The organism is Paraburkholderia madseniana, from assembly GCF_009690905.1.
GTDB classification, from domain to species: domain Bacteria; phylum Pseudomonadota; class Gammaproteobacteria; order Burkholderiales; family Burkholderiaceae; genus Paraburkholderia; species Paraburkholderia madseniana.
In genome coordinates this window covers 1-99696 of the sequence record NZ_VOSW01000025.1, presented here as the reverse complement: position 1 = coordinate 99696, position 99696 = coordinate 1, and the positions used below count along the sequence as shown (strand labels likewise).

Genomic DNA, 99696 nt, shown 5'->3' with positions numbered 1-99696 from the left:
CCCGCCCCACGCACAATCCGCCCACACCCCGTTTTCCTCCGGCCCGCTCTCTATCTTTTGCTCGATCGCCGCCTGATACTGCGGCAGATCGCCCGCCAGTTGCACCAGTTGCGCGCCGATCAGCCCGCCGACGGCCAGCAAGGTGGCGAGGGCGAACAGCACCGCGATAAAGATCGATGGCAATTGGCCCATGTGCAAGCGCCGCAGCGCCTGCACCAGCGGTGCTAGCAGAAAGCTGAGCAGCACGGAGAGGGTGATCGGAATCAACACCTCGCGGCCGAAGTACAGTGCGCTGACCACCACGACGCCGGTGATGACCGAGGCCAAACCATGCAGACTGGGCGTGCCCGGCGGGTATACGCGGTTCGGCCGCCCAGGCGGCGGTAACGATATTTTCATGAACACACTTCTCGATGTTGTGGCGCTGTCGCTTTTGCTGAGGGTTCGCGCGGATGGAACGGCGGCGGTCAGTTAAAGCGCCCGAGCAATTCATATGCCCGGATTGTAGGCGCTTTGGCGTGCGGCGGCCGCATCCCTTAGCCCATGTGCAAACGCAACAGCTCGAATAGCTGTGAGCTCGCATACAGCAGCAAGCCGATAAAGCCGCCCACAATCGTCCCGTTGATGCGGATGTACTGCAAATCCTTGCCGATGTTCAGCTCGATTTGCCGTGACATGTCGTGTGCGTCCCAGTTCTTCACTGTATCGCTGATGTGGCGCGTGAGGAACTGGGCAAAATCCGGCGCCATGGCGCGCGCCGCTTCTTCCAGGTGGTCGTTCAGCGACTGACGCAGCGCGGGGTCATGCGCCAGCTCGCGGCCCACCCACTGGCCCATTGCCATCACCCGGGCGTGCAGGGCCGAATCGTTGCTTTGCAGATCGCGTTTGAGCCATGCGCGCAATTCGCCCCACATGTCCTTCACATACGTGCTGAGTGCTTCGCCTTCCACCAGATAACGCTTCAGTTCCTCGCCTTTCTGCAGGAATGCCGGATCGGTCTTGAGTTTGACGATCAGCTTCTGCACCGCGTCGTCGAATTTCTGGCGCAGCTGATGAGTGGGGTTCTCGCTGATCTGCTCGAGCATCCGGTTCACCACATTGGCGATCGTTTCGGCGCCTTTTTCGCCGAGCCATGCCGACGGCAGGATCATCTCCATCGTCGGATATTCGCTCTTCACCCATTCGACGATGCGCTCAGCGATAAACTCGCGCGCCTGCGGTTCGCGCAACAGCGTCACGACCTGCTCGATGCCGGCGTCGAGCAATTCCTGATGACGGCCATCCTTGGTGAGCGTGTCGAGAATCGAGCCCATGGATTGCGACAGATCGACTTTGGCGAGCACGTCGCGCAAGGCGTCCTTGATGAAGACCTGGATACGAACGTCGTCGGTCAGTTCGAGAATGCCGCTTGTCAGTTTGACCACGTAGTCGCCCAGGCGCGCGGTATTGGCCGGTTTCGTCAGCCAGCCGGTGATGCTTTGCGCCGGGTCGTGTTTCTGGATCAGCCCGACCAGCGACGGCACGTCCAGAAATTTGTCCTGCACGAACACCGCGAGGTTATCGGCGATCTTGTGCTTGTTCTTTGGAATGATCGCTGTGTGCGCGGAGACGATCGGGATCGGTACGCGGCGAAACAGTGCGACGACGGCGAACCAGTCGGCGAGCGCGCCGACCATGGCGGCCTCGGCTATCGCTTTGATGCCGTCCACCCAGAGGCCGCGCGGCATGAAGGCGGTCACGAGGAAAACGCAGGCGGCGGCCGCCAGCAACAGCAATGGGGTGCGCTTGGCCTTCTTCAGTTCGGTTTCTTTGTTCATCGGCAGCAGGGCAGCGGAGTTCTAGTTGATTGGAATGGTGCGGTGCGATTGGCGTGCTGGTCCAGAAACGCGAGTGTAGCGCCGCTGTTCGGGCCGTGTGGCGCCGGCTTGGGACATTCTTTGACCCGCAGGCGCGGTAACATGAGCGCCGAATGAGTATTGAGTGACGATGCAATTGAACGGAATGGAGGCACAGTGATCAGGTTTCTGCACACCGCGGACTGGCAGATAGGTACGCAATTCGGCCAGTTCGAGCCGGACGAAGCCGCGCACCTCGCGGAAGCGCGCTTCGAGACAGTGCGCCGGATCGCGGAGGAAGCGGCGGCGCGCAAGGTTGACGCCGTGCTGGTCGCCGGCGACGTATTCGACCTGCAGACCGTTTCGGACACGGTGATCCGCCGGTTGTTCGGCGCGCTGCAAGCGTTTTCCGGGCCGTGGATCATGCTGCCGGGCAATCACGATGCCGCATTGGTCGAGAGCGTGTGGACCCGTGCGCAGCGGCTGAACTGCGTCGCACCGAACGTACGACTGGTGCTCGAACCCGGCGTGGTGACGCTCGACGCGTGCCAGTGCGCGTTGCTTTGCGCGCCGCTCACGCAACGCATCACTTACGACGACACGACGGGTTTCTTCGACACGACAGAGACGCCGCCCGGCTATCACCGTATCGGACTCGCGCATGGCAGCGTCAGCGGGATTCTGCAGGAGGGCATCGATTCGTCGAACCCGATCGCGCCGACGCGTGCAGCGAGCGCGCGTCTGGACTATCTCGCGCTCGGCGACTGGCACGGTTATTTGCGTGTCGACGAACGCACCTGGTATGCCGGCACGCACGAGCAGGACCGTTTCCGCGCCAACGATCCGGGCTTCATGCTCGACGTCACGCTGACCGAGCCTGGCGCCGTGCCGTCCGTTGAAGCGGTGCGGGTCGGTAAATATCAATGGCATCGCTGGGAAGAGGGGATCTCCGTGCCGACCGACGTCGATTCGCTCAAGCTGCGACTCAGCACGTTGGGCAGTCATGACGTGCTGCGGGTGACCGTAAGCGGATCGACCGCACTGGCCGAGGCCGAAGCCATTCACCTTGCGGTGGAAGAGACCCGTGCGCGGGTGCGTGCGCTGCGCGTCGATCTGAGTGGCCTGCAGGTGCTGCCCACCGCCGACGATCTCGCCGAACTCGGCGCGCAAAGCGGCTACCTCGCGAAAGTGGTGGCGCGTCTGCGAGGCTTGCAGGAGGACCCGCAGTCCGACCCGCAACAGGCCAAGCGCGCGGCGGAGGCGTTATTGCTTCTGGCGCGTTTTCAACGTGAACTGCCGCGCGAAGCGAGGTCCGCATGAAGCTGGAAAGCATCGCGATTCAGGAGTTCAAGCAGTTCACCGGACGGCTCGTCATCGACGATCTGCAGCCTGGACTCAATCTGTTCACCGGCCCGAACGAGGCTGGCAAGAGCACGATCGCCGAAGCCGTGCGGGCGGTGTTCCTCGAGCGCTACAAGGCCTCGCATCTGAAAGACCTGCTGCCGTGGGGCAAGGCGAGCGGGCAGCCGTCGGTTGAAGTGACATTCGACATGGACGGCACGGCCTGCAGGCTGTCGAAGCAGTTCGTCACCCGGCAGCGCTGCGAATTGAAGATCGGTCAAGCGGTGTTCGGCGAAGACGAAGCCGAAGACAAGCTCGCCGCGCTGCTCGGTTTTTCGCGGGCCGCGCGTGGGCCGCTGAAGGCGGAAAACGCCGGTGTCCCCGGTTTGTTGTGGGTGCAACAAGGCGGTACGCAGGAGGTGCGCGATTCCACGGGACATGCGGCGCAGTATCTGCGCGATGCGTTGTCGCAACTGTCGGGCGGTCATGAATCGGCGGGTGAGGATGCGCTGATCGCGGCGGTGCAGCGCGAACTCCGGCAACTGCTCACGGCGCGTACGCAGAAGTCCACCGGCCCATTGGCCGAGGCCGAACAGGCGTTGGCGGCGCTGATCGAAGAGCGCGACGATCTGGAGCAGCAGCGTCAGCAGTTCGATGAGAACATCGTACGGCTTGCCACGCAGCAGGAAGCCTTCGACGACGCGCAACGCAAGCGCCCCTGGGAGCTTCATGAGCAGAAGGCCGTGCAGGCACAACAGCGCGCCGACGCCGCGGCCGAACTCGAACGCAGTCTTCAGGGGCTCTCCCAGTCGCTGCAATTGAAGGACGCAGAGTTGGCGCTTTCGTTGCAGCAGGAACAGGCGGCCACTGAACTCGAAGCAGCCGTTGCACGCGAGCGGCAGCAACTCGACGCCGCACGAGCCAATGTCTCGGCAGTTCAGAACGAACATGCGCAGGCTCAGGCGAGCGTGGCGAAATTTGAACAGGCGGCTACCGATGCCAACCGCGCGTACGAACTGGCGAACGCCGCGGTAACCGCGGGCGATTTGCGCAGTCAGATCGCTCTGCACCGCACCGAGAGCGAGCGGCTCGAAGCCTCGATCGCGGCCGCCGGCAAGGCGAACGAGGCCGTGCTGGAGGCGACCCGCGCAGCGGCCGCGCTCGAGATCGACGGGGCGCAATTGAAGCGGCTCCAGTCGCTCGATGCGGAATTGACCGTGCTGCGCGCGCGGACCGAAGCGGCGATGACGCGCATCGAATACCGGTTGAATGGCGCGATCACCGTCGGCGATGCAGAGGTACACGGCGAGGGCGTGCTGCGGCTCGACGAGGAAAAACTGATCGGTCTTGGCGAACTCGGCGAATTGCGCGTGATTCCGGGCGTCTCCGATCTGTCTGCGCGGTTATCCGAGTTGGCGTCGCTCGAAGCCCAGCATGCGCAATTGTTGCAGACGCTGGGCGTGGCGTCGCTGGGCGAGGCCGAGGCCAGGCACGAGCAGTGGAAGACGCTGGTCGCGCAGCAGAAAAGCCAGGCGAAGATTCTTGAGGTACATGCGCCGCAGGGTATCGACGCGCTGCGGGCTGCGTTGGCTTCGGCGGATGCGCGATTGCAATCGGCCAACGGACGGCTTGCGGCCTTGCCCGATGTCTCCGCCGCGCCACCGCTCGACGAGGCTCGCCGCAACGCCGACATCGCACGTGATGCGCTGGACGCCGCCCGAAAAGTGTTGGCACAAGCGGCGGAGAAGCGATCGACCGCTACGGCCACGACGGAATCGCTCGCCGCGCAACTCCAGCGTAAGGAGGCGCAACTGGGCGACGAGGCGTTCTGCCGCAACCGCGCGCTGTGGCAGACGAAAATCGTCGAGCAGCGCGTGCAGGTCGAGGCGCTGAAGAAACAGCTTGAAGGACGTGAGCGCGAGTTGGAAGCTGCGCGTCTCGACGATCCGGCGGCTGAAGCGAAGCGCTATCGGGCGTCGGCAGAACTTGCGCGCAACGAGCAGCACGAACGGCAACTGCGGATCGCGCAGTTGCGCAGTCAGCTCGAGACGGTTGGCGCTTCTGGGCTCGGGGAGCGTCTCGCTACAGTAAATGCTTCAGTCGAACAGGCCATGCGCCGCAAGGAAGAACTCAGCTTGCGGGCGAGCGCTTTGAGTCTGCTCGACGAAGTGCTTGTCGACGAACGTGATGCGGCGGTGGCGCAACTGCGCGCGCCGTTGACCGAGCGGCTCGGGCACTATCTGAAGCGCATTTTCCCGCAGTCGACGATTGCGCTCGGCGACGATCTGAGTCCGGCGACGCTGGATCGCTATGGTCGCGCGGATACGCTCGATGCGTTGAGCTTCGGTACACGGGAGCAACTCGGTATTCTGACGCGGCTGGCGTACGCGGATCTATTGAAGGCGTCGGGCCGACCCACCTTGCTCATGCTCGACGACGCAGCCGTGCATACCGACGCGACGCGACGCGATGCGATCAAGCGCGCGCTGATCGACGCGGCGACGCGGCATCAGATTCTGGTGTTCACGTGCCATCCGGAACTCTGGGATGATCTGGGCGTCAGGCAGCGGGCGATTGAGGATTTGAAGGTGGCGGCATAGGGCATCGCGCGGGCGGATGGGGTGCAAATGGAGGCAATGGTGAGGGGGATGGGGCGAAAATAACCCACTGTGCTCACTCATACCACCGCGGCGTGTAAACCCATTCCCCGCCATCGACACCGTTAGCAAACGCGCGTGTCGTCGACGACCCCACGATCACCATCGTGCGCATATCCACATCGGACGAACGCAGTTCACCTAGCGTGATCGTGCGCAGTGTGCTGCCCGGTCTGCCGATATCGCGGCCGAGCACGACTTTCGTCGCGGCAGCGCGATATTCCCGCACGATGTCCAGCGCTTTATCCAACTGCCACGGCCGTGCGCGGGAGATCGGATTGTAGAAAGCCATCACCAGATCCGCTTCGGCCGCATGCCGAAGGCGCTTTTCGATGATGGTCCACGGTTTCAGATTGTCGGATAACGACAGCATGCAGAAGTCATGGCCTAACGGCGCGCCGGCTTGCGCCGCAGTTGCCATGGCAGCGGACACTCCCGGCACGATGGCGAGTTGGACCGAGCGCCAGTCAGCGTTCGTCGAAGCGCCTTCTTCGAGCGCTTCAAGCACCGCTGCCGCCATCGCAAACACGCCGGGATCGCCCGACGACACCATCACCACTGACCGTCCAGTGCTCGCGAGTTCGAACGCATGGCGCGCCCGCTGCATCTCTTCGCGATTGTCCGTGCCGTGTACGCGTTGGTCGGCACGCAAGGGGCCGGCCATTTTCACGTAGGTTTCGTAGCCGAGAATATCGGTGGCTTCGTTCAGCGCCGTTCGTGCGGCGGGCACCATCAGATCGGCGCTGCCGGGGCCGAGGCCGATCACGGTCAAGCGGCCGCGCGTACGGCCAATCGTGTCCGGGTCGATTGCCAACGCGGCCAACGCGAGTGCAACCCCTGCGTCCGCGTCGTCATGCAAGGTTTGATAAGGCACGCGCAGCGCGGCATGCAGCAAATTGCTCGGCGGCTCGCCGTCCTCCGGGCCCGCCTGGGCAAAACGCAGCGGCACGTTCAGGCTCGCCGCGGCATCGGCGAGCGCCGGGTTTGCCATGTGTTCGGAAGGAACCAGCAATGCCGCGAGCGAGAGTGGTGCAAGACCGTGCGCGTCCAATGCCTCTTGTACCAGCGCGGCGATTCGAGCGCCGGAAGCCGTCTGCGAATCAGCACCGGAATTTGCGCCGAGGTCCGTATCCGTATTGGAATGCGCAGCGGCACTCGGCACGGTCACTGCCGCCACCACACTCCGCGGATGAATCACCAACTCATCATCCCGCCCATCCCACGCACGTGGCGTCACGCGGATCGCGAGACGTGCGGATTCAGAGCGAGGCAATTGCGCGTCATCGAGCCACGGCGCTTCACCCTCGATGCGCGTGCTTTCACCCGCCAGCAGATCAGACACGAAGCGCTTGCCTTGCGCTATATCGGCAAGCGCATAGCCCTCAGGCGGATTGAGCACACACGTTCCAAAGCGCAGTTCGCCACTCGTTGTAATCGCAGGCGACACGTTCAACGCAGCCGCAATCTCGCGAGCCATCACGTTGACGCCGGCAAGCCCACCGAGCAAGGGCACGACCGCACTCCCATCTTCTGCAACGGCCAGCACCGGCGGCTCGACGCCCTTATTCGACAACAAGGGCGCGACGCAACGAATCACGATCCCGGCGGCGCACAACGCGATGATCGGCGTACCGCGCGCATACAGATCACACAGATGCGCGCGGAGTTCCGTGTATGAGACGTCAGCCTCGACTCGGCCCTGCAAGGCATGCACCTGGCAACCGGCATACAACATCTGGATACGCCGTGCGGTCTCCAGCGCGCCCGCACCGAGAATCACGATCGCGGGCGGCGTCAACCTTGCCATTTTTCCCCCGGCACCACGAGCAGCGAAAAATACGGCGAGGCCATCGGGTCGACTTCGTCAAGCGGCACGATGCGCTGATTGCCCATCGTCGCGCGTTCGACATAAAGCGCACGATGCGCGAGCCCCAGTTCGCCGAGCACGCGCCTCACCTTATCGAAATTGCGGCCCAGCTTCATGATGACCGCCGCGTCCGCATCGGCGAGACGCCGCCGCAGTTCGTCTTCAGGCAACACGCCGGAGAGCACCGACAAACTCTGATTGCGATACACCAGCGGCGAGCCGAGTACCGCTGCACCGCCGAGCATCGAGCACACGCCGGGCACGACTTCGGCTTCGAAACGCGCCGCGAGGCGGTCGTGCAAATACATGTACGAGCCGTAGAAAAACGGATCGCCCTCGCAAATCACCGCTACGTCGCGGCCCGCGTCGAGATGGCCGGCGACGACCTCCGCAGCGGTGTCATAGAAGTCGGCGATGATCACTTCATACGAAAGCGGCGGTTCGAGCGCTTCGGTCGTGACGGGATAAACGAGCGGCAGATGCTGTTGAGCGTCATGCAGATGCGCCTCGATGATGCTGAAGGCGTTGCCCTTCTTACCCTTTGCGACGAAATACGCGACCACGGGCGCCGCTTTCAGCAAACGCAGCGCTTTCAGTGTGATGAGCTCAGGGTCGCCGGGGCCGACGCCCAGTCCGAATAAACGTCCTTGCACCGTCATTTACTCGACCTCCGTCGCCAGTGCGTTCACGGCAGCGGCGGCCATCGCGCTGCCGCCGCGTCGACCGTGAACCACGACGTAGGGCACGCCGCGACTGTCTTCGGCAAGCATCGCTTTCGATTCGGCCGCGCCGACAAAACCGACCGGAAAACCTAGGATCAGTGCGGGTTTTGCTGCGCCGGCATCGAGCATGTCGAGCAAGTGAAAGAGGGCGGTCGGCGCATTGCCGATCACGACGATGCTGCCGGCCAGCCGGGCCCGCCACAATTCGAGCGCAGCCGCCGAGCGCGTATTGCCGAGTTCGCGTGCGAGTGCGGGCACGTCCTGATGCGTCAGCGTGCAGATCACGTCGTTGTTCGCGGGCAGGCGTGCGCGCGTGATGCCTTGCGCCACCATGCCGGCATCGCACAGAATCGGCGCGCCTTGCGCCAGTGCCGTACGGCCCGCGGTGCCTGCGCCTTCGGAAAACTGAAGATCTTCAACGACGTCGACCATGCCGCAGGCATGGATCACGCGCACCGCGAGTTTCTCGAGGTCGGCAGGGATGCGCGACAGGTCGGCTTCCGCACGTATCGTCGCGAAGGATTGGCGATAGATCTCCTGACCGTCGCGAATGTAATCAAGCATCTGAGGGGCTCCGGGCCGGGTGTGCCAATGGGGCGAGCATGTCGGCGGCTTGTTCGATCGTAAGTTGGTGCGCGACGCGCGAGCCGAAACCCGCCTGGCCGTCGCGTCGATAAAGGTCGTAGATGCCGGGCGCCGCAGCCAGCAGCGTGTACGGCGCGCAATGTGCGGCAGCGCATGAGCGCGGACAGCCGCTCAGATGGACGTCGATGCCATCGGGCAAGCGATCTGCTAGCCGTAACGCATCGGCTTTGGTGTCGGCGAGGCTTTTTGCACAGCCTGTGGAACCGGCGCAGGCGATCAGACGTGTCATAGGCTGCGCTGGATCGCATGCGAGGCCTAGCGCGTTCATTTCAGCGAGCACGGTGGGTGCGGCATCGGCTGCGATATCGGGTAGTAACACGCTTTGCCAGGGCGTCATGCGCAGCGTGCCGTTGCCTTGCTGTTGCGAGAGCGTGGCGAGGCCGCGCAAGGTCGTGGCGTCGAGGCGTCCGAGCGGCGGTTGGCCGCCTACGTGCAGCATTCCCACGACTCGCTGTGCGTGCGCGCCGAGTCGCAGCGTGGTATCGGCGGGCGTGGGGCGTAGCCAGTTTGCAAGCGATGTGTCGCGTGACAGCGGGAAATCGACGTACGTTTGAGTGTGCTGCAATAGCGCGTCGACGGGATGCGTGGCGAGCAGGTGACGCATGCGCGTGGCATCTGGGGCGGCCAGATCGAGGAACGTATGCAGCAGCGCGCGGACGAGGTCTGTGACTTGCGCGGGCAGCACTGCGGCGAGAGCGCCTGCGTAATTCGGATGAGGATGGTCAACGGCGCTATGCGAGCCGGTACGCGCGATATGCGGGAAGGCATCGGCATCGGCATCGGCACCGGCATCGGCATCGGCATTGACGTCAACGTCCGCGTTCGCCACAGCAGGCGGACAACCTGCCAATCCAAGCACAAATCGCACACCGTCTTCAGCTTGCGTCGCCGCGAGCCAGACATCATGTGGATGATCGAGTCTGGCAAGACGCTCACCACCATCGAGCAGTAGCGCGAATTTGGGCGATAGCGCCGCGAAACGCGCTTCGGATTGCAGCAACGTGAGCAGTTCGACGCAAAGCGGCCTCGTATCGAACAGCGCAAATGGATCGCGCCCGGCAGTTGGGCTCACCATCACATTGCGCACATCGTCCGCAGCGGACGCCGAAATTGCGGTAGGAGCTTGTCGTGCGGTCGTCGGTCGCGTATTCGAAGCATCCGCTGCGCCGAACCGAGATGCGGTTGAAGTATTTGCCAAGGTCTTTAGCAGCAAGCTGTCAGCATCCACCGCACCGGTCGCCCGAATCGGCCCAAGCCCCGCATCGACCAGCGCCGCGATCAACGCCGCTTCATGCCCGCTTCGCACGCCACGCACCTGCAGATTCGCGCGATTGGTCAGCTCGACCACACCGGCCGCATGCCGCTCGCTGACGTCGGCGATCACCGCGGCCTGCGCCGCGCTCAACTCACCGCCGGGCAATTTGATCCGGCAAATCCCCCCATCGCGCGCCGCGACGATGCGCAGCAGCCCCGGGCACGCCGAGGGCCGCAGCGCGAGGGCCGCATCGGGCAAAGCAGTGGAGGGCGAAGCTTGATTCAAGACGGACACCGGGTTTAGCGTCGCGCGACGGCCCGAGCAAGCCGCAAAGCGGCGATTGCTGCGGCATCGGTACACCCCGCCCGATGTAGGCTGGCACGAACAGTCTGGCCGGCAGGTCTCCTGGCTGGCAGGTCATGGTCCGCCGCGGCCTTCCCGGTCGAACCAGTGGCGCGGAGCGCAGGCGGACTCGCTGCATACAGTTGCGGGGGCAGCCACAGCAACACTGTGTTCCCTCTTCGGCCCCGAAGGGCACCGGCGGCTGTATTATGCCTTTTTTCGAACAGCACAACGAGGCTGGACGCTTTGATCGGCGTGGCACAGCGCATTATTTGAAGATACAGAATGAGGATGGATGCATGCCGGCGTGGCTGACCGTGGTGGGCATAGGCGATGACGGCTTCGCCGGCTTGGGGAGGCCCGCGCGGCGTGCTTTGCTGGAAGCGTCGGTGGTTTATGGCGGCGAACGTCATCTGGCGATGCTGCCCGCACGCCTCGCCGCGCGCCGTGAGGCATGGCCCAGGCCGTTCGATCTCGCGCCTTTGCTGGCCGAGCGTACGGGGTCGGTGTGTGTGCTGGCGAGTGGGGATCCGATGCTGTTCGGCGTCGGCGCGACCCTCGCGCGGCAGTTGCCGGCAGGCGAGTTGCGGGTATTGCCGGCGCCGTCGTCGTTGTCGCTGGCGGCCGCGCGGCTTGGCTGGCCGTTGCAGGACGTCGCCACGGTTTCGCTGGTGGGAAGGCCATTGCCGACGCTGAATGCTCATCTGCACGACGGCGCGCGCGTCTTCGTGCTGAGTGCCGATGGGCGCACGCCCGCCGCGCTGGCCGAACTGCTGAATGCGCGCGGTTTCGGCGCGACCCGGATGACCGTGCTGGAACATTTGGGCGGCGATCTGGAGCGGTGTATCGATGGCCGTGCGGACCAGTGGTCTGCGGGCGAAGTGGCAGCGTTGAACCTGATCGCGCTTGAATGCCGTGCAACGGAAGGCGCCCCGCGTTTGCCGCTGACCGTCGGCTTGCCCGACGACGCCTTTCGCCACGACGGTCAGTTGACCAAGCGCGACGTCCGCGCGATCACGCTGGCACGCCTCGCGCCGACGCCCGGCGAATTGCTATGGGACGTGGGCGCGGGCAGCGGCTCGATCGGCATCGAATGGATGCGCGCGCACCCGACCTGCCGCGCGATTGCGATCGAAGGGCACGCGGAGCGGCAGCGGTTCATCGAGCACAATCGCGATGCGTTGGGCGTGCCGGGTCTGCAACTGGTGGCTGGCCGCGCGCCTGATGCGCTGGAAGGATTGGCTGTGCCGGATGCCGTGTTCATCGGCGGTGGCGTGACGGTGCCGGGCGTGCTCGACGCGTGCTGGGCGCGTCTGCGCGACGGCGGACGTCTGGTTGCCAATGCCGTGACCTTGCAAGGCGAGGCCGCGCTGGCAGCGTGGCGTGAGCAACACGGTGGCACGTTGACCCGCATTGCGCTGGCCGACGCACAGCCGCTTGGCGGCTTCGATACGTGGCGCCAGGCGCTGCCGATCACGCTGCTGGAGGTCACGAAGCTGGCTGACGGCGCCGACGGCACGTTCCGTGCGAGCGGCGCGAACAGCACGAGCAATACGAGCAGCACGAACGCCGCTAGTGGCATCAATGCCGCCATTTGCACATCCGGCACCTCAGCCACCCCCGCAGACTCACCACCCCACCCGTAATGCGCGAAGAGACGCCCGAACAACCCGCGCCGCTGCGTAGCGGCTACACGACCGGCAGTTGCGCCACCGCGACGTCGCTCGCGGCCGCGCGTCTGTTGCTCGCGGGTATCGTCAGCGAGGTCGCGGAGATCGTGTTGCCGAAGGGCCAGCATGTGCCGATGCCGCTGGTGTTCTGCCGCCTGACCGCCGACGGCGCGGAAGCGGGCACGGTGAAAGACGCTGGCGACGACCCCGACGTGACACACGGCGCGATCGTATTCGCCCGCGTGCGACTGCTTGCCGAACCGGGTGTGATCTTCCGCGCAGGGCCAGGCGTTGGCACCGTGACGCGCGCCGGCCTCACGCTGCCCGTCGGCGAACCAGCGATCAATCCGGTCCCGCGCAAGATGATGACCGAGCATCTGACCGAGCTCGCGGCGGAACATGGGTACGGCGGCGGCTTCGAAGTGACGATCGGCGTCGAAGGCGGCGAAGCACTTGCACTGAAAACGATGAACCCGCGCCTCGGCATTCTCGGCGGCTTGTCGATTCTCGGCACTACCGGCATCGTCCGGCCGTTCTCGTGCTCGGCCTATATCGCATCGATTCATCAGGGCATCGACGTCGCGCGGGCGAACGGTTACCTGCATCTCGCGGCCTGCACCGGCAACGCAAGCGAAGACGCGATGCGCGCGCATTACGGTCTGCCGGACATCGCGCTGATCGAAATGGGCGACTTCGTCGGCGCGGTGCTCAAGCATATGAAGCGTGCGCCGGTCGAGCGCTTGAGCGTGTGCGGCGGCTTCGGCAAAGTCAGCAAACTGGCGGCCGGGCATCTCGATCTGCATAGCCGCAATTCGAGCATCGATCTGGAACGGCTTGCGACCTGGGCTGCGGAGTATGGCGCCGACGACGCGTTGCAGGCGGCGATCCTCGCCGCCAATACGAGTCAGCAGGCGGTCGCGTTGGCTCACGCGCGGCAGGTACCACTCGGCGATATCGTCTGCCGTCACGCGCTGGCCGTCGCGCGCGCTATCGTGCCGCCGCAGGTCGCGGTCGAAATGTTTGCGATCGATCGCCAGGGCAATCTGATCGGAGCCGCGCAATAATGCGGGTCCTGCTGCTCGGCGGCACCGGCGACGCTTTGCGGATCGCCAGACAGCTCGGCCCTAAGCATGTGTACAGTCTCGCGGGCCTTGGCAAGGTGCCGGACGATCTGTCATGCGAGGTGCGCGTGGGCGGCTTCGGTGGCAGCGAAGGGTTGGCGCGTTATATCGAGGACAGACGCATTAGCCTCGTGATCGACGCGACACATCCGTACGCCGGGCAGATCAGCGCCAATGCCGCGAAAGCGAGCGGCGCCGCGCAGGTACCGTGCTGGGCGCTGCGCCGCGAGGGCTGGCAGCCGCAAGCTGGCGACGACTGGCGCATGGTCGACGATTGGACCGAACTTACGGCCGCGCTTTCTTCATTCAAGCGACCACTGTTCACGCTCGGACGCGAACCGCTCGCGCATCTCGACGAAATCCCGCCGCAGCAGTTCTGGACAATACGCTGCCTCGACGCACACGAAGCCAATCCACGTGCGCGGATTCTGGCGACACGCGGGCCGTTTACGCTCGAAGGGGAGCGAGCGCTGTTCAGCGCGGAAGCATTCGATGTCGTCGTCAGCAAAAACAGCGGTGGCAGCGCCACGGAAGCGAAACTCGAAGTCGCGCGCGAACGCGGCTTGCCGGTCGTCATGCTGCGGCGCCCTGCATTGCCCGCAGTCGATCGCGATTTTGCAAGCGTGGCCGACTTGCTGGAAGCATTGCAAGTCATAGGTTAAATGGCGCATGCATGTCATGCCGGCCAAACGAATCATGGAGTAGTGAATGACGGTGTTTTTTATCGGCGCGGGTCCCGGCGACCCGGAACTGATCACGGTGAAAGGGCAGCGCCTCGTGCGTGGCTGCCCGGTGATCCTGTACGCCGGCTCCCTGGTGCCGGCCGCTGTGTTAGAGGGGCATAGCGCGGAGCAAGTCGTCAATACCGCCGAGCTCGACCTCGATCAGATCGTCGCCTTACTCAAGGCCGCACACGACAAAGGCCAGGACGTGGCACGCGTGCATTCCGGCGACCCGTCCTTGTATGGCGCGATCGGCGAGCAGATCCGCAGACTTCGCGAACTCGACATTCGCTACGAGATCGTACCGGGCGTGACGGCAACCGCGGCATGCGCGGCGACCCTCGGCTGCGAACTCACCTTGCCCAATATTTCGCAGACGCTGATCCTCACGCGCTTTGCAAGCAAAACGACGATGCCGGACGGCGAACAACTCGCCGACCTCGCGAGACATCGCGCGACGATGGCGATTCACCTCGGCGTGCGCCATCTTGCCCGCATCGTCGATGAACTACGGCCGCATTACGGCGGCGCGTGTCCGATCGCGGTGATCTATCGTGCGAGCTGGCCGGATGAAGAAAAGATCACCGGCACGCTCGACGATATCGTCGGCAAAGTGCAGTCCACCAACATAGAGCGGACTGCGCTGATCCTGGTGGGACAGGTGCTGGCGGCTGAAGGATTCGCGGAGTCGACGTTGTACGCGAAAGGCGGCTGATCCGTACACCGCCGATTCGTTATCCCCCTGTTTTCAACTGCGCCCACAACCTGCCCTCCAGACGTTTGATCTGAGCGGGCAAGGGCTTGAGCAGAAACAGCGTTTTCAACACGGACTCAGGCGGGTACACGGTCGGATCGTTGAGAATTTCCGGCCGCACGAATTTGCGCGCGGCGGCGTCCGCATTCGGATAGAACACCGCATTGGTGATCCCGGCATGAACCTCGGGGCGCTCGATGTAGTTGATCCAGTCGAGCGCCGCCTCCGGATGCGGCGCATCTTTCGGGATCGCCATCATGTCGAACCAGATCGGCGCGCCGCCTTGAGGGATGAAGTATTTGACCTCGTAACTCTTGTTGGCATCGCGCGCGCGATGGCTCGCCATCGACACGTCACCCGACCAGCTCAACGCGAAACAGATGTCATCGCCCGCAAGATCGTTGATATAACTCGTCGCGTTGAACTGCGTGATGTACGGGCGGATCTTCTTTAGCGCGTCGTACGCGGCCTGGTAGTCGGCCGGATTCACGCTGTTCGGATCGCGCCCGAGATAGTGCAGTGTGACCGCGAACACATCGGTCGGCGCATCGAGTATGGATACGCCGCAACTCTTCAGCTTGCTCAGATATTCGGGCTTGAAGAGGATGTCCCAGTTATCGAGCGGCGCATCGTTGCCAAGAATCTTTTTGACCCGCGTGACGTTGTAGCCGAGCCCCGTGGTGCCCCACGCCCACGGCACCGCGTACTGGTTGCCGGGGTCCGCATCGGCGACCAGCTTGAGCAGACTGTGGTCGAGGTTCACCAGGTTCGGCAGTTTCGATTTGTCGAGTTTCTGGTAGATGCCGGCCTGGATCTGCTGGGCGAGAAAGTTCGAGGTCGGCACCACAACGTCGTAGCCCGTAGAACCCGTCAGCAGTTTCGCCTGCAAGGTTTCGTCGCCGTCGTAGACATCGTATTGCACATGAATGCCGGACTCTTTCTCGAAGTTCGGCACGGTGTCTTTCGCGATGTAGTCGGCCCAGTTGTACAGATTGAGCTGCTTTTCGTCGGCGTGCGCGGCGGTGCCGAACGCGCAGAACAACAGCGCTGCCAGCAGCGGCGCGGTCGGCCTCGGCTTCATGAAGGTGTGGGGCATGATGGTCGTCCAGAGAGGATTCAACAGAGCGGTCGCGGCCTTACATACGCTGATGGCGTTGCAGCTTCTGATTGCGCATCAGGCACAACATATCGGCGGCAAGGTGGGCCGCGGCGAGCGCGGTGACGTCGCTGTGGTCGTAGGGTGGCGACACCTCCACCACGTCCGCGCCGACCAGATTCACGGCGCCCAGCGCGCGAACGATTTCCAGCGCCTGCGCCGAGCTCAGGCCGCCCGCCACCGGCGTGCCCGTGCCGGGTGCGAAGGCCGGATCGAGACAGTCGATGTCGAAGGTGAGGTAGGTGGGCGCATCGCCGACGATCGACAGCACTTCGTCGATGGTCGCCTGTGTGCCGTTGCAGTGGACCCACGGCGCGTCGAGAATGCGCACGCCCATGAAGTCGTCGTTCCAGGTGCGAATGCCGATCTGCACCGAGCGCGCGGGATCGATCAGCCCTTCACGGATCGCCCTGTAGAACATCGTGCCGTGATTCAGCGAATCGGGGTTGTCGTCCGGCCACGTGTCGCAATGCGCGTCGAAGTGGATCAGGCTCAACGGCTTGCCGTATTTTTCAGCGTGCGCGACCAGCAGCGGGTAGGTGATGTAGTGGTCGCCGCCGAGCGTCAGCATGCGGGTGCCCGTGGCGAGAATCTCGCGGGCATGGGCGATGATCGCGTCGCGAATGCCGAGCGGGTTGTGGGCGTCGAACCAGCAGTCGCCGTAGTCGACCACGTTCAGATGATCGAACGGGTCGACGCCCCACGGAAACGCGCCCAGTTCGGCCAGTTGCACCGAGGCGGCACGCATGCCCGCCGGGCCGAAACGCGTGCCGGGGCGGAAGGTGGTCGCGAGGTCGAGCGGAATGCCCGATACGGCGACGTCGACGCCGATGAGATCGCGCGTATAGGGCCGGCGCATGAAGGACAGCACGCCGGCGTAGGTGGGCGCATGGGGTTGGCCGGCCGCGTCAGTGCCCGCGGCAGGGGCGGTCGAGGCGGGGTGCAAAGCGTTCAGGTTCAGGGTCATACACGTCGATCCGGTCAGTTTCAGTGAGCGCCGTCACACAAATATTTCTCATGTCTGACGAAACAGCATGCGGCGTGTGAAGGGCAACTGGCGCTATGATTGCGAGGCAATATTCCGGCGAAAAGCGAAGAATCTTGCTGGAAGTATCGATATTTCTAATATCTCCCCTGACCGTGGCGACCCGATGCGTAGACTTCCCCCTCTGCAGGCCTTGCTCGCTTTCGACGCCGCCGCGCGTCTCGGCAGCTTCACGCGCGCGGCGCAAGAACTCGCGCTGACCCAATCGGCAATCAGTCATCAGATCCAGCAACTCGAGGAATGGGCCGGGGTGCCGCTGTTCCGGCGGATCGGGCGCGGCGTTGCGCTGACGGCCGCCGGCGTGCTGTTTGCGCAGACCGTGACGTCGGCGATGACGACCCTCGCGGATGGGCGCGATCGCATCGAACCCTATGGCAATCCTGACTCGGTGATCATCTATTGCGCGCCGCAGTTCGCGATGGGCTGGATCATGCCGCGCATGCCGGCGTTTTCGGAGGCCATGCCGAACATCGAGATCTGGCTCGTTACCGGGGACGAGGTCAACGAGATCGATCGTGTCGATGTCGACCTGATCGTTTCCGCGAAGGAGATCCGCACGCCCGAAGTGATCTGCGAGCCGTTGCTCGACGAGGAGGCGGTCGCTATCTGCGGGCCCACGACCGCGCGCCGTCTGCGTTCGGCGCCCTTTCCCGAGGTGTTGACGCAGGCGCCTTTGCTGGTGCTCGAGCAGCGTCCGGAGTGGGCGCCGTGGTTGCCTGAGTTAAGGCGCGGCGGTTTGCGCACGCGGCGCGCGATGACGGTCGACGACCCCCGCATTCTCGTGGCGGCAGCCGAGCGGGAAGCGGGTATCGCGATGGTGTCCCGGCTCACCGCCGGCGACGCGTTGACGAGCGGGCGGGTCGAGGTCCTGCCGCAGGTCCCAGGCTTCGCACTCGCGCCGCTCTGGCTGATGCGCTCCGCCCAACCGGCGCGCTCCGCGGCGGTGGATGCGGTTTATGCGTGGATGGTGAGGCTCTGCCGGGACGGTGGTTGACGCGCCGCAGTTTCATGGCGAAGGCAAACGTCACGCTGGTGCCGGGCGCGTAGCGAAGCTCAGTCCTCAAGTGGCGATAACGCTTCAAGCGGCACCTGCTTCGCCGGCCCGATGTTGATCGCCGGCACGAAGCCCAGCAGCACGACCACAAAAATCGCAATCGCGAAGATCGAGATAAAGGTCAGGTGCAGCGACTGATGCAACACCATGCGGATCATGTCGCTGTCGGCAAGACTTGCCACCTGATTCCGCAACAGCGCCTTCAACTGATCCGACGTGACCACGGCGACGTCCTTCGAGTGGCTGAGCCCGAAGTTGAGCACCGCGCCGAACAGCGTTGCGCCCAGCGTGCTGCCGAGATTGCGCGAAAAGAGATTCGATGCGGTAGCGCTGCCGCGCTCATCCATCTTGACGATCTCCTGGATCAGCACCAGCGAACTGACGCTCGACGTGCCCATGCCGAAGCCCATGATGAGCGAGCCGAACGCCGCGATGAGCGGCGAGCCGCCAGGCTGCAGGAACAACAGCAGCACCGCGCCAATCGGGATGAACGCGCTGCCGCCGATCAGAATGCGCCGCAAGCCGATACGGTGAAATGATTTCGCCGCGAGCGTCGCGCCCGCCGGCCAGCCCACCATCATCATCGTGAGCGCAAGACCGGCGACCACCGGAGAGCGGTGCAGCACGCCCTGAACATACATCGGCAGGAAGGTGGTGGAGCCCATCAGGATCATGCCGGACAGCACGGTTGCTGCATTGCACGCGGCAATCGGCCGGCGGCTCCAGAGCGCGAACGAGATCATCGGCTCAGTTGCGCGGCGTTCCTGGAACACGAACAACAGCAGGCACAGCATGAACGCGCCGCCCGCGAGCGATGCCTTGGCGATGTCGTCGTCGCCGGCGTAAGTCAGCGCCATCATCAGCGCGGCGATCGCCGCCATGAACAGCGCCGCGCCCGCGAAGTCGATCGACGGACGCGCATGCCGTTCCGATTCGCGCAGGAACGCGATGAAGCCGGCTGCCGAGGCAAGGCCGATCGGCACGTTCATCCAGAAGATCCACGCCCACGACAGGTTGTGAATGATGAAGCCGCCCACCATCGGCCCGACCACCGCTGAAATGGCCCACACGCTGGCGAGATAACCTTGCACCTTGCCGCGTTCGCGCGCCGGATAGAGGTCGGCGACGATGGTCAGCGTGACCGGCTGGATCGCGCCCGCGCCGACGCCTTGAATCAGGCGGAATACGATCATGGCGGGCATCGACCAGGCGAAGCCGGCCAGCACCGAGCCGAGCAGAAAGATGGCGATGCCGGCAAGCATGACCGGCTTGCGTCCATAGAGATCGGCGAGCTTGCCGAATACCACGGTCATCGCGGTTTGCGTCAGCAGGAACGATGAAAAAACCCAGCTATACAGATGCAGATCGCCGAGTTGCGCGACGATCTGCGGCATGGCGGTGGAAACGATGGTGGCTTCGATGGCGACCATCGCCATTGATGCCATGACTGCGGCAATGACTAAAGGACGCGACGATTGCGGGCTGCGGGACATGGGGCGGGTAGTATTAGGATGTTGGAAGCGTCTGACGGCGTGAAAGGTGGCACACACGCCGCGACGCAAAAGCGCGGCCGCACAAAAGCGGCCGATGTCGAGTATGCACCTTGCGGAGAATGTGCGCTCTGAACGCGTGCAGCGATGGCCAGGCTCAAGTCGCTTTGATTCGGCTTTAAAGCGGCAGCCTGGTACAGCCTTTGCGCGTTCACCGCTACTTTCGCCAAATGGAGGGTCATTATGAGGATCGAATTCACCGGACGCCGTGAAGTGGTGGCAGCGGCGCGCGTCGCCTTCGAAGCCAATGTCGATGGGGCTGACGTCTGGTGCAGCGTGTCGCTGGACGCGTTGAACGACCATTTCGGCAACGCGGGACCATCGGCCCACGATCTGGTCGGTACCTTCGAGGCCAATCGCGCGCGGATTGAAAACGCTACGCGGCGGGTCCTCGAAAAAAACGGGGGACGATCCGTGGAGCTCGAAACCGCGGATTTCAACTGAGGGCTGAGCGGCCCAATTCTTGACTTAGGGGGGCGGTCCGGCATCTGCGCGCCGGGCCTGCTCCAATAGCTTTTCATTCGCAAACCACCTAGGCTTCAAAGCACCCGAACCCAATCCGCAGCACCAGCGGAGCGCGATGGATTCGTCTGACCTCATGTCCTCGCACGCGTGGAGAGCGTCATGAAACCAACTTACCGAGTCTTCGCCGTCATCGTGATCGCGCTCGCAGCATGGTGCGCGCCAGTGCGAAACGCTTTTGCTCAAGCAGCGGACAGCCTCGTGGGGTCGTGGTCGCTTGTCTCGTTGACGGTGGCGAGGAGCGGCAACGAAGTGGAATTGCTCGGTCCGCATCCGCAAGGGCAACTCGTCTTCGGCAGTGATGGGCGCTACGTGCTGCTCGTGCTGAACTCCGACCTGCCGAAGTTCGCTTCAGGGGAGAGGCAGCAAGGCACGGCGGAAGAAAACGCAAAGATCGCTCGCGGCAGCGTCGCGCATTTCGGCACGTATACCGTGGACCCGGCGGCGCGGATTATCGTCTTTCACATTCAAAAGAGTACGTTTCCGAACTGGGACGCGGATGTCCAGCGCCGCCCATTTACGCTCGACGGTGACCGGCTGACATACATCACGCCTGGCGCCTTCGGCTATGGATCGTCGAAAGTCGTGTGGCAACGAATCAAATAGCGCGCCTCGCCTGCAATCACGGTGACAATCTCGGTGGCCTCTACGCGTTGTCGAACTTGTCTTCGGCGGTGGTGTTTGCGGGCATACGATTCGCGCTGCGGTATAGTCGCGCCAACCGATCGCAGACACGCCTTGGACCTTTGCCGCGGACTCGGCAGGCTGAGGCTTTGACTATCCGGAGAATGTCGTGCAGGAAATCATAGAAGGATTCATCCGCTTTCAACGCGAAGTCTTTCCGCAGCAAAGCGCATTGTTCAAACGTTTGTCGATTGCGCAAAGTCCGCGCACGCTGTTCGTGACCTGCTCGGACAGCCGTGTCGTTCCCGAGTTATTGACCCAGGTGGAGCCCGGCGCGTTGTTCGTGATCCGCAACGCGGGCAACATCGTGCCGTCTTACGGCCCGGAGCCAGGCGGCGTGTCGGCCACCGTCGAATACGCGGTGGCGGTACTGGGTGTGCGGGATATCGTGATCTGCGGGCACTCCAATTGCGGGGCGATGACGGCGATCTGCACGTGCAAAAACCTCGATCATCTGCCGGCCGTGGCGGGTTGGCTCCGTCACGCCGACGCGGCGAAAGCGATCAACGCGTCGCGGACTTATGCGTCAGATGCCGAGCGTCTCGACGCCTTGGTCAAAGACAACGTGATGGCTCAACTCGCGAACATTCGCACGCATCCGTCAGTGGCCGTGGGCCTCGCGAACAAAACGCTGCGACTGCATGGCTGGATTTTCAATATCGAAAGCGGCGCAATGCTCGCACTCGATGGGCGCACAGGAGAGTTTCTGCCGTTGGTGGACAACCCTGAAATTTATGTTGTCTAGCCGTGCATGGCGGCCCGCGAAAAGCGGGTGCGGTAAAACCGGAAAACCTCTTCGGCGTTCCGGATAGCCGCCTATACTGCCAGAGCGCCTGGAGCCGACGACACCGCTCCACCGTGTGTTGCAACGCGCGCCGATGACGCCGCTCGATGGCGCGCTACGAGTCAGGCAGCTAGCCGCCTTTCGATGCATTGGATCTTTTTCAAGGAGCCGCCATGTCGACCGAATCCGCGCACATCGATAGTTACCTGTTCGAACCGGTCGCGCTCGGGCCGCTGCAGTTGCCCAATCGCATCGTGATGGCGCCGCTGACGCGCAGTCGCGCGAAGGTGGCCGATGTGCCGAGCGAACTGGCCATCGAGTATTACGCGCAACGTGCAACTGCCGGTCTCATCATCGCCGAGGCGACGCAGATTTCACCGCAAGGCAAGGGCTATGTGTTCACGCCTGGCATTTATGACGATGCCCAGGTGCAGGCGTGGAAACATATTACCGATGCCGTGCATGCGAAGGGCGGCCATATGTACCTGCAGTTGTGGCACGTGGGCCGTATTTCTCATCCGTCGCTGCAGCCGGGTAATGCGTTGCCCGTAGCGCCGTCGGCGATCAAACCCGAAGGCCAGGCCTATACCGACGACGGCTTCGTGCCGCTCGTCACGCCGCGCGCACTTGAAACCTCGGAAATGGCGGGCATCGTCGAGCAATATCGTTTGGCCGCGCAAAACGCGAAGGCCGCCGGTTTCGATGGCGTGGAAATCCACGCGGCAAACGGCTACCTGCTCGACCAGTTTCTGCGCGACAGGACCAATCAACGAACCGATCAATATGGTGGCTCGATTGAAAATCGCGCGCGCCTGTTGCTGGAAGTGGCCGATGCCGTGACGGACGTCTGGGGTGGTGAGCACGTCGGCGTGCGTATTTCTCCGCTCAGCAGCTTCGGCGATATCGCCGACAGCGATCCCGAACCCCTTTTCACCTATGTGGTGAAGCAACTCAATGCCCGCAAGCTCGTCTACCTGCATGTCATCGAAGGCGACACGGGGGGCACGCGTGACGTCGAGGGCGGCTTCGATCTGCAGGTGTTGCGCCAGGCATTCGACGGATTGTTCATGGCAAACAATGGCTATGACAGGGAGCTCGCGCAGAAGACGCTCAAGGCAAAACGGGCAGATCTGATCGCGTTCGGCCGACCTTTTATTTCGAATCCGGATCTGGTCGAGCGGCTCCGGGTCGGCGCACCGCTAAACGAGCCGGATAAGAACACGATGTATGGCGGCGGCGCGGAAGGCTACATCGATTACCCGACGATGGACGAAGACGCGAAGCGCTGAGTGAGCCTGGGCTTCGTCACGCAGCGAACCGCAGGGCTGATTTCGTAATCGGCGCTTCCGCGCACACGCCGCTATGGGCGACGTGTGCGCCTCCTTGCATGGCTTCACCGTGCAGATCAGTCACCCGGGCTATACAGATCGAGCAGCTTGAGCGTCACCCCGTTGGTCCATCCAAAGCCGTCCTGCGGCGGATATTCGCCACCGCCGCCCCCTCCGGTGCCCGCACCTTCCACCACGTACTTTTCGACCAGCTTGTTCTCCGACGCGTAAACGCCTTTCACGTCAGCCAGAAAGCGCGTGCCGATCTGCTGCGCAAGCGCATCCTGGCCATAGCGCTTCAGGCCTTCGATCGCGACCCAGTGCAATGGCGCCCAGCCATTCGGTGCATCCCATTGCTGCGTGGTGTTGTAGGTGGTCGTCGCAAGGCCGCCCGGTTGCAGCAGGACGGACTGCACCTGCTGAGCCGTCTTTTGCGCGCGGTCCGGCCACGCCGCACCGACCCATAACGGAAACACCATCGCCGCAGTCTTGTTGTCGCGCGGCTTCGCAAGCGTCCAGTCGTAATCGCCGTAGTAGCCCTTGGCGTTCCACAAGTACCTGTTGATGCCGAGCGCCCGTTTGGCGGCGCGCTCAGCGAACTCGCCGACACAGCGGAAATCGCGCGTCTCGCCGCAGCCTTTCGCGATGGTGATTTCAAGGTGGAACATGAGGCTGTTCAGATCGACCGGGATGATCGATGTGGTGCGCACCGTCGCGAGTGTCATGTTGTCGCCGAACCAGCGGGAGCTGAAATCCCAGCCGCTCTCGGCGGTCGCCCGCAACTCGCGGTAGACCTCGTTCGGATTGCGGCCCGTTGCCTGCCTGGCGGTCTGAATGTCCTCCAGATAGGACTCGTCACGCGGCGTATCGAGTTCATCCCAGTAGCGGTTGAGCACCGTGCGATCCGGCATCACGACGACGTTGCGGGTTGCCTGACCCGGTTGCGTCGAGGTCTCTCCCTGCATCCAGTACGCATACTCCTTGCGCAGGGCCGGCAAATACTTCTGATAGACGCTGCGGCCTTCCACTTTCGCCGCCAGCGCCACCATGTACGAGAAGAACGGCGGCTGGGAACGGTCGAGGTAGTAGGTGCGATTGCCGTTCGGGATGTGGCCGAACGTATCGATCTCATAGGCGAAGTTGTCGAGCATGTTGTCGACGAGATCTTCGTGCCCCGACTCCTGCAAACCCAGCATCGTGAAGTACGTGTCCCAGTAGTAGCCCTCGCGGAAACGGCCCCCCGGCACCACGTACGGCTTCGGCAACGGGATCAGCGAACTGTTTGCCGGCGCGCTCGTCGTGGTGCGGGTGAGGGCAGGCCATAGCCAGTTGATGTGCTCGCGCAGCGTCTGATTCGCCGGGGGTGTGATGACAGGTTCGCTCGGCGGAGTGAAGTACTGGTTGACGAAGTTCGCCAGCGAAAAACCGGGATTGTTCTTCTGCTGTTCGTACAGTTGCACGATCGCGGCAGGATCGGCGTTCGGCGTTGCGTCGACGAAAGTCTTCTGGTCCGGATAAATCTGCGCGGTTTGCACGGCTATGAAAAGATCGCCGTATAGCTTGTCGGGAGCGGGAGGAAGCGTGCCGCCGACCTGGGTGTCGGCATGACAGACGCCGATGAGACTGGTGAGGAAAACGAAGCTGGAAACGGCGGATGCTTTTCTTAAACTGGCAGCGCCCAGCGGCGGGGCGAATGTCAGACGACGGGCGAGGCCGATGCGGCGCAATTGCGATGACACAATCATGTCTCCTCCTGAGGAATGGACAACAGGATTGGTCTGCCTCACGCCCTCTTTCTTTTCATGTTTGCAGGGGCGCGGGTAGCATCGCACAAAACGGAGGCCGGTTCAAACTATGCGCGAGGAATGCGCCGAGGTGCGCTGCGCAAGCCGCTGGCATTCGACTGCACCAGTCGCTCGGCAGCTTGCGCGCTGCCGAGCGACTAACTAAGCCTTCTTAAGCCTCCTTCAGTTCGACGTCACGAGCGAATCCGACGGCACGATTCTGAGTGCCCCGGGGCCCTGCGCCGCCGGGCTATGCTGGCCGGACCCGCGCCGTGCACATACTCCACCTTGATCGACGCGCGCTGTTTGTTCAGGTTTTTCCAGTCGATCGCGCGGGGCGCAGCAGGCATAATCCGTTTTCCGATTACGCCTCCCTTTCACCGGAGGCGAAACCTAAGCGACGCGCTGCTTCGCGCGTTCCCAGGAAAACCCATGCCGCCCATCACCGCCGTCCGGAATAGAGCCGTGCCGTTGCGCAGCGTCGCGCTGATTCTCGTTTCGATGTTCTGCTTCGCCCTCGTCGATGCTCTGGCGAAATCCGTGGCGCTCGCCTATCCGGCCAATGAAGTGACGTTCTTCCGGATGCTGTTCGGCTTGTTGCCTGCGGTGGCGGTTTGCCTGCGCGGCAAGCCGCTCATCGAGCGTCTCAGGCAGATGGATGTGCGTGGACAGACCTTGCGCGCGCTGACGTTACTCGGCGCGTCAGGGCTGTTCTTTGCAGGGCTGCCCTATGTGCCGCTCAGCGAAGCGGTGGCGATCGTTTACTCGGAGACTTTGCTGGTTATCGTGCTTGCACCGCTGCTTTTGAAGGAAACGCTCAAGCCGCGCGATGCGCTTGCCGCCGCGATCGGTTTTGTCGGCGTGCTGTTCGTGGTGCGTCCGGACGGTTCGCATTCGAGTTGGCTCGGTCCGGTCCTGCTGATTTCGAGCGCGTTTTTCGGTGCTTTGTCGATCATTCAGATCAAGCGGATTCGCGCCACCGACGATTCGGGCACCACGGTGCTGTACTTCACGGTGATCGGCACGATCGTCACCGGGGCATCGCTATATTTCGCGTGGCGCACGCCTTCGATCGAAGCACTCGCAGTGATGGCCTTGCTCGGTGGGTTCGCCACGGCAGGGCAGTTGCTGATGACAATGGCATTTCGACAGGCCGACGCCGGTGCGCTCGCGCCGTATAACTACACGAGCATCGTGTGGGCTGCACTGTTCGGTTACATCGTGTGGGGCGAGACGATCGGCAGCATGTCGTTGTTCGGCATTGCGTTGATTGTCGGCAGCTCGATTGCGGTCGCCGTGCGAGGCAAGCAGACTGAAGGTCCGCTTGTGTAGCTCTGCGCTGCATTCGCCGAATTCAAACGCCGGATTCAAACTCGCATTTATTGCTTCGCAGTTCAAACAATCGTCCTAGGAAAGCCTGGTCAGTAAGCTGGCTTTTTCGGACAACACGCCCTACGCAAGCGGACGAATCGACGTTTGGCGACTATAAATAGTAGATAGCACGCATCCAGCTTGCACTCTTATTCGTGCGTGACTGCGCCGGCCCGAACTCGCGGCCGTTGCGGCGGCGTCGATTGATTCGCTGCGAACCCTCTGATGAATTCGGGCCCGTTTGCGATACGGCAAACGCGCATGTCCACGATTCGAGAGGGAGACGTCATGGTTAGCGAACCCAGGAAGATCGTTCTCACGGGCCTGTTTGTCGGCGCGGTTGCGATCGCGGCTTATATTTCGCAAGCGGACAAAAGCTGGCTGTCAACGGACGAACTCGGCCTGGAGCGTGACAATGCATCTCGCACCACACGTGGCGACACGATAACTGGTTCAGTGAGTTCCGGGCCGGTCGCTGCACACAGCGATTCAGCGGCGGCCATTGCCGGGGACCTCCAGGCGGCGCGCAATAGTCTGCAGCGCAACGATCTTGTTTCCGCGCGGGCGCAACTGGACGCGGTGCGTTCAGCACATCGGGACGACGATCAGGTTCTTGCGCTGCAAAGAGAAGTCGAGGCGCGCGCGAAGCAGACGCAGCACGCGCTGGCCGTTGTGCATGGGAAGAAGCCAACGCAACAAGGGGCGAAATCGGCGCGATCTTCGGCGCCGTCTTCAGGGAAAACAGGCCACTCGCACGAAAGCTACGTAGCGACGCGCGAACACTCGAACCGTGCGTCCTCCAGTGACTCGAAGACCCGGCATGCTCCCGAAACCGCAGTAGCCGCGGTTGGCGCGGGTAGCCTGTCGAGCGGGAGAACGAGTGGCGTTGGCGCACCTGCTGCTGCGAACTCGTCATCCTCTGTTCCGGCCGAGGCGAAGGTACTCTCCAACGTAATCAACGCGCCTGCCGTGTCAGCGCCGATACGGCTGATACAGCCAACAGAGCCAACAGAGCCAACAGAGCCGACATCAGCGCCACCAGGCCCACTAACCCCACAAGCCCCACAAGCCCAGCTAACCCCGCAAGCGATACCGGCGCCATCGCCACCTCAGATCGCGCCCGCCGCCAGCACGCTGTTGAAATCCGGGAGCGGGCCAAAAACCCGCGCGCAGGTACGCGCGGAGATCGCCCGCGCCCGCGCCGACGGCAGCCTGCCCACGTTCGGCAATCCGGACCCGGCGGGCCCCGGCGGCGCACCGAGCATGACTGGCGCACCGCGTCCGTGACGCGGCTCAGCGCGCTGGTTAACGCAGCGATGCAGCGAGCCGGGCAGAACTGGGTTTGTCCGTGCAATGCGATTTTTCGGCGGCTTTTAAAACTAACAATGACTATTTTCAATTTCCGAAATAATCGCCTGAATGAGTTTGTTTATCTGGCAAGATATTCCAATTTATTTCAATTGAAATTAATTGGAATATAAATCGCCCGGGATGCGTTGTTGGAAGAGATTCGCCATGCTATTTTGCGCCGGCTTGATTCTCCGGGAGAGGCATTAAATCAGGCACTTGGGGCATGCTCGCGAGAGGAGCATGCCCCATTTAATTTCTGGCGGCAGACCGGCTGTTACGTGAAATGATCGGCAATCTGAAAAATCATTTACGTCGCATAAACACAACGCTGTAATTAACTGAAAAACAGTCTTGCGATTAGTGAGATATTCTCGGCCGCTCGATAGCATCCGCTATTCGAATCAGGAGAGAAATCCATGAATAAATTCGTATTGTCGGGCCTCTCGCTCGCACTCATCGGCGCCGCGGGTGCCGCCCACGCACAAAGCTCGGTCACGCTGTACGGCCTGATCGATACGGGTCTGACCTACACCAGCAATTCGGGCGGCAGCAGCAATTTTCAGCAAGCCAGCGGCGTCCTGAACGGCGACCGTTGGGGCCTGCGCGGTTCGGAAGATCTGGGCAACGGCCTGAAGGCGATCTTCGTGCTGGAAAACGGCTTCAATCTGTCGACCGGCAAGCTGGGGCAGAACAACCGTGAGTTCGGCCGTCAGGCCTTCGTCGGTCTGTCGAGCGACCAGTTCGGCTCGGTCACGCTGGGTCGCCAGTACGACAGCGTGGTCGACTATCTCGCCCCGCTCGCGCTGAACGGCACGCAATACGGCGGCACACTCGCATCGCACCCGTACGACAACGACAACCTGAACAACTCCGTGCGTATCAACAACTCGGTCAAGTTCCAGAGTGTCGACTACGGCGGCTTAAAGTTCGGTGCGTTGTACGGCTTCTCGAATGCAGCGGGCAGCTTCGCGGACAGCCGCGCCTACAGCGTCGGCGCATCGTACGCATTCGGCGGCCTGAAGTTCGCTGCGGGCTACCTGCAACTCAACGGCGGCGGCTCGACGACCAACACGAGCGGTGCCGTGGCAAGCGGCGACTCCACGTTCAACGCGGGCCTTCAGCGCACCTATGGCGCTGGCGTGAACTACGCGTTCGGCGCGGCCAACGTCGGCCTTGTGTTCACGCAGACGCAACTGAGCAACGCAACGTCGATCGGATCTTCGGCCTCGGGCACGACGAGCGGCTTCGCGCTGACCAGCGGCAGCGCGCGCTTCACGAACTATGAAGTGAACGCACGTTACGCATTCACGCCGGCATGGACGGTGTCGGGCGCATACACGTACACCGATGCACGTCTGAACGGCGCGAGTCCGAAGTACCAGCAGATCACGTTGCAGACCGACTATGCCTTGTCCAAGCGTACCGATGTGTATGTTGAAGCGGCATACCAGCACGTCGGCAGCGTGGGGGACTCGGGCATCACGGCGGATATCGTCGGCGTGAGCCGCTCGGCGACCGATTCGCAGGTGGTCGGCACGGTGGGTATCCGTCACCGCTTCTGAGCGGCTGGTGTAGGCAGTAAGCTGTAAAGAAAGCCCGCATTTCGCGGGCTTTCCTGTTTGCCGTAGAGCAGTGAGCGCTGCAACCATGAAGGTCTCCGGCGCGCTAAACGAGAATCGCGCTCATTGTGTACCATGCAGATTGCTTCGTGCGCGCCGTGCGCTTCATGCTCGCTTCGTGCCTTGGCCCTTGCTGGTTTGCCGTGAACAGCGCTATCGAATCCGAAGCGCCTGTTATCCCCACCCCCTGTGCCGGATGAACTGACATGCAGATAGAGCCGTTTCAGATTGCCGTGCCTGACGCTGACATAGACGATCTGCGCCGGCGGATTCACGCGACACGTTGGGCACCGGCGACGCCGTCCCCTGCCTGGCAGCAGGGCGCCGATTCTGCCTGGCTGCGCGAACTCGCGCAGTACTGGGTCGACCGTTTCGATTGGCGCGAGGCGGAGCGCAGATTGAATCTGCAACCGCAATTTCTCGCCGAGGTCGACGGTCAGCGCGTGCACTTCGTGCATCGGCGCGGGGTCGGCCCGGCGTCTTATCCGCTCGTGATTACGCATGGCTGGCCGGGATCGTTTTTCGAGTTCCACGCACTGCTCGACCGGTTATGCGATCCGGGCGCATTCGGCTGTGATCCCGCCGATGCATTCGACGTCGTCGTTCCATCGCTGCCCGGTTTTGCGTTCTCGCAGGCTCCCGTAGAGCCCGGTACTTCCGCGTTTCAGGTGGCGGATTTGTGGGCTTCACTGATGCGTGGCCTCGGTTACGAGCGCTTTGGCGCCCAAGGCGGCGATCTGGGCGCCGGCGTCTCGATCGCACTCGCGGCGCGGCATCATGAGCATGTCGACGGCATTCATCTCAACTTTCTGCCGAGCTCATACGAGCCCGCGAGCGGTACCGCGCAGACACCGCTTACGCCCGCGGAGGAAGCCTATCTGCGGGAGAAGACTGAATGGGCCGCGCTGGAAGGCGGCTACGCCCATATGCACACCACGAAACCGCAAACCGTTGCGGCGTCGCTGAACGATTCGCCGGTGGGGCTCGCTGCATGGATCGGTGAGAAGTTTCGCGCGTGGAGCGATTGCGACGGCGACATCGAGCGGGTGTTTTCGAAAGACGAGTTGCTCACCAACATTTCGCTCTACTGGTACACGCAGAGTATTGGAACGGCGATGCAGATGTATTGGGAAAACCGTCTGCAGCCGATGCGCTTCGCCGAGGGGCAACGCGTCGTGCCGCCGGTCGGATTCGCCCAATTCCCAAAGGAGATCAATCACCCACCGCGCACGTGGCTCGAGCGAACCTTCAACGTCGTGCAATGGACCGACATGCCGAGCGGCGGGCATTTCGCTGCAATGGAAAAACCTGATTTGCTCGCTGCCGAGATTCGCAAGTTTTTCAGGAAGTTGCGGCGCGAGGTGCGTTGACGCCACTGTGGCGGCGCACAAGACGCCAGTTCGATAGCGACTCCGATGCGCCGCGCGGTGCGCTTGCGGATTCAATCATCAAATAAGGTCAGGACGCACCACGGCGACCATGCAGCCGCGTATGATCGACCGTCGTTGTCGCATCCGGTTTTTCGTCAGCCGACGTCTGCAACACCGCCGACTCGCCAAAACCCGATGCATCATGAAATGGCAGCTCCCGGTACGCGCCTGATTCGCGAGGACAGGCATCCGCGGCCATGGAGCAACAAGAACAATGCCGCGACGATGGGCCTGACCGCAACAGGTTTCAGAGCAGGCTCGGCGGGAAAACAAAAAAACAATGCAGAAAATGAAGGCCATCAAGCGGCGTGTCATCTACTTCACGCGCGATCCTTCGCCGGATCTATTGGCGAGTTTCGAGGAGCGCGATTGGGAGGTCGAAGTCATCGGCTCGGTTCGTGACGTACGCCAGGCCGTGGATGATGGCTCGCTGGCGGCCGGGCTGGCCGATCTGTCGAGCGTGTTCGATCCCTGTGACATTGCCGCGCTGGAAGCTTGCCTCGCGATGCCAAACATCGGCTGGGTCGCGATGACCGCCGCGCCGGAACTCGATGACGCCGCCATACGCAGGCTGGTGCGCGACTACTGCTTCGATTACGTGACACTCCCCGCTGCGAACGTCAGGATTGTCGATACGGTAGGCCATGCCTGCGGCATGATCTCGCTCGGCGAGCCGGCGTTCGTCGATACGTCCTCGGCAGAAGACGAGATGATCGGCACCTGCGATGCCATGCTCGCGTTATTCCGCTCGATCCGCAAAGTGGCCGCCACCGACGCGCCCGTTTTTGTCTCCGGTGAATCCGGTACGGGCAAGGAGCTGACGGCAGCGGCGATTCACGCGCACTCGCCGCGTCGCAACGCGCCGTTCGTCGCCATCAACTGTGGTGCGATTCCGCCGCATCTGTTGCAGTCCGAGTTGTTCGGCTACGAGCGCGGCGCCTTTACCGGCGCGAATCAACGCAGAATAGGGCGCGTCGAAGCCGCGCACGGCGGCACCGTGTTTCTCGATGAAATCGGCGATCTGCCGTTCGAGAGTCAGGCGAGCCTGCTGCGCTTTCTGCAGGAAAGCACCATCGACCGCCTGGGCGGCAACGGTTCGATCGATGTCGACGTGCGCATCATCTTCGCCACGCACGTCGATATGGAGGCCGCGATCGAACACGGGCGCTTTCGTGCTGACCTGTATCACCGCTTGTGCGTGCTGAGAATCGACGAGCCGCCGCTTCGCGCGCGCGGCAAGGACATCGAACTGCTCGCGCTGTACACACTGGATCGCTACAGGAAAGATGCGAGCCGCCGGCTCTACGGTTTTTCTCCCGACGCGATCGCGGCGATGCATCAATACGACTGGCCCGGCAATGTCCGGGAACTGATCAACCGGGTTCGTCGCGCCATTGTGATGTCGGAGGGGCGCACGATTACCGCGGACGATCTCGAACTGTCGGGTTACGTCGCGACCGCGCCCCTGACGCTTGCGCAGGCACGCGAGACAGCGGAGCGGCAGGCCATCGAACTCGCGCTGCTGCGCCATCGTGGGCGGCTCGGCGACGCCGCGCGCGAACTCAGCATTTCACGCGCGACGCTGTACCGTTTGCTGGGCGCGCGTGGCATGCGGTATGGGGAAGACAGCGCCGCCGAAATGTGACACTTGAGGCGAAGATCGTGTGCGGCAGTCAGGTAACCTGTTCACTCGAATCGCGAGCGCCCATTCGGCACTGCGCCGCGCGCGCCGCCAACGCGCGCGGCGTCGTTCACATTTTCACGTCGATGCGCCCATAGACCCCATCCGCTTCGTCGTTAGGCCCCGCAGCAAAAAACAGCGTGTTGGTCGGCTGATTATCGAGTCCGTTGCCGAACGCGATACCCCAGAGCCCCTGTTGCACGAACGTGGTTCCGTTCGACAGGTTGACGGTGCCGAGGGATTGCCCGCTTGCCGGATCGAAAGCGTTGATCGTGCCGTCGCCGAAATTGCCGATCAGTATGTCGCCGCTGAAGCGGCCGAAGTTGCCCGGCGCCTGTGCGACGCCCCACGGTGCGTTCAGCGGGCCAGCCGATGCGAAGCGCTGCAGTAGCTTGCCGCCCGTATCGAATACGTCGACGAAGCCGAGCCCAGGGCCGTCTAAGTTGTCATGCGCGACTGCGTTCTGTTTGGCGTAGGTCACGAAGAGTTTTCCGCCAATTGCCTGTATGCCGAACGGCGCAAAGCCTACCGGCAGCGCAGCGTCCTGAAAGTTGCCGGACATGGCGACCTTCGCGAAGTTCTTGTCGAACACGTCGATCTTGTTGTTGTGAAAGTCGGTGGCATAGAGGAAGTTCGCCGTGCCATTGCTGGCGAGGGCGAGCCCCTTGTAGACCGCGCCACCACTGCCGTCGTCGAACATGACGATCGCGTTCGTGGGCGCGACCGCGGGCGCCCATGCGGTGATCGTGCCGCCTTCGCCGGAAAAGATAAACACGCCTACGCCGGACTTGCCACCCTGACTGACCGTGAAATCCGTCGTGCCGTTGAATACGATGCCGGTCGGATTCGCTGGGCCGCTGGTTCCGTTCGGAATGCTGACGACCAGGGATTGCGGCACGCCGTTGCCATCGTAGAGCGTGGCGACTGAGGTTCCGTTGTCGGCGACCCAGACGACACCCTTCGGATTGAACGCAATGCCCCATCCATTTTTCAGATTGGCGTCGGTGTGCGGCGCGGAAACCGCGCCATCGGAGACCAGCGTGGTCGCAGTAAATGATTGCGTATTGATCGACCCCGAACCGCCCCCGCACGCGACAAGACCCGTCAACGCCACGCCGCTCACCACGGCGCTCAACACTGTAAGCACAGACTTCATGACCGCACCTCTCTCAGGACCGATGGTTGTTGCGGTTATTGAACGTGCTGGGTGGCGGGTTTATTCCTTTGGCGGTTGAAAAATTTGATTTGATCTGAGGCGACGGCCCGGGTGCCCGTCGATCAGATCGTGCCGAACAGTGCCCGAGGACGATCCTTCAGCGTGCCCGTCAACAGCCGTAACGCACTCACGAGTTGATCGCGGCTCGTCGCGCAGGCGAGGTTGATCCGCACGCCATGTTCGATCTCCGACCTGTCCACCGCAAACGCCGAAGAAGGCATCACCACGACACCACGCGCCTTCGCATTCGCAGCAAAATCATCGGCACGCCACGGCGGCGGTAACTTAAGCCACACGAACATGCACGCTGGGTCGGTCTGCAGCAATTCCTGCGGCAGCAACTCGCGAGCCAGGTCCTGTCGCGCGCGAATTTCGGCAAGCTGCGCGTCCATGATGTGGCGCGCCGTACCATCCTCGATCCAGATCGAAGCGATCAGCATCGACATCGGCGCGGGCATCCACGCGGTGGTGCGCACCGCCTCGGCACACAGCGCGGAACTGTCCGGCGGACTCAGCAGGTAGCCGAGCCGCAAGCCGGGCGCGAGAATCTTCGAGGTCGCCGCGAGGTGGAACGTCAGTTCCGGACACAGGCTCGCAATGGTCGGCAGCCGCTGCGAAACCAGCGGCCCGTAAACGTCGTCTTCGATGATCGCTACACCGTGCCGGCGGGCAATGTCGACGAGCGCCATGCGGCGCTCGAGACTCATCGTCGTCACGGTCGGGTTCTGCAGATTCGGTACGGTGAAAATCGCCTTCACCGGCATACGGCGGCAGGCATGCTCCACCTCGTCGGTCAGCAAGCCCTCGCGGTCGCTTGGAATGCCGACGATCTCGAACTGGAACACTGGAGCCAGTGCTTTCAACCCGTAGTAGGTGAGTTGATCGGCGAGGATTACGCCGTCGGTGCCGATCAGGCTGTTCAGCACCGCATACAAGCCGTGCTGCGCACCGCTCGTGACCACCACGTGATCGGGCGCCGGTGTGAAGCCCGGCGCGGCCATCCAGCGGGCGCCGGCGGCGCGCGCCCAGGCGGGACCTTGCGGCGGCTGGTACTCCTGCAATTGCGGATAACGCGGATCGCGCGGCAATTCTGCCAGCGTGCGTGCGAGGCAGTTCAGGAATTCGCCGGTGGCCGGCCGGTTGACGGTCAGGTCGATCGCCGCGTTGCTGGCCGGCGGCGCAGGGTCGACGCTCGGCATGGCGCCGCCGGTGACGAGCGAGCCGCGCCGTTTGCTGCCGATCACCAACCCGCGCAACTGCAATTCCTTGTACGCGCGGGAGACCGTCGACACATTGATGCCCAGTTCGGTAGCCAGTTGCCGCTGCGGCGGCAGGCGGCTGCCCGGCGGATAGACGCCGCTGCGAATCTCGTTCTCGATCGAGCTGGACACCTCGACATAGGTGGAACGCTTCGTCTGCGCCGGCGCCCCGTTGGCCCCACGCGCTGTGTCTTTGCCAGAAGCCATAAGAACTGATGTCTCCATACAAAATCGACTTTGTCCGCGATTGTGCGGAATTTTGCCGATTCTATACCAGACAAGCGCCGCCGCAACGCCTAAAAACGGCGCTCCAGAACGGTTGGCGTCCGGTGCGCCCGTGTTTGCAAGGACTGCGCCATAGGCCATCCAGGGAAAATGCCAGGGCCACACAATGTGAGTTTTAATTGCACACAAAAAAATATTGTGTGATTCTGATTGCCAGAGTTTGTCTGGTGGCGTGCGTGCCATGGCGTCGCCGGGCAGTGTCCTGATTCTGTCCGCAGGAGTTTCCAGATGAGTTTTCCGCAGTCTCCTCCAGCCTCATCCGCGCCGAAGCCTGGCGCGCTGGCGAGTGAGCGGCATGTCACGATGCACGCGCTCTCGGGCGACGGCTGCGAAATGCAAGGACGCGAGTGATGCCGGAGATTGCCATCATCGGTGCGGGATTCATCGGCCTCGCGAGCGCTGCGGCGCTGATGCGCGACGGCCATCGAGTCACGCTGTTCGATCCGGCCGGCGTGGGGCAGGGTGCGTCCTTCGGCAACGCGGGGACCTTCGCGCACTATGCGTGCATTCCGGTCAACAACCCGTCCGTGTTTCGCGATTTGCCGCGCTTTCTGTTATCGAACGACAGCCCGTTCAGATTGCGTTGGGGTTACCTGCCGCACCTCGCCCCGTGGCTCGCGCGTTTCATGATGAGCTCGCTGCCGCGGCGCTATGAGGCGAGCGCCACGGCACTCGCCGCGTTGCTCGATCAGGCGCAGGACGGATATGCGCCGCTGCTTGCAGACGCGGAACTGGCGCGTTTCGTCCGGCCCCGCGAATGTCTCTATCTGTACTCGAACGCAGCTTCGTTCGATGCCGCGCGTCCTGCACTCGATCTGCGCCGCCAGTTAGGCGTTGCCTTCGACGTGCTGGGCGGCAGCGACATCCGTGCGCTCGAACCGTCGCTCGCGCCGATATTCGAGCGCGGCGTATTGTTCAGTAACAGTTGGCATTTCTCAAATCCACATGGCTTTCTGCAGACGCTTTATCTGCAGCTTGCCGACCAGGGGCTGACACTGCAGCGCTCGACCGTCGACGCAGTGCAGCCTGCGGCTGACGGCGCGAGCGTGACGATCGAAGGCGCCGCGCGCCGCTTCAGTCACGTTGTGATCGCCACTGGCGCGCGCTCCGCCCAATTCGCCAAACAATGCGGCGACGCGGTTCCGCTCGACACGGAGCGCGGCTATCACGTCCGCTTTCCCGGCGCGCAACAACTGGTTTCGCGACCGGTCGGCTGGGCCGAGCGCGGCTTTTACATGACGCCGATGAGCGACGGCCTGCGCGTCGCCGGCACGGTCGAACTGGCGGGTTTTGGCGACACGCGCAACCGCTCGCTGATCGATCTGTTGACGTTTTCTTCGAAACGCGCGTTACCCGCGCTCGATAGGCCGGATAGCAGTTGGCTCGGGTTTCGTCCGACATTGCCGGACGGTGTGCCGGTGCTCGGACGCTCGCGTGTGAGCGAACGGGTGATCTACGCATTCGGCCACCAGCATCTCGGACTGACGTTAGCGGGGGTGAGCGGGCGCATCGTCGCCGATCTGATCGCGCAGCGTGCGCCGCCGCTCGATCTCGCGCCTTACTCGGCCACGCGTTTTTGACTTTCGTAGAGGTTTTGAGCGCACCGATTTTCCTGTTTCACGACTAGCACCGCAGGACGGATTCGACGCGTCGCGCATCGGATCGGCCAACCTACACATCGCGCGACGTTACATCTCGCAAGGAGCGCATCATGAATCGCCGCAATTGGCTGTTGAGTGCCACAGTTTGTGCACTCGTCACGTATCTACCGTCTGCGTGGGCGGCCGATCCTGAAGTCGTCAAGATCGGTTTCGTCGGACCGTTGACCGGACCGGTCGCGCGAGTCGGTAAAGATTTGCAGTACGGCGCGCAGCTCGCGCTCGATGAAGAGAACGCGAAACATCCGGTGATCGGCGGAAAACCGGTCAAATTCGTGCTCGATGTGCAGGACGATCAGGCGGACCCGCGCGTGGCGATTCAGGTCGCGCAGAAACTGGTCGACGACGGCGTAGTCGGTGTGATCGGCCATTACAACTCGGGATGCAGCATTCCGGCGTCGACGGTCTATCACCAGGCGAACGTTGCGATGATCACGCCGGGCTCCACCAATCCGCAACTCACCAAACAAGGCTACAAGAACGTGTTCCGCACCATGGGGCACGACGGCATTGGCGGTGTCGTGGCGGGGCATTTCGTGGTGGAGCAGATGAAGGCGAAGCGCATCGGCATCATCGATGACCGTACGGCATTCGGGCAAGGGCTCGCGGATGCGTTCGAAAAGGGCGCTAAGGAAGCGAATGGCAATATCGTCGATCGTGAGTTCACGAATGACAAGGCCGTGGATTTTCGCGCCATTCTGACGACGCTCAAGAGCAAGAACGTCGATCTGATTTTCTTCGGCGGTCTGGATGAACAGGGCGCGATGCTGGTCAAGCAGATGCGCTCGCTCGGCATGCAAGCGCAACTGTTCGGCGCGGGTGCGCTGAAGAGCAATGCGTTCCTGCAGATCGCCGGCACGGCAGGTGACGGTACTCAGGATCTCGAGCCGGGTCCGGCGCTCGACAAGCTGCCTGCCGCGCAGGAGTTCGGCAAGCGCTACAAGGCGCGTTTCAATCAGGATGTCGAACTGTACGCACCGTTTGCGTACGACGCCGCGCTCGCCATGATCAAGGCGATTCACGAGGCCGACTCGCTCGATCGCGCGAAGATCGTCGACAGCCTGTCGAAAGTGAAGGTTACCGGTGTAACCGGCAACATCACCTTTGACCCGTATGGCGATCTGATCAAGCCGCCGTACACGCTGTTTCAGGTCCAGCAAGGACAATGGAAGAGCATCAAGACAGTGGGCGGCAGCGGAGCATAGTTCTCTGCGTGAAGCTGCCGGCGGTTCTACGGTTATGAGGGCGGGAAAAATCCGTGATACCGGGAATTGCCGGCAGCGGTGGGTTCAGCGAGGTGACCGGTGGCGCCCACCGACAGAAGCGTTTCCAGGGTTCCCGCCCGATTCGACACAAATGTCCACTGCGCGGCTGCGTCTTGCGATTCCGGCGTCGCGTGAACATGGCGCAGGGCAGTCAGCAGCGCCTCGCTATCCGGCGAAATCATGACAAAGCCTTCGTTCGCGAGCGCGGCATGGTTCAGTCCCAGTTCGAGGCATACCTGCATGCGCAGCGGTGCCTCGAGCTGATTCGCGCGACGCGACTGCTCGACGCGTTCGACGGTCGTAGCATCGACAAGGATTCCGTGTCTTTGCAGCGGCGTCTTCTGCCACGCATCTGAAGGGCACGCCTTGTTTTCCGGTGCCAGCACGACGAAAGGATTGATTTCAGCGGGATAGATCCGGCACACCAGCGGTCTTTGTTCGTAGATTCCGCAGCGCATGTCGGCGCCCAGATTGGGGCAGGCTCCATCGAACGCCGCGGCGAGAACGATCGAGATACGGACAGGCAGGCTTCCGCTCATTGCAGGCGAAGAACGCGCCCGTTTGTACTCAGCTTGCGCATTGCCCGGCTCGGGCTCGACGGGCCACGGTATGGCCTCGCAGATGAGTTCCATGTGGCCGCCGCGCTCCAGCCAGGTGATAGCCTCGGCAATCGTCAGTGCCAGGCGCAAATCGTGGCAGCATTTGCCGCATGCAGTGCATTCGAAATTGATGTCGTTCACGCTAAATTCCTCGTCGCAAGAGTCTACTCGGGTCTTAGTCGAGGCGGAGGAAAGATTCTGACTGTGAATCCGATAAATTTTTGCTGTGGACTCGCCGCGCTGCCCAAGGTCTCTGCCTGGCGGCGGTTTGCGCCTGTACGCTTGATCTCTTTTCGTTCATGCGGCGCATGGCGTCGCCGGCCAGCCGAGGCACAATAGAAACCGATCGTCGTCCGATGACCTACAGTCGGATGGCAGGTTCATTTCTAGAAGCTTTCGATGCGAGGCCGACAGCATGACTGCATCCATCACGCTGGTCCTGTTCGACATGGAGGGCGTCCTGTCCCACTACGACCGTTCGGCGCGGGTCGATCGTCTGGCGGCAATTTCCGGGCAGACGCCTGAGGCTGTACGGCACGCGATCTGGGGTTCCGGGCTCGAAGCTCGTGCCGACGCGGGGCAGATCAGCGACGGCGACTATCTGGCCGCGCTCGGCGAACTGCTGAATTATCCCGTCAGTCGGGAAGACTGGCTGAGCGCGCGCCACGCATCGATCACGCCGAATAAAGAAGTGCTCGCGCTCGCCGAACGCATTGCCGAACATCGCCGGATCGCCGTGCTCACCAACAACTGCCGTTTGCTCACCGACCATATCGGCTTTCTGAATCCATCCGTCGCGCAACTGTTCGGTCCGCACGTCTATGCGTCCGCCGCGTTCGGCGCAGCGAAGCCGGCCGCTCAAACCTATCTTCGCTGCGTGGAGCAACTCGGTGTTCCAGCGGCCGAAACGCTCTTCGTCGACGATACGGATGCCAACGTGGCCGGCGCACGCGACGCCGGCCTGCAGGGATACAAGTTTGTCAGTGCAGAAGCGTTGTCGGCGGAGCTGGTGCGTTGCGGATTGATCGGGGCGACGTGAGGCGGCCGGGATGCGCGGTTAACCGTACTGCTAGCCGTTGAGGTCCGGATTATTCTGCGCGAGTTCGTGAACCCACTCGCTAAATACCCGCACGCACATGCTCAGGCGACGATGCGGATACAGCAAGGAAAGAGGCAGAGGCGGGCATGGGTAGGCGCGCAGGATTTCGCGCAACGCGCCGGCCTGGATCGCTTTTGCGACCATGAAGCGCGGAACCTGAATCATCCCCAATCCTTCGATTGCGGACATCACATACACCAGTCCTTCGTTGACCGCGAGTATGCCGTCCAGTGGTTTTCTGACCCGCGCTCCGTCCACTTCAACCTCTAATGGATAGGTACGCCCCGTGCGCGCGGAAAAGTAATTGACGGCCCGATGGCGGTCGAGGTCGTCGGGCGTGGCGGGTTCGCCCATCTGCTCGAGATACGCCGGCGCGGCGCAGATGCTCATGCGGACACTGCCGATCGGCCGCGCGACGAGATTCGAATCGTCGAGCACGCCGATCCGGATCACGCAATCGACGCCTTCCTGCATGAGATCGACGTTGCGGTCGCCCAGTCCCAGCTTCACGGTGATGTCCGGGAAGCGCGCATAGAAATCGCGCATGGCGGGCAGCAGCACGTTAGCGGCAAAAGTGGCGGACGTATCCACCCGAATCGTGCCGCGCGGGTTCAACCGCTTGTTCGACAACGCGGACTCGGCGTCGGAGACCTCGGCCAGAATGCGCGTGCAGTATTCATAGTAGAGCGCGCCGTCGTCGGTGACCTGCACGCTGCGCGTGGTGCGATTCAGCAGGCGTACCCCCAGATGGCTCTCCAGATTCTGCACGAGCGTCGACACCGACGCGCGCGGCATCTCCAGCGAATCGGCCGCCTTCGAAAAGCTCGATGCATCGACGACACGCTTGAACACTGCCATGCCTTGAAGAAGGTCCATACCGGCTTGTCCTCTCGAATGTGACCGATCCGCAGTCTAGAACGGACTGGCGATGGGCCGCAAACAGGAGTGCGCGCGCCGTGGCTCGCTCACAAAAAATCTTGACACCGTTCGTTCACTGCCTATAGTTCACCATATGGCAAAGTCTCCAGTCAGTCAACTCGATCGTACGTTTTCCGCCCTCGTGGACCCGACACGCCGGGCCATCCTCGCTCGCCTTGAGCGGGAGCCCGGCCTGTCGATTACGGAAATCGCGCGGCCACTGCCGCTCAAGCTTCCGGCGGTCATGAAGCACCTCGACGTGCTGAGCGACGCGGGTCTGGTGGCGCGTACCAAGAGCGGACGGACCGTTTCGGTCGATCTGGTCGCAGGGCCGATGGAGGAGGCGATGGCATGGTTGAGGCGCTATGAGCGCTTCTGGTCCGCGAGCCTCGACCGGCTTGCCGATTTTGTGGAGGGACACGAGGAATGACCCAGGAAAAGCCGAGCCTGACTATCGTGCGGCGCATCAAAGCCCCGCCAGCCCGAGTTTATGCAGCGTGGACGATATCCGAACTGATGGCGCGCTGGTGGGGGCCTGACGCGGGGCCAGTGCTCAGCGCCGAAGCCGATCCGCGCGTGGGCGGCCAATTTCGCGTGGTGTTCCAGACACTGGACGGCAAAACGCACGACTGCCGCGGCGAATACCTGGAAGTCGAAACGGACCGCAAGCTCGTCTTTACGTGGGAGTGGGTCACCACCCCCGAGTGGCGCTCGCTCGTCACCATCAGGCTGCGCCCCATTGAAGACGGAACCGAGCTCACTCTCACGCACGCGCAGTTCTTCGACGAGGCCGAACGCGACGCTCATCAGACCGGCTGGAGCCCCGCATTGGATAAGCTCGACGCGTTCGTGGCGCAACCGGAAGACGAAGACAACTGACGCTGACGCGCATCGGAAACGAACTCAACTCATACCGAGGTTGAATATGAAGCTCTATTACGCTGAAACACTGGCTCCACGGAAAACCTGTGCAGTAGCGAAATATTTAGGCTTGCCGATTGACTATGCCTTGGTCGATCTGACGAAGGGCGAGCAGAGCAAGCCGGGCTATCTGGCGATCAATCCGAATGGCAAGGTGCCGTGCCTCGTCGACGGCGAGCGAATCATCTGGGAAGCGGACGCGATCATCAGCCATTTCGCGCAGCGTGCAGAGTCCGACCTCTGGCCGCGTGATGACCGGCAGATCGATGTCCTGCGCTGGTTCAGCTGGAACAGCCACCATTTTTATCCGCACGCCGGCGCGCTTTACTTCGAGTCCATCATCAAGCCGATGTTTGCACTCGGCGGACCCGACTCGTCGAAAGTCGCTGAAGAGCAGGGCATGTTTCGCAAGTCTGCCCGCGTGCTCAACCAGCAACTCAAAGGTCGCAAATGGCTGCTCGGAGACGGCCTGAGCGTCGCGGATTTTTCCGTTGCCATCGCGCTGCCTTATGCGAAAAAAGCCGCCATGCCGCTCGATGAGTTTCCGGAAATACAGCGCTGGCACGATCAGCTGAACACCATCGAAGCATGGCGCAATCCGTTTCCGGTGCGCTCGGAGACTTCCGGCACTTCCGCTGCGAACGCTGCGCTCCACGCCTGAAGGCACGACCATGTGCTGCGCGATCGTTGCACTCGCCATGACTTTGCTCGCCAGTTGGCGTAGCGTGTCGGGCACGCTGATCGGCCGTGCCGGGCGTCTGCGCCGAATCGCGATCGTGTTGATCGCGATCGGCGCTGCCGCCGGCTCCGCGTTGGCGGCCGATCAATTCGCCGATGTCCGCGGCGGACAGTCGTCGTTCTATGCGCGCCTGAGTGCGATGCCGATTTGCGGCCACTTCATTCGTTAATGGTTTATTTTCTTTCGTGGACTCAACAGCTAGCTAATTTTAAAAACATTGTCTGTCGCCACGTCTAATAGCACACTCCGCACTGCAATAAAATAAAGTTTCTCGTAGAAATGTGCGCGTATCCCGCCTTTAGAGTATTAACTCTGCCGATTACTTCATCCATTCTATTTGCATACGTAGTGCACTCATTCAGGAAAGATTGTGAAAGGAAGTTGACACGAGAACGTTTGCCAATCTAGGCTACGCACTGTCGCTAAAACTGACCCGGTTCCTGTCCACCTGCTCGGAGACGCAGGCGAGCCGCCGCTTTGTCCGTCAGTCAGGCGATCGCATGAAACTGCAGAAAAACGGCTCACGTCGCCTTTCTGAAAGTATTGTAATTATTAAAAAGTGCAATCCGAAAATCAGCCACAAGTGCTGAGGCAGTAACACGCCCATATATTCTCGCTAGCAATCCGGCGCTAATGCGGGAGACCTTTTTTGCTGAAAAAACAGAGAAACACAGCTTAAGCACTCATCGCACTTTCTTTATGCCGATTTTGTCAGTCGAGGATTAACTATGCGTATAAATTTCCGATTGCAGATACAGTGCCTGGCGTTCGCCGGAATAATGGTCCTGGCGGGCTGCGGCGGTTCAGACAGCTCGTCGACGCTCTCGAGCAAGTCCGCCCAGGCGCCGGCCGCCGCCTCCGATGTGGCGCTTGCGCCGCCCACTGCGCCGATCGTTGCGGACGCATCGATCAACAAGAGCGTGCCGCCGGTCGAATTGCCCGATACGGTCACACCGATCAACTACAAGCTGTGGTTCCGGCCGAACCCGGCGCTCTCTTCATTCGACGGCCGCGCGGACGTCCAGATCAAGGTGCTGAAGGCCGTCAACGCGATCACGATTGCCGGGCATCGCGTCAAGTTCACGAACGGCACGATCACGCTGCAGCCAGGCAACATCCAACTGATCGCCACGCCGCAGGATGACGGCGATTTCTACCAGCTTCGGTCCGTGAGCGGGCAGATCGCGGCCGGCAACTACTCGCTGCACATGGAGTGGAGCGGCATCATCAACTTCAAGACCTACGACGATCCGGTCGCCAAAACTGGCGGCAGTTGCGGCAACGATCCCTATCCGGGTTGTTCCGCGGCGGAGGGTGTGTTCCGCGTCGACCTGAAGTCGACCGATGGCACGACGAGCGGCGCGATTCTCACGCAAGGCGAATCGAACCTCGCGCGGCAATGGTTCCCGGGTTGGGACGAACCGGCTTTCCGGCCCACCTACGAGGTGAGTGCGGAAGTCCCGCAGAACTGGAACGTCGTCTCGAACGCGGCGGAAAAGCCGGCCGTGAATGTGGACAGCGGCTACAAACTGGTGTCGTTCGAAAAGACGCCGCCGATGCCTTCGTATCTGCTCTTCTTCGGTGGTGGCCAGTTCGACATTCTCGAAGACGACTTCTCGAGCCCGCTGCCTGACCATAAGGGTCTCCATCTGCGCATCTTCACGCCGCCCGGCATGCGCGACTGGGCGAAACCGGCCATGCAGCAGACCAAGCAGGCGCTCGATTACTACTATCGCTATACCGGCATTCCGTTGCCGCTCACCAAGTTCGACACGATCGCCGCAAACGACGCGTTCAAGGAGCAGAAGGATCTGAACTTCGGCGGGATGGAGAACTGGGGCGCGATTCTCGAATTCGCCGACGATATTCTGCCGGCGCCTGGCACCACCATGTCCGACTATGGCGTGACGGTTTTGACGCATGAAGCCGCGCATCAGTGGTTCGGCGATCTGGTCACGCTCGACTGGTGGGACGACGTGTGGCTGAACGAATCGTTCGCGACGTTCTTCGAGAACAAGACCAAGGTGCGCTTCTTCCCGGACCGCTTCAGTTGGGTCGACGACGTGAAGAACAAGTATGCGGTCATCAACGCCGATCTGAAATCCACTTCGTTCCCGGTGCAGCCGAACTTCAACGGCTGGGCCTCGAACGACTTCGTGCTGAGCGCGAGCGCCTTTACGTACGACAAGGGCGGCCATGTGCTGAAGATGCTGGAGAATTATCTCGGCGAGGACGTGTTGCGCAAAGGGCTGCAGTCGTATCTGGCCGACTATGCGCTCGGCAACGGCACGCCGAAGCGCTTGTGGGACGAACTGGCCAAGGCGAGCGGCGAGCCGATGGTCGCGATCGGCGACAGTTTCGTGCGGCAAACCGGCGTGCCTTTGCTGTCGCTCGACACCCAGTGCGATCTGACGACCAATCAGACCGTGGTCACGCTGAAGCAGTCGCCCTTCCCGAACCAGAACCAGTACCCCGGCACGCAATGGACTATTCCGTTGACGCTCGCCTACGGTGACGGACTGACATCGCGCAAGACGGTTGCGATGAAGGACACGCAAATGCAGGTGCGCCTTAACGGCTGTTCCGCGGTGCTCGCGGATCCGAGCGGTCTCGACTACTACGTGACGAACTACAGCAACAACGCGTGGAGTCAGTTGCTGGCGCAGGGGAACGCGCTGAAGGATCCGGTTTTGCTGACCAGTCTGCAACTCGAGGCCAAGCTGCTGGTGAAGAATGGTCTGGCGGATCCGTCGCGGGCAACCAGTATTGGCTCGCTCAGCCCGACGGCTACGCCGCTGGCGCGTCAGTTGCTGATGACCGCGCCGACCCCACAGTCGCTTCGTCCGACGATCCGCTATCAGGGCAAGTTCAAGCTGAAGCCGCAAGCGCAGCAAGGGCAATAAGCCCGGAAAGCCCGTAGCTGTACGGGCCGTAGTAAAAGGCAGGGCCGTGGCCCGCATCCTCATGCGATGCGGGCCACGGCACGTCTGCTGCATCGAGCGAGCGCAGCGTTTTCTACCCTGCTCTGACATCTGCATCCGCGTGGATAAGCGGTCGAATGCTCGTGTCGCTCATGCCGAACTCGGTCGGCGCTCCAGCCAATTCCGCAACAGACCCGCTAGAAGCGCGCTGACGACCACGGCAAGGTAAAGCGAAACGAGACTGTGACGCCACGTATCGAGTGCAAGCTGGTGCATCAGCAGTTTCGAATCAGGCGCAGGGAGAACAACATGCATTGCCACGACGGCCTGCTTCATCCGCAGAAAACCCACGGCCGACAGCAATGGCAAACCAACGAGCAGGGTCAGCAGGGCGGGCCTCGCGCGCTGCATCGCCGGATAGTGACGCAATCGAAACCACACGCCGAGGCAGCCATGGATCCAGCCTGGCGCGAGCAGAGCAAGTTGCAGACCCTGCGTGCCGCTCGTGATCAGCGATATGACGATCCGCTCGTAGTTCGGCTCGAAGCCATACAGCGACGTCGCGAGGCGCGTCGCTACCGCATGCCGGATGAGCAGCAGGGGCAGGCTGAGTCCGGCCCACAACCGGATCCATTCTTCGGGCGGGAGCGCCCAGTGGCGACGCCCGTAAATCGTGCGCACAGCCAGCGCGAAATGGAGCATGGCCGCACCGTACAGAAGGATCGTGCCGGGCTCGCTATGCCAGATCCACAGGGCGAGCGTGAGTCCGCGCCCGGCAAGATCGAGTGACCAGATGCCGAGCGCGTGATTGACCAGGTGCAAAAACAGATAAATAAGCAGCACCACGCCCGATCCGAGTTGCAGGCGGCGCAGAACGGGCAACAATTCCGGGCGCACATTGACCTCCTTTCAATTTGTATGCTTCGGAAAGCGGCACGGGAGGCCGCAGTTGAACCGCGTCGAGCTTGCGGCCGCGCCGGCCGTCTCAAGCTCCTCAGCCCCTCACGCCCTGCGAGTGGGGGCGGCGGTGCGCTTCCGATGTCCGCTCGGTTGCACCGTACCCTGGCGCACCGCTTCTGCAAATCGCTGCAGCGCGGATAGCGAACCGCACACGCTCTGGTATTCCTCCCGGCCAATCCTGCCGTCCAGGATGACCGCCATGCCCGAGGCACGGGCCATATCGATGATGTCCATGTTGGCTACTCCTTTCAGTTGCTCTCACCTGCATAACCGCCGCCGCGGCGCGGCTATTCCCATTTCCCGTTTGTTCAGACGCCGCACATGTAAGCCTGTACGGCTGGATTCATCAGCCGGCACTAATTTTCTTTTTCATGGAATAAAACCGTCGGCACGCCAGTCTTCCTGATGAACCGAGTCGTGTGGCCCGCCGGATGATCCCGCGGTTTGCCTGCGAATCCCTATCGTGAGGTCAACATGTCGTCACATCATTCATCCGATCCTGCATTCAACCCGTCACGCCGTGGCGCCCTGAAATGTCTCGCTTTCGGCGGCGTAGGTACGGTGTTCGTTCTTGCCGGCGGCATTCTCACGCCAGTGGAACTGGCCCTCGCGGCCGACGCGAAATCATCCGCGACGTCCATGGGCGTGCCGCTTTTCCTGCAGATCAGCGATTCGCATATCGGCTTCAACAAAGAAGCCAACCCGGACGTCGCGGGCACGCTCAAACAGACGATCGACTACGTCAACGCCATGCCGGTCAAGCCCGCGCTGACCATCCACACGGGCGACATCACGCATCTGTCCAAGCCGGCGGAGTTCGATCTCGCGGCGCAGTTGATGTCGGGTCTGAATATCACGGAACTCCACACCGTGCCCGGCGAGCATGACGTGACGGACGGCCCCGGAACCGAATACTTCAGCCGCTTCGGCAAGGCGTCGGACAACAAAGGCTATTACAGCTTCGACCACAACGGCGTGCACTTCGTCGGACTCGTCAACGTGATGCATTTCAAGCCTAACGGCCTGGGCGGTCTCGGCGACGACCAACTCGCCTGGCTCGAAAATGACCTGAAGGGCCGCTCGTCCAGCACGCCGATCGTCGTCTTTGCCCATATGCCGATGTGGACGATCTACGAACCGTGGGGGTGGGGCACAGGCGATGCCGGTCAGGCCATGAGCTATCTGAAGCGCTTCGGCTCGGTGACCGTGTTGAACGGCCATATTCATCAGATCGTGTCGAAGGTCGAAGGCAATATCACTTTCCATACCGCCCGCTCGACAGCCTATCCGCAGCCGACCGCCGGCAACGGTCCCGGCCCCGGGCCGCTTACGGTAGCAAGCGATCAGCTCCCGAAGATGCTAGGGGTGACCAGCATCAAGATCGTGGGTCATCCGCGCAAGGCGACGCTTGCCGATACGACACTCGTTTGATTCCAGAATTTTTTCGCAGGAGATCACTTATGCAAAACAATGCTATTCGCCGCGCGTTCTTTGTACTGCTCGGGAGCACAACGCTCATCGCGGCATCGGCCGGACTTTCCGTTGCGCGAGCGGAAACGCCCAGCGCCGTGGTGATCAAGAACTTCATGTTTTCGCCGATGGCGCTGACGGTCAAAGCCGGCTCGACGGTGACGTGGAAAAATCTCGACGGCGAGCCGCATACGGTCGTGAACGCTGCGGGCATGTTCCGCTCCGCCGCGCTCGATCAGAACGACTCGTTCCAGTTCAAGTTCGATAAGCCGGGCGTCTACAAGGTGTTTTGCGGCATCCACCCGAATATGAAAGAAACGATCACCGTGCAATAGGTGACGGATCGGGTGTGGGGCGTCCTGCGCCCCACTGGGCATGCATGGCGTTTTAAGCCGTCGCTGCCGATAAGCGCGCTCCAGATTGGCGTGTTTATTGCGTGACGCGGAGTTGCCGTGCATGTCCCCATCGCTGCCTCCACCGCCACGTGGAGGCGGCCTGCAAGCGCTCGCGGCCCAGCCCGTGGATAGGCCGCGGCGTTGAATCTTTTACCTGTCTCATCGACGCAAAGCGGACTCGCAAAGCGCGCGTTTAAAGCGCAGCATTACCGTGTTGTCGCTACCCGGCGAGCGGGATAAATTCTTCCAACAACAACGCCAGATCGACCCCGCTGAATCGTATTAACAATGTCTGCCGACGTGTCAGACATGTGAGGATTCCGGAGAGTATTGCGATGTTCAACGATACCGAATTTTCAAAATCTGCCGTAGAGAGTCCGGATATTGGCTTCGATGCTGGCGCTGAGCCGGCGGCTGCGGCACCGCCTGTGCGATTTGGACGTCTTGTCCTGTGTGTCGCGACGGCAAGCGCGCTGGCTTTTGGCGTAGTGGGTACGGTCGCGTACGGTGTCTGGTTCAACCACGATCAACAAGCGTATGCCGACGCCATGGCGCGTGCGCGGCAGGCGCTCGGCACGGCTGCATCAGCCGCTGCAGGGCCGGCGTTGGCGAAATCGATTGCGACGCCACGACCGGCAACTTTCGCGGCAGCGCCGCGATTGGCGACGGCGGCAGCGGCAGCGGCAGCGGCAGCGGCAGCGGCAGCGGCAGCGGCAGCGGAGGGGACAGCGGGCGGTATGCAAGCACCCTCAGTAAAAGCGGTGACAACGGGAGCGCAGGTAACAGCAGTTGCGCCGGCGACGACGGGCACGCAGGCAACAGTAAATCCACCGGCAACAGCACGAATGCAGGCAGCAGCGGCAGCGCCGGGCGGAGAAGAAGGCGGAAAACTGGCCTCCTGGTCTGGTCCAGTGACGCGACTCCCGGCGCATACGGTTAGCCAAACCGGCGTGTCCGACGCAACAACCGCCGTTTTGGCCGCGTCTTCCACGCCTGCCGCTCAACGCGCGGCGCCCCCATCCAAACCTGCTCCGCAGCAGTTGGCGTCCGGCCGGTCAGGCAGAGACGCGCGTCTCGCGCAGCAGGATCGTCGCGCCGCTTCGGCGGCAAATGCCAGGCACAAAGGCAGTCTGTTTGCCCGGATGGGTTCGTTCTTTCGTCGCGTAAGTTACCGGCAGCATGACAATGGAAGCCGGCAAGACATCTATTCCCATCCCTGAGCGGGCGCGTCCCCCTCGCGCCGCTCGTGGGCGCGCTCTCGCGATCCGCTTCCGGCCGGGCCCGGCTGCGATCGCCGCCGCCGCGCTGGTTTGTCTGCTGATCGGCCTTCTGTATCTGGCGCTGCAAATCCGGACGATCTTTTCCGATCAGTTGAAGCAGGAATACGCGGGGCTCGTTCTCGAAGCGGTCGAACGGGCGGAAAGCGCCCGGAATCTGGTCGGCGTCTGGCAGCAACTGCCCGACGCCACGGATGCCAGTGCCGCCGGGTATCGGCACGCGCGTACCGAACTTGCCCATCGCCTCGCGTTGCTCGCGGCGCTTGTGAATGCGAGCCCGTCGGCGGCACCGCGTCTGCCGCCAGCTTCGCTCACACCTGACGCCGATCTGCGCGACTCGGACGCCGTGCTCGGTACCGTGTCGGCCTGGTGGCGGGCGCAGCGCGATGCCGACAGCGCCGATGTGCGCGTGCGGATTGCCCATGTCGCACGCACGCTGATCGCGTCGGCGGCCTTGCTGTTCTGCATGCTGATCACCGCGCTGGGGATGTATGCCAAACGGAATCGTCTGCTGGCAGGACAGTCGCACGAATTCGAATGGGCGGCGCTGCACGACGCGATGACCGGCTTGCCGAACCGGCGCAAGCTGTTTGCCACGCTCGAAGCGGCGGCGACGAAAGTGCCCGCGCGCACCGGGCCGTGCAAGATTGCCTTGCTGTATATCGATCTGGATGGATTCAAGCAGGTCAATGACTCGCTTGGTCACCGCGTCGGCGATGAGTTTCTGATCGCGGTTTCGAAACGTTTTCGCGAGTCGGTGCGTAAAGTCGATGTCGTCGCCCGGATCGGCGGCGACGAATTCGCCGTTCTGGTCCGTGAATTTTCAACGAATGCGGAGCTCGGCGAAATCGCCCGGCGGCTCATCGCCTGCGTGGTTCAGACGGACGAGGAGATGGGGGTCGGGCTGGTTCGCGCCAGCATCGGCATCGCCAGTTTTCCGGATCTCGTCGGCGATTACCGTCGCCTCGTGGCCGCGGCCGACGAGGCGATGTACCGGGTCAAGCGCAGTGGCAAGAACAGTTATGCGTTCGCTGATCCGGCGAACTGACAGGCGCCTCTAGGACGTTTGCGTCTCCGGCGTCTCCGGCGTCTCCGGTACCCCCGGTTTTACCTTGGCCTTGCGGCGCGAGGCGTCATTGATAACCTGATGGCGCCGGTAGTCGGTCATGTTTTTCCACTCGCGAATCTCGTCCCGGGTGCGCAGGCATCCGATGCAGAAGCCTGTTTTGCCGTCGATTTTGCAAATGTCGATGCAGGGTGATTGAATTGCCATCTTCAGGCGATCTGTTCCGTTGGGTTGACTTCGACAGTGACGTGCGACAGTCCGTTAAAGCGTTTCAGCAACGCATGATAGAAACGCGAGTCATGGCGCGTTTCCTGGGTCGCGACCGATATTACCGCACTCATATGACCGGGGCCTACGCGCCAGACGTGCAGATCGAGCACCTTGTCGCCGTTATCTTCGATGGCGTGGCGCACGTTTTCCGTCATGCGCTGGTCGGGGTTGATATCGAGCAGAATCGCACCCGTGTCGCGCATCAGTCCGTATGACCAGTTTGCAATCACCAGCGCGCCGATGATGCCGGCGAGCGGGTCCATCCAGAGCCAGCCGAATTCACGCGCGAGAACGAGGCCGATGATGGCCAGTACCGAGACCGCGGCATCCGCGATCACGTGAATGTACGCCGAGCGGATGTTGTGATCCCGTTGGGCCGCGCTTTCGGCATCGTGATGGGCCGCGTGAGCGTGGTTGTCGTGAGCGTCGTGGGCGTGACCCTCTGCGTGATCGTGATCCGCATGCCCGTGACCTTCGTGCCCGTGAGCGTGTTCTTCATGCTCGTCACCATGATGTCCGTGCCCATGACCATGCCCATGGCTGTGTCCGTGATGATCGCCACGCAGCAGCCACACGCTTGCCAGATTTACCAGCAGACCGGCCACTGCAATCGGAATCGCTTCACTGAAATGAATGGGCACCGGCGAGAGAAAGCGCGACACAGCTTCGTATCCGATCAGCAGCGCAATCATGGCCAGCGCAATAGCGCTCGTGAATCCCGCGAGGTCGCCCAGCTTGCCAGTACCGAATACAAAGCGTGAGTCGCTCGCGTGCTTGCGCGCGTACGTATAAGCGAGCGCCGCGATCAGCATCGCCCCCGCGTGCGTCGACATGTGCAGGCCATCCGCCACGAGCGCCAACGAACCGAACAGGCTGCCGCCGACGATTTCGGCAACCATCATCACGGTACACAAAGCGATCACCGCCCATGTTCTGCGTTCGTTCTTTTCATGGGCGGCGCCCAGAAAAATATGATCGTGTCCCGCGCCGAAGGCGGCGTTTCTAAAGTCACTCATGTCCTGCTCCGGTTTACTTGAAATAGCTGTGAACAACTTCGATGAGTTGTTCGGTGGCGCTGCCGACGGGGTCCTCGTCAGTATGTGCATCCACCAGGTGATTTCTGATGTGGTCCTCGAGCACGACCGCCAACAGACCATTCATTGCGCCGCGGCAACTGGTGATCTGCTGGAGAACGTCGGCGCAGCCGCGCTCGTCTTCGAGTGCGCGTTCTATGGCCTCGATCTGCCCCTTGATGCGGCGAACGCGGTTGAGAAGCTTCTGTTTTTCCCGAATCGTGTGGCCCATGAATGCTCTCGAAAATACCATAGGGGGGTATATCTTATCAGATCGAACGGACGCGGTTCAGTTCGCCGGCTTCCGGGCCGCACATTCACACGCCGAGCTGTTTCGTGTTAAAAAATCGGGGTTCGCCGATGCGGGATGGAATGCGTCGGCTTGGCCGAAGTCGTTCCCAAGTCATCCGCAGCGGAAGGGTTAATGTCCAGATATTCGTTGATGCGCGCCATGCAGCGCGTAAGCCGGCCTGAGTGGATTGTTGTTGTGCTGACGGCGACACTGGCGGCATGCGCGTCGCTGCCACCGGCTGCAAATCAAGCCACGGATCAAACCTCGCATCAAGATACGCATCAAGCCCCCGCATCGGGCACGGCGCGCGCAGCCGACGGGCCGCTGCCCGTTCCACCGAACCTGATCGCGCTGACGCAGCCAGTTGGCCAGAAGCGCTTGATGGCCAACGCCAATAACCAGTCGTACTGGCCGCTTTCGCAGTACTTCGAAACGCAGCGCAACGAAGCCTACTGTTCGGTCGCGACTTCGGTGATGGCGCTCAATGCATTGGGCATTCGCCGTCCCGAGTCGACGCAGTACCCGGATTTCCCATTCTTCTCGCAAGAGGATTTTTTTCGCAGCGTCGATCCGCAGGTGGCCAACGCCGCGCGAGTATCGAAGGAGGGCATGACGCTCGACCAGCTCAGCACGGTCCTAAGCGCATTTCCTGTCGAGGTGAGGAGCTTCCATGCCGGCGACCTGACGCTCGATCAGTTTCGCGATCTGATTCGTGACACGACGGGCCATAGCGACCGCTTTGCGTTATTGAACTTCAGGCGGGTGGAGATAGGCGAAGCAGGGGGCGGCCATTGGTCGCCACTTGCCGCATACGACGCGGCGAGCGACAGCGCGTTGCTTCTCGATGTGGCGCGCTACAAGTATCCGGCCGTCTGGGTACCGGTCACGCAACTGTATGCAGGGGCGCAAGCGGTCGACAACGTGAGCGGACTTTCACGCGGCATCGTGATCGTCGGCACGCGCGCGAACTCGAACTAACTGACGTTGTTCACAACCAGGCGGTCACGCCAACCGCCGACGAGCGAAAATTAGTTGCGCGCGCATCAATCATCCTGGTTGCGCCATTCGGTAAGCCCCTCTCGCGCATTAAATTCAATGAACGAGGGCAGAGCCCGCAGCCCGCGGATATAGCGCGCGAGATGCGGCCAGCCGAGCGCGGGGCGTGGCATGTTGCGTGTCCAGCGCATCAGCATGACGGCGAGGAAATCGGCCGTGCTGAGCTTGCCGCCGACCAGATAGTCACGTCCGTCGGCGAGATCGGCGTCGAGCCTGTCACAGGCTTCTTCGATGCGCCGCTGCGCGAGCGCTTGAACCGCTACGGCGCCGGCAGGATCGCCGTCGACGTCCGCGTAAAACCAGTCGCGCATGGCGGGCAGCAGCGTGTTGGCCAGATAGATCATCAGTTCCAGCCACGCGGCCCGGTCGGCGGAACCCGGAGCCGGCGCGAGGGCGGCTTCAGGATGCCGCTCGGCGAGCAGCATCAGCAACGCGGCCGACTCGTGGCGCGGCGTTCCGTCGACCACCAGCGTGGGAACACGGCCCGAGGGATTCAGCCGCAGATAGTCAGGGTTTCGCTGATTGCCGGCGTCGATGTCGACAAGATGGACATCGAACGGGATGCCCATTTCAATCATCATCCAGTGAACGGCCATGCTTGCCGCGCCCGGCGAGTAGTAAAGACGATAGTCCATTCATTCGCTCCGCATACTCATTCGATTCGATCGACTTCAATTCGGGCGAAGTCTAGCGCGATTCGCGAAAAAAGGGGTTGGCGCCTTAAGCGACCAACCCCTTCAACCGCTATGCAGAAAGATGCGAAGAAACGCTCAATGCACCGGCGCGTGAGTCTGCTCGACCGACCGCGGCTGCGTCACAGCGCTCACCACGGCAAAAACAATCACGTTCACGGCCAACGCCAGGAAGCCGATATTGACGTCCTTCAACGCGTCAGGCAAAAACGGCATCAACTGCCCGATACTCAGATGCATGGTCGTCGTCAGCGTGACGACCGCGACGCCCGCAAGAATCCCGCAAAACGCGCCGTACTTGGTCGCCCGGTTGTGCGGCAGCAAACTGCAGATCACCGCCGGAAACAGTTGGGTCACGAAGCTGTAGCCCATCAGCAGCAACGCCACGATCGTCTCGCCGCCATGCAGCGTAAAACCCACCGCCACCAGCGCCACCACCGGCACCAGGAAGCGTGCGAGCTTGGCCACCGTCGCGTCCGACGCCTTGCGGCTCACCATGCCGCGATACACGTCGTTGGCGAGCAGCGTGGACGCCGACGTCAGAATCATCGAGCCCGGCACCAGCGCCGTCAGAATCCCGGCCGCGCCGATTACGCCGACGAACCACGGGTCAAAAGTCTGCAACGACAAACGGAACAGCGACAGGTCGATGTCGCCACCCTTCAGGCCCGGCACCTTCAGCGTCGCCGCAAAGCCCACGAAGAACACGAACAGCAGAATCAACTGATACAGCGGCAGCACCATCGCGTTGCGCCGGAAAATACGCTCGTCCTTCGCCGTAAAAATCGAGCCGAACGTGTGCGGCCACATGAAGAAGCCCAGCGCGGTCAGGAGCACGGTCGACTGGAACCAGGTCACGCTCGAACCCTTCGCCGGGAAGGTCAGGAAGCCTGGACGCGCGGCGTCGATGGCGTGAAACATCTCGCCGAAGCCGCCGTAGTAGTGCAACGGCAGATAAATGCCGAGGAACAGCACGATCGCCAGAATCAGCGTATCTTTCACCACCGAATTCCACGCGGAGCCGCGCACGCCGGAGATGGTCACGTAAGACGTCACCACCGCGGCGCCGATCCAGATGGCGGCCGTCGACGAAATCGCGCCATACGAGGCAGTCGCCACGATGATGCCGAGGCCCTTGAGTTGCAGCACGAGGTACGGAATGAGCGCGGCCACGCCGACCAGCGCGACGAGCGTGCCGAGCGCCGGGCTGTCGTACTTGCGTGAGAAGAAGTGCGGCTGCGAGACGAGATGGTGATTCTTCGCGTAACGCCAGATGGGCGGCAGCATCCAGTACGAGAGGATGTACGCCAGCGTGCCGTAGGCAAGAATGTAGTAGACCGGCGCGCCTTTGCCATAAGCAAAACCACTGCCGCCGAGGAACGTGAAGGTAGTGTAGATTTCGCCCGCCATCAGCAGGAACACGAACGCAGTGCCGAAACTGCGGCCCCCCACGGTCCACTGTTCGAGACTCATGTCGTGGCCGCGCCGCGCGCGCACGCCCAGGTACAGCGCAAACAGCGTAATGGCCGCAATGATGACGAGTGCGCTCATGATCGGACCTCCTCGGCATCAGTTGCAAGCTGCCGGTTGCTCGGGTCCAGACGGTAGATGATCGCCATGATGATCGAACTGAGCACCACCCACATGACGATCCAGGCCAGCACGAACGGCATGCCGAGCACCAGCGGCTCGACACGATTCACAAACGGGACGCCGAGCAGAATGCCGATGAACGGCAGCGCGGCGAGTACACGAAGCAACATGGGGGCAGCTCCTCGAACCGGTAAGTACGTCTCGTTGAAAGTGCGGCTTCGCTGGGGACTGTATGCCTGATGCTTCGGTTACGTAAAGTAAGTCAAAAAAGTGTAGGCTTTCCGAAAGTTGTGCGCGCATCTTTCGGCGCTCGTCTGCTGCGGTGCAGCGCCGCGCGCTGTGTGCATCGCCCCGTTTTTTGCCAATGTGCGTGCCGCGCCGCGATATCATCTGACCCACGCAACGCGAGCATCAATCTGGACCGCCCGAAGGCGTCCGGCACTTCAACCTGGCGTGGCGCGCCGGTGGGCAGTCAGTCGATCAGTCCGCCCGCGCCGCTGCCCGAAACGGATCGCATATGGTCGAAAGTCTGATCTCGGACATTCTCTTTGGCTTTACCGGGCTGATCAGCATCATCAACCCAATCGGCATGGCGTTCGTCTTTCTCGACCGGACAGCATCGCTCACCACGGAAGACCGCACGGCGCTCGCCAAGAAAATCGCCTTCAACGTCATGTGCGTGTTGCTTGTCGCCTTCTTTGTCGGCACCCCGATTCTTCATTTCTTCGGCATCTCCATGGAGGCATTGCGCATCGGCGGGGGCCTCGCGGTCGCCGTCGGCGGCTGGCAGATGCTCAACGCGCCCGACACGCAGCCGGCCGAGCAGCCGGCGGTCAAGCGTGTGGACGCGGATAACGCCACGTCGAAAGCGTTCTTCCCACTCACCATTCCACTCACCACCGGGCCGGGTTCGATCGCTACCGCGGTCGCGCTGACCGCGAACCGCACGCATAAACTCTCGGCGTTCGTGCTGTCGAGCATCGCGTCGGTGGTGATCACGCTTCTGGTGGCGGCCACCGTGTATCTGATCTACAGCCGGGCGGTGGTGTTCGCCAAGTATCTCGGCGTGGACGGCACCAAGGTTGCGATGCGCGTCTCGTCGTTTCTGCTCTTGTGCATCGGCGTGCAGATTATCCTGACCGGTTTTTCGGAGTTCCTGATACCGATCGCCCAGATGCAACCCGTGGTCAAATAGCGGTCGGCGGCACGCGCGCCTGGTCGAGGCTCGCGCGTGGTTCGTCAGACATCTCGTCGCATTTCGTCGCAACCGGAGGAGAACTCATGTGCCGCTGGCTCGCTTATACCGGTAACGCGCTGCAACCCGAAACGGTGCTGTTCAACGCCAAACACTCCCTGATCGACCAGAGCCTGCATTCGCGGCTCGGCCAGACCACCACGAACGGCGACGGCTTCGGCATCGGCTGGTACGGTCATCCCACCGACATCCCGTTTCGCTACCGCTGCATCCAGCCCGCGTGGAGCGACCGCAATTTACGCGAGGCGGCGCGGGCCATCCGCGCGCCGCTGTTCGTCGCGCACATCCGTGCGGCCACCGGCACGCCGTCGCAGGAAACCAACTGTCATCCGTTCCGTTACGGGCGGTGGCTCTTCATGCATAACGGGTTGGTGCGTAACTTTCCGCTGGTACGCCGCGATCTGATTCTGGCGATCGATCCCGAGTTGTTCCCGTCAATCGAAGGTTCGACGGATTCCGAGGTGCTGTTTTTTCTCGCGCTGACCTTCGGTCTCGAACTCGCGCCCGTTACCGCGCTCGAGCGGATGGTGGGTTTTGTCGAGGATATCGGGCGCAAGCACGGTGTCGATGAGCCGCTGAACATGACCGTATGCGCCACTGACGGCGAGCAGATCGTCGCGGTTCGCTATTCGAGCGAAGGGCAGTCGCGCTCGCTCTTTCACAGCACCTCGTTCCGGCATCTGCACGATCTGTATCCGGACGACCCGCGCATCGCGACGGCGGGCGAAGACGCGTTCCTCGTGTTGTCGGAGCCACTGTCGGATTTGCCGGGCTGGTGGGAGGAGATTCCGGAGAGCACGGCCGTGGTCGCGCGGGGCGGAGAGATCGATCAGTATCCGTTCAAGCCGCAACTGGCGTAGGCGCGCTTTGATGCGCTGGTGTCGGGAGTTGGAAGTTCGTTCAACTAATATGGGCCGCCTCGTCGTGTGCACGACCCACGGCGCAACGGGTGTCGACTGAGAGCGAGCGCGAGCAACTCACGGCTTACTTCCTGCGTTGCTTCGGTGGCTTCCACGCCATCATTGCTTCGGCGCTCCATTGCGCGACAGTTAGCCTGGCAATGAGGAAGTCTGCCAACGCGCCCACCTTGGCGGGACGGGCGCGGGCCGTCGGCGTCACGAAGTAGAGACCGCCCTCAGGCAGGCGCCAGTCGGTGAGTATCGGTTCAAGCTGCTTGTCGCGGAAATACTGTGTGGCGACGAACTCAGGGAGTTCGGTGATCGCGAAGCCTTCGAGGGCTGTGGGCAGAAGCGCCTCGACGCTCGTCCCGCGCAGCGGACCCGTAGGGGTAACAGAGCATTCCTCGCCGGCCTCATTCGTGAATCGCCAAACGTCGCGCCTGGATCTGTTCGCATAGGTGAGGCATTGGTGGGCTCTCAAATCCTCAGGGTGCTGCGGCCGGCCGTATCGGGCGAGGTAGCCCGGAGACGCAACGACAAAGCGGTGCACCGGCACGATAAGGCGCGCAACGAGGGACGAGTCTTCCAGGATCGCGATCCGAAGCGCGGCGTCAAAGCCATCTCCGATCAGGTCGGCGTGGGCATCGGTTAAGTGAAGATCGACAGCGATTTCAGGGTAGGTTCGGAAAAACTCTGGCAGAAGGGGCGCGACCCAGCGGGCACCGAAGGAAAGGGGCGCGGCAAGCTTGACGAGCCCTCGCGGCCGGCTGGAGGTTTCACGGGCGAAGTTCTCCGCGTCCTCGGCGTCAGCGTAGATCCTGGATGCGCGCTCAGCCATCATGTGACCGTAGTCGGTCAAGGCAAGGCGACGAGATGTTCGATTGAACAGGGTGCCGCCCAGGCGCTCTTCCAGCCGGGTGACCGCCCGCGAAACGGTGGCCACGGATACCCCCATTGCTCTCGCTGCGCCCGCGAATGATCGCTCCTCGGCAACCTTGGCGAACATCGCGATCCCTTCGAAGTCCGGTAGTTTTGACATCGACAATCCTGCAACGATTGATTTCAAACATTTCTATTTCGCATTATCGCGCTTCGCCGCAAGATTGTCTCTCCGAAAGAATGAACCAAGGAGAATAGCTATGTCTGACCGAACTCATGAACTGCTCCACCGCAACCTTCAAGAGGTATTCGGCGAAGGGGACCCAATCCGACGTCGCGCCGCGATCAAAGAGCTGTACACCGACGACTGTGCGCTCTACGTTCCGCCGGGCATCTTCCTCGGCCATGACGCACTCGACAAGTTTGCGGGGGAGCTGCGCGCGACGCACCCTCACTTCGTCTACACGCCTGTTGGCGAGCCACAGACTCTGCACAACGCCGGGCGTCTCGCATGGAGTTCAGGCGCGCCCGGCGAAGCGCCGGACTACACCGGCATCGACGTGATCATCGTTCGTGACGGCAAGATTGCAGCACTCTACGTCTTCCTCGACGCTCTTCCGACCTAATCCTGGCAACGCTCACGTGGTGTTTGATCGCGACGCAGCGAGGGTTGCGCTCAACGGGTGGCATGCCAGGAAACAATTCAAATCAAAGGAACTTTCAAATGGTCAAAGTACATGCGTACGCAACGCCAAACAGCGTCAAGGTAACGATCGCCCTCGAAGAAATGGGCGTCCCCTATGAACTCGTGCCGGTCAACCTGCGCAAGGGTGAACAGAAGTCGGATGCCTTCAAGGCCATGAACGCAAATGCCAAGGTCCCTGTCCTGGTGGATCAAGCCATCCTGGGCGAAGCTGACATTGCGCTGAGCGAGTCGGCCGCCATACTGGTCTATCTCGCCGAGGCGACTGGAAAATTGCTTCCCAAGGCAGGCGTCGAGCGCGCCCTGGTATTCGAACAACTATTCTTTCATGCCTCCGGGCTGAGCCCAGCGTTCCTGCAGGCCTTCCTGGTGAAGCTCCAGGCATCTGCGGCACCGGAAGCAGCAGCGCGGGCGCTGGCCGAGGTCAACCGCACGTTGGGTGTACTTGAACGTGCGCTGGAGCGGGGCAAGTTCGTTGCCGGTCGCGAGTTCTCGATCGCGGATATCGCGCACTTTGGCTGGATCCGGCGGCACGAGTCGGTCGGCGCGAGCCTTGAGCAGACGCCAAATGTCGCTCGGTGGTTTTCGGATGTCTCTGCGAGGCCTGCGGTGATCACCGCCATTTCGAAGACCATGGCACTCGCTCAGTAACTTCTAACTCGCGACACTAGCGCGTCAGCAGCATCGAACTCAACACCGAGAACACCGTCGACGGCAATTCGGCAAGGCGGCTCACCACCACATTGTGTGGATAGAAGTCCTCGACCGCATCGGTCAGCACGCCGATTCCCAGCAGTTCGATGCCGCGCTTCTGGATCGCCGCGACGCGTTCGCGCAGATCGTGGCGCAGTACCTGCGGGTCACCGTCGCCGGTCGACGGATAGCCGTCGGAGAACACGATCAGGATCCGCCGCTCGGCTTGATGATCTGCGAGCCGCGTCGCGGCCCAGGCGAGCGCCTCGCCGTCAGGATTTTCGTGGCCGCAATCGATCGTGGCGATCCCGCTCAGATCCGTCGCGCCAAAGCGTTTATAGACTTTCAGATCGAGTCGCTCGACAAAGCGGTTATAGCGCTGCAAATCCGCGCCGGCCGCCAGTTGTCGCTCATACAGTTGCTTCATCGGCGTGGACTCGAGCGAGCAATAGCCAAGCACTTCGCAGTCGAACGACAACTGCGTCAGCGCATCGCACAGCGCGGTCGCGCACAGGCGCGCGAGCTCGATCTTGCGCCCGGCCATCGAGCCGCTGCGATCGATCAGCAAGGTCACCGCGACGTCGCGCCCTTTGGCTGCCCGCTGCGTGCGAAACGGCGTGCGGTAACCGGGCGAGGTCGCCAGTTTGGCGAGCGAGGTGCGGTCGATCTCTCCGCGTTCCTGTTCGCGACGCCAACGGATGCGTTCGTCCGCGCTCAGCGCACGCTCCAGTTTCTCCTTGAGCGGCGCGGTGTCCGCTCGGGCTTGCGCGCGAAGCTCGCGCCATGTCGCGCTGTCGCCTTGACCGGTGACGTCGGTGATCTCGTCGAATTCGGTGGCGAGCGGAATCGATAGCCGCGCGCGAGCGGTGTCTGAAGCGGTACCGGCTTCGCCTTCGGAACGTGCCGACGCTTGCTGTGCATCGGCTAGCGATTGCCCCATGCCCACCGCGTTTTCCGCTTGCGCGCCACCGCTTTTATCGGACGGCGGTGAGGCTGAGTTGTCCTGATCGGGCAGGGCTGTGTCGTCATCGTCGAGTGGCGCCGAGGAAGACGCGGCGGTTTCCGTGTCGATGTCTTCAACCGGATCCGCGGTGAACACCATGCTGTTGACATCGCCCGCCGACAAAGCCCGCACGCGCGCCACCAAGGCCTGCGCTGCCGCGATGCTATGCGCGGTCGAACGGCTTCTGCGCGACTCGTCCAGCAGATCCTGGGCGGCGTGCAGCGCGGCCAGCAGGGAATGGCTCGCTTCGGTCCGGGTCGGTTGCTCGTCCCACAGCGCGCGCTCCACCAGCCAGACCAGCCGGTCGCGCCAATGCAGCTTCGGCCAGCGTTGCCGCGCCTGCTCAGCGGCATGCGCTCGCAGTTTACCGATGAACCAGCGTGCGCCCGGATACTCGTCGAGCAGTTGCGAAGAAACGCGGCGATCCTCGATCACCTGCGCGAGATTCGCCGCCACGCCCGGCGGCAGCGCGTCCATCTGTGCGAGTGACGAATGTTTGGCGCGTGCCACCAGCAGATCCAGATAGCCGATCAGCACGTCGCGCTCGACGCCGCCGCTCAACTCGTAATCGGGAATCACGATGCGGCCCGGCTCCACGCGGGGCCCATCCGGACTGAAGGCGACCGTCACGCCGTATTGCCCGGTCAGCACGCGCGCCACTTTGCTGAGCGTCGATTCAAACGCGAAGCCTCGCGTGTCGCGCATTGCGTGCATGGCGTTCATGGTGCGTGTTGTGCGTGTCGTGGTCACTGACCGTCAGGCAGCCGGCGCAATGTGATGGCGAACGATGCCGCGAATCAGCGCTGCGTCTTCGGGGCTAACCTTCGCATAGATCGCAGGACCGGCGGCGCGTTCGGGTTCGCCGGTGCGCAGCATCAACTCGGCCCAGTCGAGCAGGCGCCGCGTGGAAAATGCGCTCGACAGGTCTTCGCGAGCGAACGCCGCACGGCAGTCGGCGGCAATCGCGGCGAGGGTGGCGGCGAGCGCGCGTGTCATGTGCGGGGCGAGGGTGCGCATCAGCACGTCGGCTTCTTCGGCGGGCGTCAGATAGTCCAACATATAGACGCGCCAGCGATCGAGAAACGCCTCGTTCATCAGATTCGCGCCCTGATACAGATGACGGAACTGGCTCATCGCACCGACCGCATTGGCCGTCGCGAACAGCCGGAACGCAGGATGCGGCGCGACGATCTCATTGCCTTTCTCTTTCAGCACGAGACGCCCGTGCGGTTCGAGCACGGCGGTGAGGGCAGCGAGAATCGACGGCTCGGCGAAATCGATTTCGTCGACGATCAGCCAGAGGCCCTCGCGCATCGCCGTGGGCAGCACGCCGTCCACCCAGATCGTCTCGCCGCCCTTGACCGTCCAGAAGCCGACAAAATCGCCGACGGTGGTTTGCCCGTTCATGTTCGAGCGCAACACGCCGTGATGCGAGCGCGCGGCGACCTGTTCAATCAGGCTGGTCTTGCCGGCGCCGGTGTGACCGATCAGCATGACGCGCCGGTTCTCCACGATATCTTCGACGATGTCGTTAAAGCGCTCGGAAAACAGATAGGCCGGATTGATGCGAGGCACGAGCGGATTGTCGACGCCGCAGGGCACGTCGACACGACCGATGCGTACCGTTTCGCCCGCGTCCTCTATCTGCAGATGGCGCTTCGCCGCCGAGGCCAGCGCCGCAACGCGCTGCAACTCCGGCATGAAGGCCACCCGTTCTGCAGCGCCTGCTTCGTCCGCGGCGTCGGGCGTATCGATTGCAAAACCTTCGCGGCGCCATTTCTTCAGCTTCGCGCGCAGGTTTTCCGCGTCGACCACCAGATCGATATCGACCGAGCCGGTGCCGTTGCCGTCATCGACGCCATGTTCGAGCCGATAGTTTTCCGGCCGGTCCGCCACGCTGACGCGCCACCATTCCGCGCCGTTTTCTGTCGCACGTTGGTAAAGGCCAAGGTTTTCGTCTTCGGTCAGTTCAGGCACGTTCATGGCGAGTGGCAAAGGATGAATGGGCAAACGATCAATGCGTTTCTATTTGGCTGATGCCGAATGACCGACTATCTTATCGTGAGTACCTTTCGATCTCATCGATGAGGATTTCTTTTGAGGCGCGCCAATTCCACTGCGGATTTTCAATGCCGGGCGCGCAGTCCGCAAATGCTTATTGCGTCAAACGGATAGGCCAGCAAGCACCGATCACCTATAGTTCGGCGCGAAACGTGTAGTTTTACAACATTCTATTCTCGACAAAGAAACTCACGGCAAAACAATGATGAGACTACATACAAAATTAGTGGCCGCGCTGGCGGTGATCAGTCCGCTGGCCTATGGTCAAACCAGCGTGTCGTTATATGGCCGTCTCGACGGCGGCGTGGAATACCTGAATCACATCAATAATGGCGCGGGCGGCAGTTCGACCCGTTGGAGTGCGGAAGGCGGCGATTGGGGCACCAGTATGCTGGGCCTCAAAGGCAATGAAGATCTGGGCGGCGGGCTGAATGCGATCTTCAACCTCGAAACCGGTCTGCAAATCATGAACGGCACCACGGGTGGCGGACGGTTGTGGTCACGGCGTGCTTTCGTCGGCCTGAAGAGCGACCAGTGGGGCACGCTGCAGGCCGGGCGCAATCTGTTCATCGATAGCGACGGCGTGTGGGAATTCGACCCGTTCGTGCAGGAGGCATTTTCGTCGGCATCGCTCGTGCGCGGACGTAACTGGCAGCAGACGAGCAACAACGTCGAGTATCACAGCCCGGTGTTCTGGGGCTTCGACGTGCAGGCGCAATACGCTTTCGGCAATCAGGCGGGCGCGTTCAACAGCGGTGCAGCAGGCGAGTTTGGCCGCTCCGACGGCATCATGCTGACGTATCACTCGCCGCTCTTCGACGTGCGCGGCATCTACGACGAACTGCGTGACAGCAACGGCCGCTTCAGCAATATCTTCCAGGCTTCGCGCGAATATTTCGCCGGTGCGAATGTGCATTTCGATGCGTGGAAGATTCAGGGCGCCTATACGCATTACTCGGCGCCGGATTCACCGGCGGGCGTGGCCGACACTGCCGATCACTACTGGCTCGGCGCGACGTACAACATCCAGTCCCGCTGGGCGGTAACGGCGGGCGGCTATTACATCAAGGTCGGCGACGGCGGCAGCGATGCCGCGCACGACCCGTCCGGCCACGCGATGATGTACGTGCTCGGCACCACCTATAACCTCTCGAAGCGGACCTTCGTGTACGGCACGGTGGGCTACGTGCGCAACGGCAGCAACTCGAATTTTTCGCTTGAAGCGTCGCCGCGCGATGCCACCAATAACACGAGTCCACTCGCCGGCGAATCGCAAACCGGCGCGTATGTCGGGATGCTGCATCAGTTTTAATGCGGCTTCAGTGGTACGTTCGTAACGGCCGTCCGTACGACGGTCGCCGCAACCCGTTGAGGCAACAACAACCGCGTGTCGATTTGCCCAGGCGCACTGGAGCCGAGTTCATCGGATTTCCAGTGCGCGCTGTTTTACTCCCCTCCCAATCTCGCGCTGAGCCGATTCCGCTTCGGGTGGAACAGGTATTGCTGAACGCCGGTACGCAGCTTGCTGCCATTCGAATAGGCGCACCGGACCAGAGGTGCAGGGATAGGGATATACACATGGCGCGACATAAGGCCGACGTGGTTGACGACGACTTCGAGATTTACGCCAGCTATCACGGAACAGGCGACGGCCGTTACATAGGTGGATTGAAAGTCGTCAGAAAAGCCGACAGGCGGATTCTGTTTCCATTCGATGGCGCACCCGAGATCGGCCCGTACGCGACTGCCGACGAGGCGCGCCGCGCGGCGATCGACTACGGCCGCGAGATCGTGGCCGCCGACCGTGCGGCCCCCGAGAAGTAACGCGCCAGGTAAAGCCGCAAGCCGTTTGAAAGAACCATCTCCAATCATCGGCACAACACGGCACAGGATGTAACGCGCCGTGCAGATTTACGCGCATCGGCGCATCATCGATGAGCCTTGTGGTCCTCAAGCGTTCTTCCAGACGAACACCGGTCGCCGACCACGCCGATTCAATACGCGTCCCGGCGACGTCTCCAACCGCCGAACAAGGAGTGTCCCCATGCAAAACGATCCCGCCCTCGATCAGTTGTGCATCAACACGATTCGCACGCTGTCGATGGACGCTGTGCAAAAGGCCAATTCCGGTCACCCCGGCACGCCGATGGCTTTGGCGCCGGTCGCCTACCATCTGTGGCAAAACCACCTTGTTTATGATCCGGACGAGCCGCTGTGGCCGAATCGCGACCGCTTCGTGCTCTCGGTGGGGCACGCGTCGATGCTGTTGTACTCGCTGCTGCATCTGGCGAACGTCAAGGCCGTGGACCACGACGGCAAGCCGACCGGTGCGCCCGCCGTCTCGCTCGACGACATCGAACATTTCCGCCAGCTCGACAGCAGGACGCCTGGCCACCCCGAATTTCGTATGACCAGCGGCGTGGAGACGACCACCGGTCCGCTCGGCCAGGGGCTAGGCAATAGCGTCGGCATGGCGATGGCGGCACGCTGGCACGAAAGCCACTTCAACAAACCCGATGCGCCCCTGTTCGACTACCGCGTGTACGCGCTATGCGGCGACGGCGACATGATGGAAGGCATCTCGCACGAAGCGGCGTCGCTTGCAGGGCATCTGAAGCTGTCGAATCTGATCTGGATCTACGACAGCAACCGCATCACCATTGAGGGCCACACCGACCTCGCTTATAGCGACGACGTGGAGAGCCGTTTCCGCGGCTACAACTGGCACACGATGCACGTAAACGATGCCAACGACGCCGCGGGGCTGGAAGCGGCATTTGCCGAAGCAAAAAGCATCACGGACAGGCCGACGCTGATCGTGGTCCACAGCATCATCGCCTGGGGCGCCCCGCACAAGCAGGACACCTCCGCTGCGCATGGCGAGGCGCTCGGTGTCGAAGAAGTGGCGCTGACCAAGAAGTTCTATGGCTGGCCCGAAGACAAGTTCTTCTACGTGCCGGACGGCGTGCATGAACGCTTCGCGCAGGGCATCGGCGCACGCGGCAAGGCGGCGCGCGAGGCATGGCAGGCGAAGTACGACGCGTACAACAGGCAATACCCGGAACTGTCACGCGAATTCGCACAGATGGAAGCGCACGAATTGCCGGAGGGCTGGGACAGCGACATCCCTACGTTCGATACAGACCCGAAGGGCATCGCCTCGCGCGACTCCTCAGGCAAGGTGCTCAACGCGATTGCCGCACGCGTGCCATGGATGATCGGCGGTGCGGCCGATCTCGCGCCGTCCACCAAAACGAATCTGAAGTTCGAAGGCGCGGGCAGCTTCGAATCCGACGACTATGGCGGGTGCAACCTGCACTTCGGGATTCGCGAGCACGGCATGGGCGCGGCGGTGAACGGGCTCGCGTTGTCGAATATGCGCCCGTTCGGTTCGACCTTCCTGATTTTCAGCGACTACATGAAGCCGCCGATTCGCCTTTCCGCAATCATGGAAGTGCCGGCGATCTACGTGTTCACGCACGATTCGATCGGCGTCGGCGAGGATGGTCCGACCCATCAGCCGATCGAGCAACTGGCTTCGCTGCGTGGCGTGCCGGGACTGACCCTGCTGCGCCCGGGCGACGCGAATGAGGTCGCCGAAGCGTGGCGCGTGGCGATGTCACATCCGCGACGGCCGTCGTGCATCGTCGTGTCGCGTCAGGCGTTGCCGACCCTGGACCGCACGCGCTATGCGTCGGCCAAAGGCGTGCAGAAGGGCGCTTACGTGCTCGCCGATGCGCCTGACGGGCAGAAGCCTGAAGTGATTCTGCTCGCCACGGGCAGCGAATTGTCGCTATGCGCCGACGCCTACGAGAAGCTCAAGAGTGAAGGGATCGCGGCGCGAGTGGTGTCGATGCCGTCGTGGGACATCTTCGAGCAACAGGACGAGGCCTATCAGGATTCCGTGCTGCCGCCCGATGTGGATGCGCGCGTCGCTGTCGAGCAGGCGGCAACGCTGGGTTGGGACCGCTATGTCGGGCGGCACGGCGCGCAGGTGGTGATGCATACGTTCGGCGCGTCCGCGCCGTTCGCCGATCTGAAGAAGAGGTTTGGCTTCACGTCCGAGCATGTGTATGACGCGGCGAAGCAGCAGATTGCGCGGGTGAAGGGTAAGAGCAGCAAGGCGTAGGGTGTGTCTGCAGACGGTCGTTCACGCCGCTGTCATGGCTGAACGACCGTCTGCGCTGCAGCGATCTCAATCCTGCCGGCAGTGTTGTCGAGCGTGCTGCGATAACCGCGCGATTGCATTTCGGCGAGACGGCTCAGCGTTCTCGACAGATCGTGCGCGCCTTCGAGTCCGCTCAGCGCCGCCTCGATCGGCTGATCGGACGCGATGAACAGCGCGCATTTGCGGTCGTAGAAGATATCGACAAGCCATATGAGCCGCTGCAGCGTATGCGCTTTGGCGAGCCATTCAGTGTGCACCTGGTCGAGAATCAGACCGTGCCAATGCTCGGCGAGGTCCAGATAGTCAAGGTGTGAACGGCTCGCCACGCACAGGTTGTCGAAGTCCACCCATAGCAACGCAGCACCTGCGGCGCGCGCGGCGAGCGGCCGGCCTGCCGCGCTGACGGTGGCAGGCTCCAGCGTCTCGTTGCCTTCATAGCGCTCGAAAATTTCCAGGAGCGCGTCGCCAGTTGCCGCGTCGAGCGGTGCAAAGAAATGCGACAGCGCGGCTTCTTCGCCGCCGAAACGATAATCGCGTGCGCCGTCGAAGTGAATCATCGTGAAGCAACGTTTGATCTGTTCGATCGTCGGCAGGAAACGCTCGTGAAACTCCGGGTCGGACAGCAGGGCGTCCGGTGCGTAGTTCGAGGTCAGCACGATGCGCGTGCCCAGGCCGATCGCGGTATCGAGAAACCGGCCCATCAGGAACGCGTCGGCGATATCGTGCACGTGAAATTCGTCGAAGCACAGCAGCTCCACGCCGTCGAGCCATTGTCGCGAGACCGACCCCAGCCGGTCGTCGTCGCGCGGCTCATTCACCAGGCGCCGGTTCATCTCGCGCAGAAATTCGTGGAAATGCAGGCGCCGCTTCCGGCAGCTTGCCAGCTCAAATACCGTATCGACCACCAGGCTTTTGCCGCGACCGGGCAAGCCGTGGCAATAGACGCCCTGATGTGCCGGCGTGGAACCGGACTTTGTGCGTCGCCCGTTTGTCCCGTTTGCGCCCAGCAACGTGACGAGCGCCGCGATGGCATCGCGCTGAGTTGCATCGGGAACGATGTCGTGCGCGGCGAGGGCACTGATTACCTGATCATCGAGCATAGGCTGAAGTTTCTGTGCGTTAGCGGCTCAATACGCGTTGTAACTCCCGCGGATCGACAGGCTTGGTGAAATGATGGTCGAAGCCTGCTTCTTCAGCGGTCTGCTTGTCCTGCTGCTGACCCCAGCCGGTGACGGCGATCAGCAGAATGTCGGCGTCCTGATGATCGTGGCGAATGCGCCGCGCCAATTCATAGCCGTTCAGGCGCGGCAAGCCGATATCGAGAATCACCGCCTGCGGTGCGAATTCGCCGATCAGTTCCAGCCCGGCGATGCCGTCGCCGGCTGTGCGCACCTCGTGGCCTTCGAGTTCGAGCACCATGGCGAGGCTATCGGCGGCGTCCGCATTGTCGTCGACGATCACGACGCGCAAACCTGCCGTACGCGGCATCTCGGCCGGCGAACTCTCCGACTGCTCCGGGGTCGCTTTCGATAGTGGCAGGCGGATCACGAACTCGCTGCCGGTGCCTGGACCGTTGCTGAATGCGGCGACCGTGCCGCCGTGCAGTTCGGCGAGGCCGCGCACCAGCGCGAGACCGATGCCGAGACCGCCTTGCGAGCGCTCCAGCGCCGGGGCGAGTTGCGAGAACATTTCGAACACGCTGTCCAGATGCTCGCGCGGAATGCCGATGCCGGAATCGCGCACGACGATCACCGCTTCATCGCCTTCGCGCTCCGCGGCGAGCGAGATGCTGCCGCCGGGCGGCGTGTACTTGGCCGCGTTGTTCAGCAGGTTCAGGATCATCTGCGACAGGCGTGTGGGATCGGCGTCGAGATAGAGCGGCTCGCGCGGCAACGTCACGCTCAGATGATGCGCCGACGCCTGCACGGTGGGCCGCGCCGCTTCCATGGCGGATTGCATCGCACGCGCGAGTTCGAGCCGCTGCTTGCGCAATTCGAGCTTGCCCTGCGTGATGCGCGACACTTCCAGCAGGTCGTCGACCAGATGCGTCATGTGCTGCAATTGCCGGTCGAACACGTCGCGAGACCAGCTCAATTGCGGGTCGGCGAATTCCTTCAGACGCAGGATTTCGAGCACGTTGCGCATCGGCGCGAGTGGATTGCGCAACTCATGCGCGAGCGTGGCGAGAAATTCGTCCTTGCGGCGATCGGCTTTTGAGAGTTCCAGATTCAGGCGCTGCAATTGCTGTTCGGCGCGCCTGCGCCCGGTGATGTCGCGGCTCACGCTGACCGCGCCATAGATGTCGCCACGCGCGTTTGCCAGCGGTTTGACCACCGTTTCACAGACCCCGCGTGTGCCGTCGCGCCGCACGAAAGTCAGTTCGCGGCGCCACGTGCCGTCCGCGGCGAGGGCGGCGAGCACTTCCCGGTGGATGCGTAACGCGTCTTCCGGCGGATAGAACATGGCGATCGGCTTGCCGAGAACTTCGCGCCGGCGATAACCCAGCACGCGCTCGCCTCCGGCGTTGAAATCGGTGATGTTGCCGCGCAGGTCGGTGATAACGATCGCGTCGCTCAGGTGTTCGAAAATCGCTGCCTGGCGCAGCAGCACGGTCTGCGCGTCCTTGCGCTCGGTGATGTCGATGCCGAGGCCGTAGATTGTCAGCGGCTCGCCCTGGCGGTCGTAGGTGGCGCGGCCACGGCCTTCCATCCAGCACCAGTCGCCGCTTGCATGCAGGAAGCGGAATTCGGCGACGTAGTCGTCACCGCTTTTCACCGCATGATCGACTGCCTCGTTGAGCGCAATCAGGTCGCCGGGATGAATCAGTTCGAAAAAGCCACCGGGCATTTTCGCAAACCGTCCCTCGGCGAAGCCCGCGAGCGCTTCCAGTTCGCGGCTCCACCAGAATTTGCCTGACTTCGACTCGTGCGACCACGCACCCATGCGCGCCCCGCGCATGGCGAGGCTCAGCACGTCGCGGCTTTCCTGCAATTCTTTCTGAGCGAGTTGATGCGCGGAGACAGACGCTTCTGCGTTGCGGCGCGCAAGCAGCAAGTCCTGCTCGTACTTGTGACGATCCGCGACGATCAGCACCGCCACTTCGAGGTAGCTGCTTTCGCCGTGATCGCGGCGCACCGCGTTGAGCAGCATCGGCACCATGTGGCCGTCCCGATGCAGCATGTTCAGTTTGACCTCGGCCACCGAACCCTGCATTTGCAGCAGCGGCGACCAGTGCGTCCGATGGAACACCTTGCTGTCGACTGTCAGCAGATCCTGAATGTGCTTTACCTCGGCAAGCTCCGGCGCGCTATAGCCGAGCCAACTGCAGAAGGTTGCGTTCACACGCAGGATCCAGCCGTCGGGGGTGGTCACGAGCAGGCCGCAGGCGGCGTGCTCGAACAAGGTATCGGCGGACGGCAAGGGGCGGTGCGTGCTTTGCATCGTCTTACAGGCTCAGCGGCGCGAGGTGGCGTTGCATGCGCTGGTCGCCGACACCATGCGCCAACATCATGGTCCGCTTGCCGCTACCGAAAATCTTTACGTTGTTGCGCTTCGTGACGCTCATCGTCGAGTCCTGTGGCCTGCCGGGATGGGTAGGGAATACGCCAGGCCCGGCATCGATGCGGAATGTTACCGCAGTCTCGCCGCGAGGCCTGGGCTGCGCGCCGACATGGAAAAGTCATTCGTATCGTTGGCATGCCCGGTTCGCGACGGCGGTCTCAGCCCGGCTGTGCGGGATAACCCGCAAGCAGGAATCCTCAATGCGACGCCGTTTTTCGACAAAATTTCGCGTTTTCCTTCAACTGAAGTTTGCGTGTTTTCCCCAACTCGCAGTGACTATATTCGCTCGTATACAACGGGCCGATGATGCAAAGGTGAATATAAAGCCATGCGCAATGCACGCAGCAAGGGCGGCATGCACGGCGGAAGTGCGTTTCATCCGTATTTCAACGCAATATTCCGTGCTTGCGCACGATGTGTCCGGAGGCGTCAAGACAGCATAAATCAGGAAGCGGTAGTCGGCCCAGTACGGTATGGTGATGAGGTAGCGCGTGTGCAGCGGCGGATCGAGCGTGGTGTGGCGAAAACCGAAGCGTATGCCTGGCGAGCGATAAGCGCTTGCCGCGCGGTGGGAGCGAATCTTGCACGCATGTTCCTCGATGCCCAAACGTGGCACCAGAAAGAAGCCGGGAGACCAGGGTGACGTTCGACGACAGAATGGACGAGAGCGATGACGTCGTGGTTTGGCGGACTATTCAGTATGCGATGGCATCAAACCGTCGCGTGCTCGTGGTCGACGATTACCGCGAGGCGGCCGAAGCTTTGCAGATGCTGCTGAGCGCCGACGGCTTCGAGTGCCGCGCGCTGTGCGATCCGCTCGCCGTGTGCGGCATGGCCTGTGAATGGCAGCCGTTCGCCGTTCTGCTCGACATCAAGATGCCCGGCCTCGATGGTCTCGAGCTGGCTCGCCGCCTGCGGGCCAACCCGTTGACTTCGGACATGCTGCTGGTGGCCTGTACGGCTTTTGCTTCGCGCGAAGACAAGGTGCGCGCCAAGGCCGCTGGTTTCGATGCGCATTGTGCCAAACCCCTGACACCGGAGCGCCTCTTGCGCGTGCTCGAGTCTGCCGCCGCGTTGCATACTGTGGGACCACAGTAAAGACGGCGTATTTATGCCCGATGCGTTAATTCCTCTGCGAAGTTCTCACCGGTCAGCCGGTTCAGCGGACACTCTTTAGCCCGCGTCATTCCTGTCTCCATTCATGCACGGCGAATGCATCGTATGCAGTGCTTGCACTGCGACGTCCGTGCGTTTTTCCGTAGTTGCCTGAAGGACGCCTTGTGCTGCGTGCGCAACACTCAGGTCCATAATTTGCTGGAGCAGCAAGCTTGCGCGCTTAAAACACGTGCGCAAGCGCCTTCAGCTTCCACAGGAATCCCTATGTCATCCCAGGCCAGCTATTCGACGCGCATCGCGGAAGGCACACCTTTCCCGCTTGGTGCGACGTGGAACGGAAGCGGCGTGAACTTCGCGCTGTTCTCAGCGCATGCAACCGGAGTCGAACTCTGTCTGTTCGATGAAACCGGCAAGACAGAAATCGAACGCATCGAGCTTCCGGAGTACACCGACGAGGTCTGGCACGTGTTCGTGCCGAATCTGAAACCGGGTGCGGTGTATGGCTATCGGGTCCACGGACCCTATGAACCGGAAAAAGGACATCGCTTCAATCCGAACAAACTCCTGCTCGACCCCTACGCCAAAGCGCATATCGGCGAGCTCAAATGGGCGCCGGAAATTTTCGGCTATACGCTTGATTCGGAAGAGGGCGACCTGTCATTCGACGAGCGCGACAGCGCGCCCTTCGTGCCGAAGTGCAAGGTGGTCGACGCCAACTTTTCGTGGAGTCATCCGGAACGCAATGCGCTGCCCTCGGAGCGCGTGATCTTCTATGAAACGCACGTGCGCGGATTTACCAAACGTCATCCCGAAGTACCGGAGAATTTGCGTGGCACCTTTGCGGGACTCGGCCAGCAAGTGGTGCTCGATTACATCAGGAGCCTCGGTGTCACGTCGGTCGAATTGATGCCGATTCAGACCTTCGTCAACGACAGCCATCTGCTCGACAAAGGCCTCACCAATTACTGGGGCTACAACACGATCGGCTTCTTCGCGGCCGACCCGCGCTTCTTCGCGTCGTCGATCGACTCGGTCGGCGAATTCAAGGAGATGGTCGACCGTTTTCATAATGCCAACCTCGAAGTCATTCTCGACGTGGTCTACAACCACACCGCGGAAGGCAACGAGCGTGGTCCGACGATCTCCTTCAAAGGCATCGACAACGCGTCTTACTATCGATTGATGCCGGACGAGCCGCGCTATTACATCAACGATACCGGTACCGGCAACACGCTCAATCTGTCCCATCCACGCGTGCTGCAGATGGTCACCGACAGCTTGCGCTACTGGGTGACGGAGATGAAGATCGACGGTTTCCGTTTCGACCTCGCCACGATTCTCGGCCGTGAAACGCACGGGTTCGACGAAGGCGGCGGCTTCCTCGACAGTTGCCGGCAGGACCCGGTGCTCTCCGCCGTGCGACTGGTTGCTGAGCCGTGGGACTGCGGCCCCGGTGGCTATCAGGTGGGCGGCTTTCCACCCGGCTGGGCCGAATGGAACGATCGCTTTCGCGATACGGTGCGCGGCTACTGGAAGGGCGACGAAGGCGAGGTCCCCGATCTTGCCAAACGCCTGACCGGTTCGGGCGACAAGTTCAACCATCGTGGGCGCCGTCCGTGGGCCAGCGTAAACTTCGTCGCCGCGCACGACGGTTTCACGCTCAACGATCTGGTCTCGTACAACGACAAGCACAACGAGGCCAACGGCGAAGACAACAAGGACGGCCACTCCGACAACAAGTCATGGAACATGGGCATCGAAGGCCCGACGGACGATGCGGAGATCCGGCAGCAACGCGAGCGTCAAAAACGCAATCTGCTGGCCACGTTGCTGCTCTCGCAAGGTACGCCGATGATCCTCGCGGGCGACGAATTCGGCCGCACGCAGAAGGGCAATAACAACGCGTATTGCCAGGACAATGAGATCAGTTGGGTCGATTGGGAAGGCATCGACGACGACGGCCGTGCACTGACCGAGTTCGTCAAGAATCTGACCACGCTGCGCCATCGTCTACCGGTACTGCGTCGCGGGCGCTTTCTCACCGGCGAATACAACGAGGCGCTCGACGTGACCGACGCGCGTTGGCTTTCTCCTGACGGCACCGATCTTTCGCAGGAACAGTGGGACGATCCGTCGATGCGCTGCTTCGGCCTCGTGATCGACGGACGCGCTCAGGCGAGCGGCATTCGACGTCCCGCGTCCGACGCGACCTTGCTGCTGGTGCTGAACGCGCATCACGACGTGGTCAATTTCACGCTGCCCGAGATTCCCGAGGGCGATCAGTGGACCTGTCTGCTGGATACGAATATGCCGGTGCGCGCAGAGTTGCCGCAATTCAGCGCCGGCGACGCCTATCAGGTGACGGGCCGTTCACTGCTGCTGTTCGCACTCGACGCGCCAAGCCGCGCGACGCAACGCGTGTTTGATCGCCTGGAAGAACAACTCACCACTGACGAGAACGAACGCCCGGCGGGAACGTGACGAGTGCGGTTCACATGACCCGTTACGTCTGACTAAATGGGACCTACCCGGAACCAACTCGCCTGAGTGTTCTTCACCGCGCTGCAACACGCGGTGAACGGCCTATCAGTGGACGCCCTACGTGCGCAATGCGTGTGCCCGACTAACGGCCGCCACACGTGCGTCGTTTCCGTCACGAGCCACGCTATGGAGAACGGCGGAAGTGCGGTAAATTCCGGGGAGCGGAAAAAGCGCACGGACAACGCGGGGCGCGTCGTGCACGACCACCCCGACCCGTACTCATCTTTCATGGAGATCGTGACCGTGCAACGTGCCGAACGTGTTGCAGTCGATTTCCCCATGCCGTCGCGTAATTTCGCGGTGACGCGGCGCGTGCTTCTGATCGTGCTCGCGGTTTCGATTGTGTTTCCTTTGGCCTGCCTCGCGGGTTACGGGTATTTCGATTACCAGCGCCGGATTGCCGATTCGAACGACATGATCGACCGGCTCGCGCGCGTCACCGAGGAAGAGGCCGTCAAGGTGCTGGACCTCGACCAGCAGATGGCCTCGCGTATCGTCGACCTGCTCGGCAACGACAATGACGCGCAGATTCGCGCGCAGGAAGCCGGCTTGCACGACCGTCTGCGGCAAATCGGCGGTGACTTTCCGCAGGTCGCATCGATTTACCTGCTCGGTGCGGATGGAAAACTGCTGGTGTCGAGTCGCGCTTATCCGGCGCCGGTCATGTCGAATAGTCAACGTGAAGACTTCACTGCCGCCAAGGCGATGCGGCCGCAACCCTATTTCTCACTACCCTTATTCGGGCCGCTGTCGCAAACCAATGTGTTCAACACTGCGACCGGCCGCTCGGGCGAGAATGGGCAATTCCTGGGCGTGGTGTCTGTGGCGTTGCGCACCGACTACTTTTCGCGCTTCTACCGTGAACTGACGAATGGCGATACGTCGCTCTCGCTAGGTCTGTACCGTCAGGACGGCAGCTTGCTGGTGCGTTATCCGGCGTGGCCGAGCGGCGCCAAGCCTACCCAGCAAAGCGCGTTCATCGCGGCATTGCGCGACAAACAGTTATTCGGCCATATCCGTCTGACGTCAACGGTCGATGGCGTTGAACGGCTGCTGGCGTTTCGCCGCGTCGGCGACTACCCGCTCTATGTGATGAGCGCGTATGAAGCGGGCTCGATCGACGCCGCGTGGCGCGAGCATTTCATGGCGATCGCGGCGATCACGGCCGTGCCTTGCGTGGCGATCTGGCTGCTGGTGTTTTTCTCATTGCGCCAGCTTGCCGGCGAGCGCCGCGCGTGGGAGCGCTGGCAAGGCGAAGTGGCGATGCGTCTTTCTGCCGAGGCGTCGAGCCGGCAATTGCAGCGCATGGGTGCGCTCAGCAATCTCGTCGCCAATGTCGCGCACGATTTCAACAATCTGCTGATGGTCGTATCGGCCAACACCGAACTCGCGCGCTTGAAGCGCTATAACAACCTGGAAAAAGAGGTGCAGGCCGTCGAGCGCGCCACCGCCACGGCGGGATCGCTGACGCGGCGGCTCCTGAGCGTGGCGAAAAAACAGCCGCTCAAGCAGGAACCGGTCAACCTCGCCACATGGTTGCCGAGCGCCGCGCCACTCATCGACGCGGCGCTCGGCGACAACATCGAAATGGCCTTGAACATGGTCGACAACGTCTGGCAGGTGCTGGCCGACCCGACCGACCTCGAATTCGCGATCATGAATCTGGCGGTCAACGCGCGCGATGCGATGCCGCGCGGTGGCCGCTTCGTGATCCGTTGCCAGAACAACCGTCTGGTGGGCAGCGACACCTTGCTGCCCGACGGCGAATACGTGCTGATTGCCTGTTCCGACGACGGCGAAGGGATGCCCGAAGGCGTCGCCCGTCGCGCGTTCGAGCCGCTGTTCACCACCAAGCTGCGCGGCTCGGGCTCCGGCCTCGGCCTCGCCCAGGTCCTTGCCATGTGTGAACAGGCCGGCGGCACGGCCAAAATCGACAGCGTGCCGGGCAGTGGCACAACGGTCAGACTGTATTTGCCGCGCTATCGCGATCGGCAGAAGGCGGTAGTGCCCGATGTAGAAACTGCGCAACAGCCGGCACCGGCTCCAATGGGCGTCGTATTGCTGGTCGAAGACAACGAAGAGGTGGCGGCGGGCGTAGCCGCCGTGCTGGAAACCTTCGGCTGCGAAGTGCGGCATGAGCCGACCGCCGACCTGGCGCTCGACGCGCTGAGCGGTGGCGCGAAGTTCGAACTCGTGCTGTCCGACATTCAGATGCCTGGCAAGCTAAACGGCATCGACCTTGCGGAGAAAGTACGCAGCGCGTGGCCGGCGCAGAAGATCGCGCTGATGACCGGCTACGCCGACGAGCTCGAACGGGCGCGCCGGCTCGGCGTAGCGATACTCGCCAAACCCTTCAATATCGACGAGCTGCACGCGCTGGTTGTTTGCGAACCGTAAGGCCGCCTTGGCAAGCGCGGCACGCGTGGACGGCTCGCCGTGGGACTAGCTCTTTTCCTGCGAAGCGTCGTACTTGCCGAGCGCCGCCGCGCTGTTCAAGCGGGCGCGCTTGAGCAGTGCCTGCTGGGCTTCCTTGACGTTGCTCGCTTGTCCTTTCCATGCTTGCAGCGGCGGTTCCTGCAACGCGCGGCCATACGAGAAACTCAGATTCCACGGCAGCGGCCCGAGGCGATTCATTGCATCGAGATTGGCCGTTGCCTCTTCCGGCGTTTGCCCGCCGGACAGGAACACGATCCCTGGCACCGCCGACGGCACCGTGCGCTTCAGTATCCGCACCGTGTGCGCCGCGATGTCCGAGGTCGACGATTGCTGAGCGTGCTCAGAGCCCGCCAGCACCATGCTCGGCTTCAGCAGAATGTGTTCGAGCACCACGCGATGCCGGTGCAGTGCGTTAAAGACTTCGTGCAACACGGCCTCGGTCACTTCCGCGCTGCGTCCGATGGTGTGATCGCCGTCCATCAGTACCTCCGGTTCGACGATCGGCACGATGCCCGCTTCCTGCGAGATCGCCGCGTAGCGCGCAAGGGAGTCGGCATTCGCTTCGATGGCGAGGCGGCTCGGCAAGCTAGCCGTGATGTTGTAGACCGCGCGCCATTTCGCAAAGCGCGCGCCTTGGCGCTTGTAATCGACGAAACGCCTGGCCAGGCCGTCAAGGCCTTCGGTGATTTCGTCACCCGGGGCGAGTGCGAGCGGAATCTTGCCGAGGTCCACCTTGATGCCGGGCACGATGCCGTTCCTCGCGGAGAGTTGCGGAAAAGGCGTACCGTCGTCCGCTTTCTGCCCGAGTGTTTCTTCGTAAAGGATCACGCCGCTCACGAATTCGCCGAGCCCCGGCGTGGTCAGCAGCAGATTGCGATAGGCGCGGCGGTTTTCCTCGCTGGATTCGAGACCGATCGTCTTGAAGCGTTTGGCAATGGTCGGGCCGCTTTCGTCGGCGGCGAGAAGACCTTTGCCGGGTTGGGCCATCGCATCGACGGTGGCTTGCAGCTCGCTACGGGTGTCCATGAAGTGTGCTCCCAGTAATCCGGTTAGCGGATGAAGTCTTGTCAGACCGACGCGAAAGCCTCGGCTATCTCGGTGGCGTTAGCCGGGCGCACAATGCGTGCGACTTCGGCGCCGTCGCGCATGAAGATCAGCGTGGGCCAGAGTTTCACCTTGAAGGACCGGCCCAGCGGGCGGCCGGGGCCGTCTTCGATTTTCAGATGTCTGATGCCGGCATGCGGCTCGAAAGCTTTTGCGATCGATGCCTGTGCGCCCTGGCAGTAGCCGCACCAGTCCGTGCCGAATTCTATGACCGTGACGCCAGGGAAGGCGTCGACTTCGGCTCGTGCGGGCGCTTTGGGGGAATAGGCTGTTCGGGTTGCCATGAGTGCTCCGGTGCTTTTTTACCTGTGCCGGCAGGGCTTTCCACTGTCGCGGAGTCTCGCTGCCCGTCGATTTTTGTAAGAGTAGCAGCTATGGTCAGGATCGTCAGCGCGGGTGGCAGTTGCCTGTGCGCAGGCAAACCCACAATGCCAGCCGAAGCACAAAACCTGCTACCTCGCGCATTGCGTTACCGCCAGCGCCAAAGCATCCTGGCCTGCAGGGTTCTGGAAAAAGTCCTCAACGCCAACGTGTTGTTCCTCAGCCAGTGCCTGTATTCACACAAACGCATATTCTTGTCAACGTGACATGTTAAACGTCATGATTCGCCCTCGAGGCACCATCGCGTTCAGGAAAGGACATGGCAGAAAAGATCTACCTTCGGCACCCCGGCAAGGATGAAACGGTCGCGGTCGCCACCGGTTTCAGTTGGGGCGCGTTGCTATTGGGCTTCGTCTGGGCCATGTCGAAGAGAATGTGGTTTGCCACTTTCATCATGCTGGCGGTCAACACGTTGCTGTTTTTCTCGGGCTTGTGGGGTGAAACGATCGGCACGATCGGGCTGGTACTGTCGGTGCTGTTCGGCGTTGCGTGCGGCGTTTATGGCAACCAGTGGCACCGTTGGACGCTCGAGCAGCGCGGATACGTCGTCGTGCGTCCGGCGGGCGCGGATAGTGCTGAGGCTCAAGCCACTCACGCACGTCCCCCTGAGCAGATCCCCTGAATTGGGATGCGAGGGCGCAGGTTTACGCGTCGGCAAGCCAGGCCGATAATGCCCCGTTCGTTCCGGCCACGAAGTCTGCGCCGCGCATCGCGCGTCGCAGACTCGCTTTCCCTGACCCACCGCCACCCGTGTTGAAAACCTCCCGTTTTTTCGACCTGCTGCACATCCCTGGCTTCAAGCCGCTGGCCGCCGCCACCCTCATGCTTGGTGTGGCGATGTCGTTCACCGCTCCGTATCTGTCGCTGTTCGGCGTAGAGCGCGCCGGCATGACGCCGCTCAGGCTCGGCATCTTCATGACGCTGATCGCTGCCAGCGGGGTGCTCGCCAGCACCTTCGCCGGCCGCTGGAGCGACGCGAGCGGACGGCATCGGCCGTTGCTGCTGGCGGCACTGGTGGCCGCCGCTCTCGGTTATCTCTGTCTATGCGTAGTGCGTGACTACCGGCTGCTGCTGGCGGTCGGCATTGTGTTCATCGGTGCGGGCGGCTCGGCCATCTCGATGGTGTTCTCGTTTAGCCGCGCGGCACTGCCGGTGCCGGACCCCGCGGAGCGCGCATTCGCCAGCGCCACCTTGCGGACCATCCTCTCGGCGGCGTGGGTGTTCGGGCCGTCGGTAGGCGCACTGGTGCTCGCCGGCGCCGGTTTCTATGGGCTCTTCCTGTTCGCCGCGGCCAGTTTCGCGGCCTGCGCGACCATCGTCTGGCGCATGCGGGAGCCGCAAGGCCATCTGGGCGATCACACGGTGGAAGACACGGCCTCGGAGCCGTCGGCCTCGATCACCGTGCCGCCGCTGACCGCACCCGGCGAAGAGGCGCACGAGGACTTGCCGGGCGTCGCCTCGCAGAACGACATCCGCCGTGCCGTGGCCGCGCTCACCTTGCTGGGTCTCGCCGCGAACGCCACCATGATCGTGCTGCCGCTCTACATCGTGCACGGCCTGAACGGCACGCATCTCGACGTGTCGGTGATGCTCGGGCTCGGCGCCTTGACGGAAATTCCGATGATGCTCGCGCTCGGCGCGAAGTCGTCGACGCTGCACAAGCCGAACTGGCTGGCCGCCTGCGCAGCGGTTCACGCGCTGTATTTCGTCGCGATGTCGATGGCGGGGACTGTCCATGTGCTGATTCCGATGCAGATACTCAATGCGTTCGTGGTCGCGGTGACTTCGTGCCTCGGCATGGTCTACGTGCAGGATCTGATGCCGCATGCACCGGGCCGCGCAACGGCGTTGTTCTTCAACGCTGCGCGGGTCGGCTCGATTCTCTCCGGCGTGTTGTCGGGTTTGCTGGTCCAGGCTTTCAGCTATCGCGGCACCTTCCTGTTCTGCGGATTGCTGGCGCTTTGTGCGCTGGTGCTGTTTGCCGTGCCGGGCTATCGTTATCCGCTCATGTGGCGTGCGGTGCGGCGTTTCGCGCTCCAGCAATACGAGAAGGTCCAGGCGCGCCGGCAATAGGGCGCGCAGTTCACACGTGGCGCGCCCCTCGTGCGCCCAAACCGATCCCATTGCCCACATGCGGTGTCGCCGGCGAAAGCGTCCCGCTCTATCGCGTGCCAGAAGTGTAAGAAGGCAGTTAGCTAAATCGAAGCCTACGTCCTGACTGCAGCGCATACCGAAGCACGTCCGGAACTTCTGACTGCGCAAAACCTCAGCAAAGAAGCGTATCGTCGTTCGATGCAGACGGGGATGCCCGATTCACTGCATGGACGGTGCGAGGCGGCTACCGTGTGTCCGTCGGATCACACGAAACGCAACTACAGTTAGGAGAGCCACTTGCCGCCTGCGAAGCGCGCGGCATGGCCGCAGCACACCGAGCCAGATCGAGCAGCGCAACGAGACACTTTCCGGAGCGAGATATGCAACTAGGCATGATTGGATTGGGACGCATGGGCGCGGACATGGTGCGGCGCCTGACGAAGGGCGGTCAGCAATGCATCGCTTACGACGTCCAACCGGCGGCGGTGGAAAAACTGAAACAGGACGGCGTCGCGGGTGCCGCATCGCTGGAAGACCTGGTCGCGCAACTGCAAAAACCGCGCGCAGTGTGGCTGATGGTGCCCGCGGCGGTGGTCGACAGGACGCTCGAGAACCTCGTGCCCTTGCTGGAGCCCGGCGACATTGTGATCGACGGCGGCAACTCCTATTACCACGACGACATACGCCGTAGCGCCGAACTCGCACAGCGCGGGCTTCACTATGTGGACGTCGGCACGAGCGGCGGCGTCGCGGGACGTGAGCGCGGCTACTGTCTGATGATCGGCGGCGAGACTGAAGTCGTGAAACGGCTCGAACCGATTTTCTCGACGCTTGCTCCGGGTGCGGGCGCAGCGCCTGCCACGCCGGGGCGCGCAGCCGGCAGCAGCACGGCCGATCAGGGCTTCCTGCATTGCGGTCCGCAGGGCGCCGGGCACTTCGTGAAGATGGTCCACAACGGCATCGAATACGGCATGATGGCCGCGTATGCCGAAGGCCTGAACATTCTGCGTCACGCCGATGCCGGCAAACACGCGCGCGAAGCCGATGCAGAAACATCGCCGCTGCGCCGTCCCGAGCTTTACCAATACGAACTGAATCTCGCCGAGGTCACCGAGGTATGGCGGCGCGGCAGCGTGATCGGTTCGTGGCTGCTGGACCTGATAGCAGGATCGCTTGTCAGCGACGCCGATCTGCAAAGCTACGCAGGGCGCGTATCGGATTCGGGCGAAGGGCGCTGGACGGTGGCGGCAGCGATCGACGAAGGCGTGCCGACGCCGGTGCTGAGCGCGGCGCTATTCGCGCGTTTCAGTTCGCGGGGCGACGCGGATTTTGCGAACCGGGTGTTGTCGGCCATGCGGCACGACTTCGGCGGTCACGTCGAGAAAGCGGCCACGCCGGCCGATGGACACAAGAGCTAATTCCGGGGAGCCGCAATGCAAGCCTCTAATGCCACGCCTCACGACGTCGTCTTTCTATTCGATTGCGATAACACGTTGCTGGACAACGATCATGTGCTGGCGGATTTACGCGCGCAGATGAAACGGGAGTTCGGCGAGCAGAACTGTGCGCGGTACTGGGAAATTTTCGAAGGTCTGCGGGCGGAGCTTGGCTACGCCGATTACCTCGGCGCGTTGCAACGGTATCGGCTGGAGAACCCTCGGGACACACGCCTGTTGTTGATGTCGGCGTTTCTGATCGATTATCCGTTTGCGAACCGGCTGTATCCGGGGGCATTGGATGCGATCAAACATGTGTCGCAGTGGGGGCCTGCGGTGATTTTGTCCGACGGCGATGTGGTGTTCCAGCCGCGCAAGATTTCCCGTTCGGGCCTATGGGAAGAGGTGGGGGGACGGGTTTTGATCTACATCCATAAGGAACAGATGCTCGATCAGGTGATGGAGTGCTATCCAGCCCGGCACTATGTGATGGTGGACGACAAATTGCGGATTCTGACCGCCATGAAGAAGGCCTGGGGAGAGACGCTGACTACGGTTTTCCCTCGCCAAGGGCACTACGCATTCGATCCCAAGGAGATTTCCAGCAATCCGCCCGCGGATGTGACCATCGAGAGGATTGGGGAGCTGGCTGATATCGACGTCGATATGCTTCTGAGCGGCGGGACGGTAGGGGGCGCCTAGATTTTCTGCCTTTCAGCGCCCACCGGGTGGCTTGCTAGCCAAGGCCCAGCAATTTGACCAGCAAGCCGAACACGCCCACCAGCACGGCGACACCGGCGCACAACAGCACAAGCGAGAGAAGGAGAATCAGGGGCCCTTTGAGGCGGCTGGGTGTCGACATGGTGGCCGTTCAGATAGAGGGCGAGCAGCAGAGGATGCGCCAGATGCGGCCCGCCGTCGCGCATTTAGCATGAAGAGCTTAATCGCATTCACTTAATGCTCACTTAAAGTCTGGCGCAAGACCGGCAACCTCTGCCGCGCCAACGGCCCGCCAGCCGGACAGTCCAACAGCGTACAGACACGGCGGCCAATTGAGCGCATGATCCTTGCTTGGCGCGCGTCGTAACCCGATTTGCTGAAAATCGACCGCGCGCTCAACCGGATGCCCACTTTCACGTCGCAGGCGATCAAACGCAGTGCGGCCGGCGGGCCAAGGAAAAATCATGACATCCGCAATCTGGGGCATCGTAGCAGGCATGGCGCTGATGTTCGGCGCTTCGATGTACCTGCGTCAGCTTCGTCTCCTGCACCGCCCGGACCACCGTTGGACTGGCAAGAAACGTTGATTCGTCACACATCCTCGAAAAGGGAGGCACCATGTCACCAATACCTGCTCCGCGACGTTCGCCGTCGCCGTTGCGTCAGTCCGATTCGCCTGGCGCCGTGCGCGACCGGCGCGCCGAACTCGGCCGCGCCGACGAAGCGCGCGCCGAGCAACGCGAACGCGACGACACCCGCAACGATCCCAATGCCAGCAAATGGCGCTACCAGCCACCACAACGGAAAGAGAAAGAGCCGGTGTAAGGCCTTCAACTGAACACCCGCAAACGAACGAACAAACAATCGAACGGGCGTTAGCCAACGTTCGGGCCGGCAATCGGATCGGCCATTTCCCTATCGGCGCTTCCCGCGCCTACACGAAAGCGACGCACACGCGTCGCAAGATCAAACTTTGGACGATCGCGCCGAACCATGACGCGCATGTCCTGTCACACCCCTGACGATCGCCGGCCCGCCCCCAGGAACCTTGCACAACGGACCTTTTCCCTACGCTTGCGTTATGTCATGCGCATGACAGGACGGCCGCCATTGCCGGTTTTTCTTCACTGATCGCGTCGCGAACAATCGCTGCAGCACCCGCTAACCAGCCTGACAGTCCTTTTCAAGGAGTGGCACCATGGCCGAAGCAACCTCCCGTCCGTCCCCGCCGAAAACATTGGAGCCCGAAACGTTGCGCAAGATGGACCGCTACTGGCGTGCCTGCAACTACCTCTCGGCCGGCATGATCTACCTGCGCGACAACCCGCTATTGCGTGAACCGGTCAAACCCGAACACATCAAGAATCGCCTGCTGGGCCATTGGGGCTCGGACCCCGGGCAAAGCTTCCTGCTGGTGCATCTGAACCGGCTGATCAAAAAGCTCGATCTGAACGTGATCTATGTCGCCGGACCGGGCCATGGCGCGCCTGCCACGCTGGCTCATTGCTACCTGGAGGGCCACTACTCGGAAATCTATCCTGACCGCAGCGAGGACGAAGCCGGCATGCAGCGCTTCTTCCGCCAGTTCTCGTTTCCCGGCGGCATCGGCTCCCATTGCACTCCTGAAACGCCGGGTTCGATTCACGAAGGCGGCGAGCTCGGCTATAGCCTGTCGCACGGCTACGGGGCGGCCTTCGATAACCCCGACCTGATCGTCACGGTGATGATCGGTGACGGCGAGGCGGAAACCGGACCGCTGGCCACCTCATGGCACTCGAACAAATTCCTCAACCCGATTCGTGATGGCGCGGTGCTGCCGGTTCTGCATCTGAACGGCTACAAGATCGCCAATCCGACGATCCTCGCGCGGATTCCCCGTGAGGAACTCGAATCGTTGCTGACCGGCTATGGCCACAAGCCGTATTTCGTCGAAGGCGACGATCCGGACACCATGCATCAGCAGATGGCCGCGACGCTCGAACAATGCGTCGGTGAAATCCGCGCGATCCAGCAACATGCTCGTGAAGCCAATGATGCAACGCGGCCGCGCTGGCCGATGATCGTGCTGCGCTCGCCGAAGGGCTGGACCGGGCCGAAGGAAGTCGACGGCCATCAGGTGGAAGGCTCGTGGCGCGCGCACCAGGTGCCGGTGCTCGATCCGGTCACGAATAGCAAGAGCCTGAAGCTCGTCGAGAGCTGGCTGCGCAGTTATGAACCGGAATCGTTATTCGACAAAGCAGGGCGTCTGGTCGAGGAACTGCGCGAACTCGCGCCTGAAGGCACGCGCCGCATCAGCGCCAATCCGCATGCGAATGGCGGCCTGCTGTGCAAAACGCTCGACCTGCCGGCGTTTTGCGACTACGCGGTAGCGGTGAAAAAGCCTGGCGGCTCGTACACGTCGCCGACTGAGGTGCTCGGCACGTTTCTGCGCGACGTCATGCGCAACAACATGACGAATTTCCGCGTGTTCGGCCCGGACGAAACCGCGAGCAACAAGCTGACGGCCATCTACGAGGCCTCCGAGAAAACCTGGCTCGCCGAAACCATGGCAAGCGACGCAGACGGCGGTGAACTCTCGGTGGACGGCCGCGTGATGGAAATGCTGAGCGAGCACACGCTCGAAGGCTGGTTCGAAGGTTACGTGCTGACAGGACGTCATGGGCTTTTCGCTACCTATGAAGCGTTCGTCCACGTGATCGATTCGATGTTCAATCAGCACGCCAAGTGGCTGGAGAAAGCGAAGCGCGATCTCGGCTGGCGGCAGCCGGTGCCCTCGATCAACCTGCTGATCACGTCGCTGGTATGGCGCCAGGATCACAATGGCTTCACGCATCAGGACCCGGGGTTTCTCGATGTCGTGACTAACAAGAGCCCGGACGTGGTGCGTATTTATCTGCCGCCCGATGCGAACTGTTTGCTGAGCGTCGCCGATCATTGTTTGCGTTCGCGCGACTACGTCAACGTGATCGTCGCCGACAAGCAGCCGCATCTGCAGTATCTCGACATGGATTCGGCCGTCACGCATTGCACCAAGGGCATTGGCATCTGGGATTGGGCGTCGACGGATCAGGGCGTCGAGCCGGACGTGGTGATGGCTTGCGCGGGCGATATCGCGACAATGGAAGCGCTTGCCGCCGTGCAGATTCTGAAAGAGCGTTTTCCCGAGTTGAAGATCCGCTTTGTCAACGTGGTCGATCTGTTCCGCCTGATGCCTGAACATGCGCATCCGCACGGTCTGTCCGATCGCGATTTCGATTCGTTGTTTACCACCAGCACGCCGGTGATTTTCAACTTCCATTCGTATGCGTCGTTGGTGCATAAACTCACGTACAACCGCACCAATCACGGCAATCTGCACGTGCACGGCTACCACGAGAAAGGCAACATCAATACGCCGCTCGAACTGGCGATCATCAATCAGGTCGACCGTTTCTCGCTGGCTATCGACGTGATCGATCGCGTGCCGGCGCTGCGCGGTGTCGGCGACCACGCGAAAGAGTGGCTGCGTGGGCAGGTCATCGAACATCTTTCTTATGCGCATGCCGAGGGCATCGACAAGGAAGAGATCCGCAACTGGACGTGGAAGGGCTGAGCGGAGCGTGCCATGGAGACTCATGAGAAGACCGGCGAGCCGACGCAGACTCCAACTCCAACTCCAACGATTCTGGTGTTGAACAGCGGTTCGTCGTCGCTGAAATTCGGACTGTTTGCGCGCTCCGGCGGCGACGAACAATTGCTGCTGGAAGGCAGCGCCGAAGGTATTGGGCGCGGCGACGGCAGCTTGCGCATCAAGTCGCCTGATGGCCGCGTACTGGTGCAAGAAGAGGATGTGCTGGAGTCGCAGACCGACGCGTTGCAGAAGCTCGCACGCGTGCTTGCGGAGCAGAAGCGCGGGCGTCCTGTTGCGGTGGGGCATCGCGTGGTGCATGGTGGGCCGCATCTGCGAACGCATCAACGTTTGACGGCTGAAGTCCGGCAGCGCTTGCAGGACGCCGTGCACTTTGCGCCCTTGCACATTCCACCGGCGCTGGCATTGATCGACGAGGCAACCAGGATTTTCGGCGACGCCGAGCATTTCGCCTGCTTCGATACGGCGTTTCATTCCACACTTCCGGCACGCACGGCGCAGCTTGCGTTGCCGCGCCGTTATGCCGAGGCCGGTGTGATTCGCTACGGCTTTCACGGGCTGTCGTATGAATCGCTGGTGGCGCGGCTCGGTGCCGATTTGCCGCCGCGAGCAGTCTTCGCCCATCTGGGCAACGGGTCGAGTTTATGTGCATTGCAGAACGGCAAATCCGTCGATACGTCGATGGGTCTCACTCCGACCGGCGGCGTACCGATGGGCACGCGAAGCGGCGACCTTGACCCAGGCGTGCTGCTGTATCTGATGCGCGTGGAGAAGCTCGATGCCGATGCGCTGGAGACGCTGTTGAATCGCCAGAGCGGCCTCGCCGGTTACGCCGATGGCGAAAGTGATATGCAGGCGCTGGAAAAGCGCGCCGCCGCGGGCGATGGGAATGCATCGCTGGCGCTGGATGCGTTTGCTACGGCCGTGCGCAAGACGATCGGCGCCTATGCGGCTTTGTTGGGTGGGATCGATTTGCTGGTGTTCACGGGGGGAATCGGTGAACACAGTGAGGAGATTCGTAAGCGAGTGTGCGAGGGGCTTGCGTTTTTGGGGCTATCGGAAGGGGATTCAGCGGGGAAGGTGAGGGCGATTCACACCGAGGAGGAGAAGCAGATCGCGAGGCATTGCCGGATGCTGTTGCGAGCGAAAGCGGATTAGGGCAACTTCGCTTTGACGATGGCGTGATCAGAGACGCCGGTGACGCCGAACAGGCGGGAAACGTCTTCAAGTGCAGCGGCTCGTTGCTCGTTATGTTGAAGTACACCGAGCAGGGTGATGCGTCCGTGTGAGACTTTGACTTGCAGGGTGTTTGGGGGGACGGCCGTATCCCATGCCAAGCGTCTCGTGGCTTCTGCGGCGATTTGTTCATCAGTGAGCCGCATGCTTGGGTTGCTGCGCGTGACGGAGCGGGATCTGGTCATGGAGATTCCCTCGAGAGTGGACACCGATTGGACAACACTAGCAGATGTCGCTGGATTTGCCTTTGGCGACGCTTCCGGACCACCTGTCAGATCGAGTCCAGGCTAGTAAGCCTCATCGCAAAAGGGCGGCGGCCGGTTCGATGAACAACCGCGGCGGCGCGCGCAGCGCCGCCGGAAGTATGGCAGTAAGCGCCGCGCACGCAAACAAGCCCTATTGAATGGAACCCGCCAAAACCTGCGCCGTAGCCGCCGACAACGTCCACCCCAAATGCCCATGCCCGGTGTTATAAAAAACGCCGCGCCGTTTTCCGCGCCCGACCTTCGGCAACATACTCGGCAACATCGGCCTTAACCCCGCCCAAGGAATCACTTTCGAAGTCGACACCTCAGGAAAATACCGTCGAGTCCAGTCGACCAGCGGCGCAATCCGATCCGACCGGATATCCCGATTGAACCCATTGATCTCCGCCGTCCCCGCAACCCGGAACCGATCCACGCCAAGCCGGCTCGTCACGATCTTCGCGCTGTCGTCGAGCAAACTTACCCAGGGCGCGTTCTGCTGACTCACTTCATCATCGAGACATACGGTGATCGAATACCCCTTAACCGGGTAGACGTTCACGTGATCGCCAAGCATCGCCGCGAAGTCGCGGCTCTTCACACCGGCGCACACCACGATCCGCTCGAAAGCAAACTGTTGCGACTCACCTTCCAGATTGACCATCAACGAGAACCGTCCCTCAGCCGGCTGCTCGATCGCCGTAATTTCCGCGTCGTAGTGAAACTCGACACCATGCCGCACGCAAGCATCAGCCAACCCGCGCGTGAACTTGTGAATATCGCCAGTGGAATCGGAAGGCGTAAAAAACCCACCAAAAAAATCGCCATGCAACGTCGGCTCGATCGTGTGCAACTCGCTCGACGTCACCGGATTCCGGTCCAGCCCACCTTCGCGCAGCAGTTCATTCACCTTGCTGGCCGCATCGAATTCCTTGCGCGTCTTGTAGATGTGCAAAATGCCGCGCCGCTCCAGATCGAAGTCGATCCCTTCGCGCTCGGCAATCGAAAACAGATGCTCACGCGCAGCAATCGCGAGCCGCACCGTTTCGACAGTGTTCGTACGGTAATGCGGGATCTGCCGCAGAAATTCACCCATCCACGAATACTTGTGCCACGTGGGCATCGGATTGAGCAGCAGCGGGGCGTCGCGCGTGAGCATCCAACGCAAGCCCTTCAGCACCGTGGCCGCGCTGTTCCAGACTTCGGCATTGCTCGCGGACAGTTGGCCGCCGTTGGCGAACGAGGTCTCCATCGCCGCATAGCGATGACGTTCGAACACGGTGACGTGGTGGCCGCGCTGCGCAAGGGCGTGAGCAGTCGTAACGCCGGTAATGCCGGCGCCGATAATGGCGATTCGTGACATGACATGGTCCAGAGTAGTTGAGCATCACCGGTGTCGATTTCGTGTCGAAACCGGCGTCGATGCCCCATCTGTCCATGTACCTGAGAGTTTCTTCCTGTGAGCATATCGCTTGCGATCCAAGCGGTATGCAGGGAATCCCCTTCGGTGGGCGCGCACGGCGCCGCTCTCCAGATGTTCCAGCTACGCGGTCCTTTTGCCTGAGAGTTTCCGGGGCGGTTGCTCCGTCGGCGTCGTCACAATCCTCTGACGATCTCTCCCGCGCTGCATTGCAGAACGGCTCGACGATACCGGGCAATAAATTTCACCGCAAGTGTTTCTTTCGATGCAGCGCGCAATCGGCACAGTACGGTGCCATATGCAACGGCGCGTCCGCCCCACTGGCGCAATCAAAGCCATTCAACTGCCTATAGGGACTTTTTACGTGGGGGTTTAAGGCTTGAACCGGCGGCGTCGGCTATATTTGGCGGCATTGCCCGACTTCAATTCCCACAGGAGAACGCCGTGCCCGCTGCCACAACGCTGCTTGCCTTTGCCCTGGTCTCGCTCGGCATGGTGCTCACGCCCGGCCCGAACATGATCTATCTGATCTCCCGATCACTCTGCCAGGGGCGGCGCGCCGGGCTCGTGTCGCTCGGCGGCGTCGCGCTCGGCTTTGTGTTCTACATGTTTTGCGCGGCGTTCGGTATCACCGCACTGCTGTTGACGGTGCCCTACGCGTACGACGCGCTGCGTTTCGGCGGCGCGCTCTACCTGCTGTATCTGGCGTGGCAGGCGGTCAAGCCGGGCGGCCGCTCGCCGTTCCAGGTGCGCGACCTGCCGCACGACAGCCGCGGCAAACTGTTCACCATGGGGCTCGTCACGAACCTCGCGAATCCGAAGATCGCGGTGATGTATCTGTCGCTGCTGCCGCAATTTATTTCACCGGAGCACGGCAGCGTGCTCACGCAGTCGATCGCGCTGGGTTGCGTGCAAATCGTCGTCTCCGTCACGATCAACGCGTTGATTGCGACCATGGCAGGTTCGATCGCCGGGTTTCTCGCTGGGCGGCCGATCTGGCTACAGGTACAACGCTGGCTGATGGGCACCGTGCTCGCCGGTCTGGCCGTACGGATCGCGCTCGATTCGCGCCGTTAAGCCACGCGATCCAGACTCGCCTGAGTCTGCATCGCGGCCTTCCTCGCCGAGCATCGGTCAGTATCGACTACCATGCTCGTGGTGCATCACAGGCGGCCTGCCTGCGTCACGCTCACAGCGTCTTGTACATGATGGTGGTTGAATCAAGCCGCTCCTCCAGCGTGTCGCGGCAAAATTGCGGAATCACTCCGGCCGTCTGATAACCCAGCGAGGCATAGAGCGGCTCGGCCTTGTCGCCGGTGCGCGTATCGAGCGTCAGCAGGCTGCGCTGCAACTGGTGCGCACGGTGTTCCAGTTCCGCCATCAGCGCTTTGGCGATGCCCTGGCGGCGGAACGCGGGGTGGACCAGCAGCTTGCGCACCTCGGCGCGATGACGCTGGTTCGGCATCGTGTCGTAATCGAGTTGCACGGTGCCGGCGATCGCCTCGCCATGGCGAGCAACAAAAAGCACCAGCGCGCCTGCCCGCAGCGACGGCAGAACCTTGCCGCTCCAGAACGCCTCGCTCTCCTCGACGCTATACGGCAATACAAAGCCAACGCTCGCACCGTCATGGACGCAGGCACGCAGCAGCGCGCCGAGTTCGGGCAGATGGCGAACGAGGTCGTCGGCGGAAAAGGTCGTGATGGTAGTCGCGTTCATGGTGGCTCGAACTCAGACGATGAAGAGGATGTAGCGCGCCGCGCTATGCGAGGGCGTGACGAAAGCGCTGGGGCCGAACAACTGGTAGCGCAGACAGTCGCCGGGTTGCAGATCGTGACTTCGGCCGTCGACGGTGATCTGCAGTTGCCCTTCAAGCAGGATCAGATGATGTTCGAGGCCGGCTCTCGGCGACGCGTCGTATGTGATGCGTACGCCGGCATCGAGTTCGCACTCCAGCGCCTCGCCGCTCAGCGCCTGAGCGGGTGGCGACACGGAGCGGCGCCGGAAGCCGACGCTCGGGTCGACCCAGACCGGCTGCGCGTCGCGCGGCACCAGCGGCGCGAAGTCATCTTCGACCATGTGCATGAGACGCGACATCGGCAAGCCATAGGCGACGCAGAGCTTGCCCAGCACGCTCGCCGTGGGGCTCACGGCGGCGTTCTCGAGGCGCGAGAGGGTGGCGCGGCTGACGTTGCTCAGCTTGGCGAGATCGTCGAGTGACCAGTTGCGCTCGGCGCGTAATCCGCGCAGACGCTGGGCGATGCGGCGGTCGATGGCGTTGTCGTCGGCGAGTGTATTTTCCATATCCGGGAAATTATCTCGAATATGGGAATCCGTCAACGAAACAAAAATGCGCCGAATCGGATGCGAACACGGTCCGGGCACGCTTCGCCATTGCGGAGATTCGTACACTGCGAGCGGCCGGGCCGTTTATCATAGTGGCCACCAACTAAAACCCGCCGCCAGGCTGTGCAACGGTAAGGCACACCATCCACGAGACCCGGCGGCGCATGCCGCGACATCTTCTATGAACTCCACTCCCGACGCTGTTTCCCGTCCCTCCATCCGCGCCTTGACCTTGCTTGAGGGGCGCGTGCTTGGTGTGCTCGTCGAAAAGCAGCACACCGTGCCGGATAGTTATCCGCTTTCGCTGAACGCGTTGACCTTGGGTTGCAATCAGAAAACCGGCCGCGCGCCGGTGATGAATGCGACCGAAGCCGAGGTGCTGACCGCCATCGACGGATTGAAGCGGCTGAGCCTGGTGATGGAAGGCAGCAGCAGCCGTGTACCGCGTTTCGAACACAACATGAATCGGGTGTTGGGGTTGCCGAGCCAGTCGGCAGCGTTACTGACCACGTTGCTGTTGCGCGGTCCGCAGACCGGAGCCGAGTTGCGCTTGAACAGCGCGCGTCTGCATGGATTTGCCGACATCTCGTCGGTCGAGGCGTTTCTCGACGAACTGGCTGCCAACGATCCGCCGCGGGTGGTGAAGCTGGCCCGCACGCCGGGCGAGCGCGAAAATCGCTGGATGCATCTGCTATGCGGCGAAGTCAGCGCAAGCGATCTTGCCCAGCCGGGCGGGGACGATGAGGTCGTGCCGCTGTCGGCGTTCGAGGCGGTCAAAGCTGAACAGAAGCGGCTTGCCGACGAGGTGAGCCGGCTTCGGGTGGTGGTGCGGCGAATGGCTGCCGAGTTGGGGATTGAAGTTGAAGAGCTAGGTACGGGGGATTGAAACGCGATTGGTGATTGGCGGTTGGTTTCTCGCACGCTGCGAGCGCGCGAGAAACCAGAAACTAGAACTTGTAGTTCACCGAAGCGAGCGTATTGAGCTCGAATCTTTTTTCGGTAATCGGGCTATTCGCCGCGTCGTGCTCCAGTCGCCCGAAAGTCGCGGAAACCGAGCCATTCCAGTGCTTCGAAAAGTCGTAAGTCACCATGGCGTTCATGTGGACGTCCCGCACGCCTGCACTGGTGTTATACGTGGGCAAACCTGACGCCGCGCTTTGCTGCCCGGACACGCCGAAAAACGTCCGCGTATAAGTGCCATTCGCCCAGGTGAAGCCAGGTCCCACCGAGAACAACCAGCCGCCAACCGGCGCGGAAGCGACGAAATCCGTGCTGACTGTCGTCCCCTGGTGATGCCCGGCGATATCCTGGTACAACGCCACCGACCCGGTAAACGCCCACCACGTATAGTCGGCGAAGAGCTTCAGTTTCGGCCCGCCATTCACATCACCAAGTCCATGCAGGCGCGGATCGTCGGACTCCTTGCGCATCTGGAAATCGAAAGTCAGTGCAGCGCCCACGTGATAGGCAGGACCGCGCAGCACGTTCACGCCGAGCACGTCTGGGCCTTGCGAGAAAATCCGGTCGTCGTATGAGATGTCCAGCGCAGGGAACGGGAATACGCTCAACTGGCGGGACCCCGGGTACTTGGGCGTAATCACCACGCCAGGACCCACGCCGATTTTCCATTTGCTGTCGGTGGCCGCGCCGGTACTGGCGTCAGTCGTCGCGTTCGGACTTGCATCGTCCGCGTGGGCAGCATGCGCAGCGCAAAGGCCAAGCGCAGCGGCGAGCAGCAGCGACATGCGTGCGGGTTTGCCGAACCTGAGGGTGGTACGCAGCGAAACGCGCGTGGGCTTGCCGAACCTCAGCGTGGTATCCGCCGTCATGCGCGCTCCTTGCCAAGCGCCGCGAGTTGCCTGAGGCGTCGCGCCAGAGCCTTCGAGACGACCTGTTGTTTGCCGTCGTCGCCGCTATGGACGGCTTCGCTCTCGCGCAGAAACAGGGTGGTTTCGCGCGCGACGATTTCGCGCTCGTTGTCCGACGTAATCATGTGATACGAATCATCCAGCCAGATTGTGCGTAAAAAGGCAGCGCCGATATTCGTGGCGACAAAACGTGCATTGCGTGGGCTCGACGTCTCATCGTCGATCGCATGGACAATCAGGCAATCGGTCTTGATGTCGCGTACCTGCGTGCGCACGCTCGCGGCGAGGCGGCTCGCCTGGTGCAATGCCGGCAATGAAATCGTCGACGGACCGACTTCGCTGAAGTCACTGCGCTGCATCGCGCGGGCGATCTTTGCACGAAGCGCTTCGTTGCGCAGGCCGAACGGCGCCTCCTCGCGGTAGCGCCAGCGTTTGCGCATCGGCGTGAAGTACGCCCAGTTGAGCAGGAAACGATACCAGGGGATCGCCCAGCCGTCGTATGAGAGCGTCAGTGACAGCAATACAAGCGACTGCGCCCCTGGACGGCGATGCGCCAGTGCCAGCGCCAGGGCCGCGCCGATCGATAGCCCGCAGATCGAGACGCGGGCAAAGCGCTCGGCCAACGCGTCGTACTCGCGCACGGCCGCCTCGAGCCACGCCTCCATCGCTTCTTCTTCCGAGCCGGCGCTGTAGCCCGGCAGGACGGGCGCGCAGGTGGTGAAGCCCTCGGCGTTCAGATAGCGGGCGAGAAAACGCAATTCGAGCGGCGAACTCGACAGGCCGTGCAACATCAGCACGGCATGATCGTCGCCGGGTAAGAAGAGACTCGTCGGTTGACTCATGGATCAGGCTCCGATCCGTAGGACGAGAAACTCGCCGGCGTGGGTGGTGAACCGTTCGCACATGCACTCGGTCAGCTTCGACGGACCATCGCCACTTTTCAGGTGCACGCGATGGCTGCCGGGCCACAGCGCCTTGCTGAGCCGCTGGATGTCGTCGGGATCGACATCGGCGAAGCGCGGGCCCGGTGCAATCTGGTTGGGCAGGCGCGGCAGCACGCCTTGCGGCTTGACGTCGTTGCCCGGCTGTAACGCGTTGCGCTCGAGCGCCTGAATGAAAATGAACGTCCTGTGGTGATGGGACAGGTGGCGCAGCAGCCGGTGTGTTTCGTCGACGCCGCGGCGTGCCAGCATGCGTTCGTTATCGTGACGCAGCAGCATTTCATAGCGCGACTGCGCAACGGACGCGATCAGTTCGGCACGAAACTGCGAGCGGCGCAGGCGTTCGATCAGCACGATGACAAGCAGCGTCACCAACGGATACGAGACCAGCAGGACGAGGTCGGCGCGATCGAATACGTCGATGGTTGCGTAGGGCGGGACGAACAGATAGTCGGCGATACCCAGGCCGAGCACCATGACGGTAAGCGCCGGGGCCAGCCCGCAAAAGTACTCGACCAGCGCCGCCGCGATATAGAAGGCGGTGCCCGGCATGATCGGTCCCAGCAGCGGATGGAGCAACAGGCGTACTCCGCTCGCGATCGCCAATGCGGCGGCCGCGGTGAGCCAGACGCGGGTTCCCCGTGGTGCCCAACGACGGGCGTTTTGGACTTCCATAATCTTTTTTTAGGGAGCGATTGCGCTTCCCGATTGAGTGTGGCAATGCGCCTTAAAGCGCAGGTCGGACGATACCATAATCGGGCGGACGCCAAGGCCCGGAAAGACGTAAATACCGGAAGGCCGGGCGGGACTATCGTGTTTCGAATGAGTGGTGGAAAAACATGCCTGTAGATAGGGGTATTCTCACCACCGAGCATTGTGCAGGCAATGTCCTTAAGTGACCCTTAAGGGCCGCAAGGCGCGGCCTATATAGGCTGTCAGGCGCCTCAACAGGAATTGTGGTTGATCCCAGCAATTGAAACTGCATGGGCAAATGACACGCTGCGGGTCCCGCGCATATACATCAGCGGTCGCGTTGCTTCAATTGAAGTTAATGCCATTTACAAATGACACAGAACATTTACGACGACCCCGCATTCTTCGACAACTACAGTCAACCGGGTCGCTCAGGCATCGCGGCTTCGTCGCGGTTCGGCGGACAGGGTTCGCTGGGTGCGATAGAAAATGCGCGGCGGCACGTTCGGTGAATCTTCAGCGAGCCGGTCGAGTTCGTCGCGGATCGCGGTGAGATAGTGGCCATCGCGTGCGTCGGCGTCACCTGCGAAGATCGCTTCCAGCCTGCGCCGCACAGCGCCATAGCGGGCCCCCGCCGCGCGATGCTTTTCCGCACGCTCCGCATATCTGAGGAAGGTTTGCAGCGCGGCTGAGACCGCCGCCGCAACGCTCACGAAGCCCACGAAGATCCTGAGCGCCGGCGAGACGGCGGTCGAAGTCAGCGACGCAAACACGGTCGTCCCCACAAACGCGGTCAATGCGGTGACCAGCCAGCCGACGCTGCGGTCCCGCGCCGATAGCAGGTCGGCCATGTCGTAATGGCTCATCTGGGATTCACGCGCGCGCCGGATCCACTTCAGCAGAAGCTGGTCTTCGTCGACCGGGGGCTCGTAGGCGGTCGGGTTCTTCATCTCGCTCATCGGGGCTGTCCAGTATCGCAAGCGTAGCGCATGCGCCTGACGATACTGTGCCACATGAGTGCGACGCGCGGAAAGCCGCGGACCTCGCCCGGATCAGCCGAGCAGGTGACGTACCCGCGGAATCACTTCTTCGGCAAAAATGCGCATGTCAGTCTCGAACGGCTGGAATTGCAACATGAATAACTCGATCCCGGCACGATGAAAATCGGCGATCCGCTGCGCGACCGTGTCATAGCTGCCGACCAGTCCAGCCGCCGTGCCGCCGTTCGAACCCACGCGCGGGGTTTGCGCGAAGGTCTGGAACATCACCGCCTTGGGGTCGATGTTCGATTTCTGTTGCTCGCGTAGCGGGGCATCTTTTGCGGCCAGTGCGAACAGATGGGCGAGGTGCTGATCGGCGGCCTCGCCGGACTCACGAGCGATGACGAAGGCCGACAAACCAAAACGCAGCGGCTCGTGCGGAGCGGGGCGCTTGCGGCCGGAGACATCCGCGATCAACGCTTTGACGGCGTCCAGTGGCTGGCCGTTGATGAACCACACGTCGCCCTTGCCGGCGACCAGTTCCCGCGCCGGTTCCGATTCGCCGCCGACGTAGATGCGCGGACGGTTGCGAAACGGATCCGCGGGGCGCAATAGATAGTCATCCACATTAAAATGCTCGCCGCGAAAACGCGTACGCTCGCCGCGCAGCAAGGAATCCACCACTGTGATCCACTCGCGACCGTACGCATAACGCGCGTCGTGCTCCGCGAAGCCGATACCGGCGCGTTCCAGCTCAGGACGATTCCACGCGTTGACAAGATTGATCGCGAAGCGCCCGCCACTGATGTGTTCGATCTGCTGCGCCATCTTTGCCAACACCACCGGGTGATACAGATACGGCTTGATGGCGGCGATGATCTCGATGCGTTCGGTTAGCGCCGCGAGCGCGGCCGAGGCGGTCCACGCTTCGAGCTGATCGAAGTCGGGATTGTGCGGATTGATCGTATGTTGCGCGACCAGCACGGAATCGTAACCGAGCCGCTCGGCTTCGAGAACGAGGGCTTTGTTTCGCGCCCACGACGCGTCGTACGGTTCATCGGGGTCCTGCAGCGCGGCGCGGCTGCCATGAACCAGTGCCCAGACGCCGAAGCGGGGAGGGAGTGTCGACATAACGCAGAAATCTCCACGGTGAAAGCGTGCGCTTCAAGTCGCATCAAACTTCGAATGATGAGCGATACCGCCGCCACGCGTTCCAATTTCTACCCATATCGATCGATGAAATCAGTCTTTGGCCGTGTGTCATTCTTTTATATATTCAGCGATTCCGCATACCCACTTCACATGGATCTCGATCGATGCCCCTCGCTTTCTCCGGCTCCCGAAGCCTGCGACGCCTCTGCGTATGCCTGACGTTGATGGGCGGCGTGCTGTCGACCGACGTGGCATGCGCCAACGAAACGGTGTCGATCAGCTACCAGCGCTCATCGACGCTGTTCATTCTGTTGAAGCGAACTGGCGCCCTCGAGAAGAAGCTCAACGCGCTCGGCTATGACGTGAGCTGGCACGAGTTCTCGACGGGCCTGCTGCAGTCGCTCAACGCCGGCAGCGTCGATCTGCATGCGGATGTGGCGGATGCCTTTGCGCTCTTTACGCAGGCCGCCAATGCGCCGCTGACCTATTACGCCGAAGAGACCTCTGCGCCGACCGCCCAGGCGATCATTGTGCCGCCGGATTCGCCGATTCATTCGGTGGCGGACCTGAAGGGCAAACGTGTGGCGGTGTCCAAAGGTTCGGGCTGCAACTTCCTGTTGCTGAGCGCTTTGGCTAAAGCGGGTCTGACGATCAACGATATACAGGTGCGCTATCTGGAGGCGCCCGACGCGCTCGCCGCTTTCCGCGGCGGCAATATCGATGCATGGGCCATCTGGGACCCGTTTCTCGCGGCCCAGCAGCGTGAGGCGCATGTTCGTGTGATCGCGGACGGCAGCGGCGGCGTCGCTCAATACAACCGTTTTTATACGGCGACAACGACCTTCGCTGACAAGCATCCCGATGTGCTGCGCGTCGTATTCGACGAATTGAACACGACGGGCAAGTGGGTCAAGGCACATCCCCAGGAAGCCGCACAGATTCTCGGGCCAGTGTGGGGCAATATTCCTGAACCGACTGTCGAATTGGCCAATAGCCGTCGCAGCTACGACATCGTGCCGGTGAAACGCGATCAATTGGCCGAACAGCAGCGCATCGCCGACACGTATCGCGCCGCGGGGCTGATTCCCGCCACTTTGAAAGCGACGGACATCCGTATCTGGACGCCCTCGGCGAAGTGATCTGAGGAACCTGTTGGATCCAGCGTCGAACCAGATTCCTGCCGGGCAAAAAGTTCTAAGGCCGCGTGAGCGGCCTTAGTCGTTTTAGCGCGCCGGGTGCGCCGCGGCATAGGCGGGCACCTCGACCTGATACTTTTTTACAGCTGAGCAGCCGCCGCGGAGACTTCCGGATTCCGCGCCACGCCAAACCTTTCCTTGTGCGCAGTTCCATTCAGATAGAAATCACCGATAGCGGCTTCGCGGATGATTGCCGGATTGTGCGACGCCAGCACACGCGCATTGCGCCAGTACCGATCGAAGCGGCGCGTCTCGCTGGTCGCCGATGCACCGCCCACTTCGAACAACAAAGTCGCCGCTTGCAGGGTTTGTTCGATGACGATCTGCTGCGCCTGGAAAGTCTGGATGTCGAGGCGCACATAGGTCTGTTCGTCAGTGCGGCCTTCCTGCCGCGCGACCGACACTTCATCGATCGCGCTGGCTAGCGAAGCGCTGATGCTCTGCGTCGAGTACGCAAGGCTTGCAAGCCGGCCGACTACACGATGCACCAAGGGATTGTCGCGCGGGCTCGATTCACCCGGAATGCCGAAGGTTCTCGTTTTACCTTGTGTGAACGCCACCGCATCGCGCAGTGCCGCGCGACTGATACCGGCAAGGTTCGCGACATGCAGTGCCTGATAGTACGCAGTAAGCAGACTGTTACGGCGTGGTTCGGACGCGTTATATCGGCGGTACAGATTGTCGAGTGAGACCGGCACGTGATCGAAACGTGCCGTGCCGCTACCGGTCAGACGCTGCCCGAAACCATCCCAATCGTCGATGCGGGCGAGCCCTGGCGCATCGGTTTTGACGAGTACGCGGACGTCGCTTTCGCCGTCGTGCGCGGTAACGTCGACCCAGTCGGCGTAGAGCGTGCCTGTGGTGTAGTACTTCTCGCCGTCGAGATTCCACGCACCGTCGCTTTGGGTGAGACGTACGCTGTTGTTGGTCACGCCGGTGCGTTCGGAAACGGCGCCGCCGATAATCTGACCTTGTGCGATACGCGTGAACCATCGGTCACGCAACGATTCATCACCATTTTCCAGCAGCGATTCAATAAATCCTCCGTGCACGCGCAGGATTTGCGGAAGGTTCGAGTCCGCTTCGCCGAGACGCGTGACTAACGCAAAGAACGCTTTCAGCGAGATGCCTTCGCCACCGAAGCGCCTGGGCACGCGCAGTTTGGTGTATCCGGCTTCGCGCAGCCATTCCACCGGCGCGTAGGCCAGTTCCCGATTCTGTTCGCGTTCTACTGCACCTTCGGCGATGCGGGCGAATACAGGTGCGAAGCGTTGGGTTAGTTCGTTTTCGCCGAACGGGTCTGCTGCATCTGCGGTGGTGGGATTCGGGGATGCGTGCGATTCAGATGTTGGCATGAGTTCTCCAGAGCGGGCCGGGCGCCGAGCGCAATCTGAGAACGGTACGGGAGGGGAAGGGGGTGGGCAACCAAGTATTTGGTTGATTCTTAGAACGGGGAGTGAAATGGTTTTTTTGCCTGCGCGGCGCTTGTTTGTCTGTGTGCCTGGGCTTTGGCCTTTCCTTGTTTTGTTAGTGGTCTATTAGCGTTGCCCCTGTGCGGGGCGGCACCTACTTCTCTTTGCCGGCTGCAAAGAGAAGTAGGCAAGAGAAAGCAGCTCAAACCGCTAATGCT

Annotated in this window: 90 protein-coding genes and 2 riboswitches; of the genes, 50 read left to right on the top strand and 40 right to left on the bottom strand. The window is 62.1% G+C overall.

The features are described 5' to 3' along the window. Together FSO04_RS15405 and FSO04_RS15400 are read right to left on the bottom strand one after the other, a co-directional pair. The coding region (locus FSO04_RS15405) for an AI-2E family transporter (protein ID WP_154560501.1) at positions 1-399 on the bottom strand (399 nt) is incomplete at its 3' end. Positions 400-536: 137 nt separating this feature from the next. Continuing rightward, on the bottom strand, positions 537-1817 hold the full coding sequence (locus tag FSO04_RS15400; protein WP_154560500.1) for a DUF445 domain-containing protein: 1281 nt from the start codon (positions 1815-1817) through the stop codon (positions 537-539). Positions 1818-2012: 195 nt separating this feature from the next. Here FSO04_RS15400 and FSO04_RS15395 point away from each other — a divergent pair, with 195 nt between their 5' ends. Together FSO04_RS15395 and FSO04_RS15390 are read left to right on the top strand one after the other, a co-directional pair. Beyond that, entirely contained in the window at positions 2013-3155 is a 1143-nt protein-coding gene (locus FSO04_RS15395; RefSeq protein WP_168435695.1) for a metallophosphoesterase family protein, read from the top strand. Then, positions 3152-5776, top strand: a complete 2625-nt coding sequence (locus FSO04_RS15390) for an AAA family ATPase (RefSeq protein WP_154560498.1) — start codon at positions 3152-3154, stop codon at positions 5774-5776. Before FSO04_RS15395 ends, FSO04_RS15390 begins: the two co-directional genes overlap by 4 nt. 73 nt (positions 5777-5849) lie before the next feature. Here the strand turns inward: FSO04_RS15390 and cobJ are convergent, their stop codons facing one another. From cobJ to FSO04_RS15370, 4 genes are read right to left on the bottom strand one after another with little or no spacing between them, the layout of a single operon-like run. Beyond that, positions 5850-7640, bottom strand: coding sequence for a precorrin-3B C(17)-methyltransferase (gene cobJ / locus FSO04_RS15385; RefSeq protein WP_154560497.1), 1791 nt, complete (start codon positions 7638-7640; stop codon positions 5850-5852). Next, the gene (locus FSO04_RS15380) at positions 7628-8359 is read right to left on the bottom strand and encodes a precorrin-2 C(20)-methyltransferase (RefSeq protein ID WP_154560496.1); all 732 of its coding nucleotides are present in this window, start codon (positions 8357-8359) and stop codon (positions 7628-7630) included. The genes cobJ and FSO04_RS15380 overlap by 13 nt, the downstream gene beginning before the upstream one ends. Continuing rightward, positions 8360-8986 (bottom strand): precorrin-8X methylmutase, encoded by a 627-nt coding sequence (locus FSO04_RS15375; RefSeq protein WP_154560495.1) that lies wholly within the window; start codon positions 8984-8986, stop codon positions 8360-8362. Beyond that, complete coding sequence (locus FSO04_RS15370; protein WP_168435694.1) at positions 8979-10616, bottom strand: oxidoreductase; 1638 nt, start codon at positions 10614-10616, stop codon at positions 8979-8981. The genes FSO04_RS15375 and FSO04_RS15370 overlap by 8 nt, the downstream gene beginning before the upstream one ends. A gap of 84 nt (positions 10617-10700) precedes the next feature. After that, a riboswitch (cobalamin riboswitch) is annotated at positions 10701-10879 on the bottom strand. An 84-nt stretch (positions 10880-10963) separates the two neighbouring features. Here FSO04_RS15370 and cbiE point away from each other — a divergent pair. The 4 genes from cbiE to cobM are packed head-to-tail and all read left to right on the top strand — an operon-like array spanning position 10964 to position 14892. Next, the gene (cbiE, locus tag FSO04_RS15365; protein ID WP_154560493.1) at positions 10964-12310 is read left to right on the top strand and encodes a precorrin-6y C5,15-methyltransferase (decarboxylating) subunit CbiE; all 1347 of its coding nucleotides are present in this window, start codon (positions 10964-10966) and stop codon (positions 12308-12310) included. After that, positions 12310-13398 (top strand): cobalt-precorrin-5B (C(1))-methyltransferase, encoded by a 1089-nt coding sequence (locus FSO04_RS15360; protein ID WP_154560492.1) that lies wholly within the window; start codon positions 12310-12312, stop codon positions 13396-13398. Before cbiE ends, FSO04_RS15360 begins: the two co-directional genes overlap by 1 nt. Next, complete coding sequence (locus FSO04_RS15355) at positions 13395-14117, top strand: cobalt-precorrin-6A reductase (RefSeq protein ID WP_174825288.1); 723 nt, start codon at positions 13395-13397, stop codon at positions 14115-14117. The genes FSO04_RS15360 and FSO04_RS15355 overlap by 4 nt, the downstream gene beginning before the upstream one ends. A 46-nt stretch (positions 14118-14163) precedes the next feature. After that, on the top strand, positions 14164-14892 hold the full coding sequence (gene cobM, locus FSO04_RS15350) for a precorrin-4 C(11)-methyltransferase (protein ID WP_154560490.1): 729 nt from the start codon (positions 14164-14166) through the stop codon (positions 14890-14892). A 19-nt stretch (positions 14893-14911) separates the two neighbouring features. Here the strand turns inward: cobM and FSO04_RS15345 are convergent, their stop codons facing one another. Then, on the bottom strand, positions 14912-16027 hold the full coding sequence (locus tag FSO04_RS15345) for a polyamine ABC transporter substrate-binding protein (protein WP_414693429.1): 1116 nt from the start codon (positions 16025-16027) through the stop codon (positions 14912-14914). A gap of 40 nt (positions 16028-16067) precedes the next feature. Beyond that, on the bottom strand, positions 16068-17054 hold the full coding sequence (speB, locus tag FSO04_RS15340) for an agmatinase (RefSeq protein ID WP_233464865.1): 987 nt from the start codon (positions 17052-17054) through the stop codon (positions 16068-16070). A 184-nt stretch (positions 17055-17238) separates the two neighbouring features. On the opposite strand from speB, the gene FSO04_RS15335 reads away from it, so the two are divergent. Next, positions 17239-18126: a LysR substrate-binding domain-containing protein gene (locus FSO04_RS15335; RefSeq protein WP_166618187.1), complete on the top strand. Its 888-nt coding sequence runs from the start codon at positions 17239-17241 to the stop codon at positions 18124-18126. A 59-nt stretch (positions 18127-18185) separates the two neighbouring features. Here FSO04_RS15335 and FSO04_RS15330 read toward each other — a convergent pair whose 3' ends face one another. Then, positions 18186-19679 (bottom strand): MDR family MFS transporter, encoded by a 1494-nt coding sequence (locus FSO04_RS15330; protein ID WP_154560488.1) that lies wholly within the window; start codon positions 19677-19679, stop codon positions 18186-18188. 240 nt (positions 19680-19919) lie between these two features. Between FSO04_RS15330 and FSO04_RS15325 the strand changes: the two genes are divergently transcribed. The 4 genes from FSO04_RS15325 to FSO04_RS15310 all read left to right on the top strand — a co-directional run bounded on the left by FSO04_RS15325 (position 19920) and on the right by FSO04_RS15310 (position 23015). After that, entirely contained in the window at positions 19920-20180 is a 261-nt protein-coding gene (locus FSO04_RS15325; RefSeq protein ID WP_154560487.1) for a DUF1488 family protein, read from the top strand. 180 nt (positions 20181-20360) lie between these two features. After that, on the top strand, positions 20361-20864 hold the full coding sequence (locus FSO04_RS15320) for a lipocalin-like domain-containing protein (protein WP_154560486.1): 504 nt from the start codon (positions 20361-20363) through the stop codon (positions 20862-20864). 187 nt (positions 20865-21051) lie between these two features. Continuing rightward, positions 21052-21687 (top strand): carbonic anhydrase, encoded by a 636-nt coding sequence (locus tag FSO04_RS15315; RefSeq protein ID WP_168435693.1) that lies wholly within the window; start codon positions 21052-21054, stop codon positions 21685-21687. A gap of 212 nt (positions 21688-21899) precedes the next feature. Continuing rightward, complete coding sequence (locus FSO04_RS15310; RefSeq protein WP_154560485.1) at positions 21900-23015, top strand: alkene reductase; 1116 nt, start codon at positions 21900-21902, stop codon at positions 23013-23015. A gap of 116 nt (positions 23016-23131) precedes the next feature. Here the strand turns inward: FSO04_RS15310 and treA are convergent, their stop codons facing one another. Next, positions 23132-24799, bottom strand: coding sequence for an alpha,alpha-trehalase TreA (gene treA / locus FSO04_RS15305; RefSeq protein ID WP_154560484.1), 1668 nt, complete (start codon positions 24797-24799; stop codon positions 23132-23134). A 471-nt stretch (positions 24800-25270) separates the two neighbouring features. On the opposite strand from treA, the gene FSO04_RS15300 reads away from it, so the two are divergent. From FSO04_RS15300 to FSO04_RS15280, 5 genes are all read left to right on the top strand, one after another. Further along, entirely contained in the window at positions 25271-26170 is a 900-nt protein-coding gene (locus FSO04_RS15300) for a DMT family transporter (protein WP_154560483.1), read from the top strand. Between the two features lie 327 nt (positions 26171-26497). Next, complete coding sequence (locus tag FSO04_RS15295; protein ID WP_154560482.1) at positions 26498-27496, top strand: DUF4148 domain-containing protein; 999 nt, start codon at positions 26498-26500, stop codon at positions 27494-27496. 479 nt (positions 27497-27975) lie between these two features. After that, complete coding sequence (locus FSO04_RS15290; RefSeq protein ID WP_154560481.1) at positions 27976-29121, top strand: porin; 1146 nt, start codon at positions 27976-27978, stop codon at positions 29119-29121. A 263-nt stretch (positions 29122-29384) separates the two neighbouring features. Then, positions 29385-30548 carry an epoxide hydrolase family protein gene (locus FSO04_RS15285; RefSeq protein ID WP_154560480.1) on the top strand — a complete coding sequence of 388 codons (1164 nt, stop codon included), beginning with the start codon at positions 29385-29387 and terminating at the stop codon, positions 30546-30548. Between the two features lie 349 nt (positions 30549-30897). Further along, on the top strand, positions 30898-32253 hold the full coding sequence (locus tag FSO04_RS15280; protein ID WP_154560511.1) for a sigma-54 dependent transcriptional regulator: 1356 nt from the start codon (positions 30898-30900) through the stop codon (positions 32251-32253). A gap of 106 nt (positions 32254-32359) precedes the next feature. Here the strand turns inward: FSO04_RS15280 and FSO04_RS15275 are convergent, their stop codons facing one another. Further along, entirely contained in the window at positions 32360-33445 is a 1086-nt protein-coding gene (locus FSO04_RS15275) for a TIGR03118 family protein (RefSeq protein WP_154560479.1), read from the bottom strand. 122 nt (positions 33446-33567) lie between these two features. Then, positions 33568-34971, bottom strand: a complete 1404-nt coding sequence (locus tag FSO04_RS15270; RefSeq protein ID WP_154560478.1) for an aminotransferase-like domain-containing protein — start codon at positions 34969-34971, stop codon at positions 33568-33570. A 306-nt stretch (positions 34972-35277) separates the two neighbouring features. Here FSO04_RS15270 and FSO04_RS48295 point away from each other — a divergent pair, with 306 nt between their 5' ends. The 3 genes from FSO04_RS48295 (at position 35278) to FSO04_RS15260 (ending at position 37912) form a co-directional block, all read left to right on the top strand. Next, positions 35278-35400: a hypothetical protein gene (locus FSO04_RS48295; protein WP_266239258.1), complete on the top strand. Its 123-nt coding sequence runs from the start codon at positions 35278-35280 to the stop codon at positions 35398-35400. Then, positions 35400-36629, top strand: coding sequence for an NAD(P)/FAD-dependent oxidoreductase (locus FSO04_RS15265; RefSeq protein ID WP_154560477.1), 1230 nt, complete (start codon positions 35400-35402; stop codon positions 36627-36629). The genes FSO04_RS48295 and FSO04_RS15265 overlap by 1 nt, the downstream gene beginning before the upstream one ends. A gap of 131 nt (positions 36630-36760) precedes the next feature. Further along, positions 36761-37912: a branched-chain amino acid ABC transporter substrate-binding protein gene (locus FSO04_RS15260; RefSeq protein WP_154560476.1), complete on the top strand. Its 1152-nt coding sequence runs from the start codon at positions 36761-36763 to the stop codon at positions 37910-37912. Positions 37913-37944: 32 nt separating this feature from the next. Here FSO04_RS15260 and FSO04_RS15255 read toward each other — a convergent pair whose 3' ends face one another. Then, on the bottom strand, positions 37945-38712 hold the full coding sequence (locus FSO04_RS15255) for a YkgJ family cysteine cluster protein (protein ID WP_168435692.1): 768 nt from the start codon (positions 38710-38712) through the stop codon (positions 37945-37947). A 274-nt stretch (positions 38713-38986) separates the two neighbouring features. Here FSO04_RS15255 and FSO04_RS15250 point away from each other — a divergent pair, with 274 nt between their 5' ends. Then, the gene (locus tag FSO04_RS15250) at positions 38987-39610 is read left to right on the top strand and encodes an HAD family hydrolase (protein ID WP_154560475.1); all 624 of its coding nucleotides are present in this window, start codon (positions 38987-38989) and stop codon (positions 39608-39610) included. Positions 39611-39640: 30 nt separating this feature from the next. Here the strand turns inward: FSO04_RS15250 and FSO04_RS15245 are convergent, their stop codons facing one another. Next, positions 39641-40546, bottom strand: coding sequence for a LysR family transcriptional regulator (locus FSO04_RS15245; protein ID WP_154560474.1), 906 nt, complete (start codon positions 40544-40546; stop codon positions 39641-39643). A 136-nt stretch (positions 40547-40682) separates the two neighbouring features. Here FSO04_RS15245 and FSO04_RS15240 point away from each other — a divergent pair, with 136 nt between their 5' ends. From FSO04_RS15240 to FSO04_RS15220, 5 genes are all read left to right on the top strand, one after another. Further along, positions 40683-41018 carry an ArsR/SmtB family transcription factor gene (locus FSO04_RS15240; RefSeq protein WP_154560473.1) on the top strand — a complete coding sequence of 112 codons (336 nt, stop codon included), beginning with the start codon at positions 40683-40685 and terminating at the stop codon, positions 41016-41018. Further along, entirely contained in the window at positions 41015-41467 is a 453-nt protein-coding gene (locus tag FSO04_RS15235; RefSeq protein WP_154560472.1) for an SRPBCC family protein, read from the top strand. Before FSO04_RS15240 ends, FSO04_RS15235 begins: the two co-directional genes overlap by 4 nt. Before the next feature lie 46 nt (positions 41468-41513). Then, entirely contained in the window at positions 41514-42170 is a 657-nt protein-coding gene (locus FSO04_RS15230; protein ID WP_154560471.1) for a glutathione S-transferase family protein, read from the top strand. A 10-nt stretch (positions 42171-42180) separates the two neighbouring features. Beyond that, positions 42181-42417 (top strand): hypothetical protein, encoded by a 237-nt coding sequence (locus FSO04_RS15225; RefSeq protein ID WP_199203035.1) that lies wholly within the window; start codon positions 42181-42183, stop codon positions 42415-42417. Between the two features lie 559 nt (positions 42418-42976). After that, a complete protein-coding gene (locus FSO04_RS15220; RefSeq protein ID WP_154560469.1) occupies positions 42977-45151 on the top strand; it encodes a M1 family metallopeptidase in 2175 nt (724 codons plus the stop codon). A gap of 168 nt (positions 45152-45319) precedes the next feature. On the opposite strand, the gene FSO04_RS15215 is transcribed toward FSO04_RS15220, so the two are convergent. Together FSO04_RS15215 and FSO04_RS15210 are read right to left on the bottom strand one after the other, a co-directional pair. Further along, a complete protein-coding gene (locus FSO04_RS15215; protein ID WP_154560509.1) occupies positions 45320-46054 on the bottom strand; it encodes a hypothetical protein in 735 nt (244 codons plus the stop codon). Between the two features lie 117 nt (positions 46055-46171). Continuing rightward, on the bottom strand, positions 46172-46363 hold the full coding sequence (locus FSO04_RS15210; RefSeq protein WP_154560468.1) for a hypothetical protein: 192 nt from the start codon (positions 46361-46363) through the stop codon (positions 46172-46174). A 240-nt stretch (positions 46364-46603) separates the two neighbouring features. On the opposite strand from FSO04_RS15210, the gene FSO04_RS15205 reads away from it, so the two are divergent. The 3 genes from FSO04_RS15205 to FSO04_RS15195 all read left to right on the top strand — a co-directional run bounded on the left by FSO04_RS15205 (position 46604) and on the right by FSO04_RS15195 (position 50319). Next, a complete protein-coding gene (locus FSO04_RS15205; protein WP_154560467.1) occupies positions 46604-47560 on the top strand; it encodes a metallophosphoesterase family protein in 957 nt (318 codons plus the stop codon). Between the two features lie 29 nt (positions 47561-47589). Next, positions 47590-47934: a cupredoxin domain-containing protein gene (locus FSO04_RS15200; RefSeq protein WP_154560466.1), complete on the top strand. Its 345-nt coding sequence runs from the start codon at positions 47590-47592 to the stop codon at positions 47932-47934. Positions 47935-49173: 1239 nt separating this feature from the next. Next, positions 49174-50319, top strand: coding sequence for a GGDEF domain-containing protein (locus FSO04_RS15195; RefSeq protein ID WP_154560465.1), 1146 nt, complete (start codon positions 49174-49176; stop codon positions 50317-50319). A gap of 9 nt (positions 50320-50328) precedes the next feature. Here the strand turns inward: FSO04_RS15195 and FSO04_RS15190 are convergent, their stop codons facing one another. The 3 genes from FSO04_RS15190 to FSO04_RS15180 are packed head-to-tail and all read right to left on the bottom strand — an operon-like array spanning position 50329 to position 51912. Next, the gene (locus tag FSO04_RS15190; RefSeq protein ID WP_154560464.1) at positions 50329-50544 is read right to left on the bottom strand and encodes a DUF1289 domain-containing protein; all 216 of its coding nucleotides are present in this window, start codon (positions 50542-50544) and stop codon (positions 50329-50331) included. Between the two features lie 2 nt (positions 50545-50546). Next, a complete protein-coding gene (gene dmeF / locus FSO04_RS15185) occupies positions 50547-51623 on the bottom strand; it encodes a CDF family Co(II)/Ni(II) efflux transporter DmeF (protein WP_154560463.1) in 1077 nt (358 codons plus the stop codon). A gap of 13 nt (positions 51624-51636) precedes the next feature. Next, complete coding sequence (locus tag FSO04_RS15180) at positions 51637-51912, bottom strand: metal/formaldehyde-sensitive transcriptional repressor (protein ID WP_154560462.1); 276 nt, start codon at positions 51910-51912, stop codon at positions 51637-51639. 192 nt (positions 51913-52104) lie between these two features. Between FSO04_RS15180 and FSO04_RS15175 the strand changes: the two genes are divergently transcribed. Then, positions 52105-52950 carry a phytochelatin synthase family protein gene (locus FSO04_RS15175; RefSeq protein ID WP_154560461.1) on the top strand — a complete coding sequence of 282 codons (846 nt, stop codon included), beginning with the start codon at positions 52105-52107 and terminating at the stop codon, positions 52948-52950. Between the two features lie 65 nt (positions 52951-53015). Here the strand turns inward: FSO04_RS15175 and FSO04_RS15170 are convergent, their stop codons facing one another. The 3 genes from FSO04_RS15170 to FSO04_RS15160 form a co-directional block, all read right to left on the bottom strand. Beyond that, positions 53016-53663, bottom strand: a complete 648-nt coding sequence (locus FSO04_RS15170; RefSeq protein WP_154560460.1) for a glutathione S-transferase family protein — start codon at positions 53661-53663, stop codon at positions 53016-53018. Positions 53664-53798: 135 nt separating this feature from the next. Beyond that, positions 53799-55271, bottom strand: coding sequence for a sodium:solute symporter family protein (locus FSO04_RS15165; protein ID WP_154560459.1), 1473 nt, complete (start codon positions 55269-55271; stop codon positions 53799-53801). Then, positions 55268-55483, bottom strand: a complete 216-nt coding sequence (locus FSO04_RS15160) for a DUF3311 domain-containing protein (protein ID WP_154560458.1) — start codon at positions 55481-55483, stop codon at positions 55268-55270. Before FSO04_RS15160 ends, FSO04_RS15165 begins: the two co-directional genes overlap by 4 nt. A 347-nt stretch (positions 55484-55830) precedes the next feature. Here FSO04_RS15160 and FSO04_RS15155 point away from each other — a divergent pair, with 347 nt between their 5' ends. Further along, positions 55831-56508: a MarC family protein gene (locus FSO04_RS15155; RefSeq protein WP_154560457.1), complete on the top strand. Its 678-nt coding sequence runs from the start codon at positions 55831-55833 to the stop codon at positions 56506-56508. 86 nt (positions 56509-56594) lie between these two features. After that, positions 56595-57428, top strand: coding sequence for a class II glutamine amidotransferase (locus FSO04_RS15150; protein ID WP_154560456.1), 834 nt, complete (start codon positions 56595-56597; stop codon positions 57426-57428). A gap of 124 nt (positions 57429-57552) precedes the next feature. Here FSO04_RS15150 and FSO04_RS15145 read toward each other — a convergent pair whose 3' ends face one another. Continuing rightward, the gene (locus FSO04_RS15145; RefSeq protein ID WP_154560455.1) at positions 57553-58506 is read right to left on the bottom strand and encodes a LysR family transcriptional regulator; all 954 of its coding nucleotides are present in this window, start codon (positions 58504-58506) and stop codon (positions 57553-57555) included. 100 nt (positions 58507-58606) lie between these two features. On the opposite strand from FSO04_RS15145, the gene FSO04_RS15140 reads away from it, so the two are divergent. Both FSO04_RS15140 and FSO04_RS15135 read left to right on the top strand, forming a co-directional pair. Then, entirely contained in the window at positions 58607-58972 is a 366-nt protein-coding gene (locus tag FSO04_RS15140) for a nuclear transport factor 2 family protein (RefSeq protein ID WP_154560454.1), read from the top strand. A gap of 98 nt (positions 58973-59070) precedes the next feature. After that, a complete protein-coding gene (locus FSO04_RS15135; protein WP_154560453.1) occupies positions 59071-59700 on the top strand; it encodes a glutathione S-transferase family protein in 630 nt (209 codons plus the stop codon). A gap of 16 nt (positions 59701-59716) precedes the next feature. On the opposite strand, the gene FSO04_RS15130 is transcribed toward FSO04_RS15135, so the two are convergent. Both FSO04_RS15130 and FSO04_RS15125 read right to left on the bottom strand, forming a co-directional pair. Next, entirely contained in the window at positions 59717-61468 is a 1752-nt protein-coding gene (locus FSO04_RS15130; RefSeq protein ID WP_154560452.1) for a cobaltochelatase CobT-related protein, read from the bottom strand. Between the two features lie 33 nt (positions 61469-61501). Then, a complete protein-coding gene (locus tag FSO04_RS15125) occupies positions 61502-62728 on the bottom strand; it encodes an AAA family ATPase (protein WP_154560451.1) in 1227 nt (408 codons plus the stop codon). Positions 62729-63011: 283 nt separating this feature from the next. On the opposite strand from FSO04_RS15125, the gene FSO04_RS15120 reads away from it, so the two are divergent. From FSO04_RS15120 to tkt, 3 genes are all read left to right on the top strand, one after another. Beyond that, positions 63012-64118, top strand: coding sequence for a porin (locus tag FSO04_RS15120; protein WP_154560508.1), 1107 nt, complete (start codon positions 63012-63014; stop codon positions 64116-64118). 266 nt (positions 64119-64384) lie between these two features. Then, complete coding sequence (locus FSO04_RS15115; protein WP_093644253.1) at positions 64385-64630, top strand: DUF6723 family protein; 246 nt, start codon at positions 64385-64387, stop codon at positions 64628-64630. A gap of 220 nt (positions 64631-64850) precedes the next feature. Beyond that, a complete protein-coding gene (gene tkt, locus FSO04_RS15110) occupies positions 64851-66935 on the top strand; it encodes a transketolase (RefSeq protein WP_154560450.1) in 2085 nt (694 codons plus the stop codon). Between the two features lie 32 nt (positions 66936-66967). Here tkt and zapE read toward each other — a convergent pair whose 3' ends face one another. Together zapE and FSO04_RS15100 are read right to left on the bottom strand one after the other, a co-directional pair. Next, entirely contained in the window at positions 66968-68074 is a 1107-nt protein-coding gene (zapE, locus tag FSO04_RS15105; protein WP_154560449.1) for a cell division protein ZapE, read from the bottom strand. Positions 68075-68093: 19 nt separating this feature from the next. Beyond that, positions 68094-70415 (bottom strand): hybrid sensor histidine kinase/response regulator, encoded by a 2322-nt coding sequence (locus FSO04_RS15100; RefSeq protein ID WP_154560448.1) that lies wholly within the window; start codon positions 70413-70415, stop codon positions 68094-68096. A 759-nt stretch (positions 70416-71174) separates the two neighbouring features. On the opposite strand from FSO04_RS15100, the gene FSO04_RS15090 reads away from it, so the two are divergent. The 3 genes from FSO04_RS15090 (at position 71175) to FSO04_RS15080 (ending at position 76589) form a co-directional block, all read left to right on the top strand. Beyond that, positions 71175-71633 (top strand): response regulator, encoded by a 459-nt coding sequence (locus FSO04_RS15090; protein WP_171927094.1) that lies wholly within the window; start codon positions 71175-71177, stop codon positions 71631-71633. Positions 71634-71915: 282 nt separating this feature from the next. Further along, positions 71916-74132 carry a glycogen debranching protein GlgX gene (gene glgX / locus FSO04_RS15085; RefSeq protein WP_154560447.1) on the top strand — a complete coding sequence of 739 codons (2217 nt, stop codon included), beginning with the start codon at positions 71916-71918 and terminating at the stop codon, positions 74130-74132. A gap of 303 nt (positions 74133-74435) precedes the next feature. Continuing rightward, the gene (locus FSO04_RS15080; RefSeq protein WP_174825287.1) at positions 74436-76589 is read left to right on the top strand and encodes a hybrid sensor histidine kinase/response regulator; all 2154 of its coding nucleotides are present in this window, start codon (positions 74436-74438) and stop codon (positions 76587-76589) included. Between the two features lie 45 nt (positions 76590-76634). Here FSO04_RS15080 and FSO04_RS15075 read toward each other — a convergent pair whose 3' ends face one another. Both FSO04_RS15075 and FSO04_RS15070 read right to left on the bottom strand, forming a co-directional pair. Further along, entirely contained in the window at positions 76635-77654 is a 1020-nt protein-coding gene (locus tag FSO04_RS15075) for a class I fructose-bisphosphate aldolase (RefSeq protein ID WP_154560446.1), read from the bottom strand. 41 nt (positions 77655-77695) lie between these two features. Further along, entirely contained in the window at positions 77696-78016 is a 321-nt protein-coding gene (locus FSO04_RS15070) for a thioredoxin family protein (protein WP_054035427.1), read from the bottom strand. A gap of 356 nt (positions 78017-78372) precedes the next feature. On the opposite strand from FSO04_RS15070, the gene FSO04_RS15065 reads away from it, so the two are divergent. The 4 genes from FSO04_RS15065 to FSO04_RS15050 all read left to right on the top strand — a co-directional run bounded on the left by FSO04_RS15065 (position 78373) and on the right by FSO04_RS15050 (position 82345). Further along, positions 78373-78735 carry a DUF2628 domain-containing protein gene (locus FSO04_RS15065; RefSeq protein ID WP_154560445.1) on the top strand — a complete coding sequence of 121 codons (363 nt, stop codon included), beginning with the start codon at positions 78373-78375 and terminating at the stop codon, positions 78733-78735. Positions 78736-78863: 128 nt separating this feature from the next. Continuing rightward, on the top strand, positions 78864-80186 hold the full coding sequence (locus FSO04_RS15060; RefSeq protein ID WP_168435691.1) for a sugar efflux transporter: 1323 nt from the start codon (positions 78864-78866) through the stop codon (positions 80184-80186). Between the two features lie 341 nt (positions 80187-80527). Further along, the gene (gene gnd, locus FSO04_RS15055; protein WP_154560443.1) at positions 80528-81625 is read left to right on the top strand and encodes a phosphogluconate dehydrogenase (NAD(+)-dependent, decarboxylating); all 1098 of its coding nucleotides are present in this window, start codon (positions 80528-80530) and stop codon (positions 81623-81625) included. A gap of 15 nt (positions 81626-81640) precedes the next feature. Next, positions 81641-82345, top strand: coding sequence for an HAD family hydrolase (locus FSO04_RS15050; protein WP_154560442.1), 705 nt, complete (start codon positions 81641-81643; stop codon positions 82343-82345). Positions 82346-82379: 34 nt separating this feature from the next. On the opposite strand, the gene FSO04_RS48290 is transcribed toward FSO04_RS15050, so the two are convergent. Beyond that, positions 82380-82505: a hypothetical protein gene (locus FSO04_RS48290; protein ID WP_257021129.1), complete on the bottom strand. Its 126-nt coding sequence runs from the start codon at positions 82503-82505 to the stop codon at positions 82380-82382. Positions 82506-82827: 322 nt separating this feature from the next. Between FSO04_RS48290 and FSO04_RS48285 the strand changes: the two genes are divergently transcribed. The 4 genes from FSO04_RS48285 (at position 82828) to FSO04_RS15035 (ending at position 87149) form a co-directional block, all read left to right on the top strand. Beyond that, positions 82828-82950, top strand: coding sequence for a hypothetical protein (locus tag FSO04_RS48285; RefSeq protein WP_266239280.1), 123 nt, complete (start codon positions 82828-82830; stop codon positions 82948-82950). Positions 82951-82981: 31 nt separating this feature from the next. Beyond that, on the top strand, positions 82982-83188 hold the full coding sequence (locus FSO04_RS15045; protein WP_101563197.1) for a hypothetical protein: 207 nt from the start codon (positions 82982-82984) through the stop codon (positions 83186-83188). A gap of 373 nt (positions 83189-83561) precedes the next feature. Further along, a complete protein-coding gene (locus tag FSO04_RS15040) occupies positions 83562-85955 on the top strand; it encodes a phosphoketolase family protein (RefSeq protein ID WP_154560441.1) in 2394 nt (797 codons plus the stop codon). 12 nt (positions 85956-85967) lie between these two features. Further along, the gene (locus FSO04_RS15035) at positions 85968-87149 is read left to right on the top strand and encodes an acetate/propionate family kinase (protein WP_154560440.1); all 1182 of its coding nucleotides are present in this window, start codon (positions 85968-85970) and stop codon (positions 87147-87149) included. On the opposite strand, the gene FSO04_RS15030 is transcribed toward FSO04_RS15035, so the two are convergent. Together FSO04_RS15030 and FSO04_RS15025 are read right to left on the bottom strand one after the other, a co-directional pair. Further along, positions 87146-87412, bottom strand: coding sequence for a BON domain-containing protein (locus FSO04_RS15030; RefSeq protein WP_154560439.1), 267 nt, complete (start codon positions 87410-87412; stop codon positions 87146-87148). The two genes, FSO04_RS15035 and FSO04_RS15030, sit on opposite strands and share 4 nt — an antisense overlap. A 211-nt stretch (positions 87413-87623) precedes the next feature. Further along, positions 87624-88835, bottom strand: coding sequence for a D-amino acid dehydrogenase (locus FSO04_RS15025; RefSeq protein ID WP_154560438.1), 1212 nt, complete (start codon positions 88833-88835; stop codon positions 87624-87626). Between the two features lie 175 nt (positions 88836-89010). Then, a riboswitch (glycine riboswitch) is annotated at positions 89011-89104 on the bottom strand. 232 nt (positions 89105-89336) lie between these two features. Here FSO04_RS15025 and FSO04_RS15020 point away from each other — a divergent pair. Continuing rightward, entirely contained in the window at positions 89337-89969 is a 633-nt protein-coding gene (locus FSO04_RS15020; RefSeq protein ID WP_168435690.1) for a LysE family translocator, read from the top strand. Positions 89970-90081: 112 nt separating this feature from the next. Here the strand turns inward: FSO04_RS15020 and FSO04_RS15015 are convergent, their stop codons facing one another. After that, entirely contained in the window at positions 90082-90609 is a 528-nt protein-coding gene (locus FSO04_RS15015) for a GNAT family N-acetyltransferase (protein ID WP_154560437.1), read from the bottom strand. Positions 90610-90621: 12 nt separating this feature from the next. Further along, the gene (locus FSO04_RS15010; RefSeq protein ID WP_154560436.1) at positions 90622-91194 is read right to left on the bottom strand and encodes a helix-turn-helix domain-containing protein; all 573 of its coding nucleotides are present in this window, start codon (positions 91192-91194) and stop codon (positions 90622-90624) included. Between the two features lie 223 nt (positions 91195-91417). On the opposite strand from FSO04_RS15010, the gene FSO04_RS15005 reads away from it, so the two are divergent. Continuing rightward, the gene (locus FSO04_RS15005; RefSeq protein WP_154560435.1) at positions 91418-92122 is read left to right on the top strand and encodes a YceH family protein; all 705 of its coding nucleotides are present in this window, start codon (positions 91418-91420) and stop codon (positions 92120-92122) included. A gap of 61 nt (positions 92123-92183) precedes the next feature. On the opposite strand, the gene FSO04_RS15000 is transcribed toward FSO04_RS15005, so the two are convergent. The 5 genes from FSO04_RS15000 to FSO04_RS14980 all read right to left on the bottom strand — a co-directional run bounded on the left by FSO04_RS15000 (position 92184) and on the right by FSO04_RS14980 (position 96849). Continuing rightward, entirely contained in the window at positions 92184-92981 is a 798-nt protein-coding gene (locus FSO04_RS15000; RefSeq protein WP_154560504.1) for a MipA/OmpV family protein, read from the bottom strand. Between the two features lie 80 nt (positions 92982-93061). After that, entirely contained in the window at positions 93062-93946 is an 885-nt protein-coding gene (locus FSO04_RS14995) for an alpha/beta hydrolase (RefSeq protein ID WP_154560434.1), read from the bottom strand. A gap of 3 nt (positions 93947-93949) precedes the next feature. Beyond that, positions 93950-94720: a DUF4118 domain-containing protein gene (locus tag FSO04_RS14990; protein ID WP_154560433.1), complete on the bottom strand. Its 771-nt coding sequence runs from the start codon at positions 94718-94720 to the stop codon at positions 93950-93952. Between the two features lie 449 nt (positions 94721-95169). After that, positions 95170-95688, bottom strand: coding sequence for an SLATT domain-containing protein (locus FSO04_RS14985; protein ID WP_154560503.1), 519 nt, complete (start codon positions 95686-95688; stop codon positions 95170-95172). Between the two features lie 102 nt (positions 95689-95790). Continuing rightward, positions 95791-96849, bottom strand: a complete 1059-nt coding sequence (locus FSO04_RS14980) for an LLM class flavin-dependent oxidoreductase (protein WP_154560432.1) — start codon at positions 96847-96849, stop codon at positions 95791-95793. A gap of 185 nt (positions 96850-97034) precedes the next feature. Here FSO04_RS14980 and FSO04_RS14975 point away from each other — a divergent pair, with 185 nt between their 5' ends. Then, complete coding sequence (locus tag FSO04_RS14975) at positions 97035-98009, top strand: aliphatic sulfonate ABC transporter substrate-binding protein (protein ID WP_199203034.1); 975 nt, start codon at positions 97035-97037, stop codon at positions 98007-98009. A gap of 137 nt (positions 98010-98146) precedes the next feature. On the opposite strand, the gene FSO04_RS14970 is transcribed toward FSO04_RS14975, so the two are convergent. Next, the gene (locus tag FSO04_RS14970; protein ID WP_154560431.1) at positions 98147-99421 is read right to left on the bottom strand and encodes an acyl-CoA dehydrogenase family protein; all 1275 of its coding nucleotides are present in this window, start codon (positions 99419-99421) and stop codon (positions 98147-98149) included. Positions 99422-99696 lie beyond the last annotated feature (275 nt).

Excerpts from the sequence above, each read along its gene's own strand:
- FSO04_RS15400 (WP_154560500.1), bottom strand. The coding sequence starts at position 1,817 with ATGAACAAAGAAACCGAACTGAAGAAGGCCAAGCGCACCCCATTGCTG.
- FSO04_RS15390 (WP_154560498.1), top strand. The coding sequence starts at position 3,152 with ATGAAGCTGGAAAGCATCGCGATTCAGGAGTTCAAGCAGTTCACCGGA.
- cobJ (WP_154560497.1), bottom strand. The coding sequence starts at position 7,640 with ATGGCAAGGTTGACGCCGCCCGCGATCGTGATTCTCGGTGCGGGCGCG.
- FSO04_RS15380 (WP_154560496.1), bottom strand. The coding sequence starts at position 8,359 with ATGACGGTGCAAGGACGTTTATTCGGACTGGGCGTCGGCCCCGGCGAC.
- FSO04_RS15375 (WP_154560495.1), bottom strand. The coding sequence starts at position 8,986 with ATGCTTGATTACATTCGCGACGGTCAGGAGATCTATCGCCAATCCTTC.
- cbiE (WP_154560493.1), top strand. The coding sequence starts at position 10,964 with ATGCCGGCGTGGCTGACCGTGGTGGGCATAGGCGATGACGGCTTCGCC.
- FSO04_RS15360 (WP_154560492.1), top strand. The coding sequence starts at position 12,310 with ATGCGCGAAGAGACGCCCGAACAACCCGCGCCGCTGCGTAGCGGCTAC.
- cobM (WP_154560490.1), top strand. The coding sequence starts at position 14,164 with ATGACGGTGTTTTTTATCGGCGCGGGTCCCGGCGACCCGGAACTGATC.
- FSO04_RS15345 (WP_414693429.1), bottom strand. The coding sequence starts at position 16,027 with ATGCCCCACACCTTCATGAAGCCGAGGCCGACCGCGCCGCTGCTGGCA.
- speB (WP_233464865.1), bottom strand. The coding sequence starts at position 17,054 with ATGACCCTGAACCTGAACGCTTTGCACCCCGCCTCGACCGCCCCTGCC.
- FSO04_RS15335 (WP_166618187.1), top strand. The coding sequence starts at position 17,239 with ATGCGTAGACTTCCCCCTCTGCAGGCCTTGCTCGCTTTCGACGCCGCC.
- FSO04_RS15330 (WP_154560488.1), bottom strand. The coding sequence starts at position 19,679 with ATGTCCCGCAGCCCGCAATCGTCGCGTCCTTTAGTCATTGCCGCAGTC.
- FSO04_RS15325 (WP_154560487.1), top strand. The coding sequence starts at position 19,920 with ATGAGGATCGAATTCACCGGACGCCGTGAAGTGGTGGCAGCGGCGCGC.
- FSO04_RS15320 (WP_154560486.1), top strand. The coding sequence starts at position 20,361 with ATGAAACCAACTTACCGAGTCTTCGCCGTCATCGTGATCGCGCTCGCA.
- FSO04_RS15310 (WP_154560485.1), top strand. The coding sequence starts at position 21,900 with ATGTCGACCGAATCCGCGCACATCGATAGTTACCTGTTCGAACCGGTC.
- treA (WP_154560484.1), bottom strand. The coding sequence starts at position 24,799 with ATGATTGTGTCATCGCAATTGCGCCGCATCGGCCTCGCCCGTCGTCTG.
- FSO04_RS15300 (WP_154560483.1), top strand. The coding sequence starts at position 25,271 with ATGCCGCCCATCACCGCCGTCCGGAATAGAGCCGTGCCGTTGCGCAGC.
- FSO04_RS15295 (WP_154560482.1), top strand. The coding sequence starts at position 26,498 with ATGGTTAGCGAACCCAGGAAGATCGTTCTCACGGGCCTGTTTGTCGGC.
- FSO04_RS15290 (WP_154560481.1), top strand. The coding sequence starts at position 27,976 with ATGAATAAATTCGTATTGTCGGGCCTCTCGCTCGCACTCATCGGCGCC.
- FSO04_RS15285 (WP_154560480.1), top strand. The coding sequence starts at position 29,385 with ATGCAGATAGAGCCGTTTCAGATTGCCGTGCCTGACGCTGACATAGAC.
- FSO04_RS15280 (WP_154560511.1), top strand. The coding sequence starts at position 30,898 with ATGAAGGCCATCAAGCGGCGTGTCATCTACTTCACGCGCGATCCTTCG.
- FSO04_RS15275 (WP_154560479.1), bottom strand. The coding sequence starts at position 33,445 with ATGAAGTCTGTGCTTACAGTGTTGAGCGCCGTGGTGAGCGGCGTGGCG.
- FSO04_RS15270 (WP_154560478.1), bottom strand. The coding sequence starts at position 34,971 with ATGGCTTCTGGCAAAGACACAGCGCGTGGGGCCAACGGGGCGCCGGCG.
- FSO04_RS48295 (WP_266239258.1), top strand. The coding sequence starts at position 35,278 with ATGAGTTTTCCGCAGTCTCCTCCAGCCTCATCCGCGCCGAAGCCTGGC.
- FSO04_RS15265 (WP_154560477.1), top strand. The coding sequence starts at position 35,400 with ATGCCGGAGATTGCCATCATCGGTGCGGGATTCATCGGCCTCGCGAGC.
- FSO04_RS15260 (WP_154560476.1), top strand. The coding sequence starts at position 36,761 with ATGAATCGCCGCAATTGGCTGTTGAGTGCCACAGTTTGTGCACTCGTC.
- FSO04_RS15250 (WP_154560475.1), top strand. The coding sequence starts at position 38,987 with ATGACTGCATCCATCACGCTGGTCCTGTTCGACATGGAGGGCGTCCTG.
- FSO04_RS15245 (WP_154560474.1), bottom strand. The coding sequence starts at position 40,546 with ATGGACCTTCTTCAAGGCATGGCAGTGTTCAAGCGTGTCGTCGATGCA.
- FSO04_RS15240 (WP_154560473.1), top strand. The coding sequence starts at position 40,683 with ATGGCAAAGTCTCCAGTCAGTCAACTCGATCGTACGTTTTCCGCCCTC.
- FSO04_RS15235 (WP_154560472.1), top strand. The coding sequence starts at position 41,015 with ATGACCCAGGAAAAGCCGAGCCTGACTATCGTGCGGCGCATCAAAGCC.
- FSO04_RS15230 (WP_154560471.1), top strand. The coding sequence starts at position 41,514 with ATGAAGCTCTATTACGCTGAAACACTGGCTCCACGGAAAACCTGTGCA.
- FSO04_RS15225 (WP_199203035.1), top strand. The coding sequence starts at position 42,181 with ATGTGCTGCGCGATCGTTGCACTCGCCATGACTTTGCTCGCCAGTTGG.
- FSO04_RS15220 (WP_154560469.1), top strand. The coding sequence starts at position 42,977 with ATGCGTATAAATTTCCGATTGCAGATACAGTGCCTGGCGTTCGCCGGA.
- FSO04_RS15210 (WP_154560468.1), bottom strand. The coding sequence starts at position 46,363 with ATGGACATCATCGATATGGCCCGTGCCTCGGGCATGGCGGTCATCCTG.
- FSO04_RS15205 (WP_154560467.1), top strand. The coding sequence starts at position 46,604 with ATGTCGTCACATCATTCATCCGATCCTGCATTCAACCCGTCACGCCGT.
- FSO04_RS15200 (WP_154560466.1), top strand. The coding sequence starts at position 47,590 with ATGCAAAACAATGCTATTCGCCGCGCGTTCTTTGTACTGCTCGGGAGC.
- FSO04_RS15195 (WP_154560465.1), top strand. The coding sequence starts at position 49,174 with ATGACAATGGAAGCCGGCAAGACATCTATTCCCATCCCTGAGCGGGCG.
- FSO04_RS15190 (WP_154560464.1), bottom strand. The coding sequence starts at position 50,544 with ATGGCAATTCAATCACCCTGCATCGACATTTGCAAAATCGACGGCAAA.
- dmeF (WP_154560463.1), bottom strand. The coding sequence starts at position 51,623 with ATGAGTGACTTTAGAAACGCCGCCTTCGGCGCGGGACACGATCATATT.
- FSO04_RS15180 (WP_154560462.1), bottom strand. The coding sequence starts at position 51,912 with ATGGGCCACACGATTCGGGAAAAACAGAAGCTTCTCAACCGCGTTCGC.
- FSO04_RS15175 (WP_154560461.1), top strand. The coding sequence starts at position 52,105 with ATGTCCAGATATTCGTTGATGCGCGCCATGCAGCGCGTAAGCCGGCCT.
- FSO04_RS15170 (WP_154560460.1), bottom strand. The coding sequence starts at position 53,663 with ATGGACTATCGTCTTTACTACTCGCCGGGCGCGGCAAGCATGGCCGTT.
- FSO04_RS15165 (WP_154560459.1), bottom strand. The coding sequence starts at position 55,271 with ATGAGCGCACTCGTCATCATTGCGGCCATTACGCTGTTTGCGCTGTAC.
- FSO04_RS15160 (WP_154560458.1), bottom strand. The coding sequence starts at position 55,483 with ATGTTGCTTCGTGTACTCGCCGCGCTGCCGTTCATCGGCATTCTGCTC.
- FSO04_RS15155 (WP_154560457.1), top strand. The coding sequence starts at position 55,831 with ATGGTCGAAAGTCTGATCTCGGACATTCTCTTTGGCTTTACCGGGCTG.
- FSO04_RS15150 (WP_154560456.1), top strand. The coding sequence starts at position 56,595 with ATGTGCCGCTGGCTCGCTTATACCGGTAACGCGCTGCAACCCGAAACG.
- FSO04_RS15145 (WP_154560455.1), bottom strand. The coding sequence starts at position 58,506 with ATGTCAAAACTACCGGACTTCGAAGGGATCGCGATGTTCGCCAAGGTT.
- FSO04_RS15140 (WP_154560454.1), top strand. The coding sequence starts at position 58,607 with ATGTCTGACCGAACTCATGAACTGCTCCACCGCAACCTTCAAGAGGTA.
- FSO04_RS15135 (WP_154560453.1), top strand. The coding sequence starts at position 59,071 with ATGGTCAAAGTACATGCGTACGCAACGCCAAACAGCGTCAAGGTAACG.
- FSO04_RS15130 (WP_154560452.1), bottom strand. The coding sequence starts at position 61,468 with ATGAACGCCATGCACGCAATGCGCGACACGCGAGGCTTCGCGTTTGAA.
- FSO04_RS15125 (WP_154560451.1), bottom strand. The coding sequence starts at position 62,728 with ATGAACGTGCCTGAACTGACCGAAGACGAAAACCTTGGCCTTTACCAA.
- FSO04_RS15120 (WP_154560508.1), top strand. The coding sequence starts at position 63,012 with ATGAGACTACATACAAAATTAGTGGCCGCGCTGGCGGTGATCAGTCCG.
- FSO04_RS15115 (WP_093644253.1), top strand. The coding sequence starts at position 64,385 with ATGGCGCGACATAAGGCCGACGTGGTTGACGACGACTTCGAGATTTAC.
- tkt (WP_154560450.1), top strand. The coding sequence starts at position 64,851 with ATGCAAAACGATCCCGCCCTCGATCAGTTGTGCATCAACACGATTCGC.
- zapE (WP_154560449.1), bottom strand. The coding sequence starts at position 68,074 with ATGCTCGATGATCAGGTAATCAGTGCCCTCGCCGCGCACGACATCGTT.
- FSO04_RS15100 (WP_154560448.1), bottom strand. The coding sequence starts at position 70,415 with ATGCAAAGCACGCACCGCCCCTTGCCGTCCGCCGATACCTTGTTCGAG.
- glgX (WP_154560447.1), top strand. The coding sequence starts at position 71,916 with ATGTCATCCCAGGCCAGCTATTCGACGCGCATCGCGGAAGGCACACCT.
- FSO04_RS15075 (WP_154560446.1), bottom strand. The coding sequence starts at position 77,654 with ATGGACACCCGTAGCGAGCTGCAAGCCACCGTCGATGCGATGGCCCAA.
- FSO04_RS15070 (WP_054035427.1), bottom strand. The coding sequence starts at position 78,016 with ATGGCAACCCGAACAGCCTATTCCCCCAAAGCGCCCGCACGAGCCGAA.
- FSO04_RS15065 (WP_154560445.1), top strand. The coding sequence starts at position 78,373 with ATGGCAGAAAAGATCTACCTTCGGCACCCCGGCAAGGATGAAACGGTC.
- gnd (WP_154560443.1), top strand. The coding sequence starts at position 80,528 with ATGGCCGCAGCACACCGAGCCAGATCGAGCAGCGCAACGAGACACTTT.
- FSO04_RS15050 (WP_154560442.1), top strand. The coding sequence starts at position 81,641 with ATGCAAGCCTCTAATGCCACGCCTCACGACGTCGTCTTTCTATTCGAT.
- FSO04_RS48290 (WP_257021129.1), bottom strand. The coding sequence starts at position 82,505 with ATGTCGACACCCAGCCGCCTCAAAGGGCCCCTGATTCTCCTTCTCTCG.
- FSO04_RS48285 (WP_266239280.1), top strand. The coding sequence starts at position 82,828 with ATGACATCCGCAATCTGGGGCATCGTAGCAGGCATGGCGCTGATGTTC.
- FSO04_RS15045 (WP_101563197.1), top strand. The coding sequence starts at position 82,982 with ATGTCACCAATACCTGCTCCGCGACGTTCGCCGTCGCCGTTGCGTCAG.
- FSO04_RS15040 (WP_154560441.1), top strand. The coding sequence starts at position 83,562 with ATGGCCGAAGCAACCTCCCGTCCGTCCCCGCCGAAAACATTGGAGCCC.
- FSO04_RS15035 (WP_154560440.1), top strand. The coding sequence starts at position 85,968 with ATGGAGACTCATGAGAAGACCGGCGAGCCGACGCAGACTCCAACTCCA.
- FSO04_RS15030 (WP_154560439.1), bottom strand. The coding sequence starts at position 87,412 with ATGACCAGATCCCGCTCCGTCACGCGCAGCAACCCAAGCATGCGGCTC.
- FSO04_RS15025 (WP_154560438.1), bottom strand. The coding sequence starts at position 88,835 with ATGTCACGAATCGCCATTATCGGCGCCGGCATTACCGGCGTTACGACT.
- FSO04_RS15015 (WP_154560437.1), bottom strand. The coding sequence starts at position 90,609 with ATGAACGCGACTACCATCACGACCTTTTCCGCCGACGACCTCGTTCGC.
- FSO04_RS15010 (WP_154560436.1), bottom strand. The coding sequence starts at position 91,194 with ATGGAAAATACACTCGCCGACGACAACGCCATCGACCGCCGCATCGCC.
- FSO04_RS15005 (WP_154560435.1), top strand. The coding sequence starts at position 91,418 with ATGAACTCCACTCCCGACGCTGTTTCCCGTCCCTCCATCCGCGCCTTG.
- FSO04_RS15000 (WP_154560504.1), bottom strand. The coding sequence starts at position 92,981 with ATGTCGCTGCTGCTCGCCGCTGCGCTTGGCCTTTGCGCTGCGCATGCT.
- FSO04_RS14995 (WP_154560434.1), bottom strand. The coding sequence starts at position 93,946 with ATGAGTCAACCGACGAGTCTCTTCTTACCCGGCGACGATCATGCCGTG.
- FSO04_RS14990 (WP_154560433.1), bottom strand. The coding sequence starts at position 94,720 with ATGGAAGTCCAAAACGCCCGTCGTTGGGCACCACGGGGAACCCGCGTC.
- FSO04_RS14985 (WP_154560503.1), bottom strand. The coding sequence starts at position 95,688 with ATGAAGAACCCGACCGCCTACGAGCCCCCGGTCGACGAAGACCAGCTT.
- FSO04_RS14980 (WP_154560432.1), bottom strand. The coding sequence starts at position 96,849 with ATGTCGACACTCCCTCCCCGCTTCGGCGTCTGGGCACTGGTTCATGGC.
- FSO04_RS14975 (WP_199203034.1), top strand. The coding sequence starts at position 97,035 with ATGCCCCTCGCTTTCTCCGGCTCCCGAAGCCTGCGACGCCTCTGCGTA.
- FSO04_RS14970 (WP_154560431.1), bottom strand. The coding sequence starts at position 99,421 with ATGCCAACATCTGAATCGCACGCATCCCCGAATCCCACCACCGCAGAT.